The sequence below is a fragment of the Micromonospora sp. CNZ299 genome (assembly GCF_002754415.1).
On the sequence record NZ_PEFG01000001.1, the window covers coordinates 6,113,282 to 6,228,624 of the forward strand.

Sequence of the window (115,343 nt, forward strand, 5' to 3'; positions counted from 1 at the left end):
ACCGCAGAGGATGCGCTGGTCACGGCGCCGCGAGTGGGATCGGTGTCTCAGCTAATGAACCAGCTGATGGTCCGGAACGGCGGGAGTGCGCGACCGGACATCGATGTGCAGCAGACCTGCCACTGTGACGATCAGCGACCCGTAACCGGGGACACGAGCAATGCTGGAAGCAGCGAGCCCTGACCACTTAGGTCTCCACTGGGAGCTCACGGCGCACCGCTCGCCTATATCACCGCAGGTCAGAGCCCTCGCCTTTGCCCGGCGGCGGTGAGCACTTCGGGCGCGGAGACCTCTTCGCCAACCTGCACCCAATCTGCTCCCAGTTGCAAGGCCGGGGCAACCAATGGCTCCTTACCGCCTTGACCTGCGCACACTCCCCTGCCAGGCGACATAGAGCGCTGTCGACCGCTGCGCAGAACCGCGGAGCACTCCGCGGAAGCAGGACGCCGTACCGACTCTGACCTGCGGAACCGAGAACGTGCAGGTCGGGGTGGGTGCAGTTGGATGCCGTTCAGGGCCGTTAAACGCTGTTCGACGCCGTTCAGTGCACCCGTCTGCTCCCATCCCGCTCCCCCAATCTCGGCACGACATCGCCAGCGGCTGACCGGCGGACACGGTCTACTGCCGCCCACGCCGGCACCGGTGCGGTTGCCGAATCTGCCGGTGTCGGGCCGGCTGATGCGATGCGGGCACTGCCTCCCGCGTCACCGCATCCAGCAGCTCCCAACCCGCTCCAGGAGGGGCGTCCGTCAGCCAACTCCGCGACCTGACCACAAGCGCGGCCAGCAATGGCTGCTCCGCGCCTGGTAACCCGTACGTACAAGATGGCGTCGATGACGGCCCGGCGGGGATGCTTCTCTGGTCTGCCCATCCACTGCGGAGAGGGCAGCATCGGCTCAATGATCTCCCACTCGGCGTCGGTCAGGTCAGACGGATACCGCCGCACTCGATCCATACCCGCCTACCGACCGACTTACCCTCATCGATCGGACCGGCTGTGCGACACACCCGACCAACCCACAAACCAAACGCGCTCTTAGAGCCCGCACCGATGTCCGGCTTTGGTGATCACTTCGATCGCAGGGCCCTCTCCCCAATCTGCGCCCAGTCGCAAGGCCAGCCATCCAACGGCTCATAAGGGCCTTGCCCTGCGGACACCTCCCCTCCGACATAGAAAGTTGCCGGCCGCCTCGCAGGAGCGCGGAGCATTCTCGGAAACGAGACGCCGCCGGCCGATTTATTGATTAAAAACAAAATCAGTGAGAGCTTTTTCTGCCAATCGAAGCAATTCAACGTCTTGCACAGGATTGCGCAACCCCAAGCTCTCATCATGAACAAATTGCGCTAGTTCGCGGCTGCGGCCAATGGATTGCTGCGGAGTAAGCCACCTACTCCATTCCGCCACCTGATCCATTCGCGATTCTTGGATTGCGGGCCGGGCGGCAGGGGCCGATATAATCAACTTAATAGCGGCGGCCAAACGATTCAATGGCAAATCATGACCGGACAGGATCAAATCCAGCTCATCAGCCACCTCTATTCTCATGCCGGAGTTAACTGCTACTGGAAACAAGGGGTATCCTGCCACGCATGTCAGCTCCCTCTCCGCACCTCCTTCGCCGACTAAAACATCGACGCGAGACGCATATCCAGGATCATCCACCAGGATCCTGATGGGAATTTCACCCATTTTTCCAAGATGCAATGAGTGAACGCTAATCTTTTCGATATCGAAAACGCTTAAATGCGGGTTGCGCAACTTTAGCTTCGTCTCGACAACACTTTCACCAACCAAGGGGCCGACACCATCCCATATGCGCACTCTTACCAAGCCGGCCTGCCCACGGGTCGCCAGCACGATATGGGAGGAGGACACGGCGGCCGCGCCTCGGAGTGGCAAATCGGCATCGACTTCGAGCCCGTCCCCAACAGCGAGGACCCCGTGGTTAGCGTAGACGTCGAAGAGACCGGTCTGCACAGCTCCTCTTTCATGAATCATTGTCTGGTCCTACCGACGAACAGCATAGCTACTTGTGGCTGGCCAGAAGCTCCAACACTCGCTGGTAGGCACCCGGCGCGTTCGGATTATAAACGCCGTGGTTTCTGAGCAATCGTTGCGCCTTTAGCACTGCGCCCGCTTGAACTCCTGTACTGCATCCGTCCTGACACTGTGGATACAAGCGCTGACGACGTCCGGGAACTGAAAGCCCAGTCGGAGGTTGGTGGTCACCGACGTTCCTTACGCCAGTCGCCCCGCAGCTGTGACACGGAAGTCCCTGCATCGCCTCATTCTGTGCCCGAGTTACGATTGGTCCCGTAGCTCCGATACTTTCATCAGCGAAATCACCCGGCTGAAGACTATCAGCCTCCTCCTTTGTGAACTTTACCGTACAGTTGTGAACGAGGACCGATGCGTCCCCTGCGATCACATAGTACGTGTGAATGGTCGCCACTGTGAGATCGTGCATCGTCGCAGCGCCGGTGAAATTGTGAACTTCCGCGACGGAGGCGACTTCGCCGGAGGCCGTTCGGAGCCTTTCGGTTGCTTGGAGATCCTCGGCGTTTACCCATTTGTTGCGGGTCTCACTCCATATCGGGTGGTTCTGGGTAGTTTCGAGGGTTGCGAATGTGCCGTCGTCGGTTCGGATGCTGAGGGTAGTCAGCTCCGTGTCTTTATTGGTGTGGACTGCTTCGACGGGTTGGGCAGTAGTTGTCCCTGTCTCGGGGTCGTGGGCGAGGACCTTGTCGCCTGGGGTGAGAGTGCTGATCGGGCGGAGGGTGCCGTCGGCCGTGAGGACAGGGGTTGTTGGCGTGAAGCTATGTTCACATTTGGTCTTCGCCGGGGCTTGTTTTTTGCTGGCGGGTCTGGGCTTTGGTTTCGCGGCAGGTCTGGGCTTGCTGCGGTTGCCCTTGGGTTTGGTGGTGGGCTTGGGTCGGGGCTTGGGGGCCGTTTTGGGCTTGGCCTTAGGTTTGGTGACCCTGTTCTTGTTTGGGTTGTTGCGGATGGCTTTCTTGACGTCGGCCATCTCATTGCGGTCGTTCATGCGCTTAGCGCCGGTTTGTTTCGTCTGCTTTGCCCATGGCGCCTTTTTTGGGGGCTTCTTCTTAGAGCCCTTACCAAACAACTTCGCCAGCACTTTCCCGAGGGAGGACCCGCCACTGCCGAGAGCCGCCCCGCCGCCGCGGATGCCGCCTCCGTTGTGAGAAATATGCGCGAGTCCGTCGGGGTCGGAGTAGGTGATGGGGCTGTTGTTGGCGTAGGCGTAGCCGTGCAGTGTTTGTGGGTCGCCGAAGTCGATGAGGGGGTCGGGGGAGAGGAAGCGTCCGGTGGTGGGGTCGTATTCGCGGGCGCCGAGGTGGGTGTATCCGGTGGGGTCGTTGGTGCCGCCGACGATGCCTTTGTTGTCGGGCCAGGACGGTGGTGTCGCGCTGCGGTCTTCGCCGAAGGGGGTGAGTCGGCGGCGGGTGGCGGTGAGCGTGGTGGCGTTGATGGCGAGTTCGGTGGTGCCGTGGTGGTTCGCGGCCATCCAGGTCAGGCCGCCGGTGGTGGTGCGCACGGCGTTGGGGTAGTAGCGGGTGGCGGTGACTTGGCCGGTGCTGCTTTGGTGGTATTCGGTGTCGCCCAGGTAGAGCGTTTTTTGTGTGCCGGGGTTGTCGGCGATGAGGCGGTTGCCTTCGGGGTCGTAGACGTAGCTGTGGGTGGTGGCGCCGTTGGTGAGGGTGGCGAGGTGCCCTTCGGCGTCGTAGTTGAGGGTTTGGTTGGGTTTGCCGGTGCTGGTGCGGGTTTTGAGGTATCCACCGTTGTCGTATGTGGAGGTGGTGGTGGGCCCACCGCCGTTGGTGGTGATGCCGGTGAGGGCGTGTGGGATGTACTGAGTGGCGCTGCCGTAGGTGTAGCTGCGGGTGGTGTCGCCAGATGCGCTGTGTCGGGTGTCGCTGAGCCGGTTGCCGGTCTGGTCGTAGGTGTAGGAGCGCCAGTAGGCATCCGCACCGCCGACGATGGTCTGGCTGGGTGTGCTTTGGCAGGTCGCGGCGGCGGTGGTCCAGGCTTCGGTGAGTCGCTGCAGGTAGTCGTAGCCGAAGCATTGGTTGGCGGCGGTTGTGGCGCCGCTGGTCTCGGCGATGCCGGTGATGTTGCTGTTGTCGTCGTAGGTGTATCGCTCGGTGAGTTTCTCGTTCCAGGTGTCAGGGGTGGTGGGGTTCTCGGTTTCGACGCCGTACTTGGTGAGTCGCCCGGTGGAGTCTTCGATGGTGGTGGTGAGGCGGGCGCGCTTCGTTCCCGAGCCGAGGATCTGTTGCTTGACGCCGCCGTGCCAGTAGTACTGGGCGCTGGCGAGGTAGGTGTCGAGGCCGGTGACGCCGGCGAGGTAGCCGTGGTCGGTGTAGGTGGAGGTGACGGTTTCGGCGGGGAGTCCGCCCTTCGCGGGCAGGGTCGTGGTGGCGGGGGTGCCGTCGGGGTGGTAGCCGAAGCCGGTGGCGTAGGTGCCGCCGAGTAGTCCTTGGCTGGCGGGGATGGTGTTGGTGCGGCCGGTGGGCTGGTACAGGTCGGTGTAGCCGGTGACCTGTTGGGTGTAGTCGCCGGTGCTGTGATGGCGCGTGGATGAGGTGGGGAAGCCCTTGGCGAGGGTGTCGTAGGTCCAGGACGCGCGCAGCGGGCCGGTTTCGGTGTCGTCGCGGAGTTCGGTGATCCTTCCGAGAGCGTCGAAGTCGCGGTACAGGACCTCACCGCGGCCGTCGGTGGTGGTGGTGAGCTGGTCGCGGTCGTCGTAGCCGTAGGTGCTCTGACCGGTGTCAGGGTCGTTGGTGTGGATGAGGCGACCACGGAGGTCGTAGGTGTAAAGCCAGCCGTTGAAGACCGGGTCGATGACGAAATCGAGTCGGCCGAGTGGGTCGTAGTAGTACTTTGTTTCGTCCGCTGCACCACTCGGTGCCTGACCTAGGTGCTGTAGCAGGCGCGTGGTGTTCCCGTTGGCGTCTTCGAAGCGGGTGGTGGGGATACCGCCGGCCGGTGGATCGATGGTGACGCGGTCACCGTCATGGGCGATGGTGGTGTTCCACTTTTCCGCGTTCATCGACCAGAGGGCGTCTCGGGTGAGTTCCCCGGCTCCGTTGAAGGTGTAGCGACGCTGGGTGGGCACGTTGGCGTCAGCGAAGGTCACCAGGGTGCCAGTGGGCGCGCTGGCATCGTTGTAGAAGGCCGATTCCTGCACGAGTAGGCCGCGGGAGTCATAGCGAACGTCAGCGATGACGCGTTTCCCGTCCGGCGCTGTGGTCTGAGTTTGCCGCTGGCGGAGGAAGCCGTCGTAGATCTCGACGGAGCTGATCTGTTTATCGGTGGGGCCGAGGGCCTTGGTCTGCACTGTCGATGGCGCGGCCTTGGTCACGGTGTAGATATATTCGCTGTTGGGATTAGCGGTGGTGGAGCGGCCGGGCAGCCAGGTCTTGGTGAGTCTGCCGAGCAGGTCGTACTGGGCTGTGGTGATCTTGTTGTTCGGGTCGGTCGAGGTGACGGGGAGCCCGCGCAGGTTGAGGGTGTCGGTGGTCGAGTGTTCGGCGGCGTTGGTCTCCGTGACTGCCGTCACCGGGCTCCCGGCCGCCGGAGTGTAAGTCGTGGTGGTGGTGTAGCCGAGTGCGTCGGTGGCGGTGCGGATGCGGCCGTGCGCGTCGTAGGTGCTGGTCTCGGTGGTGAGCCAGTTAGGTGTGGACGACGTGTAGGACGCCAGTTCGTCGACGCGGGTTTCCAAACCCAGGCTCGGAGGTGCCCCTGGGTTGGTTGATCCGTCGTAGAAGGTGCGGGTGCCGCCGAGGATGTTGGCGGGCCCCGGCAATGCGGTGCAGTCGCTGACGAGTTCCTCGGCCGGGTAGTCGACCATAAACGTCGTCGGCGTGACGTTGCGGGCGTAGGTGTAGGTGGTGCAGGTTTCGTCGCCGTAGCGGTTCGTGTCGCCGTTGTCGGTGGTCGTCGTGACGCTGCCGTAGGTCGTGTCGTAGTTGTGGTACAGCTCTGATTGGCGCCAGATGCCGGTCGCGGCGATCCACTCGTAGGTGTGCAGGACACGGGACTCGGCAAACCATGCCTCGAAGGTTGAGGGTTGCGCGTACCCCGGCGGTTCCACCCGAAGGGCGGTGCGGTGCCGCCACGGACCATGAATCTTGCGGACAAGGGCCTGCCCACCCGGGGAGGCGTAGTGGATCTCCTCGCGGAGCATGCCCGCGTAGCTGTCGTAGTCGGCCACCGGGTAGCCGTCCGACGCCGTGATCGACACGGAGCGGGTGTTCTCGCCCGCGTCCGTGCGGTCACCGTGCATGCCGGTGAAGTAGACGTAGCGGGTTTGCGACTGGGTGCCACCCGCGGCGCCCTCGGTGACGGTGACTACTGGCCAGCCGCGGAAGTCGGACCAGGACCGGTGTGGCAACTGTGCGGTCCAGGCATTGTCGTTGTGGTGCCACAGGACCGCGCTCGATGAGCCGCCGGTCGGTGTGGAGGTGGCATAGGCGTAGGAGGTGACCATGTCCGGTGACCCGCCGACAAGGTCCTTCTCAACCACCTGAGTCACCCGGTACTTGTTCCACCACGCCCAGCCAGCGACGTTGTCCGGCGGGGTGTAGTACTGGGGAAAGCACCGCTTGGTATTCGTCGCCGGATCGGCTGGCAGGCTGGTCGCCGTGCAGTCCGACCCCTCATACGTGACGTCGATCTGACCGCCCGTCTCGGTCGCGACCCTGGTGACTCGGTACTTGTTTGTCAGTGGCACACCCGCAGCAACGTTGTGGTCGGTGCGGTTGGCGTATCGGGAACCGCCGAACGTCACCGACGGCAGTGACTGTGTGGCCGTGCCGTGGCCGCCCGTTCGCGTGATTGACGCCAACCACAGGCTCGGCGAGGTGAGCGCCGTGCTCTCGTTGGTGGAGGGGAACTGGTGCGTCAGAGACCACGTGTCGACCGTGGTGTACGAGCTACCAGTGCGGACTTGAGTCACGATCGACTCGAGCCGGCGCTCGCTCCAGAACGTCGGTGAGGCGATGCTGCAGGGCGCGCCTGAGCACTTGAGGTCCCAGGGGGTGTCGGGCCAGTTGGCCGTCACCGGGTTGGTGCCCGACCAGCAGGACGACAAGCATCGTTCCTTGGTGTTGAACAGGACCTGCATCGCCGCGGTGGCCGGTTGCGGGAACCCACGTGAGCCGTACTCGATTCGAGCCAATGTGGCTGACCGGTCGTACTGGGTCACCGTGCTGGCGTTGCCGGCGCGCGCGGTGGTGTTGAATTCCTTGCTGTAGAAGAACGACATGACGTCCCCGGTGGGTTCCTCGACCAGGTCGAGGTACCAGCGGTAGGCCATGGGGCACCACGATGCGGTGAACCCGGTCGCCTTGTAGCACGGCTCGTTCGCGTGGTTGGAGAAGACCGGCACGCCCTGCACGGAGTGGGTCTCTCGGCTGTCGATCCAGTTCAAGCCGAAGGTGTAGCGGGTTCCGTCTGGCGTGGTCAGCCGCCACCGTTCGTCATTCCAGTTACGGGTGTCGAGTCCGCCCGTTAGGAGCTCAACCCGGGTGCCGTCGTCGTCGGACTTGCGCCAAGTGCCGCTAGCGTCGTCGAGGACCAGTTCCGTCGATTCACCATCAAGCACCAGGGTGGCGTTATGGTCGCGGTAACACAGGTCAGAGGTGGCGTTGGAGTAAGTCGGCGAGGTCTCTAGATCGTCTTTGCAGGGCCGATAGAACCGCTCGATGTAACCCGCCTGGTAGTCCCAGCCCTCGCCCACCCACGACGTCTGCGTGTTCTCGCCGTTGGTCTGTCCATCCACTCGCCCGGATGAGTAGTTCAGCCCAACCTCGGGATCAAGGTCACCGGCGGACGGCGGAACCTCCATGTCGTAGGACCATGAGAAGTCGCCCGACTGCGAGCCGGCCGCCCACGAAGACGACGACGCCAGCGGTGTCCTGGTGAAGGTGCCCGTCTGACTCGACGCCCCCGCGACGAGCGCAACGACAGCACCCGCGGCGGAGCTGCCCTCAACCGCCCCGGCACGCAACGCCGCATCGGTCGGCGCATTCTGGTCCAGCTTCACGCTGCCAGACACCACAGCACGTTCTACGTCGTTGTCACCAGCAAGAACGGTCATCGACGTACAGGGCTCTTCGTTGCTTTCCCCCTCACAGTCGGTGAACTGCACCAACTGCAGTCGGGAAGCCCAAGCGGCGCCGAAAGTACCGCGAATTCCCGAGTAGTCGACCTCCACCCGCACGCGAGCGTCGGCGTTCTGCCCGTCCGCGCGGCCGATGCCCATCAGGACCGGCACATCCGCCCGCTCGGCTCTCGCCTTGTCGAACACCTCGACCCGGACAGTCCCGGGCGAGGAAGCCCCGCCTCGCGAGTCAGGTGAGGCAGACGCGTCGCTCGCTACACGAACCGGTAGCCCACCCACCCGGGGCATCGCGGACGTACGCGCCGCTGCCTGCCCCAGGACCTCCACCACTGCCGAACCGCCAGCCGGCAACGAACCCGACTCCGGCTTCCACAGCTCCTTCGCCGACTGCGCCACATCAGGCTTACGCTTGCCGAGCGGCTTGACCGGCACCGACCGGTCCTTCGGTGCACCGGATGAAGCCTGGGCAGCGTAGGCAGGCACGAATGGCAACAACGTCAGCACCAACAGCATCACCGCCGCCAGCGAGCCACGCCGCAATACCCGCACCCAGAAGGGGAAAACGCTAGAAGCCCCGAACGTACCGTCCACAGTGTCCTCCAACGCCAACCCCGAAGCAGAGTGATCGAAAACTAGGGGCCAACCAACAGAAGGTCAATAGATGATCACATCCTGCAACCACAAAGCAGGCGTGTCAGGACAGAGCTCCGCTCGACGGCACCCACGGTGATCACGATCCCCAGCCGGGTCACCAATTCGGCGACGCCGAAGAGTTCACTGCCAAAGAAGCCCTGCTCACAGGTTCGCCAGTGGGATTTGGGTCTCAGCTCACGGGATCCGTGCAAGACGCCACCGCGACGACAGCCAGAGCCCTGCATCGATGCAGGCTGGCCTCGTGACCGGCACCGGCAGGCCTCAGTTCAACAGCCGGCACCAGCCAGTCGGGAGGCTGGAGGCTTGACCTCTTCGGTATCCACTGGGAGGTCACGCCGCACCGCTCGACCTCCATCACCGCAGGTCGAAGCCCCTCGTCTCCGTCCGGCATCGGTGAGCACTTCGGGCGCGGAGACCTCTTCGCCAACCTGCACCCAATCTGCTCCCAGCTGCAAGGCCGGGGCAACCAACGGCTCCTTACCGCCTTGACCTGCGCACACTCCCCTGCCAGGCGACATAGAGCGCTGTCGACCGCTGCGCAGAACCGCGGAGCACTCCGCTGTGAAACAGGACGCTGCACCGACTCTGACCTGCGGAGACGTGGAGCCGCAGGCAGGGGTGGGTGCAGTTGAGCGCCGTTCGACGCCGTCGAGTGCAGTTCAAGGCCATTCAGGGCGCCCGGCTGCTCCCAATCTGCTCCCCCATACGGGCTCGTACCGGACCGGTAACCGCCGACTGATCGTGAGCTGGCACCCCTGCACCTTGGCGTTACCGGCGCTGGCTTCCGCGGCCAGCCAATCACTCCCACGAACGGTCACCCACACACAAGCCGCCGTCGACCGCGCCAGAAGGGCTACCTAACCTTCATGGCTCGCAGAGTCTCAACCATCCGCTCAACAGGACCATCGACACCCTCCGCGAGTTTCCGTTCCGCTCCGGAGGCCAGCGACGATTCGGCCGCTTGCAGCAGGGCACTCTACAAATCACCCAGCCGAACCTCGGTGACCACCAACAGTTCCGGCGTCCCACTGCGGTCTGTCGTTGCCTCGACTCGTACGAGATCGTTGTCGGGAGCGGACCTTTTGTAATAGACATAGTACGGACCGTCAAAGAAATAGGAGAACGCCTCCATCTCGCCCCCAGCGAGCCCGGTTAGCGCATCGTTCTCGGGCGCAGCTCACAGCCGGGGCTGGCTCGTCAGCGGTCTCGAAGGTTCGAAAACTGAGGTCGTCGTGTTCGTCATGGCGCCGCTCCTCGACACTTCTGACGCCCTCGCCTACGAGATGTCACGCTACTTCGGACTGGACCCGCGGCCGACTATCCAACGAACCCACCTGCACCGCACCGCCCTCCTGCGGCAGACACGACCAAGTGACAGCCCCGCCCTGGGCGTCGACCTCTATCGGCAGGCCAATGGTGCCACCGCTGCCAACGTTCTGAAGCACGCAGAGCGCGGTAGGTCCGTATGCCGGCTTGATCTATTGACTCGCCGCCGATGGCGGATCGGCGGTGACGCAGCGCGGCTTACACCGATCACGCGGCGAAGAAGCGGGCGTCGGCTGACGAGTTACGTCGATCTACTGATGTCGCCAGGCCGCAGCGCACGCTTCGATCCAGGTCGCGAGGTCGGGCACCTCATCGATCGTGAGCAGTGAGTACGGTGGGGAGCCCACCACGGGGGTGACATCGGCGAAGGCGTGGTCCGGCGCAAAGAGCAGCAGTCGGCCGTCTTCGCGATGCGCCAGGGTCAGATTCCCGTTGGCCTCTACCGCCACCGCATAGTAGTCATCCGGGTCGATGGCAATCTCTAGGCCGTCGTCTTCCCAGATCCACGCATAGTCGTTGAGCACATCCGCGATCCGCACCTGCGTCGCTGCGGCCGTGAGCACCTCGTTCTGGTTGACCCACCAGGTAGGCGGCTCGCCGAACCGTTCAACAATCCCACCGCAGGCCTTCCAGAAGCTCTTGTGCGTCTGGACGATGCGGTCGCTCTCCGCATCGCGCGGTGGGTGGCAAAGCCATCCCCGCCGACGGCCCGATGAACCCCACGCCAGCAGTTCAAAGGCGGCATCTCCGAGTGACACGGGCGTGACCGTTGCCGAGGCGAGCAACGCGGACAGTTCAGGCAAGCCAGCGATCGGCTCACGGGCCCACGGCCGCGCCATGCCCACCGCAGCGCCCTCCCCGGTGCCGAGGAACCACGACACCTCGTCAAGGAACTGCTCCCAGTCGCTCATGGCCCCGATGGTCGCAGACCCTTCCTCGTCGACCGGTGAGGAGCCGCCCGTCTCCTCATCGGCATGCGAACGCACCTGATCAAGCTGCCTTTGATAGATGCCCCACCCCTGTCGGCGGCGCTGCGTGCCGAACCGTTCTGTCCGAGAGGACTCCTCACCAACCGCCTGATCGCGGCCGACCCGCGAGAAACGCCCTCGCGAGCTCCAGTTGGCGGCCGAACCGGGTCTGTGGATTTAAGGGTGTTTCCGGCCTGACCTGCCGGGCGTTGTGCCTGGTGAGGAGGGTGCCGTGATGACCGCGACACAGAACGATCAGGCTGGACGGAAGAAGCGGGCGGAGCCGTCGGCGGAGGCGAAAGCCGCCGTCGAGCTGGTCCGGGCGGCCAAGGAACAGGGCCTGTCGTTGACCGGTCCGGATGGGCTGCTGAGGCAGTTGACCAAGACGGTCCTGGAGACCGCGTTGAACGAGGAGATGACCGATCACCTCGGTTATGCCAAACACGAACCCGACGGCGCCGGCTCGGGCAACATCCGTAACGGCACCAGGGCGAAGACGGTGCTGACCGACAGCACTGGCCCGGTGCAGATCGACGTGCCACGGGACCGGGCGGGCACGTTCGAGCCCCAGATCGTCAAGAAGCGGCAGCGCCGGTTGTCCGGGGTCGACGAGGTCGTGTTGTCGCTGTATGCCAAGGGTTTGACCACAGGCGAGATCTCGGCGCACTTCGCCGAGATCTACGGCGCCTCGGTGTCCAAGGAGACGATCTCCCGGATCACTGACAAGGTGATCGAGGAGATGACCGACTGGTCGCACCGGCCGCTGGATGAGATTTACGCGGCGGTGTTCATCGACGCGATCGTGGTCAAGGTTCGTGATGGGCAGGTCGCGAACCGGCCGTTCTACGCCGCGATCGGGGTCACCCTCGACGGGGAGAAGGACATCCTCGGCCTGTGGGCCGGCACCGGTGGTGAGGGCGCGAAGTTCTGGATGAGCGTGCTAACCGACCTGCGCAACCGGGGCGTGAAGGACGTGTTCTTCCTCGTCTGCGACGGGCTGAAAGGCCTACCCGAGGTCGTCACGAACGTGTGGCCGGCCACGATCGTGCAGACCTGCATCATCCACCTGATCCGCAACACGTTCCGGCTCACCTCCCGGAAGTACTGGGACGAGTTGAAGCACAACATCAAACCGATCTACACCGCCGTCAACGCGGCGGCGGCCCGGGCCGCGTTCGACGACCTGGCCGAGAAGTGGGGCGGCAGGTATCCGGCGGTGATCCGCCTGTGGGACAACGCCTGGGCCGAGTTCATCCCGTTCCTCGACTACGACGTGGAGATCCGCAAAGTCATCTGCTCCACGAACGCGATCGAGTCGTTGAACGCCCGCTACCGGCGGGCGATCAAGGCCCGCGGCCACTTCCCCAACGAGCTGGCCGCGTTGAAGTGTCTGTACCTGGTGACCCGGTCCCTGGACCCCACCGGAGCAGGCAGAACCCGATGGACGATGCGCTGGAAACCCGCGTTGAACGCCTTCGCCATCACCTTCAGCGACCGCTTCCCAGCCGCTGAAACCTACTAACCAAGATCGCCGGAAACACCCTTAGCGAGACAGCCCCGCCGAACCGCTCGTTGTGCAGGTGCGGGAAGGAGTAGCCCAAATCGCCTCGCACTCCGCGTCCACCACCGCCACTGTGGGGTCAGCGTGCACGCGTCGTAGAACTCCTAAGGGACGTCTCGTAACTCGGGGCAGCTCAGGCGGTGTGATCCAGGAGCTCCGGGATCGACGGCTGCTGTGTGTTGCTGGATGAACTTGACGCGCGAGGCGACGTCGCTGCGGGGCAGGGTGCTGAGCTGGTAGCCGTGTTGGGTGTAGGCAGCGACCATCGCGTCATAGGTACGTACGGCTTCGGCGAAGCCTTGGTGTCGTTCTCCGTCGGTGGTGTAGATCTGTGGCCAGGGCGGGGCGATGAACACACGCTGGTGGTAGCGGAAGAGCTGTGCGGCGGCTGTCACGTGTGCGGGGACGGGCTGGCCGAGTAGGAGGTAGTAGCCGACCAGGTCCGGGATCCCTCGGTCGAAGAAGACGGGTCCGGGATGTTGGCTGGCTTGGCGGTAGGAGCGGATCTCCCAGCTGAGCATGATCTCGGCGAACAGTCGTGAGTCCCCGGTGTGCAGCGCCTGGCCGCCGATCGACAGCTGGTCCTGGATGATCTGGCGTCCTGCTTCGTCAACGCAGGCGTAGCCAGCACACCGCAGCCTGTCGATCAGCGTGGTCTTGCCGGCACCGGGTCCCCCGGTGATGACGATGTACTGGCTGCTCACGTCGTCCTCTCTGATAGACGTGCATTCCTCATGACCCCGGCGTCTGTCCGCTGGGGATGATCACCGAGGATGCGTGGGTGCAGGTGATCTCCGCAGCCCGCCAGGAGTGGATCCTCCCGTTCACTGGGCTGACCCCCGCCCAGTTCCGCAAGCTGGTCCGCCTGGCCGCCGAGCGTGGTGGGGACGGGATCGCTGACGGTCGGCCGGGCCGGCAGTGGGCCCTCGACTTGGCCGACCGGGTGCTGCTGGTGGCCGTCTACTGGCGCACGAATCTGACGATGCGGCAGATCGGCCCGCTGTTCGGAGTGTCGCATTCCGCCGCGCACCGAGTCATCGACACCCTCGGCCCGCTGCTGGTTCTCGCGCCTGTGCGCCGCCGGCCGGTCGACCAGATCGCCATCGTCGACGGCACCCTCATCCCGACGCGGGACCACCGCCTCGCGGCGCCGAGCAAGAACTATCGGTACTCGACCAACCTCCAGGTCGCCATCGACGCCAGCACCCGCCTCGTCATCGCCGTCGGCGACCCCCAGCCGGGCAACCGCAACGACACGATCGTCTACCGGACCTCCGGCATCGACCAGAAGCTGGCCGGACGGCCCGTCATGGCCGACGGCGGCTACCTCGGCAACCCCGAGGTGATCATCCCCTACCGCAAGAACCGCGACGGCAGCCCACTACCGGCCTGGAAGCAGGACCTGAATGCCCAGCACCGCACCGTCCGCGCGCAGGTCGAACACACCCTGGCCAGGATGAAGAACTGGAAGATCCTGCGCGACTACCGCCGCGCCGCCCGCACATTGACCGCTGCCGCTTCCGGCATCGCTAACCTCTACAACATCGCCCTGACCTGGTGATCACAGACCCAGGCCCAGCCAACGCCTCCACCCAGTTACGAGACAGCCCTTAGCCTGCCGCCACGACGAATTCCGCAGCAGCAGCAGCTGGTGGAACGGCTGAAGTGATCACCTAGCGGTCTACTCACCCACTGCCCTGGTCGATCTGGCGGCGGTGTTACCGGCAACGGGCATGTTCGTCGTGGCCCGGGTTTGCGCCAAACTGCGTTAGAACCAGGTCCACGGTCGTATAAGTCGCCACAGGCGCCCACGCCAGCGCGCACGCCGAGGATGCAAGAAAACCTCGATGTCCTCCAGTGCAGTGCCGGCAGTCCCCCTGACGTGAGGCCTGGCGCGCACATGGCGGAGTGCGGTGACTACACGATCTTCGTCGAGTTGACCGTAACCCTCGCGAGGTGCCCGAGGCAAGTGGCCGCAAGCGCCTGCACCTGGTGGTCAGGGTGATCGAGCAGAGTTAGGTAGAGCTCCTGCGACGCCTTCCAGTCGCCGTCGCCGTACAACGCGCATCCGACCATTGCATCCGTAGCCTCGACGATGTCGTTGCGGTCGAGAGCCCTCCGCACATCGGCGGGCGTTGCCGACGGAGGGTTGTGAAAGGTGTGGTGCTGGTGGCTCATGGCCAACATCTTTGATCATCGCGGCCGCCGCGAACAACCGCTCATCGAAGTCAGCGGACATCGCCCGACTGACGACGGGAGGCAAACTAGCTGACATCTTCGGATCCACCGAAGGTGTCCCCAGTCTGAAGGGCCTGGTCAGGGCGTTGCCCGTGGGATCGGTGTCTCAGATGACGGAACCACGGCGTGCCCCCGTCTAGGGGGGTCGGATTGAAAGCGGGCGTCCAGCACTGCACCTGGTACGCCGCCCGCGCTGCTAGGTGGTGCTGCGGTCCGCGCGGCACCTTGATCTGATCGCTCCCGCAGCGGCCCTCAGCTAGATCGCTCCACGTCCCTTGCCTCACCCGCAGAACCTGCCTCTGCCTGTGCCTCCATGAGCATGCCGTAGTAGGGCAGGACCACCAGTCGAAGGCACAACCACCACGCGTAAACCGCTGCAGCACTCCACGACTGGGGGTCGTTGAGCAACCCGTGCGCCAGGTCGTTGCGCAGGTTTGGGCCGAGCTGTTCGCACAGCAGGGCACGCAGTTCTAGGGTGAGATCAGGTCCCAGCAACTGCAGAGACTCTGGCATCTCAAGCAGGGTGTTGAGCCCCTTCTCCGTCTCCACGCCGTTCTCGTCTACGAAGAGTGTGAAGATCCCGTGGGCCTTCAGGTGAATGCGCACCAGCTGCTCGACCTGGGGTACAAGCATTGAAATGGCCGACGGGAAGTCACGGGAAAGCCCGTGCCACAGCCCACGCGCCCACAGGTTGGCGTGCCCCGAAGGAACGACCGGCGACTCGTAGCAAATCTCCGTGAGGAATCCGGTGTCGAAGCGATGTTCGAGCATCAGCACCTCGAGGGCAGGGTATATGAGTGCCTTGACGTGGAGGTCGATCCTCCACCTAAAGGACCGAACCACCTCGGCGAAGACTGCCTCATCGGGCGGCTCGCCCACACCGAGTCCCGCCCGAGCAGCGACCTTGCGTGCATCGGTGCTGAACGTCGAGACTCCGAGCAGACCCGAGACGCTCCCCTGCATACGCTCTCGCTCTTCGGCCATCGCCTTCTTGGCGTCGATCAGCGGCACGATTCCGGCGAGACTCACAAGTGCTTCGAGTCGCTCCTTCCCATACACCCTCTTGCGCGCATCCTCGACAAAGGGAGTGATGTCGATTGGGTCCGACTGGATGAGCATCATCTCCTCTAGCGAGTGCTCCCGGATGTCAGCGAGCCGGTCCCGCAGCTGCTGGAGTTGCCCGTCGAGAGCGCGTGCGGAGCGGTACCTCCGGGGAAGACCACGTATGGTCGCGACGGCCTTCTCGATAAACGTGCCGGCAACGAGCGCGCCCCTGTCCTGCGCTAGTCGCTCGTCCGCCTCGTCGATATACGCCTGGGCGACGCGCTCGATGCACTCATTGGCGAGGTCTGTCTCGCCCGCCCGCGAGAACCAGGTACAGGCGTGGCGCTCGTACGCGCGCCTGAGCCGATGGTTCCCGGGGACCGTAGCGGCCAGCGACACAAAGTGGTCGGCCAAATCCCGAGGTGCCTGATCAACGGACCTGACTTTGCGCAGCAGGTCCGAAATCTCGGTCAGCATGAAACCCGCAGAGCTGTCGTTGGCAAGCAGAAACTCGGCCAGCTCCGTCGTCATCTCCATGACAGTTTGAAGGCCGGCCTTGCCCCGGCGCACCGACAGCTCAAGCGCCCGTCGCCAGCCGTCACGACCCGCATCAAGCCAGGCGTCGCGCTCCAGCGGCACCGAGCGGTACGCATCCACCGCAGCGGACAGCAGGTCTGTGTTGCCCCGGTTGCCGTAGGACCACGCGATGTCAGCGACCCTGGCCCTCAGGGTCGGCTCCTCGATGAGGGGCACGAGGCGGGCCAGCAACTCGAGCTCCGGCTTGCTCAAGTCGTCTGGGACAAACGATCGACGATTCCCGATCTCCATGGCGGGCGCGTACGGCTCCGCCCAGTTGTCGGGAACCAGCATGGGGGACGCCGCCTTCGCCAGCACGTCCAGCACGCGCGTCCTCAGGCTGTCCTCTCCTGCGTCTACCTGAGCTTCAGCCCTCAGGCGGGCGAGGTCGAGCGAAAGCACCTCGGGGCATTCGTTCCCGCGTGAGAGGCCGTTCTCATCTACCACCGCGGGAGCCCACCACGATGGGTCGATCGACGCCTCCGCCGCCCCTCCGTCCGAGGCCGTACTCGTCACCTGCGTCTCCTCCATGCTCTCGCCTGCACGGGCCCGGCGCGGCGTGCCCGATCACGATCTTTTAGCAGCAGTGGCCATAGCCCGCGCGTGACGAACCCGCGGCCAGCCCGTAGCGGCCCGAGGATTAGTCGACCTTGCTCTCGGGGTCCGCGATGAAGGCCAGGAACTCGACACAGAGTGGAGTCGTCGCCGGCGTCCACAGTCCGTTCTCCGTCATCATTCCGGTGAGCGACTGGTTGATCAGGCCAGCGGTGGTGAGTGCACCGGCGTACCGGTCGATCAGATCGCGGCGGCCGGCAAGCTCCGGCATGCCGGCCTCGATGATGCCTGTCTTCGGGCCCATGGAGCTGTTCGGCCGAGGTACGCCGTGGCGGTCGAACCAGCCAGGCGGGTCGGACAGCAGCTGCAGCATTCGTACGTGGGTCGGGGTGAACCGGTCGATCATGTCGAAGAAGAGCTGCTGAGTGTCGACGTCGGGCGCGTCGGGCATCACGGAGTTGACGACCGCGTTGCGCAGCACCTCGAGCTTCTCGGCGCGCGAGGTGCGGTCGGCGATCTGCGCGGCGGTGGTCAGCGCGTCCATGAACGCGTCCTCGCCGATGAGCTGCGCGAAGTCGCCGACCTGCTCTTCGAGCTCGTGCACCTTCGCGGCGAGGTCGTTCAGCCATCGGGTGCGTCGGTCGGCAAGGCGCCGGCCAGCGAGTTCGTTGAAGGCAACCTGGAGGGCGCTGCCGGCGACGGGCACGAACGAAATGGCCATCTCGGCGGACTTCGCAAGCCCTTGCATTCGGTCGCTGTCCTCGGGGTACGGTTCCACGCCCGGCATGATGCCCCACTGCCGCAACCTTGGGCCGGTAGGTGGGCAATCGTCTGCCTGCCCGACGCCGGCGCAGCAAACTGGCCGATGGCGACCGAGCGGGCGACCCCCCGCCCGCTTCCTGTCGGGAGGATCGCTGGCCGACGGGGGAGCCTGTGGTCAACGCGTCGACGCCGAGGAGACTCCCGACGATCTGCTGCGGCCCGGGCCTTGTGGCGCCTGCTGGTCTCGCGGAGGATCCGCAGGCCGATGGTCGCGATCAACGCCGAGGTCAGACTGTGGATGCCCTGAGTGGCAGCCGTGGAGCCGTGGTGGGCGGGAGACCGCGAGCTGGCCGCGTAAGCCGGGCAGCAGGAGAGCGATGGTGGTGGGCACCCGGTGCGGGTCGCTGGTGGCGGCGATGACGGTGACCAGGTGAGTGCGACCCTGGATGGATCCTGCCAGGATGGCGATGGCTGGCAGGTGAGCGCCGGCGAGAATAGCGAGCAGCACGACGAACGCCAGCGTTCGATGGAGTCGGAGTCTCCGGTGCTGACGCTTTCGGGTCCGCCGAAGAGGTCTCCAGCTTGAAGGGCCTGCTCAGGACTTTGCCCGTGGGATCGGTGTCTCGAATGACGGAACTGCGGCGGACCCAGCAAGCCCACCTGCAACCCTCCACATCGATCTGCAGCACGCCTACAGACGTGGCCTTAGGCGAACCGAGACGTCGGCCGGCGCCAGCCGTCCCGGGAGCAGCAGCGCCTGACCACTTCGACCTCTACTGGGAGGTCACGGGGCACCGCTCCACCGCATTACCGCAGGTCAAAGCACTCGCCTCTGTCCGGCGTCGGTGAGCACTTCGGGAGTGGAGACCTCTTCGCCAACCTGCACCCAATCTGCCCCCAGTTGCAAGGCCAGGCCACCTGGCAGCTCCTTACCGCCTTGACCTGCGCATACTTCCCTGCCAGGGAACATAGAGGACTGTCGACTGCCGCCCGAAACCGCTGAGCACTCCGCGGTGAACAGGACGCCGCACCGACTCTGACCTGCGGAAACGTGGAGCCGCAGGCAGGGATGGGTGCAGTTGAGCGCCGTTCGACGCCGTTGGGTGCAGTTCGAGGCCGTTCAGGGCATGCTGTTGCTCCCCACCTGCTCCCCCATTTGCAGATCGCGCCATCCCGCGGATCCGCGATGCTCTGGCCCCACGTGTGAAGCACGTGTTGCCCAGGTTGGTGTCTCACCGCCGAAGCAGACAGCGGTATCGTGCCCCGCCAACAACAAGGCGCTCCCGCGACGGGAGGGGAACAGACTTGTCGGGAGGACTTCGTGGGCATGGAGCTGATCGGGCGCCGGCTTTCGGCCGAGGAACTGCGGGCCGTGTTGGATGATCCGACGACGGTCAGTCTGCTGCTCTTCGGCGACCTCGACGATGAAGACGCAGAGATGCCCGATCCCGAACTGGATCTGCACAAGGCGTGGCACGCCCTGTATTACCTGCTAGCCGAAACCGCCGGGAGGTCGGACAACCCAGCCGCTGCGGCCGTCCTCGGCGGCGGCGACATCGGCGAGGAGGGCGGCTACGGGCCCGCACGCCTCCTCCGTGTGGAAACGGTCCGCGTCGTCGCCACCGCGCTCGACATGCTAGACATCGACACGTTGCGCGCCCGCTTCGACCCAGACGCCCTGGCGGCCGCAGACATCTACCCGGGTGGGTGGGTTCACGGCGCCGACGACTTCGATAGCTTCCTCGCGCCGGCCTTCGCCGACCTCTGCCGCTTCTACCGCTCAGCCGCCGCCCAGGACCAGGCGGTACTCCTTGCCATTGTTTGATTGCCACTCAGACGCACGACCTGGAGACGTCCCCTTTCTGGCAACTCTCGTTGCTCGGGCCAGTGCGCTGTACCACCGCCGGGCGGTGGTATGGCATGGTGACCGGATGATCGACAGCCATGGGGCGTTGGAGGCTGTGGTCCGGCACGCCATGGAGCTTGAGGACGATTACGACGACATCGCGCCGACCGTCACGGCCCTGGCCGCATCCGGGGACACGACCTTGGTACCCCGGCTGCGGGAGGTGCTGGACCGGTTCCTCGACGAGGGAAACTTCTACGGCCGAGATCTGATTGCCGGTGTCTTGGCTGGCATCGAGGGCGTGGCGGCGTTGCCGGTACTGCTACGCGCTTCGGCGCGCGATCTCGGGGACGACCAAGACAGTCTCCAGGCCGAGATCATCGAGCTGCTGCACGCAGACCGGGCGACCAGCCGGTGTGTGGTGCGTAATTTCGCCACGGGTGATACGCCGGAGCTGCGCCGTGTTGGGCTGTGGGCGCTCGGGTTCGTGGTCGAAGCACAGGATGTCGAGCTGCTCGCTGCGGCCGTGACCGACGCCGACCCGGAGATCAGGTCCATGGCAGTGGGCTCGATCCCTGACCCAGCCGGCGACGACTGGGCATTCGGCGCGCTCGTTCTGGCGTTGCGTGACCTGAACGAGCAGGTCCGGGTGTCGGCCGCGAGCAGGCTTGGCTACACCGGCCGGGTTGACGCGGTCGCACCGCTCGTTGCCCTCGCCGCCGACCCGACACCGCGAGTACGGTCCATGGTCGCCTACGCACTCGGGCGACTCGGCAGTCACGAGGCGACCCCGGCCCTGCAACGGCTCCTCCAGGACCCCGATCGGCCCGTCCGCGAGAACGCTGCAGAAGCCCTCGGCTCGGTCGGCGGGCCAGCGGCGGTCGATACGCTACTGGTGCTGGCTGCCGACCAAGACCCACAACTGCGAGTCCAAGCCGCCAAAGCGCTCGCGACGGCGGCCGACTCGGATCCCCGCGTGGCACCGCAACTCACGATGCTGGCACGAGACGGCGAGACCGCAGTACGAGCGGCCACCCTCAGCGGACTCGCCAGCGCCGACGGCAGGCCATCCCACCGGGAACGACTCCTGGTCGAATTGGCGGACGACCCAGATCCAATGGTCCGTCAGCGTGTCGCGGTCGTGGCACGACACCTCGCGCCCGACGCCGCCCCGGACATCCTCCACCGATATACCCGCGACCCAAACCAGACCCTGCGCCAACTCGCCGCCACCGAACTGGACCGATTAACCAATCCCACCGCTCGCTGACCCGGCGGCCCATCGAGCGCGGGCGACATGGCCGTCCTGCATGGCGTCCTACCTCTCGGCTCGAGTGTGCGACCACCGGAACTGCCGGCCGTGACGCTGCGGCGAGCGCCTCGCGGGATGAGCGCGTGGTGGCCAGCAAGCCAAGAAGTGCCTTCTCTTACTGCAGGTCGAGTGTCGGTGCGGTAAATCGATCGCCTCCGAAGGAGAAAAGGCGACGTAGCGACTGCCGGAGTTGTTCGATCTCGTGGTTGTCGAGGTGGAACCTGACCGGGTACATCGCGGATCGCGTTCCCCAGGTTCGGGCCGCTCCGTCGGCCAGTTGCAGGCTTAGCACCCGCGGCGTCAACTAAAGCGCGACCAGCCCTTGGAAGACCGGTGCGTGCTGCTCGGTGAGCAGGCAGTAGCCGTCGTCGGGGTCGTAGTCGTCGTGCGCGGGGTTGAATGCCTGGAACTCCAGGCTGCGGGGCCGGTCGTCGAGGTCGCGACCGGCCAGGGCCACGCAGAGGACGGTACCCTCGTCGCGGATTGACAGTTCCGACGCGGTGAAGCCGGGCCGCGCCCGACGCAGGAGCGCCGCAGTGAGCCGGCGTAGCGGCCCGGGGGTCTCACCCGGGCCGTAGGGCCGGCCGCTATCGACCATGATGTGGCGCTGCACGTGTTCAACAGCCAGCTCTGGCTTGCTGTAGCGCAGCTCCGTGAGCTCGCTCGGCCCGACGAACCGTAGCGCCACGTCGCCGGCCATGGTCGGTCCACGCTGTTGCCACCAGCCGGCGAACTGCGCCGCACGGACCGACAAGTCACCGAGTTCCTCGGCGGTGAACCGCACGACGTCACCGAAGCGGCCGACCTCGATGCTGTTGGCGGTGACGGCCTGGGCCACGGCCGCCAGCATTCCGGCTGGGTCCACGGTCTGACCACGGACGACCAGCCGCTCGGTCCAGCGTAGCGGCGACATGCTTGAACGCGGCATGTGCGTGCGGAGGGTCGAAGGCATAGAGCCGTGTCGGCGTGGAGCTGAGCGGGCACCCGATCGTGGGAGTCTTCAGCCGCCGCTTTTCCGGTTCGTGGACGGTGCTTCTCTCCACGTGACCTGGAGATCAACCATTGCGGCGCGAGGTTGCTGGTCGGCTGGAGTGCCTGGCATGATCTGGCCATGATCGAAAGAATCGAGTCCTCTATCCGCCGGTCAGCGTGACACCCGAGCCTGGGCTGCTCGGACCTCAGCTGTCATTCTCGCGAACCTCGACCTCCTATTCCGCAACCGCGTCCTCGCCACACCTCGAGCCGCCACCATGATCAATGACAAAATGTCTGCCAGAGCCAGCGTTGACAGCATTGCCACCAGCACACCACGCGCCACTAGAATCGCGGACGTGGGTGATTCAAAATCGAGGCTGCTGACTGTTTTCGAGGCGAAGTTCGTCGAGTTAGAAGCTGCCACGATCCGGGATGCGCGAGCGTATGCCCGCTGGCGGCGGCGGTATGAGCGGCTACATTTCCTACTTGGTATCCCCGCAACCATGCTCGCTGGCGCCGCTGGCGCCACGGCCTTCGCCCAGCGAGTGCCGGGCGTCGTCGTCGGCATTTGCGCTGTGCTCGCTGCCATCCTCGCAGGAACCCAGACCGTGGTTCGCCCGGATCAGCGAGCGCGATTCAACCAGACGCAGACGTTCGCCCTCGCCCGGCTAGCGACGCAAGCGGCGAACTTCCGTGAGCTGACTCTCCCGTCCACCTCGCTCGAAGAGGCGCGGGCCACTCTGGACACGTTGCACAACGAGTACCACACTGTGCTGGCCCGATCGCCGGAGTAGCACGAGGCCGCCAAACTCGGGCATCGCCACGAAATTCAGGGTCAGGTCGAAAGCGGCCTGCCGAACACCTCAAACTCGAGGAAGCGGTCGAGCAGACTCGATGAGCTGCGCTGGCCCGGGTGCAACGACACACGTTGAAGAACCGACCCACAGCTGGGCCAGGGCGGGGGCCGCCAACTTCGGATTCACCGAAGAGGTAACCGTTCAGGAAGCCCTGCTCACAGGTTCGCCAGTGGGATCTGGGTCAGCTCGCGGGACCCGAACCGACGCCACCGCGACGACAGCCAGAGCAGTGCATCGATGCGAGCTGACCTCTTGGTTGGCGCCGGCAGGCCCCAGTTCAACAGCCGGCACCAGCCAGTCGGGAGGCTGGAGGCTTGACCTCTCCGGTATCCACGGGGAGGTCACGCCGCACCGCTCGATCTCCATCACCGCAGGTCAAAGCCCCTGGCCTCTGTCCGGCGTCGGTGAGCACTTCGGGCGCGGAGACCTCTTCGCCAACCTGCACCCAATCTGCTCCCAGATGCAAGGCCAGACCAACCAACGGCTCCTTACCGCCTTGACCTGCGCACACCCCCTGCTGTGGGCGCTCACGTAATCGACCCAGGGTCGGCTCACGTTATTGAGCCGGTCCTGGGCGGCCCGGGCTGAGGTGCTTGGCCTGGTGGTGTGGTTTCTGTTCGCGGGATTCCTGGTGCGGCTTGTGGTGCTGGGTCAGGCACCGAACCGGCGATGGCGTGCGGCGTAGGACCGTAGGGCTCGGAGAAAGTCGATCTTCCGGAAGCCGGGCCAGTAGACGTCGGTGAAGTGCAGCTCGGAGTATGCGGCCTGCCAGAGGAGGAACCCTGACATGCGGCGTTCTCCGCTGGTTCGGATGACCAGGTCTGGGTCGGGCTGGCCGCTGGTGTAGAGGTGGGTGGCGATCTGGTCGGCGGTCAGCTGCTGGGCGATGTCGTCGATGGTGTGACCAGCTCGCCCTTGCTCTTCGAGCAGGGACCGGATGGCGTTGAGGATTTCTTCGCGCCCGTCGTAACCGATGGCGATGTTGAGGTGAAAGGCCGTGTCGTTGTGCCGGGTAGCTTCCTCGGCCAGCTTCAGGGCGTGTCTGGTCGAGTCGGGCAGGACGTCGAGCCTGCCGGCCGGGTGGATCTGCCAGATACTGGACGGCCGGGTCAGGCGTTCAGCGACCACTTCCTCGATCATGTGCAGGAGGTTGTCGACCTCGTCGGAGTCTCGTTTCTGCAGGTTGTCTACGGAGGCGACGAACGCGGTCACGTGCTGGATGCCGAGTTCGGCGCACCACTGAAGGACCTCGTCGAGGTGCTCTGCCCCGTAGCGGTGGCCGATCTTGGCGTCGGCGAACCCGGCCTGTCGTGCCCATCGGCGGTTACCGTCCATGACGATCGCGACGTGCCGGGGCAGGCTCGCGCCGGCCAGCTGCGCGTTGAGGCGCCGGGCATAGAACGAGTAAGCCGTGCTCTTCACTGTCGTCCACATTCGCCAGATCTAATCATCGCGGAGCTGACAGTCCAGACGTTTCGCTCGTTCCTTCACACGACTCTCACAACTGCTCGCCGGCCGGGCTCAGGATGAGGGCTGGCGCAGCTGCCGGTCCCTAGAGAATTTCGTCGATGGGGCTCTGGGCGCTGCTGGTGGTTGGTGTCCAGTCGTCGATGTCGTCGGGCCAGGGTGCGGGGCGGCCCGTGTCGTCCCAGAAGCCGCTTTCGGTGCCGGTGGAGAGCAGGGCGTCGTTGAGTGCCTCACGTTCGGCTCGGCTGGGGATATCCGAGTGCGGTGCCGGATCGTTCATGCTGCGGTCGGTCCGCTCCTACTTGGTGGCCGCGGCCTTGGGTCGTTTGTTCGGCCGGTAGGAGGGGCCGTTCATGAAGACTTGGTGGCTGGTGTTGATCAGCCGGTCGAGCAGCGATTCGGCGACCACAGGGTTGGGGAACAGCGGATACCAGTCCTGGGGTGCCCGGTTGGCGGTGATCGCGAGGGAGCGGCCTTCGGCGATGCGTTGGGAGATCAATTCGTAGAGGTCGTCGGCTTGGCCGGGGGTGAACTCGCGCATCGCGAAGTCGTCCAGGATCAGCAGGTCGGCTTTGACATGTGCGGCCAGGCGTTTGTCGAAGGTGCGGTCGGCGTGGCCGCCGGCGAGGTCGGCCAGGATGCGGCTGGTCTTGTGGAAGCGGACCTCGGCGCCGGCGCGGATGGCCAGGTGTCCCATGGCTTGAGCGACGTGGGTTTTGCCGACACCGACGGCGCCGTAGAGGATGATCGATTCTCCGGCTTGCAGCCAGCGCAGCGCGGCGAGGTCGCGGATCTGCGCGGCGGGCAGTTTCGAGTTGGCGCCGAAGTCGAAGCCTTCGAGGGTGGTTTCGGTGTCGAATCGGGCGCGGCGCAGCCGGCGGCCCATGGCGACCTGTTCGCGGCGGGTGATCTCGTCGTCGCAGAGGATCTGCAGGAACTCCAGATAACCGAGGTCACCGCCTTGCGCCTGGGCGAGACGGGCGTCGAGGGTCTCCAACATCCCGGACAGTCTCAAGGTCCGGAGGCTGTCGGCCAGCGCGGGGCGCAGAATCGTCATCGGTTCGTCTCGTCCTTCGTCTGTGCGGCGGGAATGAGCAGGGAGGGGGTCATGACACGGCGCCTTCCGGCTCGTCATCCGCGGCGTCGTCACGATGATCGGACCCGGTCACGCTCGTCGTGCCGGCCGTCGCCGCGGCGGACGCGGCCGGGGCGGGGAACGGAATCACGTCGGCGAACAGGCCGGCCGGGCCATGCAGGAACGCGGGCGCCCCGGCGTCACCGGTGGGCCGGTCAGCCTCGATGTCCTCAAGCCCAGCGGCCAGGATGTTGCGGATGGTTCGATAGGAAGGGTCACCGGCCGCAGTTGCCTTGCGGCAGGCCGCCTCCAGCCGGGCGTCGGAGTACTTGCCCGCCAGGTTGAGGATCGCCTGCGCCGAACGCAGCCGATGCAGCGCTTGACTTTCCAGCAGCTCGGCGATCACCGCGGAGGTCGCGGGTCCGGTCTGCTCAGCCCGCTCGCGGCACCACTGCGGGGTGCGCGTGTGGAACGCGATCTTCTCCGGCGGATAGTCGCCGACGTCGGTGACCTTGCCCTTGTCTTTGCGGACGTGTGTCTTGACCAGCTCGCCGTGGTGGAAGATCTGCACCATCGTCGCGGTGGCGCGGATGTCGACCAGCTGCCCGATCAACCGCCAGGGCACCGAATAGAGCGCCTTGCCGCACTTGACGTGGACATCCGTGCCGACCTTGGCCCGCGACCACTCCGCCAGGGTGAACGCCGCGACCGGCAGCGGCGTCAGCGTCCCGGCCTCGGCCTGATCGAACACCTCCGCCGGGGTGCGGCCGTCCAGGCCGCGGTGCTTGCGTTGCCCGGCGACCTCCCGACACCAGTGCAGCGCGGAAGCCTGCATCTCGACCAGCGAGGTGAACTCCCGGCCCTTCCACCAGGAGTCCCGGATATAAGGCATCTGCCGCTCGACGCGGGGCTTGTCCTTGGGTTTGCGGGCCCGCGCCGGGTCGACCAGGACGCCGTAGTGCGCGGCGAGCTCGGCATAGGCCCGGTTCAGTTTCGGGTCGTAGAGGTCGGGCTTGTCCACCCCGGTCTTCAGATTGTCCGGGATCAGCCGGGCCGGGCAGCCGCCGAAGAACGCGAACGCCTCGACATGGCTGGCCGTCCACGAGGCCTGGTCCATGCTGATCACCGGCCGCACGAACATGTGCCGCGAGTGCGACAAGACCATGACGAACGCCCAGATCCGCTGCGAACGTCCGGTCCGCGGGTCCGTCCAGGAACCCAACAGGCCGTAGTCGATCTGCCCTTCCAACCCCGGCTCGGGGTCAGTGCGCAGCACCGTCACCTTCTCCCGGACCGCGTCCTCGGCCAGGTTCCCCGCGACATACCGCTTGAACGAGGCCAGCGACCCGGTCACTGCGTGCTCGTCACGCAGCCGCTGATGGATCGTCGCCTTGGTCACCCCGGCACGCAGCATCTCGGCGACGTACTCGCGGTGCTTGTCGAAATCCGGCCAGGTCACCTGCCGCAACCGGGTATCGGTCAAATGCGGGAACCACTGCTTGACCAGCGGCTCCCAGTCCGCCTGGCTCATCGACGGCGTCCCGCCCGGCACGAACCCTGCCGCGATCGCCGGCTCGACGTAACGCCGGATCGTTCCGCGAGCCACGCCCAGCGACCCCGCGACATCATGCTGAGACCGGCCCGCGTACCAGTGCGCCAGGATCTCGGTTATATCGATCACGTGGAACGTCCTCCTCGCCATCCGCTCCCCAGCCACCAGGGCCGTCGGGCGAAGATCATGGACGAGGAGGAGCAAGGATCTTGAAAACTGCAGCCGAACGCTCGTCAGATCCTCCACGAACATCACGAGCGCCTGACCAGGCACGACGAGCGACGACTGGGTCAATTACATGAGCGAGTCAGACCCCGACGGGAACATTCGGTGAGCGCTGACACCTGCCAGGCGACATAGAACCTTGTCGACCGCTGCGCACAACCGCGGAGCACTCCGCGGCGAAACAGGACGCCGCACCGACTCTGACCTGCGCGAACGTGGAGCCGCAGGCAGGGGTGGGTGCAGTTGCGGGCCGTTCAGTGCACCCTGATGCTCCCCACTTGCTCCCCCGATCCCCGGCTCGTAATTGGGCTGCGCGGCCGACCGGCGGTGGATAGTCCCGCAGGTCGTTTCCTCGCCAGATCGCGGACGCTGGCCGAGTACGGCCATCGGAGTCCCCCCCCCCCCCCGGGCAGCTACGGCAATGGCTGACGGCCGGCCCACCGGAATGGGGAGCAGGAACATACGGCTACGTATACGAACTTCCCCTACCAGGGCTTGACGCACTAACCTCGCAGGCCGGCCTGCCCAACGTGCGGTGCCGGTACCGCACGTCACTGACCCAGGGATGGCAGCACCGTTCGAGCCGGGCCAGGCTCCGGGGAGCCCGCTCATCGTGAGCGGGCTCCCGAAACGGCTCAACCGGGGCCCAACAGCTCAGCTACAGTCGCGCGGATCGCGACAGGTCAATGCGTCTCGCCGGCGCCGTCGAGGTGGAGCGGCAGGACTGCGGCAGTTGTCACGGCCAGGTCGCGGTCAAGAAGCTCGTCCCGCGGGACGAACACCATTGCGCGGCCCTCGCCGACCACCACATCCTGTTGCCGAGCATCGGTCCGGCCGCAGAAGACGTGAACAGTCACCGTGTGCGGGAAGCCGGCCTCGTACGGGCGTGGGCCGCTCCACAACGCACGCAACTCACCCGCCGTCAGGGCCGTCTCCTCCAATAACTCCCGGCGCGCCGCCTGTTCAGGCGTCTCGCCCGGCTCGACATGACCACCCGGCAGGCTCCACTGGTTCGGAGAAGCCGACGTTTGATCATCGCGATGCTGCAGGAGTACCGCCTCCGAGGAATTGACGAGAAGCACCAGCGCAACGTCATAGCTCGCCATGGCGAGATCGTCCCAGACCCGCTGCCACCTATCGGTGCGGCAGACCCACCCGGTGTCGGCTAGCTGCTGCTAGAACCGCGCGGGTCGCCAGGAAGGCCCCGCGATCTTCGGCGGTTTGGTCAGCGTGGGGATGATGGCGTGCCAGGTGGCGTGCCAGGCGCTGGGAGGAAGTGCCAAGGTGGCGCACACCTCACCCGCCAGCTCCTCGGGGCTGCGACCGCGCCACGGGGTGCCGACGAAGATCTGGTAGTCACCGTCGATCTGAAGGGCGACCTGAAACAGCTCCTGATCGCGGTAATCGTTGGCGACCCAACTGGGTCTGAGGCCGTAGGTAAGCAGCCGATCGCGGTCCACGTCGGTAAGGACGCGCCGTCCGGCGGCACGCTCGGACGTCTCCCACGAATGATCCGCAGCCACCCGTGCGACTTCCACGTCGTACTCCGCAGCTACGAACGACACGCCCCGCATCATGGGCACCTCCAGCGACCAGTCCCAGTGCACCAGATCGCCATCCCGCGCGATGGTGACGTCTGTGGACCCACAGCCGTAGACACCGCACTCGCATCGGGCGATCGCAACGGTGCACGGCTCGGAGGCGGCCACGAGACGATTGGTGGGAACAAGGACGTCGTACGGGTCCATCCCGAGACCCGCTCCGGCAGAGGTCATCTCCGTACCGTTGACGTAGACCCGGACCTGGAATTCGCCGCCCGCGTCGCCGGGCACCGGCGATACCTCCAGACGGAGAGAGTCGACTCCTGGCCGGCGGGCGACTCCTCCACCTGCTGCAAGGGCGAAGCCTGGAGGGACAGTGCCCGGATAGGGAATCCCTATTTCCCCAAGTGACTTGCCCACGAGATCGCCGATATCCCAGGACGAGTCATGCACCGAAGCACCAGCTAGCTCACGCAACGTCGGCGAGTCCAGCCCGTCAATCAACGCCTGACAAGCGGCATGGATCAGGTCCGCCAATCCGTACCCGGTGTCGGTGTTCCAATGCGCCACAGCGTCGTACAGGCGCTGCTCCGCGGACCCGCCGCCCTTCTCAGTCACGCCAACCATCATCCACAGGCCCTGGGAGGACCGCACCACCGTTTCACTCCGCCCCCGGTCAGCCGCACGTCGGCCAGTCGCTCATCGCCCGACTGACAACCTGGGCCCCCAGTGCTGACGCCTTCGGATCCGCCGAAGAGGTCACTGATCAGGAAGCCCTACTCAAAGGCTCGCCGGTGGGATCTGGGTCTCAGCTCGCGGGATCCGTACCTCTCCGGGCCTCGACGGGGCTAAGGACAGAGACTCGGCACGCTGTTAGCTTTGCACCTTCAGCGGGGGGAGCCCAGGTGACATCGAAGATGTTCCGTATCGGAGGAGATCTGCAAGTGCGGCGGCTCGGATTCGGTGCCATGCACCTGCCGACTGAGGCGGGTCCTGCCCGCGAGTCGTCTCTAGCGGTGGCCCGGCGAGCAGTCGAGCTCGGCGTCACGCTGATCGACACCGCCTACCTGTATGGCGGGGGAGCCAACGAGGAGCTTCTCGCCGAAGCCCTATACCCCTATCCGGACGGGCTGGTCATCACGACCAAGGTCGGCGTGGCGCGATCAGGTCCGCATGGCGAGTGGAAACTGGACGGGCGGCCAGCCGTCCTCCGCGCGCAAGTCGAGCAGGCGCTGCGCCGACTGCGCGTCGAGCGGATCGAGCTACTCCAGTTGCACCGGATCGACCCGGAAACGCCGCTCGCTGACCAGCTGGGCACGCTCCGGGACATGACGGCTGAGGGCAAAATCGGCCGGATCGGACTGTCCGAGGTCACCGTCGCCGAACTCGACCAGGCGCGGCAGATTGTTGACGTGGCGAGCGTGCAGAACCGCTACAACCTGCTAGACCGCGAGCATGAGCCCGTACTCACGGCCTGCGAGCAAGCAGGGATCGCCTTCCTGCCGTGGCGGCCTGTCGCGGCCGGCACGGCAGGGACAGCGGCGGGGATCGCTGCCGTTGCGTCCGAGGTCGGTGCCACCGCCACCCAAATTGCGCTCGCCTGGCTCCTCAGCCGCTCGCCGGCCATGCTGCCGATCCCCGGCACCGCCCGGGTCGACCACTTAAACGAAAATCTCGCTGCCGAGGAACTCCACCTAACCCCCGCCCAATACGCCACGTTGGACCGGCTGCACGAGCCTGCGTAGCGCCTGTCGCGCTTGCAGGGCCACGCGCGGCATGTGTCCGCACTGGGGCGGCTCGATGCCTGTGGTGGACGCCTACGCAAGGTGCGGAGGTTCTGCCTCCCGGCGCGGCACGGTCGGCGGCAGAAGCGATGGCAGGCGGATCGTGGTGCAACGACCACGAGTAAACTGCCCGAGTTGGCTGAGCACGCCGGAGGACGCCATGGTTGGGACGTTCTTATCTTCAACGCCCCGGCCGACGCCAGGTCGGTCGACCAGCTTCCACAGGACTTCAACCCGCCGCCATTGGGAACCGGGCCGGATGTCAGGCGGTGGCTACGTGAAACCCTCCGGGACCTCGACCTCTCGGATCCTGACTGGGGGCACTTGGTCGGCCCGACTTGGCACATCGAGCTCAACATCGGGTCGCACGACCCCGTTGATTCGATCATGTTGCATGTGCGTGGAGGCGGCGACGACGTTCCGGCCGCTATCGCGCGGATCGTCGCCTCGGTTGGTGGTCGCGCTCTCGACATCTCGACCGGCGAGTTCCTGACCAGCGAGCCCACTCAGACCGCTGGCTGGCACGGCTTCCAGCAGTACCGGGACCAGATTCTGCGCGGCAACTGACGCCTGCAAGTCCGGCTGGCGTTGCGCCCGGCCAGCTGCTCATGGCTACAACAGCGGTAACGCCTTGTGACGCCCAGATCGCGGCTACTTGTTTCATTGACCTGCGACCGTGGCCCGGCCAGGCTTCGGTCGAGGCGCCCGGGCTATCGCTCTCATTGCGGCTGCCCACGCTGATCGTGTGGCTCTCATTTGGCCTGCGCAGCCCGGGCGTCGCCCCAGGGCGGGGAGAGGCTCAAGAGGGGTTTGCACTGCTCGAAGTAGCGTTGCCCTCCCGGCTCGACAACTGCTGATCGAGCATCGGAGGACCCGTTGAGTGCCACGTCAAATCGTGTAGTCATTGGGATGGACCCGCACAAACGCTCCGCCACGATCGAGGTCATGACCGCCGCCGAGAGCATCGTCGGCGGCGGCCGGTTCGACACCGACCGCGACGGCTACGCGGCGATGAGGAAGTACGCCAGCCAGTGGCCGAGCCGGGTCTGGGCGATCGAGGGCTGCCAAGGCATCGGCCGGCACATCGCCAACCGGCTACTCGCCGACGGCGAACAGGTCCTCGACGTCCCGCCGAAGCTGTCCGCCAGGGCGCGGGTGTTCGCCACCGGCCAAGGCCGCAAAACCGACGCCACCGACGCGCACTCCATCGCACTGGTCGGCACCCGCATGGCCGGGCTGCGCCCCGTCGTCAACGACGACCAACTCGCCCTGCTGCGGATCCTGATCGACCGACGTCGTTCCCTCGGCGTCGACCACACCCGAATGGTCTCCCAGCTGCACCAACTGCTGCTGGAACTGATACCCGGTGGGGCAAAGAAGAGCCTGTCAGCCGCCCAGGCCAAAGCACTACTGGCCAAGGTCCGACCCCGCGACACGGTCGGCAAAGCCCGACGCCGGGTCGCCGCGGAGCTGATCAGCGACCTCGAACGGGTCTACCAACGCACCAAGAACGCCGACAAGGAACTAAAAGAACTGATCGCCTCCACCGGCACCACCCTCATGGACCTGCACGGCATCGGACCATCCGGCGCCGCCCGGCTCCTGGTCGAGGTCGGCGACATCACCCGGTTCCCCAACCGGGCCCACTTCGCCTCCTGGAACGGCACCGCCCCCATCGACGCATCCTCCGGCGACCAGGTACGACACCGCCTCTCCCGCGCAGGCAACCGGCAGATCAACCGGGTGCTGCACATCATGGCCACCGTCCAGCTGCGCAACCCCACCGAAGGCCGCGCCTACTTCGACCGCAAGAAAGCCTCCGGCAAGACGTCAATGGAAGCCATGCGCGCGCTGAAACGACGCCTGTCCGACATCGTCTACCGAACCATGATCAACGACGCCACAGTAGCCACGGCAGCGAGCCCGGGAGGACAACGGGGAACGACCACTGACTCCAGCGTGACCAGCTCGCATCCCCAAGCTGGCTCTTCGGAGAAGTCACTTCCCGGACCCGCCAAGACCCAGCTTAGAACTCCGCTCCCAGCGATGTCTTGACACAGAAGGGAGCCAGATGAGGATGCTGACCGCCACGGCTTTTCCGACGAAGAAGTCCTGGCAGAGCCGAGCGACCAACCGGCAGAATGTGCATGCCCCGATGATCGAGTTGTTGAGGAGAAACCCATAACAGTTGCGTTGACCAGGCGCGCGCGAAGCTTCGTCCACGGCGACGGACACCGCCTCTACAGCGAGATGAGCAGCGACATCCGCGACCACTGGCTCAACCACGGTATTCCGGCCGCCGTTGTCGACCGGATGGCAGCGTTCGAAGCCATATGGGGCGGCCTGTTGCTACCTCCAGCGCCACACTATGAAGGTGGCCCGAAGATGTTCCGTAGCGACATGCCCGAGATGGAATCGACGGGTGACTGGTGGTTCGACGCGGGTGACCAGCGGTTCTCCATGCCGTACGGATTTTTCATCGGTCCTCGTGGGGAGTTCGGCATTGAGGACAGCCGCCGCAGCGCAGTGCTGCACGAGTCCGTCGCAGGCTGGGTCGAGTCCCTGGCGTTGGTGTACCGGGCTGGTCACTGGGCCTCCGAGATCACCAAGGTGCGGGGCGCAGCCGTTGACCGACTGGATCTGTCGAACCTGGAACCGTTCCCGGAAGTCGCCGGCGTGTCGGACACCTGGTGGCGGGGCGGGGAAAAGGTCATCGCGGTATACCGGGGTGAAGCTCATCTCTTCAATGACCCCGAACTGCAGGTCGCCACGGTGTACGACGGCATTGCCGAAGCCCCGATCTACCTCGACTACTGACCTCACGGGTCTGCTGCACCGATGGGTGACATCTGAGATGGCTTGCCCTCGTGGCGGGCTGGAAGGATGTTGCTGTGCCCAAGCCCTACCCCCGTGAGTTCCGTGATGATGTCGTGCGAATCGCTCGTGACCGGGAGCCTGGCGTCACGGTCGAGCAGATCGCCAAGGACTTCGGGGTCCACCCGATGACGTTGTTCAAGTGGCTGCGCCAGGCCGACATCGACGCCGGGACCAAGCCTGGCGTCAGTGGAAGCGAGTCAGCCGAGCTCGTGAGGCCCGCAAGCGGATCAAGCTGCTCGAGCAGGAGAACGAGGTCGTAGGGCAGTTGCGAAGTCCGCAACCAGCTGCGGCAGATTGATCATCAGGGAATCGTGCCACTTCTAAGGCTGCTGTCAACCGCAAGTGAGAATCGCACTCTAAGCGACGTCGGCCTCATACGATCCGCTCTCCCAGCCAGCCTTCTGATTCGACCCGTCCGCGGTCCACCCGCCCGCGTAGACGCTGCAGGACCGGTACGGTAGCGAGGTGATTCCAGCCTGCCCCGAGTGCCACACGACGGGCGTCCCACTACTCTTCGGCCTCCCGGTCCCAGAAGCGCACATTGCCGCTGCCGACGGCGACCTTGCGCTCGGCGGGTGTCTCGTCCCCGAGGAACCGCCGCCGAACTGGCAGTGCACACACCGGCACCGATGGCTCGACGCCGATGAAAAGACGTGGCAAGACCAGCTCAGGGCCGTGCTACTCAAACACGGCTACATTGAGCCAGACGGCGACGCCTGAGCTGGCGGCCAGGACGACGGGGCCGCGGCCAACTCCGCCGCAGCGCTTCTAGGTCGCCCTGCACGTCGTCGACCCAGGCACTGGGCAACAGCGCCACGGCGCCGTTGCTTTCCTAATCAGCGCAAGCGGCAAGTGAAGGTCGGCCTGAGCGTCATGACTCCGAGGCTCCGAGGACGAGCGACTGTGGCAGTGATGGTCGCCTACCCCCAGCGGCGGCGCCGATAGACCGGGACTTCACGCACCGGCATCTCGGACCAGTGCAGCGGCCGGTCGACGACGGGTCGCGCGAGGTAAGGGGTGATCCGGTCGCGTTCGTGTTCCTCGGCGAATCGTTCAGCTTGCATGGTGTCACCGGCGACGTCGAGGGCTTTGATGAGTTGCACGACGAGGAGGTCGAGGCGGTGGTTCTCCGCTTCAGCGGCCGCGAGGCGTTCGTGGGCTACGACGGCGCGGTGGCCGCACCATTGCCGCAGAAGTTCGTGCTCCGGCCGAACATGCTTGCGATACCACCGATACTCCCATTCCGGACTGGACTTCTCGCCCTTGTGGATGGGATGCGGGCCGCCGTGTTTGCACTTGTGCCGGGCTTCGGCCTCCTCCTCGATCACGTGCTCCAGGATGGTGTGCGAGTGGGCTCGGCAGGCGGCCTCCGCGATGATGACAGCGCCGGCGGGCGAGACGATCGTGGCGTCATCGGTGGTGAACCACTGAACCGCCGCGAGGATCTCCTCTACGGGCACCTGAAGGATGTCGGTCAGCTTCGCGTGATCCTTTAAGATCGTTGCGTTCTCGACCGGACGCCAGTCCAGCTCTGCCACATCCTCCGGGATGAGGGCGGAGTAGACGGTGAGAACCGCGCTCCGCTCGACGGAGTCGAGCTCGAAGTCGTCGATGCGCTGCCAGTCCGCCTGCCGGGCGTCGTAGGCTTCAACGTCGGCCCACCGGGCTTTCAACCGGGCTGACGACACGGTCTGCAGACGGCGGCCGGCGCCGCCGTCACCAAGGAACTCCACCTCGATGCTCGCACTGGCCTTCTTCGGCGTGACAGCCTTGATGCGCACGCGTTCCGACGGCGCCGTGTCCCGAGACCGGTACGCCCACTCGTCACCAACGACGTACTGCGATGCATCGAACGCCACCTCAACCGCCCTTCGGATGCTGCCCCTGCCATCTCACAGTGTGACCCGCTCGCGCAGCCCTCTGACATCAACTGATGGCCAACGCTCACCAGATCATGAGGGCCTCTGCCGAGGGCGAAGCTCGTCGGCATATCCGACCGCTGGATGACATCGCGGTGAGTGGTTGGTGCTCGACGCCGGCTGCGGCGATGAACGGGTCGGGCTGTTCGTGGCCGCGCTCGCCGGTCGGCTTGAGATCCAGCCTCCTGGCGGGCGCGATGAGGTCGTGAACGCGCTGCTGGCTGAGGACTTCCTCATTGCTGCCGGTGGCCTACGGGTTCGCGGCAGCACTATCGGGAAGGTGGTGACGCCGGGCTGCTGTGCCGGGCTGGAGGACTGGCGCGACTGGGCCTAGGTGTTGACCGGCAACTCGCCGTGGCTGGGACACGACCCGAGGCGACCGGGGCATCAGCCAAAATCGCCGCGTCCGCCCCGGCGGGATACTCCGGCAGGAGGTCGTCCCAGACGACCAGCCAGGATCCGTAGAGCTGCGCGCCTGGCCCCTCCGGCCGGGCGAAGAACCAGACGTGCAGGTGAGCGCTGCCGTCGCCGATGCGGTAGACGTGGCGCGGATGCCCTGCTCCCGGCTGTCCGGCGTCGAGCCCTTCTCGTGCCTGTCTTACGCACTTTCGGTTTGTGCGCGTGGTCCCGGATGGTCGTCGACGGCACCGCCGACTTCCGCGCCGACGGGGTCCGGTTGGGTCGGTACGGGAACGCCGGTTCCGTCGTGAAAGCCATTCGGTTCGTGCCGGCGAGCCGCAGGCGGCGGCATTGGCGGTGCCGCGAGGACAAGCGCGACGAGCAGCAGCGTGGCGAACACCAGCTCGACGAGGACCGCTGGCACCACGATCTGCGGACCGGGATCTTGCCACCAGTGATCGCCCACGCTCGCGATGACGCCGGCCAGTACCGGGGTCAGCAGGCCGTAGGCGAGCATCCCGTACACCACGAACGTCAGCGACCGGACGCGCGAGGTCCGCGTCTTGTTCTCTGCCGCGTGCTGGTGCCGGGCGCGTCGCCGCCACCGGGCGAGGACCAGGACAGCGAGGCCCAACAGGACCGCCACCGGCACGGCCCATACGACCCACAGCCAGAGCATTCGAGGCGCGTCATTCGAGACAAGTCGCAGGTACCGGTCTGCCGTCATCGCCAGCAGCAGGCAGATCCCGACCGTCACCCCGTAGATCATCCCGGCCGCGATGCGCGGCAGGTTGACGATCGCCGGGTCCGGCTGGCCCAGTTCGGGCCGCTGGTCTGTGGTCGTCTGGCCTGTGCTGGCGTCTGCCGGCGGTGGTTGTTTGGTATGGGTGTCGAGATGGGCTGCCAGCAGCCAGCAGATGCTGGATACGACGCCGGCGGCGCCGACGCCGAGCATGCCGCTGGCGAACATTCCGTCGGTCCAGACCCGGACGCATTCGCCGTCGTTTCCGCTGCCAGTGACGTGGCTGAAGAGGTAGCTGTCGAAGCCGAGCACGATGAAGGTCGGGCTCAGCACCGCCAGTGCCTGGGTGTATCGGCCACCCCGCATGGCGAACAGCATCACAATGCCAGTGAACACGAAACCGGCGAGGACGCCTGCGAACTGGGAGTTGGTGGAGGCCGAGGTAATGATGCTCCACCCATGGCTTGCGCACGCTTGGGCCGGATCCATACGGACAGGATCGGGAACAACCGCGATGGGGAGTAGGTGCCTGACCGCTACCTGACACCCCAACCGGTCGCAGGCACACGGTGCTGGTGGGCTGCACACCACCGTCGGAATGGCCAACGGTGTGGTGATCACCGACGCGGTCGGGGCGACATTCACCGGGGTCGTCGCGGCGCTGGAGGTGTACCGCTGGACTGCGGGGTAGGTGCTGTAGTTGACCTGGTTGTAGCTGAGCAGTCGGCTGGCAGTGGCTGCGGCCGAGAGTCTCCGGTCGACTGCTGTCTTACCTGAAGCCTCGCCATCGTCGATGCCCGGGTCCGTCGCACCCACCCCATCGAGCAGGCCCTCCGGTGGATTCCTCCGCCCGATCCAGGCTTGTAGCGTGCGTCCAATGAGCACCCCACACGACCGCTGGCCGGACACCGGAGCGTCCCGCAGGCGGTTCCCGATCGACCCAGCGCTGGAGGCGCTACGGCAATGCGGGGCACCTGTCGGGGACGACGGGTTTGTCGATGCGCTCGGGGTCGCTTTGATCCACAATTCGTATCTTTACGAAAACACCCGTCAGCTGCCCGGCGTCACGCGCGGCCTCCTCGACGCGCTCGCACGCCTCGGCGGCACCTTCCTTCAGCGGCACGCGGCGGTCGAAGGGCTGGCTTGGGTACCCGGCGATAAGCCCGGCCCACTGAGTACAGAGATCGGCCACATCGCCTCGACATTGCCGGCGTGGGCAGCCCGGCAGTCATGGATCGCTGAGTCGACCGCGGTCGGGCATGGCCTCGTTGGCGAGCCGCTGCCGAACCGTGTGGTCGCCGACCTCTTCCGGCGCGTGGTCGGCCTGCTGTGTGTCCTCGACCTGTACGACTCGGCCACCCGCCTGGCTGGCGGACTGCTCTCCGACGCCCGCCGGACGGCGGTTGTGCACGACCCGGTCACCGTCTTGCAGGCGGCCGCGAGGGCCGCGCCGGTGACGTACGCCTATGAGCGCGAGGGTCCGGACCACCAGTCGACCTACCACGCCGTTGCGACGGATACTCGGGGCCGGCGCACCACAGGCACTGGCCGTAGCAAGAAGGCAGCGGCCCACGAGGCTGCGCGCAAGTTCGTCCAGCGGTACTACCCGGCCGCGGCGGCCACGGTGACGGCAGTCCGGCCTGCCGCGCAGGCCCGCGAGATGCTCGGCTACCGCGATCACGCCTGGACGGTCGACCGGATCCAGCGAGCCTTCGCGCTCCCGCCGACCGCTCGGCCGCTGCTATCCCAGGCGTTGATCCACTCGTCCTGGACTTATGAGCACCAGTCCGAGACCGCCCGGGCCGGCCAGCGCAGCAACCAGCTGCTCGGGCTAGTCGGCTCACACGTGCTCGAGCACGAGTACAGCCTCGCGGTGGCCCGCCGGGCGGTCGTTGAGCGGCCTGACACTCTCCTTGTGGTCACTCTGCCCAACGACGCGTACGAGCGGGCCTGCCGGTGGGCCGACCTAACTAGCGGCCTGCTGCTCGGGGCCGGCCAAAGTGTCCTGGGCACCTCACCCGAGATTAGGGCGAACGTGTTTCAGGCCGTCATGGCCGCCGTTTACCTCAGCAAGCGGCGCCCGGCCACGCTCCAGTCGGAGTGGCCGCCCGCATGGCGGCCAGCCTGGCAAATGATCGCGCCGGGCCGCGCCCGGGACCTCGACGACACTACCCGCCTGCAGCGAGCCGCCAGCGGGTTGCGGCTGGACATCGCGTACGAATTCAAGTCGTCCGGGCCGAGCCATCAGGCCGTCTTCGTGGCCACTGCGATCTTGACCAGCCCGCTGCTCGGTGACTCGGTAGCCGTCACCGGCGAGGGCGCCTCCGGCAAGACCGCTGCGAAACACGAGGTCTCCCGACGCGTGCTGGATATTATCGCCAGTTCCGCTAGTGGGATCCCGGACGACGGCGGCCACGCGCTCAACCGGCTGGTCCTGGCGCAGCAGGCGTCGATTCTCGCCTCCAACAACCCGCCCGTCGCCGCTTGGGCGGCGTCCAAACAGTTCGGCCTGGATCTCATCCAAAGCCCGGAGGAGCTGCTGGAATGGGCCGACCGGACAGACCGGCACTTGCGAAAGCGGTCCAGTCCACAGCTGGTAGCTGGCCTTACCAACGCGTTCCGGCGGGCCCGGTACCTTGCCGACACGCGGGAACAGGCGATCGATGCTGAGCTGCTACAAACATTAGACGCGATCAGGGCCATCACCGAGCCGGCTGGGCTGGACCGGACGCTCACCGATCGCATCGTCCGGCTGTGCCAGCTCTTTCGGTGCATGGGCGCGGACGAGCCGGATACCGAATTGGTGCACCTGGTCGGCGAGTGGACCAGCTTTCACCGGGACCGATTGGCGCTCACCGGGCCGGTGCCAGCCGTAACGCTGACCGCCCGTGAGCGCGCCGTCCTAGACGCGGCGGCCAACATCATGCTCCGTTCAAAAGCCTTCGCGACCGCCATGGTGATCGGCGAGCGCCCGCTGCGCGTGCGCTTCACCGGCCCAACGAAGCCGGATCTCGCGCACGCCTGCGCACTGTGGTCCGCCGTCACCTGGTCGGGCCTCATGCGCCCGGTCCCAGGCGGAGTCGAGGTGGAAATCGCCGGGCTAACTCTCCCGCTAAACCCCGGACCGGTCAGCCAAGCCGCATTCGCCGCGCTGCACCCTAGCCCTGACCCGTTCCGCCGACGGGTGGCTGACGTGCTACACGACATCAAGAACCACGCGAGCGCGTCCCGCCAGGCCTCCAGTGCGGTAGCGGCCACCCCAGCCGGCCACCACGAACAGCAGGCCGACGCGTACCGGCACCTAGAGCGGATGCAGCGCCTGGCCCTCAGCCTGACGGCCGTGACCTCGGTACCAGACGCAGCCGACGGCGACGTTGATCTGCGGCCGTTCCTCCGCCAGTACGCCCGCGACCTGCTGACCCGCCTGCCCGACCGGGTCGGGCTGGACACGCCGGCGACGGACACCGCCGCCCAAGCCGCCATTGACGAGCGCTCGCTCGGGCTGATCCTGGACAACCTGACTGCGAATGCAGTGGAGGCCATGGCCAGCGGCGGCCGCATCCGGATGGGCTGGACCGTTGACGAGGAGACCGCGATCATTGAAGTCGCCGATAACGGCCCAGGCATCGGCGCAGACGTCGTCGCCGCATTGGACTCGGGTGCCAGGATCCGCACCACGAAACAGGGCGGCAGCGGCATCGGTCTGTTGTCGGTCGAGTCGCTCCTGCAGCGAGTCGGAGGGCAGCTCGCGTGGATCCAATCGCCTGTTGGAACGAAGTGGCACGTCCGGCTTCCGCTGACTTCCCCTACCGAGGGGACGGACGAATGATCCGACCGCTCGCCGACGTACACGTGCTGGTCGCCGACGACCAGCCGGACGTCGCCCGCACGCTTTGCCGGCCGGTCGAGCGGGCCGGCGCGCGCCTACACTTCGTCGACAACGGGACCGCCGCGTTAACGGCTGCCACCAGTAGGCCGTTCGACCTGATAATCGTGGACCTGAAGATGCCGCCGGAGGACTGGGGCGGCCTCTGGCTCCTCGAACGCCTGCAGGCGGAAGGCCTGCGCACCCCAGCGCTGGTGCTGTCAGGAGAGGGCTCGAAGCAGCAGACTGTCCGCGCCATGCGCCTCGGTGCCGCCGACTGGGTCGACAAGGATGACGCCAGCACCGAGCTGCTCGACCGTTGCGCCGAAGTGCACGTCAAATGGCAGGCCCAAGCCCTAGAGGAGGCGATCGGGGGGCTTCCCGCGCCGTTGGCGGCCCACTTCGCTCGGTACTGGCGGGCCACTGACGTGGATCGGCAGGTCAATGCCGGCCTCGCGGCGCTGGAGGCGGTGCTGCGCTTCGCGGCCATGGTTGGGCTGGCCACCACACCGCCGGCGCCCTTGGCAGGAGTGACGGCAGCGCAGCTCGCCCGGCCCAGCATGGGAACTTGGCTGACGGTGTGCACGCGGCTGCTGACCCTGGCCAGCGTCGGTAGCGAGTTCAGCCGCCTACTCGCCTGCCTCATCCCCAGCGGCGGCGCCCAGCGCGTGCAGGATCTGGTCAATCTGCGCAACGGCATCGCGCACGGCCGTACGACATCCACTGCCGCCCACGCCGACCATCTCGACGGGCTGCTCCGACGGTTCGCGGCCCGGGCCGCCGCGTTCTGGCGCGCCGAGATCGGGGTAGCGACGACGATGACATACGACGGGATGCTGTTCCACGCGGAGTTCGACCGGCTCCGCGGAACAAGCGGCCCGTTCGCACATACCGTGGCAACGACCGATCCCACCATCACCGGCCAAGTGTTCCTGCTGCCACACGCCGGGGCACCGGTGACGCTGTCCCCATGGCTCGTCGCCGAACGCGCGCCAAGCTCCGGTGCGTACCACTGCTTCCAGTTCGACGGCTCGGACACACGCCCCAACACCAAATCGCCGCTACGGTATGCCAACGCGGGCGACCCGTCCGACCCACCCCCGCCTCCCTCCACTGCGACCTGGCGTGCGGCCGAACCATGGGTGCAGTAAGTGCCGGATCCTGCCGGCGGCTGGCGCCCGAGTCGACGCGTTGATGACGCCTTCGGGCTCGCCGAAGAGGCCACCGTTCAGGAAGCCCTGCTCAGTAGTTCGCCAGCGGGATCTGGGTCTCAGCTCGCGAGATCCCTACCGACGCCACCGCGACGACAGCCAGAGCCGCGCATCGATGCGGGCTGACCTCGTGATTGGCTCCGGCAGGCCTCAGTTCAACAGCCGGCACCAGCCAGTCGGGAGGCGAGAAGCTTGGCCTCTTCGGTATCCACTGGGAGGTCACGCCGCACCGCTCAATCTCCATCACCGCAGGTCAAAGCCCCTCGTCTCCGTCCGGCATCTGTGAGCACTTCGGGCGCGGAGACCTCTTCGCCAACCTGCACCCAATCTGCTCCCAGTTGCAAGGCCAAGCCAATCAACGACCCCTTACCGCCTTGACCTGCACACACTCCCCTGCCAGGCGACATAGAGAGTTGTCGACCACTGTGCAGAACCGCGGAGCACTCCGCGGTGAAACAGGACGCTGCACCCACTCTGACCTGCGGGAAAGTGGAGCCGCAGGCAGGGGTGGGTGCAGTTGAGCGCCGTTCGATGCCGTTGGACGCAGTTCAAGGCCGTTCAGGGCACCCCGCTGCTCCCAACCTGCTCCCCCCAAACCGGGCTCGCATCGGACCGCCGACCGATCGTGAGCTGCCGGCCCAGTGCCGTGGTTGGCACCAGCGCTGGCTCCCACAGCCGCATCGGTCGATCGGGGAGCACGCCCACGATCGCCGCGCCTTGTCAGCGGCAGATGTGCGCGTTCTTTCGCCGGCCGTGCCGCCGGGACGTCATTTTTGGTAATGCTGCACGACGCAGAACTCGTTGCTCTCCGGGTCGGCCATTACCAATACCGCGCCTTCCGGGTAGTCGTGCCGTTCGCCGGTCCACCGGCCGCCCAGCGTCCCGATCCGGTCCACCGCTTGAGCAGCGTCGGCGACAGCGATGTCCAAGTGCAGACGCGCCTTGCCGACCTTGGGCTCCGGTACCGGTTGGAACGTCAACACCGGCCCGCCGTCGGTGACGATGACTCGCCGCCAGCCGGGTAGGGATTCCATCACCCGGCCGCTGAGCACGGCGGACCAGAAGTCAGCCAGCTTCTGTGGGTCTTGGCAATCTATCGTGACGCCGGCAAACCGGCCCAAGGTCGTCGTCATGGGCCCTAACGTAGCCATACCCCAAAGCCCTTGTCAGGAGCACTCAACTCGACATGAGCGGACGCCGCCTACCCCCTCCGCGGGTCGATCCTCAGCTCAGCCGCCAGCGACAAGCACAACGCCTCCATTGGAGGCCTCCATCTCCACGTTCCGTCCAGCAGCTCGCCCAGGACGCGTCTTGCATGAGTAGCCAGCTCATGCCCAGGAGAGGGCATTTGTAGCGACCAGAGCCCTTGATCTGAGACATCGCTCTATTTAGGTTTGACGATGCTTTGCACCTAATTCCTGGGGAGGATGAATGCGCAAGCACTTCGCGATCGTAGCGGGCGTCATGATCTTGCTCGTCATGGTGCGCCGCCAGCCCACGCGAGCGAGCAACCACCGCTGGAGGCCAAACAGCTTCCCAGCGCGGTAGCCCTCAACACTCTCGAGACGCGTCGGATCGCCGATGACTGCGCGACAGTCAGGCCCCGGCTACCCGAACTTGCCCGCGCTGCGGCAAAGGAGGGCACGACCTCCGTGGCCTGTATCAAGCCCACCGAACCGGGCACCCCCAGGGCGCGGAAAGCGGATCCGACCCTGCTCTTCGAACCGTTCCCCCTCTGGTGCACCGACGTGCCGGGCTCATGGGTCTACACCCTTGAGACCCGCGAAATGATCTGCGCGGTCCGGGACCTGACCCTCGACGTGATCAACGTGAACACCGGCGCGATCATCGGGCAGATCTACTTCGACGAGTACGCCTTCGAGTACACCTCGTCGACCATCCCCACCTTCGCTTACCAGATCATGATTGACATGTATGGCGGCTGGGGCTCGATCGGCGGCACCCTGGCCCAGGGAACCGCCACGTGCACCGGCGCCTGCACCGTCAACAGTTCCGACTTCCTGCCGCAGGCCGTGACCACTACCAACCAGGTCGAAGGAGAGGCGTTCTTCCGGTCCACCGCCACCACCCGCGGCTCGGTCGGCACCGCCACCGCCACCTGGTCCTACTACTTCGTCAACCCGTCCTGGGTGGCCCCGTCGACTCCGGTAAACGTCACCCCGCCGGTGACCCGCTGCGATCACAACCTGCCTGGCAACAACACCGTGGCAGGCTGCATCATCCGAGACATCCCGCCAGCCATGATCTACAGCGTCTCCTCGGCATACGAGGAACTCGCATGGCACATCCTGGCCGCACAGGACTCCGGGCTACCCGGCTCGCACCCCAGCTACGGTCTGTCTCACCCGGCGCCACTCAACCGCCTGGTGAACGCCGCCCAGCAGACCTCGAACTACAACCGCTCCTGCCCGAGCAGCTACCCGCGACCGGCCGGGCTCAGCTGTGACGAGTATCCGTTCCAGTCCAGCCAGCAAGGCGCGGCCACGGGCGGCGGCGGCCCGGGCCGCACCTTCGGCGGATGTCAAGTGCCACTCCCAGCCGGGACGGGACCGTCGGGGTACAGCGCTTGCATGATCGACAACACCCAGAACAGTGAGGGTGGCAGCGCACTCGGCAGCTTCTACATCGATCAGCGGATATTCAACGCCGACCCGTTCTATGTCTGGATCACCCCGTAGGGGCGGAATATGATCCGGTGGTGAACCAACGAGGTGCGGTGCCGGTCACCGATCACATGTTCCATCTTGTCGATACCGGCACCGTCCTCGGCCCACCACTCACGTATGACAACGGCCTGAGCTCGACCCATCCCGGTGGCGTAGTGGTGTTCACCGGCATCAGTTCCGGCTTCGTGCAAGTCACCGTGGATGCCAGGGATGCGCCACCGGCCACCACCGACCTCGTCGGCTGGGACGACGTCGTCGAGACCTCGGTACACGCACCCGCCGGCCGGATGGTGGTCTCCGGCGTGATGAACGATGCCCCAGAGCTCCCGGTCCTGACACGGTCAGGACCGGGAAGCTACCGGATCCGGATACACGCCCGCGGCCGCGACATCGCCGTCGATCTGGGTGCACTCGAGCCGGTCGAGGATTACCTGGTGGTGGCATGGCCGGCACAACCAGCAACGGAGACCAGCCTCAAACACACCGACACCTTCGGCGCCGGACTGAGAAGCGCCCCGCGCAGGCCGAGACCCGTCCCGCGCACGGAGGAAAGAAAGGCCGCGCGGCATGCCCGGCTGCAGGCAATGGACGAGAAATTCCGCACGCAGGAAACATCAGACTAGCGCTGACCTTCGGTTTCCTTCTGGCACCCACCCAACTGAAGTTTCACCGGTCGGAGACGACCCGTCCTCCGTCGCAGCGCGTTGAGCAGGTACACCACGACAGCGAGCGGCATGACCAGCCGCGAAACCGCCTACTTCACCATCTGGCTATCCGCCGCCAACCCGCACCCCGCCGACCTGCACGACTGGATCCGCCGACGGATGGTGACAAGTGCGTGCTCGTGGCTTATCGGCCAACCTTCTTGATCATCGCAGCCGGCGCGAACTCCGCATCGACACGAGCAGACGGCGTCCGACTGACGGTCGGGAGCTAACCGTCTGACACCTTCGGGTTCGCCGAAGAGGTCACCGAGCAGAGAGTCCTGGTCAACGCATTGTCGGTGGGATTGCGGTTCCAGGTGTTAGGACAGGTGTCGCCGTCTGAACGGCGACACGCAGAGACAGGTGTCGATTAGTTCTTTCCCGGCGCTGATCCGTTCCGACGGCCAGCGCGAACCGGCGAGGCGGTCGGATCCATAGGGCCTGCAGCTTGACCACTTCGGTGCTCACTGGGAGGTCACGGCGCACCGCTCGGCCGCAGCACCGCAGGTCAGAGTCCTCGTCTCTGTCCGGCATCGGTGAGCACTTCGGTCGCGGTGACCTCTTCGCCAACCTGCACCCAATCTGCTCCCAGCTGCAAGGCCAGGCCAACCAAAGGCTCCCTACCGCCTTGACCTGCGCACACTCCCCCACCAGGCGACATAAAGGGTGGTCGATGGTGCCGCAAAACCGCAGAGCACTCCGCGGGAAACAGGACGCCGCACCCGGCCTGACCTGGGGAAACGTTGAGCCGCAGGCAGGGGTGGGTGCAGTTGAGCGCCGTTCGATGCTGTTGGACGTAGTTCAAGGCCGTTCAGGGCACCCCGCTGCTCCCACCCTGCTCCCCTAAACCCCGCCAGAATCCGCTGCCACCGCGCAGGGTTTACGCTGTGGCGCCCGGCCACCGCACGATCTTCAGTCAGGTCCACAACCGTTGATGATCGGCGGTGGCCGTCTATCGAGGCGAGGGCGATGTGGGCACCTTTGGAACCGGACCGTTCAGCAGTGACGGCGCACTGGACTTCCTTGACGAACTAGCCGAGCGACCGCCACAACAGCGCGCCGAGGCACTACGACAAATGCTCGGCTAGTCCTAGCCAACCGCGGCCTCCTCTGGCGGGAGTACTTCCCCGACCAAGTAGTAGCGGCGGCAGCCCTAGTGGCCGCTAAGTTTCCCGGCGGCGAGCACCTACAGCACCGCCTTACGCAAGTGTCCGAAGAACCAAGCGCAGTGATTCTGCCCGAGCCAGTGCCCGACCTTGCCACGTCCGCGCTCGAAGCGCTGCACTTCGTGGCCGGTCCCGGCGGACCCTGGCATCAAGGATGGACGACCGAGACCGACCAGGCCGAGGCGCAGCAGACCATCGACGGTCTCACCGCCATCCTCGAAGCAGCGAACTCGTAAAGACCGCCAGACACACCAGTTCAACCGAAGATCGCAAACGACGGCTGCCGTACTAGGTACGAGCGATAGGGGCAACTGCCGAGAGCATCGCCATCCGTTGCCACGAAGGGTGGAGACTCAGTCGATGGTGCCTTCGATCTTGTCGGTCAAGTCGAGGATGTCAGGGACAGCGCCTAGAACGGTGACCTCGACCAGGGCGCCATCGCAGCCGAACCGGCGGCGGTACTCGTCGTAGGGGTAGTCGGCGATCGGCACCCAGGATCGGTGTCCTCGCATGGGGTGGTTCTTTTGCGTCACCGCCCCAGAGTTGAGCCGGCAGAGTTCGATTCGTGGGCCGTATCGCTCGACGAGGGCGCGGGTGTCGACGTGCAGGACGACTTGGTCCTCGGTGCGGTACTCCTTTGCTTGACGCAGCCGGTCCAGTCGCTCGGCGCTGGCCCAGAAGAAGACCCGAGAGTTGATGGCGGCGAGGTACTCGGCCAGCGAGGAGTCAGGCTCAATTTTCTCGGCGATGAATTTCATCGGCTTCTGATCGCGGATCACGGCCGGCGGCAGGCCGGGCGCGCGCAGAACGGTGGACTGCTTGCGAGGTGCGCTCAAGAGTCGGTCACGCTCGCCGGCATCAAGGCCGAACAAATCGATCAGTTGCCGCGTGGACAGCAGGCCGTGCCGTTGCAGCGATGGCCAAGCGGTCGCCGACATCGTATGGAAGACCTGCGGATGGCGCGCGATCAGTTCCTCGACGTCCATGCCGGCCATGATGCCGAACGTCCATGAGCACGGGCCATCGGGGATCCGGTCGACATCCCCCATCCCCCGGTTGACGGGTGGTCTGCAGCGCTGGCTGTCTGCGGCGCTACCTCTACGCCTCCCGAGACAACCGACACCCGTAACGACCGGCTCGCGCCCATAAGCACGTCGTGAGCAAGTCCGGGAAGCAGCGTGACGGCCAGGATCAGGTAGGCGCGCCTCGCGCCCGCGATCGGTTTCAGAAGGGCGGCCGGGGCGTCTCCCAGACCCGCTCGAACTCTTCGGCCACCTGCGGCCACACCAGCGCGAGACCGTCGGCCACCGAACGGATCTCCGCGGCCTGCGGCCCGCAGACGACGAACTCGTGCGGGATCACCCGTCCAGACTGATCCTTACGCCCCAGCGGGTCCGCGATGCGCAACGCAACTCGGTCCCCGGCACGGTGGCAGGTTTCCGGCGCATCACCGGCGTCCGCGAAAGCGGCCTCGTACTCCGGAAGGGGGTCCGAGAATCCACCGGTGAGTAGGAAACGAAAACCCCACGCCCGGCCGCGGGTGGCCCAGATGAAGCTCATCGCACGCTCCGGATCAGGATCTGGTTCTCTTCGCCCTTCTCCAGATCCATCCGGAAGCCGGTCAGCGTGGCCGAGAGAAACTCCTTCTTGGACAGCGCCTCGGCGTTGGCCGCTCGGAGCTTGTCCCCGGCCAGTTTCGCCGCATCGCTCAGGAGATCGGGACCGACGAGGTTCATCAGCAGGCCCAGCGGGCCGGGAAGCCTGGTCTTGGCCAGCAGCGCGGACGCCAAGTCGCCGGCACGGCCGAGTAGGCCCTCGAACACGCGTGCCGGGAGCTGCGTCAACTCATGCCATCGGTGGTGCCGCTCGAAGGGCAGGATGGCGGACAGCGGCAGGATCAGATCCAGCCCGACGCGCTCGGTCACCGTGATCTTGCCCGGCTCGAACTTCGCCGACGAGAGCAGCACGAAATCCTCGCCGATCGATAGCGCCTCGCGGCCCTCCACCAACCCGACGATGGCCTGGCGCAGCTGCTCTAGATCGTCGCAGGCCTTGGCGACGAGCAGATCACGGAACCGGTAGACGTCCAGATCCGGCAAGAGGTCGGCCTTCGACAGCGCCATCACCCAGATCCGCGGGAACTGGGCTAGCGGCTTGCCGTCCTCCAGCAGCTCGTCCCGTAGCGACAGTACGCCGTTGCGGAAGTTGCTAAACAGCGACTTGAGGTACCGATCCTCCTCGCCCGCGTTGTCGAGGAGCTTCTGACCGTCTACCAGCAACAGGGCGACGTCCGAGCTCAGCAGGGACCGGAAGCTGTCGGCGCGGCGCTGGGCCTCCTCCGGGCTCTGCACCGACTGCTCGAACCACTCACCTGGATAGTCGTGCCAGACCACCCGCAGCACGTCGAAGGGCCGGGACTTCGCCACCGCGGGATCCGACCCGTCCTTCATCTGAACTTTGAAGGCGTACGACGTGGCGGCGAACCGGGTGGTGAGCGGCAGCGTCGCGTCGTCCTTCATGCCGAGGTAGTTCTTGTGCAGCCGGTTACCCTGGCCGATGTCTTCCGCCAGGATGTGGAAGAGGCTCCTCTTCAGATACTGCGGCTCCTGGGCGGCCCCGTAGAACGATGAGAGCAGGACGGTCTTGCCGCTGCCGCTCTCCCCGAACACCGCGATGTGCTGCTCGAACGCCCTCGGTTGCATGTGAGGACTTTACGCGAACCGGCGGCGATCGCTTGTCCCCTGGCAGGAGTCCGGCACTTCGGGAAGACGGCCGGCGTAGGTGCCGCGTAGGCATGGTGGCCCGGCCTCGCCCGCTGGCGGAAGCCCGACGAAATCGGTGCCGATATCAAAAGCGTCTTCGATGGCACCACGATCGACCGGCTCATCGGCGACAGCACCGACAACTTCATCGCCGGCGGGCCCGGCGACGGGCTGTTGAGATACAGCCCCTCCCAATGAGCGCCATGTCCGGGAGCTGCCGATAGAAGAAACAGACCATCTTGCCGGCACCCATTGCGCTATTTTTCCGGGGGCTACCTGATCTGGCCACCCTTACTCGGCGATGCCCTCTGGGACGCGTTCTTCATTCGGCGTATCGGCCGGCGCGAGACGAGGGCCGCTGGTCAGGTCCTGGATCAGCAGTTCTCTGGCCATCGTCCGGAAGTTCGGGTGCAAGCCGGCGGAGGCCACCAGGAAACCGACGATGTCGGACAGGAGTTTCGCGGCGATCGGGTTGATGTGAGCACTGAAGGCTTTCGACACCGTGGTGCGTTTACGGGCGACTAGTGCCGCGCTGAGCATCTCGGCGTACTGCAGGGCTGGCAGGCATGCGTGTGGTGAACGGTTGAACCGGCCGACGAGTTCGAGAAGCTGGTTGTACCAGGCCGGGAGCAGTTGCGCGCCGCCTTGCGCGGCGGGCGGCACGATGCGGGAGAGCTGTTCGAGCATCTGCTTCTTCTCGCGGAGCGCCACCTGGCCGCCGAAGAAGTATTCGAGGAGGCAGGTCTGAACGTCGGCGGCGTGCGTGGCGCGGATGTGTTCGACCGCGCGGGAGACCGTGAGCAGGTACAGCCATGAGCAGTCGAGCAGCAGCGCGGCATGCAGGGGGTTTGCCGGGTCGAGGGTGCTCGCGGCGTCGGCGAGATGGCTGACCATCTGGGTGAGGTTGCGATAGGGCTCGTAGACCCAGAAGTCGAACTGCCGGTACTCCAGCAGCGGAGCGAGTTTGCGGTCCATCCCGGTGAACGCCTTGAGGTACTGCTCGATCTGAGTAACGTCGAACAGGCGTGCCAGTGGCGCGTCATTCAGGTCCAGTGAGATGGGGTGCTGGGATTCCAGCACGGTGAGGTCCTCTCCGGTGACGACGGCGATCTTCAGCCGGGCGGCGAGCTGCCGGGCGGCGTCGGTGGTCTTGACGGGGCGGACCATGTAGGCGGCGTCGGCACCGAAAAAGTCCCCGACACCACGAATCCAGAACATCCGTTCGGTGGTGTTCCGGGAGGTGCTCTTGCAATCGGCGATAGCGGTCTGCACGCGGAAGCCGGGCGCGATGGTGATCCCGAGAACGTCAAGGTCGGTGTACGACTCGTGACCCGGCCGGTCCTTGCTCGTCGGGACGTAGGCGCGCAGCGGCACGTCAACGCGGGTCGCGAAGCCCATGCGCCAGAGCAGACGTCGCACGGCGGCTTTCTGTGCCAGATCATGCTCGCTCACAGTGCTCCCCGGCCCATCATCACGTCGAAGAACTTGCCGTACTCCTTGTCCGGCACGCGCACCAGGTCGCGGCTGCGGGCTGCGGTTTGGAGCGGCTGTAGGTACCGGGCGTCGAGCGAGAGCATGTCGCGGGCCTGGTCGGAGGTATCGCGGCCGGTGGACATGGGCTCACCGGCGAGCAGCATGTCTCGGGCGATGGTCAACGCCTCGCGGTTGTCCGGTGTGTCGATGAGGGTGGGGCGCACCCAGCTACCCCAGGAGACGTCGTCCGGGCCGAACGTGATGATCCCGCGGTTGCGCATCAGCAAGTATTGCCGCTGTGAGGAGCTATGCGGGGAGATGCTGCCTACCTCAAGCAGGGTGTTGATGAGGTGTGCCGCCCGGGACACGTTGTTGAATCCGCCGAAGTCCTCCGCGCAGCGCACGCACGCGATGATGGCTAGGGCCTTGTCGAGGACCGGTTTGCGGGTGACGAGTAGTTCCCGGTCCAGGGTGTAGGGCAGCGTCGCGAAAGCCCGCATCGAGAGGTCCGGCAGTTGGACGGTCGGCGCGGGCACAAGGCCGCGCGCGACGGCGTCGACCAGCAGCGGGTGCTCGGTCGAGGTGATCGCCAGCCCTTGGTGGTTCTTTAGGGTCTCGAACTCGGCGAGCATCCGCTCCGGGCCATGCGTGGTGAGCAACTCGTTGAGAACGTCGGGGTGCTCGAAGGCGGTAAAAGGCGAGTAGGCGATGTCGCCGTCGATGGTCGCGACGGTCCGTAGCAGCCCGGACTGCTGGCCGATGGTCACGACTCGGCCGGCGTCGGCGCTAGACAGGTTGACCGCCTCGGAAAGGACCTCAACCGGGACCGGACCGCTGGCGAGGCGGTCCACAACGGCCAGCATCTGCTCCTCGAACTGCTTCGGTCTGCGGGACCGCCACCGGCCGCCGAGATCCTCGTACAGGTCACGGTACATCGGGACGTTCTCGGTCAGGCCGGTGACTTCGCCTGCCGGGTTACGGGTGAGTTCGACGAGCTCGGCCTCTTCGAGCAGGTCGAGAACCTGCTCGAAGGCGGTCGGGGCTACGTCCAACTCCGTAACGGCCACGGTCTCCAGCGCGTTCACGTCAGCGATGAGTTGCCGGTCCCGGATCAGCGCGGCCACATCTGCAGCCATCCCGACCAATCGGGTGGTCTTCAAGGGAATCAGGCCGGGTGAGTTCGGGTCGACCGTTCGCAGGCCAGCATGGACATCTTGACAGCGCAGACCCTCGATGTACTGCTCCATCCCCCACCTTCATCGCGTCCGTGCCGAAGTACCGGGCGCTGGGCAGAGCCGCCTCCGAAGCGGAACCGGCGGAGTCAACCCAGCCGCAACAGGTTACTCAACGCGGGCGCATCGCTTTGCCTGCCCACCGTGACCGGCCGATGCCGTGACCAGCACGGTGGAACAACGCCATGAACGCTCAAAACAGGTTATAGCGCCTTCCGTTGGGTCAGTAAAGTGCTGGCTGGCCGACCGAGTTGAAAGCGTCCCCTGCTGGGCTCGACGAAGGCGGCGTTCTCGCGGAGCATCGAGCGCACCTTCGTCTCGCTGGTAGCGACACCGTCCACCCGCCTCAGCGCATCGGTCAGTTCCCGGGCGCTCTGGTCACGTTGTGGGCTGCGAGCCAGGCGATAGAGGCACGCTCGGGTCAGGACCGCCGAGGAAACGTGATTCCCAATGATCTCGTCTCTGCCCGGTTGACTCGGTTGGAGCGTCTCGAACTGCCGTCGCGCGGCATCACGCTGTGTCAGGATCTCGGCGACAGTCGCAGCGGTGGTGGAGAGGCCAGCGCCCAGCGCAGCCTGCACCCTGGCTCTCGTCTCGGGTGTGACGACGTAGCGGACTGCACCTGCGGTAGCCAGCGCCCCGATCACGAGCCACGGCCACGGCACGCGGCGAGCGGCAGCAGTGATCCCGTGGAATACACCTTCGACGGCGAGGCCGAGAAGCGAATTTAGCGCGTGAACGAGCCTTCCGAGCGGGCCGAGGTCACCGACGGCACTCAGCTCACCGCGCCACTGCGCGTGGGCTACGTGGTCGTGCGTCTCGCCGTAAACCGCTCGGCCGGGCGCCTTGTCCTTGCTCAGCAGCGCGGCGGTCAGCAGCAGCGCCAGCGTCGCAGTGGGAACGTCGTCGGGGTCGCAGTACCTGCTGGTAGAGGACGGCTGCGCCAGGTAGTCAAGCCGTCCCTGCTCAGCGACTGTCGTGAGCCCGGCCGGCACCTCCACACAGCGCAGCAGGGGCGCAACGCTGTCCTGCCACGCCGCGCGAACGACTGAAAGACCGAGTCGCCGCTGCCCTGACCATTCCTCCATGTGTTCCTCGACCTCGTGCAGGACGTGTGGTGCGCAGAACAGTCTCAGGACACCCGAGTTGGCCGCGTTCAGCATCAGCGTGCGCGGCTGACCGGCAGCGACCCGCAGCAGGTCGTCCCGGAGCGCGTTGGCGTCCACGACGACAGGAAAGACCTCGGGCAGTAGCGCCGCAGCAAACCGGCCACGCTCGTCCGGGCGAACGACGGGCTTCGCCGAACTTTGTTGATGAGCAAGATCTAGCATGCCCCGGATGACATCTGCCGGCGACGGCGGCGTCCGGGAAGGACTCTGCTCCGCAGCGGTCATCATCGCCTCCCCTTTGACATCGCACCGGCCTCGGAGGCTCAATCGCCACCGCCGAGGCTTGCCCTAAGGATCATGCAATCGGGGTGGGCATGTCGAGCACGTGCTGGTGAGTTGAGTCATGCGCGCCGGCGCCTGTTTCTCAACCTTCGCGTTCGGTACGTCTGAGCGCGCAAGCTGCGGGTCTGCTCGGGAAGTGGCCCTAGAACCAGCTGAAGCGGGCCGTGGATGCGACGCTGCGCCGCGGTCTGCGAAAGCAGCGCAGCGTCGCAATCTTCTCCAGGTTGGAACTGTGGGCCGAGGATGATCAATGCCCGGAGTACCTCCCTCAGGTAGCCGTACAGCCGGCGGGGGAGGTTGAGGAGGTCATCGGCTTGTTTGTCCTTCAGCGGGCTGCCGTGCACGACGGCGGACCGGATGCCGTAGGCGGTCTTGACGTCGTGGTAGATCGCCACCCGGTCGTCGCCGTCACCGTCGCCGATCAAAATCGCAGCGCGCTGCGCGACCTTGCGGCCGTAGTCTCCGTCATTGGAGTCTGGTACGAGCAGGTGCTCCAGTGCCGAGATGAGCCAAAAGATCACTTCGGGGCGGTCGCGGGGCCGGGTCACGTCGCCGTTGGTGCCAAGGAAGGTGCTGAGCGCCAGCAGCCGGTGGGTGCTGCGTCGCAACCTGCCTTCGGCAGCCTTTAGCGCCTTGCCACCCTGCTTGCTCAACGGAGCTGTGGATACGTGGAATGCTTGCAGGTACGGTTCGAGGACCGCCACGGTCTGCAGCATCATGGCGACCTCGTCCGGGCTGGGTCGATATGGCCCCCACGCGGGCTCCTCCCACATGACCTCGCCATTACCGTTGTCGACCAGGCCGAGGCCGGTGCCGCGAATCCGATCGACGACGCGGCCGGGCTCGATCTGATACTCGGCGCCGACGACGACGCGGTCATAAGCAGCCAGGTTGATCAGCAGCAGTGGTGCCCACGCCTCGATCGCCACTTCCGCCTCGGTCAAATCGGTCCCCAGCGCGGCGGGAAACCACGTGTTCGCCCGTGGCTCAAGCCCGGGGTCGGCCTGGCGCAGGACGACGCATCCACCGTTGCGGAGGGCGTCGTCTCACGGGTCCTGGGCGAATCCACGCGCTGACGGCAGCGGGGTCAGCGCGTCCAGGTCGTCGGGACCGATCCGGGCCAGCGTCCATCCGGCTATCTGGTGCTGTCCGGTCATCGGCATGTCGGCATCGATGACGTACATCCTCTCGCCGGGTACCGGCGGCCCGGCCAAATACCCGGCGAGGTCGGACACGACCTGGTCCGGGATCACCGGCTCCGGCAGGTCGGCGACGAGGTCAGCAATACCGAGGGCGTGTAGCGTCCTACGGTTCAGCCGGCGACCCCAGGTTTCCAGGTCGGGGTCCGGTGGGTCGTCGAAGTCGAGGGTGTGCAGGTAGCCGCTGGTGCGGGCAACGGTGGTGGCGTGGTCGTTGACCTGGCGTAGCCGGTTGGTAATGCCTGCCTTTACGTCCGGTGCTGGGTCCTCCAGGCTGCTGCGGTGTTGCCACAGGAAGGCGGCCAAGTCGCGGATTGCGTCCATCAGGGTCTGGTGCGCGTCTGTGCCCACCGGCAAATCCTGTCATTATCCGGACCTCGCGGCCAGGACGACCATATGTCGGAGATCGGAATCCTTGCCCCTGTGAGCTGCAATGGAGTCCGTGCCTCCTCGTCGTCGTACCCGCGCTGTCCCCGCTCGCCAACCTTTCGAATCGCCTTGGCAGCGGGTGGCCGCAGCAGCGACAGCCCTGGCAGCGGTCGGCGCCTTGCTCGTGAGCAGCATTTCGATCATCTATACGGGACGCTCAGTCGATGCTGCCCGACAGCAGGTCGAACTGCAGGAGCGGGGTCAGATCACAGATCGGTTTGCACGAGCAGTAGAGCAACTTGGCGCGGAGCAGACCAGCGTACGACTAGGTGCGATCTATGCACTTGAGCGCATCATGCGTGACTCGCCAGCGGATCAATCGGCAATAATTGAGGTTTTGTGTGGATTTGTGCGGGATCGGTCCCCGAACAAGGGCACCAGCTACGACCCGTACGAGTTCAGCTGGGCGGCCTTCACGGAGAAGCCCTGGGTCCGCCGGCTTCCGCCTACGGACATCCAAGCGGCGGTCACCGTCCTCGGCCGTCGCGACAGCGGTGCCGACGGTGGCACCATTGTCGACCTTTCCGGCGCCCACCTTGACGGCGCGACTTTCGTCGGCCACTTCCAGCGCGCAAACCTCACTCGCTCCTCTCTTGTAAAGGCGAACTTGTGGGGTGACTTCGAAAAAGCGGACTTCACGGAGTCGGATCTTGCGGGAGCGAAAGCCACCGGAAGAGTGATGACCGCAGTTACCCTGAAGTACGCTCGTCTCGACCAAGCGGACTTCAGTTACGCCCATCTCGAGCGCTCGGACTTGTCCGGCATCTCCGGGTCGGTCGTGAACCTCAGATCCGCGTTGCTTGCCGAGGCTGACCTGTCTGATGCCCGAATGCACGGCGCAGGCTTACAGTTTGCTCAGCTCCAGAGCGCATTGCTGCGAAGGGCCGACCTATCGAGAGCGTCGTTCGGACCCGCAAACGTCCAGGCCGCCGATTTCGAAGGTGCCGACCTGCGCGGCGCAAACTTCATCGAGACGAACAACATGCCCCACCAACTCAACTGCGTAAAAGTTGATGAACAGACGCGGCTGCGAAGCCAGACGACGGTGAGCCAAATCGACTGCGCCACCGGTTAGGATGGAGAAATTGTTAGCGAGCACGCAGAATTTACCAGGTCGGTGACCCCTGCGCCTCGACTCGACCAATCTTTCGCCAGCACGCCATCGCCCGGGAGCGGGGTGGCGGGGCTTCGCACTGACCGCAGAATCCGGCGTCGTTGTAGAAGCCCGCGAAGGTTACCGCGGCGTACCGGTACGGCTGGGTGAAGGCGTCAGCTATCCGTTGTGCCTCTGCCAGGTCCACCGGTCGGCCGGATCCGTTGCTCGCCACGATCCCGGAAAGCGGCAGCCACCATTGCTGGCCGCTGTGACGCTGCGAGGGGACCGGTTGGGCGGTGGGTGCGACGAGTTCGATGTGGGCTGCCGGTCGCGCGCACCGCGCACGGTGGTTTCGCGACGAAGGCCTGGGGCATGACTCTCATCTTCCCCTGTTCGTTAGGCGACCACGCGCAGCCGTCGGACGGTATCGCTGGCATGGTCGGGCTGGGTGGTTTCCCATCGACGTTGCAGCGCTTCGACGACGGTGGTGATCATCGGCTCGGTGACGTGGCTGTAGATACCCCGTACACCGGCGAGGCGGTGACCGAGGCGGCGGGCTTGGGTGATCTCGGGGATGCCGTCCTCGATTAGCCAGGTCTTGTGGGTGTGGCGCAGGTCGTGGAAGTGCATGCCGGGCAGGACCGGTGGGATGCCCCGTTGAGGGTTGCCGGTGACGGCTGGGGTCCAGGCGCGGCGGTTGAAGTTGGAGCGCCGCTGGTGATGACCGCGAGCCCCGGGGAAGACGAGGTCGTGGGGTTGTTCGGCGAGGTGGACGGTGAGCAGGGTGGTCAGGAAGCGGGGTAGCCGGATGTGGCGGACGCTGTCGTTGGTCTTGGGTGGGCCGAGGAACAGCTTGCCTTCGACCTCGTGCAGTGCGCCGACGTCGGGGTGGACGTGGATACTGCCGGTGGTGAGGTCGACGTTGTCGCGGGTGAGTCCGGTGAGTTCTCCCCAGCGCATGCCGGTGTAGGCGGCGGTGAGGATGAGCAGTCCGTCGCTGGGGCGGGCTTGGCGGGCGACGATCGCAGCGACCTGCTCGGCGGTGGCATGCGGTCGTTCAGCGCGGATGCCTTTGGGGATGCGGACTCCCCGGCAAGGGTTGAAGGGAACGCGGCGGTCTTCGACGGCCTCTTGCAGAACCATCGACAGGACCATGATCACGTCGGCGACGGATCGTGGTGAGAGGCGTTTGCCGAGGGCGACGGCGAGGGTTTTGACGTGTTGGCGGCGGATGTCGACCAGCGGCAGCGGGCCGAGGGCGGGCAGGATGTGCAGCCGTAGGTGACTGCGGTAGGCGGCCCAGGTGGCGGGGCCCGCTTGGTGGGTTGTTTCCCAGATCGGGACCCAGTCGGCGAGGGGGATGCGTCCCCCTCGGGGGTCGATGAAGGTGTCCCGGGCGGTTTCGACGTCGATTTCCTTGGCGCGGATGACCGCGTCGGCGCGCAGGTCGTGGGCTGAGTCGGTGGTGACGGTGCCGTCGGGCATGCGCAGGCGTACGCGGAATCGGGTGCCGCGTTTTTCTACCCAGGCCATGGTGTGGTCTCCGTCCGGTTGGTGTCGGGTGCGGTGGTGATTGACGCGTGGCTGTCGGGGTGGGGCAAGTCGCCGGTGGGGTGCCGGCGTCGTCGGGGGGCGCGCCGGCCGGTGGGGGGTTGGGCGGCGGCGGCGATGATGGCGGCGAGGTCGGCGGCTGAGAAGCGCAGGTGCTTGCCGAGGAAAGTGCAAGGAATCTGGCGGCGGCCGGCGCGTCGGCGCAGCCATGACTCCGGCACGCGGAGTCGGGCGGCAGCCTCGGCTGGGGTGTAGAGCTGCGGACCCTTCTCGTTGTGGACTGCTGGGCGGTGGTCGACGGTGGGGGCGGTCGGTGGTGGTCGGCGTCGGGCTCGGGGCAGGTTGGCAGACATCGGTGGACTCCCGAACGTCGGAGGTTCTGGCGGCTGGACACCGCGGGTGGTGGCTCGTCGCGGACGCTGTGTGGATGCGCCCACGACGAGCCACCCTGTGCTGGCGGTGGCTAGGTGTGCTGGCAGAGCAGCAGTCGCAGGGCGGTCGCCGCTTGGGCGGGGACGACGCCGTTGCCGAGGACCCGCAGTGCGGTGGTGCGGGGCAGCCCGAGGTTGGGGTTGGTGACCCAGTGCTCGGGCAGGCCCATGAGCCACTCCACGAACGGCGGTGCGAGGACGGGTTTGCCGTGCCGGCCGGTTTGCGTGGGTTCGGGTGCGGGGCGGCCGAGCAGTAGCTCCCAGCGGGCGACCGCGTCGGCGTAGCCGCCCCACCGTTGCTCGTCGGGCTGCCCGAGGGCGGCGATGGTGGTGCGCAGGTCCGCGCCGCCGTCGCCGTGGCGCCCGGGGCCGCGCCCGTCGGACGCGCGCGGGGTGGGCAGGATCCGGGCCGGGACCCGCACTGCCGCGGAGGGGAGGGTGAGGTCTCCGTGGGAGCCGCGCTGCCCTGGGCAGCCCTTTTCGCCGTCGGTGGCCCGCGGGGTGGGCAGCAGCACCTCGGACAGTGGGGGCCGGAACCCGGTGCCCGCGCGTCGTCCGGGCGTGCCGGTGTCGCTCGCCCTGGGGGTGGGCAGTAGCCGTGCGGCGTCGGTGCGCGTGTGCCGGTGGTGGCCAGTGCGAGCGATGTGCCCCGCGGTGGTGGTTGGTAGGAGGCCGTCGGTGGAGCCCGACGGTTCGATGAGGTCGGGCAGGCCGTGCTGGTGGCCGGGTCCTTTGCCGTCACGGGCGCAGGGTGTCGGCAGCGTCCGCATCTCCCCCGGGTCGTGGGGTGGGTGCGGCCAGCAGGAACAGCCGGTCGCGGCGGTGGGCGGCGCCGATGTCGGACGCGCGTAGGCACGTCCAGCTTGTGTCGTACCCGATCGTGGCCAGGTCGGCTTCGACGACGTCGAGTCCTCGCCGCAGGAGGGCGGCGACGTTCTCCACGAACACGAGCGGTGGTCGAAGGACGCGAACGGCGTCGGCGACGGCACTCCACAGGCTGGAGTGCTCTCCGGTGATGCCGGCGCGCTTGCCGGCGTTGGAGATGTCCTGGCACGGGAACCCGGCGGTGAGGACGTCGACGGGCGCGACGCGGGTCCAGTCGACGGTGCGGATGTCGCCGAGGTTGGGCACAGCGGGCCAGTGGTGGGCGCAGACGGTGGTGGCGTGCCGGTCGGTCTCGGCGTACCAGGTGAGCTGGCCGCCGAGCACCAGCTCGACGGCCATGTCGAGGCCGCCGTAGCCGGTGCACAGCGATCCGATGCGGGGGGCGGTGGTGTGGGCAATGCTCACGCCACCTCCCCGCGCCCGGCGTCGCCTGTCGACGGCTCGCCCTGCGGGCAGGACCAGGGGCCACAGCCAGGCGCTTCTGCGGGTTGGGAACGTGGGCGCAGCTGTACTTTGTCGAGTGGTACTCGCTGTCTGTGCAGGAAGAATTGGCCGCGCAAGGGATGTCCGTCCGCGTTGGCCTGGGCGGAGCCGTTGCGGATGGACCGGTCGAAGGCGACGGCGTCCGCCCATTCCCGTGGGCTGTGCTCGCGCAGGGCGAACCAGAAGCCGTCGTCGTGGAAGGGGCAGCCCACGCACGATGACTTCGGGGTGTCGGCGAGACCGTGCTCGGCCAGGAAGCGTAGACAGTCGGTACGTCGCCAACCGACGTCGAGCAGCGGGTGCACGTTGCGCATGTAGGCGACGTCGGAGTCCCGGGCCCGACCGATCTCGTCGAGGCTGATCCCGATCGCGACCTCTGCCCGGACCCCTGCCGGGACGCGCCTCGGGTGTGGGTAGCCCAGCCGGCGCCGCACTTCAGCCTTGATGGGTTTGATCTTGTATTCGGAGGTGCACTGCCGGCGGGCCATGCCCCGCTCGCCGTTAGGACCGAGGGTGAACATGGGCATGGAGGCGAACCGGTGGAGTGGGTCGAGCGCGTCAGCTCGGATGTCACCGGCGCTCACGCGTACCACCTCGATTCCGGCCTGCTCGGCGATGCCGGTCAGGCGGTCCAGGTGCCGGTAGACCGCTGCCGGTTCCCAGCCGGTGTCGGCGAAGATCGCCGCGGTGAACCCGGGGATCGCCCCCTGGGCGGCGAGCAGCAGGAGCGTCGAGCTCTGCACGCCGGCGCCCAGGGACAGGTAGCGGTGGGTGGGTGGGTGGGCTCACGCAACCACCCCTGGCCCGTCCTCAGGCCTGCGCGTGTTGGTGAAGATCAGAACGTCTTCGTGGGCGATGAGGTGCATCGGCACCCCGGACGAGCGGGCCTTGCGGACCTGTTGGAGTTGGAAGAACGACGGGCGGGCGACGAGCTGCCCGTGACGGACGGCGGCGAGGAGGGCAACGCACCGCTCGGTCGGCACGAGGCCGGCGCGCAGGCCGGCGGCGATGACGGCGCTGGGCAGGTCGACCAGCTCGCCGCGCTTGCGCCACGGGCGGGCGGTGACCACGACGGCGCCGCCGGGGCGTAGCAGGGTGGCGCAGCCGCGCAGAATCTCGGCGAAGCCGTCGGTGAGACCGGTCAGGTCGCGGTAGGCGAGGTTGCCCTTGTCCTCGCCGTCGTTGTACCGGTCGTCGTACTTGACGACGCCGTGCTCGCCGGGGCGGACAAGGCCGTGGACGGTGGGACCGTACGGCGGTGAGGTGACCACGAGCGCCACCTGCCCGGTGAGGGCCTTCGGCACCAGCGACATCAGCCGGGTCGCGTCGCCGCGGATGACGGACGCGCGTCCGCTGGCGCCCTGGTCGTGGGCGTGGCGGATGTTGGCGTCGGCGATGTTCGACCATTGCGGCTCGTATTCGATGCCGAAGGCGTCGCGGCCGGCGTGGACGGCCTCGACCAGGGTGGTGCCGATGCCGCACATCGGGTCCAGGACCAGATCGCCGGGCTGGGTGTAGGCGGCGATCGCGTGGGCGGCGATCGCGGGCAGCATCCGGGCGGGATGCTTGACCGATTCCGGCACGTACCGGCCGCGTCGCTGGACGGGGCCGGTCGACTGGGCGGTGGCCCAGACGGACAGGCCCTCAGGATTGGCGCGGTGGCGGCCTTCGTAGTCGCGGTGCCGGCCCGGGTAGTCCTCGCCGGCGGCGGAGCTGTTGGTGTCCGGCTCGCCCGCGCCGGAAGATCCCGCGGTGGTGTGTTCAGCCACGGCGCTCACCGCCGTCGCGACCACGGCGCCGTCCCGACCCCGAGGCAGATGCCGGGTGGGGGGTGAAGACCATCAGGTCGGCGTGCACCCGCAAGTGGGCGACCGACCACTGCTCGGGGTTGGCGTGGACCAGGGTGAGCAGCTCCTCATCCGTGCCGAAGTAGATGAATTGGTCGCCGTCGGTGTCGGCCTCGACGGCGACGATGTGCTGCAGGTAGCCCAGTCCCGCCGCGGAGGCGGCGGCCACGAGCGGCCCGAAGTCCTCCGGCGTGGGCTGCGTGCCGGCGGGGACGCCGACGACGAGGACGAGGCAGCCGCCGGGGCGCAGCAGCCGCGCGCAGGCAGCGAGGAGCCAGGCGAGGCGGACCCGGCCGATCGTGCCCGCCTCATGCAGCGGCCACGAGGCGACCACCAGGCTGATGGCCGCGTCCAGCGGCCCGTCGTCGGGCGGCCGGACGACCGCCGTGTCGGTGCCGGGCAGGTCGGGGTCGGTGAGGTCGTCGCCGAACCAGTCGACCAGCTCGGGCGGGTCGTGCGCGTCGCCGGCCTCCGGCTCGCCGGGCGCGGTGAGCGGGTTGGTTGCGGTCGTGGGCGCCGGCGGTCCGGCGGTGGCGGGTCCGATGATCAGGTTGGAGCTGTCGGTGAACCAGGCGCGGTGGTGCTGGCGACGACCCTGGGCGCAGATGGGTGCGAGGACGTGGTCGGTGGTGAGGTCGACCACCGCTTCCCCGGGTCGGCTGTAGGCGGCGACGAGGCGGTAGGCCAGACGGGTGGGCAGGCTGGTGTGCGGGTCGGCGTCGGTACGGGCCGTGCGCCAGACCGTGATCGGTACCGGCGGGTCGCCGGCGATCAGGTCAATGAGAGTGGAGTCGGCCGGCTCGCTGTGGTCGGCCTGCGGGTGTGGGTGCGGCGTGTGCTCGCTCATGTGCTGTCGGCTCCGCGCCGCGCCGTGAAGCGCTGACATCCCCGAACCGGGTTTTGTGAGCCCCGGCGAACACTTGCCGAACCCACAACCGCTCACAACGCTCGACCCGGCAGCGGCTTGTCCCGGTCTTCCTCGTCCTGCCTGGTGCGCGCGACGTAACAGCCGCCATCGGCATTCGCCCTACCGAGACGGGACCGGCCTCGTCCCTACTCACCCCTGTCACTGACGCTGGGTCACTGACAGAAGGCGCTGACGGTGCCGGCGCCGGTTAAGGAGAACGCGTCGGGCGTCGACGTAGACATGAGCATTGACCGGCACTGTGAGACGCGCCGAGCGTCGTGTGTGCGGGGCCGTTGTCATCGGCGCGGCGCCGCCTGTCACAGGGTGCGGAATGTCCAGCGGTGACAGCCTGCCCCCGACTGTCACAGGTACGTCCGCAGCCCGCGCGTGCCGTCCCCGGCGAGCGGTGACAGTGGCGCTGTGAGCCGACCCGGTTGTCACAGCCGGCCGCGCGTGTCCCCTGTGAGGTCGTCCGCGCCGTCTCGCGGGTCGCGACGTGAGCCTGCGTCACCAGCTCCGAACAGCGCGCCGTCACAGGCTCTGTCAGGGTGTCACAGGGCAGGTCAACTAGCCTTTGTCAGGCTATTGCCAACGATTAGCGGCGATGGCGCGCCGTGCGGGCGGGCCACTGACAGAGGCCCGGTTCGAGGGCGACGAACAGCGCCGTGAGCGGCTCTGTCAGGACCTTGTGAGCTCTCTGTGGCGCAATCGATGCCACCGATCGCCGTGACAACGCCGGCGACGGCATTCGCATCCCTTCGGTGTCACAGGAGTGTTGACATGAGCGCGTCCGACGCTACGAACTGGCCGACTTCCGCCCTCGACGCGGCGGCGACCGCCTACGCCGCGCTGACCTGCGAGCCTGCGCCGCTGGCTCTCGACTGCACGGCGTTCTTCTCCGACGCGGGTCTGCCGCGGCCGGTGATGCCGCTGCCCGCAGTGCGGGACTGGCTGTTGCGACACCCCCGCGCATACACGGCGCGTGACGAGGTATGGCGGGAGCTGATCCGACGCGCCCGGCTCGACGGGCCGCACTGGGTCGTCGCCGCGGTCGGCATGGCGATGCCGGCGCTACAGCGGTACGCGGCCCACTTGTGCGAGGGCTACACCGGCGACCCTGCGGATATCGACGCCGAGATCCTGACCGGGTTCCTGAGCGCGCTCCGCGACCGGGCCGACCTTTCCAAACCCGCGCCGTACGCGAGCCTGTGCAAGGCGGCGTGGCGAGCCGGGCGGGACCTGCGGCTGCGGCAGCATGAGTACCTGCCGGTGCAGGACATCGAGCACCTCGTTTCCGGCTCCCGCACTCCGCCGGTGCCGTACGGGCATCCGGATCTTCTGGTCCGCCGCGCGGTGACCCTCGGGATCCTCGACCCGGAGGACGAGCAGCCCTACATCGACGTGCGGCTCGGTCGTCGGGCGATTGAGCCCATCGCCGCGAGGAATGGTGTCAGCGTCGACGCCCTGCGCATGCGGCTGTCCCGCATCGACAGCCGCGTCGCCGAGGCCCTCGCGGACGGGCTGCTGACCGGGGTCGCGTCGCCGGAGACCACGGCGCGGCTGCGGCAGCAGGCCGAGCAGCGCGGCGGGCGTCGCGCAGGACGTGCCGCGGCCGGCCGCCGCGAAGCCGCCCGGCAGCACGCTTCGGCAGCAGCCGCCTGACAACCAACCGGCACGGCTGTGGCCCGACATACCCGTCGGGCCACAGCCGTTTCCGCGTACCGAGCGCCCGTCCCAGCAGAGCTGTTCCGGAGGCAGCGCGCTGGCAGAAGAGAACCGGCGCAAAATTGCCAGCCGACCTGCCCCGCCGGCACGTTTTGCGGCGCAGGCGCCGCTCAGCCGTCCCCCTCCGCTCCGACGATCAGAACCTCTCCGCCATCGTCCTAGGCACCCTAGAACGGGCGAACCGATGCGGCCTTGTCAAGAACTGTGAGCCCCAACGGCACTCACACCGCTCGAACACAGCCCGTTCCGATCCGGTTGTGAGTCCTCGCCCGCAGGCAACGCCGGCGACAGTGAAAGGCCCTGACCTGCCCTGTGAGCCCTGCCTGGACCGGGGTGAGCGCGGCAAGTGTTCGCCAGGGCTCACCAATCCCGGTTTGGGGGTGCGGGACTTTCAGCGAGCCATACCGCTCGCCGGTCCCGCCCGCCGCCGGGCGACACGAGCAGCCGCGATCCGCGCGCCTCGGGTGCCGCGCCAATTGATGCGCTGACACCACATTGATGACCGCAACCCACCCCTGAGGGAGGACGAGCTCCTCCCGGGGCTCACGCGGTTCGTGCGCTTCTCGCCTGCGCCCGGCGGCGGTCCCATCGGACCGTTTCGAGCAATCGCCGCCCCCGGTCACACGTCTTCGTGATCGGGGGCGGCGGGAGGTGAACCGCAATGTCCCGCACCCCACAGCACACTCTCCGAATCCCGCGACTCGTTCGTCTCGCACTCCGGGCGGCCGTACCGCTGGTCGGCGTCGGCCTGTCACTCGCCGCCCCGGCCGCCGCGTCTGCCGATCCGGGCGGCGCCGTCTACCTGGCGGCGAACTCGCTGCCGGTGGTGATCGCCAATCTGCAGGCCTGGGTCATGGGCATCCTGGCCGCTATCGCCACCCTCTTCCTCGTCCTGGCCGGCGTGTACTGGGCCACCGCCGGTGGTGACCCGTCGCAGGTTGAGAAAGGCAAGCTCGCCCTGCGCAACGCGCTGATCGGCTACGGGCTGGCCGTCCTCGCGCCGATCTTGCTGCAGGTCGTACAGGGCATCGTCGGGGTCTGATCGTCATGGGATGGGTCCTCGACCAGGTTCTTGATTGGCTCACCACGGCGATCCTGGCCTGCCTCAACGCGATCTTCGACCTCATTACCGGCATTCTGCTCACCACACCGAAGGTCACCGTGCTGCCGCAGGTGCAGGCGCTCACCGGCCGGTCGGTCTGGATCGTGGACACCGTCTTCGTGTTGGCGTTCGTCGCCGCCGGCGTGCTCGTCATGATCGCCGGCGGCGACGAACAGTCCCGGTACACGGTCAAGGACCTCCTACCGCGGCTGGTCGTCGGGTTCACTGCCGCGCACTTCTCCCAGTTGGCCTGCGACCAGCTCATCGATGTGGCCAACGCCCTGACCGCGGCGATCAGCGAGGGCGGCTACGACGGCGACGGCGCGTTCACCGCGATCCGCGCCCACCTCGCGGCGGCACAGGACCACACCGTCCCGCTGCTGTTCCTGATCCTGATCCTGCTCATCACCGTTCTGGTCGTGACGGCGGCGTTTCAGCTGATTGGCCGGTTCGTGGCGCTGCTGGTGATGACGAGCATCGCGCCGCTGGCGCTGGCCTGCCACGCGCTGCCGCAGACCGACGGTCTCGCCCGGCTGTGGTGGCGCGCCTACGCCGGATGCCTGGCGATCCCCGTGGCGCAGGCGTTCTTCCTCACCGCGGGGCAGCAGACACTGCTCGACCCGGCGACCATGCTGCCCGTGTTCGGCCTGCCCGTCGACCCGGGCGGCACGCTGAATCTCCTGGTCGTGGTGGTGCTGCTGTGGACCACCGTCAAGATCCCCACATTGTTGGCCCGCTGGGCGGGCCAGGCCGGACGTGGCACGAGCAGCATGCTCGGCGCGGTGGTCCGCGTCGTTGTGGTGCAGCAGCTCGCCCGCGCCGTCCCTGGCCTGAACACCCTTCGGAGGACCATCAAATGACCCGCCCTGATCCCGAAGCGCCAATGAGGGCGCGGATGCCGGCCGACGTCGACGCCCCCGACAAGGTGGCCTACGGGCTGACGTTCCACCAGCTGGCGATCGTCGCCGCCGGTGCGCTGCTGTTCTACGCCGGGTGGCGCACGCTGCACGATGTCGTGCCGGCGCCGGTGTTCATCGGTGTTGGTGTGGTGCTTGGCGGGCTGGTTATCGGCCTGGCTGTGGGCCGCCGCGACGGCCTGTCCATGGATGTGTGGCTGCTGCACGCGATCCGCCACACGCGCGCCCCCCGGTCGCTGTCCACCGCCACCGTCGCGGCGGACACCGGGACGCCGGATTGGGTCGAGACCCCCAGCAGCGGCCGGATGCCGCTGCCAGCGCCGTTGCGGCTGCCAGCCGACGCTATCGACGACGACGGGGAGATCAGCCTCGGTGACGCGCGGGCGGCGATCGTTGGCACCACCACGGTGAACCTCGCGCTTCGCACACCCGCCGAGCAGGTGGCCCTGATCGAGGGGTGGGGTCGGTGGCTCAACAGTCTGTCGACGCCGACGGAGATCGTCGTGTCCGCGCGACCGGTTGATCTGACCTCCCATAGCCGGGCTCTCGCCGCCGTTGCGGACGTCCAGCCGCATCCGCGGCTGGGCGCGGCGTGCGCCGATCACGCGGAGTTCCTCGGCGACCTCGCCGCCCGCCGGGATCCGCTGCGTCGGCAGGTCCTGGTCGTCGCCCGCGCGGCGTCCGGCGAGCGGGCGCATGCCGCGCGGCGGCGAGCCGATGACACGGTGCGGGCGTTGGCTGGCCTCGGCGTTTGTCCGCGGGTGCTGGACGGCTCGGCGGTCACCGTCGCCCTGGCCGGCGCCGCCGACCCGTACCGCCCGCCGCAGCCGGGCCGCTTGGCCGCACCCGACGCTGTCATCACCGCCGCCACGCCCACCCGCAGGACAAGGAGAAGCCCATGATCAGGAAGAGACGGTCCGTCGACGACAAGGCGCAGCCGCGGCCGGGCGCACTGCCGTCGGTGGTCGCGCCGGCCGCCGTCGAGGTCACGCCCCGGTGGCTGCGCGTGGGTGACGGCTTCGCCGCCACGCTCGTCGTGACCGGATACCCGGCCGAGGTTGGCCCGGCGTGGCTGGAGCCGCTGCTGTCCTGGCCGGGCCGGCTCGACCTCGCGTTGCACATCGAGCCGCTGCCGGCGCCGATCGCCGCGTCCCGGCTGCGTAAACAGCGGGCGCGGCTGGAGTCGTCGCGGCGGGCCGACTCCGAGCGCGGCAAGCTCGCCGACCCCTACGTCGATGCCGCCGCAGATGACGCCGGTGACCTGGCCGAGCGGCTGGCCCGAGGGGCGGCGAAGCTGTTCCGCGTCGGCCTGTACCTGACCGTGCACGCCCGCACCGAAGACGAACTCCTGCAGGCGTGCGCGCAGGTTCGGGCCGCCGCCGCGTCCACCCTGCTGGAGGTGCAGCCCGCGACGTGGCGGCAGCTTGCCGGCTGGACCACCACCCTGCCTCTCGCCTCGGATGGGCTGCGGATGCTGCGCACCATGGACACCCAGGCCCTCGCGGCCGCGTTTCCGCTGTCGAGCCCGGACCTGCCCGCTCCGCTGCCCGGCGACCCGCCGGCCACCGGCGGTGTCCTCTATGGGATCAACCCGGCCAGCGCCGGCATTGTCTGGTGGGACCGCTGGACGCAGGAGAACCACAACTCGATCGTCCTGGCCCGCTCCGGGGCTGGGAAGTCGTACTTCGTGAAGCTGGAGATCCTGCGCAACCTCTACCAGGGTGTGCAGGTCGCGGTGGTGGACCCCGAGGACGAGTACCTGCGACTGGCCGACGCGGTCGGCGGCAGCATCGTCCGGTTGGGCCTGCCCGGCGTGAAGATCAACCCCCTGGACCTGCCGGTCGGCGACCGGCGTCCCGACACGCTGACCCGCCGCGCCCTGTTCCTGCACACACTCATCAGCGTGCTGCTCGGCCACCAGCCGCCACCGGCGGAGCGAGCCGCACTGGACCGGGCCATTCTCGCCGTCTACCGGGCCGCCGGGATCACCGCCGACCCGGCCACGCACCACCGGCCGGCACCGCTGCTGCGCGACCTGGCCGCCACGCTACGCGCCGACGACGACCCGGCCGCCGCGACGCTGGCCGCCCGGCTCGCGCCGTGGGTGCAGGGCAGCTTCGCCGACCTGTTCGACGCACCCACCACCCAGGCCCCGGTCGGACACCTGGTCGTGTGGTCGCTGCGGCACCTGCCCGACGAATTGCGCACCGTCGGCACCCTGCTCGCGCTGGACTCGATCTGGCGCACCGTCGACGCCCCACAACGCCCCTCGCGGCGGCGGCTCGTGGTGGTCGACGAGGCGTGGCTGCTGATGCGCGACGGCGAAGGCGCCCGCTTCCTGTTCCGCATGTCGAAGGCGGCACGCAAGCGCAACGCCGGGCTGACCGTCATCACCCAGGACGCCGCCGACGTGCTGGGCACCGACCTCGGCCAGGCGGTGGTGTCCAACGCCTCCACCCAGGTGCTGCTTAGGCAGGCGCCGCAGGCCATCGACGCCGTCGGCGAGGCGTTCGGGCTCACCGACGGTGAACGGCGGCTGCTGCTCTCGACCCGCCGCGGCCAAGGGCTGCTGATCTCCGGGGCGAGCAGGACCAGCTTCGAGTCGATCGCCTCGGATGCCGAGCACGCGCTGGCGACGACTGACCCGGCCGAGCTGGCCGACCTCGACCAGGAAGAGGACGACCTGTGACACCACCGACCGAAGCCCTCAGCTCAGCGCTCGCGTCACCGCCACCGGCGCCCAGCCCCACCATCGGGTCGGGCGCCGGTCCCATCCCGCCCCCCACCGGGCCAGCGGGCGCGCTGCTCGACGCCGCCGTGTGGGCCACACAGCGGCCGTGGCTGGCAGCTGTCGCCGCCGGCGGGCTGATCGTGTGGATCGCGGCCCGCAACCTCGTCGAGATCGGGCGGCACCGCCACCACGCCCGCGGCGCGCGCCTCGTGACGATCGCGCCACCGCCGGAGGTCGACCCGCACAGCGCGCCAGCGTTGTGGGCGAACCTGGCCGGCGTGCTGACCCCGTCACGGCGGCGGCGCCTGCTGCACGGCGCCCCACACGTCGTGTGGCAGTACACCTGGTCCGGCCGGCAACTGCTCATCTCGATCTGGGTACCCGGCACCGTCCCTCCTGGGGCAGTCGAGGCCGCGGTGCGGGCAGCGTGGCCCAGCTCGGCCACCACCACCACCGACGACAACCCCCCGCCGCCCATCCCCCTGGACGCGCACCCCGCAGCCGGTGGGCACCTGCTGCCCGTATACGCGGAGTGGCTGCCGCTGGCCACCGACCACGACACCGACCCGCTGCGCCCGCTGATGGCCGCCGGCGCGCAGCTCAACCCCCGCGAGTACGCCTGCGTGCAGATCCTCGCCCGCCCGGCCACACCCCGGCGGGCGGCGCGGGCCCGCCGCGCCGCCGGGCGGCTACGGGCCGGCACCACCGCCGTACCGGCGATCAACCCGGCCGCGCCGGTGCGGTGGCTGCTGGACGCGTTCCTGCCCGGCAACGGCACCACCGGCCGCGCTACGGCGCCCGCGTCCCGCCGGGATCCCACCGTCGAACGCGACGTCCGGGCGATCCTGGACAAGACAGCGCACCCGCTGTGGCAGACCGGCATCCGGTACACGGTCGCCACCACCAACCGGCGCCCCGGCGCCGACCCGACCGGCCGGCTGCGGGGCATCGCCGACACCCTCGCCTCGGCGTTCGCCATCCACACCGGCCGCAACCGGCTCACCCACCGCGCCCGGATGCCCGCCCCGGTGGCCGTCCTCGCCGCACGCCGCCTCGGACCCGGATTCCTCACCTCCGCCCCGGAACTCGCCGCCCTCGCCGCCCTGCCGCGCGACCTCGCCGTGCCCGGCCTCGACCGGGCGCGGGCCGCGTCCATGCCGGCACCGGTCGCCGTCCCCGGCGGCGGGCGTGGGGTGAAGATGCTCGGCGACGCCGAAATCGGTGACCACAATGTCGGGCTGACGGTGGCGGACGCGAGATATCACATGCATGTGATCGGTTCCACGGGCTCCGGCAAGACCACCCTGCTGGTCAACATGGCCCTCGACGACATCAAAGCCGGCCGCGGCACCGTCGTCATCGACCCGCACGGCGACCTCGTCCTGGACATCCTCGACCGGCTCCCCGCAGGCGTCGCCGACCGCGTCGTGCTCTTCGACCCCGACCAGGACAACCCGCCGACGCTGAACCCCCTCGAAGGCGACGACCCCGACCTGGTCGTCGACAACCTCGTGTCGATCTTCGGGAACATCTTCGCCAAGGCGTGGGGACCGCGGATGGACGACGTCATGCGGGTGGCCTGCCTGACCCTGCTGCGCCACAACAACGTCACCCTGCAACACATCCCCCCGCTGCTCAACAGCCCCCAGTTCCGCTCGGCGATGACGGTGGACCTGGACGACCCGGCCGGGCTCAGCGGCTTCTGGCAGTGGTACGACAGCCTGAACGACAGCCTCCGCTCGCAGGTCATCGGACCGGTCCTCGCCCGGCTACGCGCGTTCCTGCTGCGCGATTTCGTTAAACGCACCATGCGCTACCCGAAGTCGAGCTTCGACATGGGCCGCGTTCTCGACGGCGGCGTGCTGCTCGTCCGCATCCCCAAGGGCGTGCTCGGCGAGGACACTAGCCGGCTGCTCGGCTCGCTGATCCTCGCGCAGGTGTGGCAAGCCACTACCGCCCGCGCCGGCGTCGAACCCGGCCGGCGCCGCGACGCGACTCTGATCATCGACGAGGCCCAGAATTTCCTAACCCTGGCCAACTCCCTGGACACGATGCTCGCCGAGGCCCGCAAGTACCGGCTGTCACTCGTGCTCGCCCACCAGGATCTGGCCCAGTTCCCCCGCGACCTCCTCGCCGCGGCGTCGGCCAACGCCCGCAACAAGATCTACTTCACGGTGGCGCCGGAAGACGCCAAAGTCCTGTCCCGGCACACCCTGCCGGAACTGGGCGAGCACGACCTCGCCCACCTCGACGCGTACACCGCCGCCGCCCGGCTGGTCGTCAACGGCCGCCAGACCCCGGCGTTCACCATGAAGACCCGGCCCCCGAAGCCGGTCGTCGGGGAGGCGACCGCCATCCGCCAGGCCGCCGCCGCGGCGGTACCGAGCCAGGACACCAGCGCCGTCGACGACCTCGTCGAACGGCTCAGCCGCAGACCCGACGACCGTCGGTCCCGTCCGAAGAGCGACCGGAGCTAACTGTCTTTGTCAGACGGTGGCGTCGCCCGGGTCGCGAACCGGCTCGTCACCGGGATCGTCACCGGTGACCGTCGGACATCCGCAGCACAGTGCTGACCTGGGCTGTCAGTGCCGCACACACCCCGTGACAGGCTCTCCGCACCGACCTCCCTCGTCCCAGACACCCCTCCCGATCGGAAGGGGAACCCCATCCTGCCCAGGAGCAACTGTCGTGTACTCCCGCGTTCCCCCCGCTTCCCGCAACCCCGATCCGCTAGCGGTCTTCGGTCGTATCGTCCCCCGCGACCACGCCCTGCTGGCCCTGCTCGCCGAGCACTACCTGTTGTCCACCGACCAAATCACCAGCGCCCTCTTCGACACCCGGCGCACCGCCCAACGACGGCTGACGATCCTGCACCGCCTCGACGTGCTGCACCGCTTCGGTCGCAGCGGCGCCCACGGCCGGTACGGGTCGCTGCTCTACACCCTCGGCCCCGTCGGACTGCAGCTACACCCGACCGTCTACCACGACCCGACCGGCACTGGCGGCAGAGCGCCGCGCAGCTCCCTGGAACGCGCCAAGCGGATCGCCGCCAGCGGCCAGGTCAACCACCTTCTCGGCGTCAACCAGTTCTTCACCGACCTCATCGCCACCGCCCGCCACACAACCGGCGCCCGGCTGTCGCGCTGGTGGTCCGAGCAGCACGCCACCACCGTCTACGCCCAGGCCGGCATCCGCCCCGACGGGCACGGCGTCTGGACCGTCGGCGACACCTCGACCGGCTTCTTCCTAGAGCATGACAACGACACCGAGAACCTGGCCCGGGTCGTGGCCAAGCTGCGCGGCTACGAACGCCTCACCACCTTCGGCCCCCGCTACCCCGTGCTGTTCTGGGTCCCCAGCCGGCGCCGCGAGGCCAGCCTCCTCGCAGTGCTCGCCGGACTGCGCACCGCCAGCCCGATCGCCACCGCCATCCACGGCCCCGACCCGGCCGGCCGGGTCTGGACCCTCGTCTCAGACCCCACCCACCGGCGGTACCTGCACGAGCTGCCCTGCGACCACGGCCCCGAAACGGTCACCAACCCGCAGCGCTTCGATGACCTGTAGAACTTACGCTGCAGGCCAGCGTGACTACCAGCGATAGTTGGCGCTTCCCATCCAAGTTGGCACCGCGCGAACCCGTTACGCCAGCGCGCCAGGAGGGAGCAGGTGCCCCAACCGAACCTCACCCAGGCCACAGTCCTCGGGGATCGAGACATGCTGGGCCAGCAATTCCAGCATTGCGTCATGTAGCTCGACAACCGCCTTCAGCACCAGGCGTGCGTCCCGAAACGCACCCTTCCCTCGATGGGACAGGTTCGAACGGACTGCGTAGTAATAGCGAGCACCGCCGGTTCCATCCGGCTTCAACTTGATCGTGTTGGTGGGATCCCTGCTGTCCACGACAGTGTCGGGTTTGGCGCCCACGATCTCGAGGGCAGCTTGAAACGCAGGGTCGTTGCCCAGGCGGCCAACCCGGTCCCCGGGCTCTAGCGCGGGACCGTAGCGGAGCGCTGTGTATCGCTCGACGACGCTCCACAGCAGGAGGTAGGCCGCCTGGAGGCGGAAGAACTGTCGCCAGAATCGAGGGCTGTCTGGCTGCGCCTGCACGACATGCGGTGCCACCTCCATGACGAGCCGTCGGACCTCGGCCAGTCCCTCACCAAGCACTGGATCATGCCCGGCCGACCATTCTGGTACCGGATCTCCAGAGACTCCCCGCTGCAACTTCGCACCGGCGAGAACGTTGGCATTGGTGCTCCGGCCATCTTCAGTCATGGCTTCGGTCGTGCTCCACCTGTACTGGGTACCTGGCTCAAAGCTGGCCACGATCTGCCAGGCCTCATCGAGCTTGCCCGCGGGAAAGAAGAGAAGAGAGCCGTGGACATGCCCGGTAGCCGAGGGATCCAGCAACGGCAGGCCGTCACGCATTCTGATCACACCGGTTGCGGTGGCCTCAACGTGCCGGCTGACAAGCGGCTCGATCAAACCGAAAGCCAGCTCACCGGGCCTCAGCGAGCCATAGGCAAACAGCGGCAGATCTCGATCCTGTGGCGACCCGAGCGATGGCATTCAGCGATTGTCTCTCTCATGGTTTCAAGCGTCTGTCGCCCCAGGAATGTCCGTGAGACGATCGGCGCGTCGCGGGCAACCGACATGCCCGGTCGACAGACGGCCGCCTTCAGATAGCACCTCCAGCAGGCCGACTGTCGTCGACGTCTGTCAGCGAACAAGATCATCTGTGAGAGTCTCGAAGGCTCACAGCGAATGCGCCGACGACGGCTGCGCCATGAGCCGGGACGTCTCACAGCGCAGGTCAACCGCACTGGCCGGCGATCAACTCGTCGGATCGGCCTGACAGAACAGGCCGCTACCGTTCACGGCACTAACACCACCTCATATATCTCCACCCCGGTCCGGTCCCACCTCGGAACCACCGCCGCACCTACCGGTGCGCCCCGCCCACCCGCCCCTCCCGGGGCCGGTCGGCGCCGCGCCGCGCGGCGACCCCAGGTCGCACCGCACCAACCCGCACCCGCATCTCCCGCAACCGACCCGCGCACCCAGTGGGCCGGTCATCTCCGCGCGCCCTGACGCGCTCACCCCAAGGAGGAACATTCATGCCCAAGAACTCGACCCGGAAGGCCACCTCGCCGGCTGTCACACCGACGGCGACGATCCGCACCATGGTCGTCTGCGTGCCGGGCGACCTGCCCCGCGAGTCCCTGACCGTGCACCAGCTCGACCGCAACTTCGGCGTGCAGGGCACGCTGTCGCCCCGCTTCTGGGCCAGCCCCGCGGTACGCCTGTGGCAGCGCAGCCAGATGTTCGGACTGCGCAAGGGCCGCCCGGCCTACTGCGCTGGCGGACCAGCGCGACTGCTCGACCTGACCGGCATGCGCCAAGCCGCCGGTGTCGGGGCGGGCATCCGCCATCAGGTGTTCAGCCGCGCCGTGCACGGCACCCGCAACGCCACTGCGTGGCACGTCTACGAAGCCCGCCACCTGGCGGACCCGCAGCAGTACCCGTGGGACGCGGCCGTCGCGGACTTCACTCATCAACCCCGGGTCAATGCCATCCGGATGCACAACGCCGCCACCTACGGCGCCGGGCAGATCCGCCTCAGTGAACTGGAGATGTACCAGGCCGGCTGCATGGCCTACCAGCACTACAGCGCCCTGACCGCCCTGGCGGGCGACGCGCTGATCACCGCCGAAGGGGCGAAGCTGGCCCCGGCCAGCGACGCCATGGCCGACCGGGTGAGCTACCTCGAACAGGCCAACCGGCTGCTCGACGCCATCGACCCCGACCAGCGACTGCTCGCGGTCGCGCTCTGACAGAGCCGGCCAAGAGGGAGACACGGCCGACGGGCCCGTCATCGGTCTTGCTCGACAAGGTCAGCGTCCGCGCCCCGCGCCCCGCGCCGCAGCGCCGCAGCGCCGCGAACCGTTAGCCATCCACGCGCACCTCATCGCGCAGGTTCGGGTCGCCGCACGCACTGGCGCACCGCCCTGCTCACCATCCTGGCGACCGGCTCACGGTATCGGCAGAAATCCCGCGAGCCGCCGCATCTCGCCCCGGCGTGCCAGCCGCCTCCGGCAGGGGCGCTGACAGCGCTGCCGGCCAGCGAGACGGCCGCCCTTTCCCTCTTGCGCATAAGCCGGCGAGCGCCGGCACCAACTCCTCGACACGTCACCGAGCCGTCGGCGACCAAGCCCTGGTCGCCGTCATCACCCTGCCTGAAGGGACACCGCCCCATGATCCAACTTCCGATCTGCCCCGTCTGCAACGAGCCGGTGGCAGACCAACCTGCCACGCACTGGACCAACGCCTACCGCGGCGGCATCCCGTGGTGGCATCTGACGGACAACAGCCCCATCTGCGCGGCTGCCGACGGCCAACCCTCACAGCCGACCCTCGTCGCCGACCCGCTTCCGGTCGACAGTCAGACCAACACCTGGCTCGACGAGATGAGCCGCCTGTTCGCCGTCGGCGGTCCCTACGACCCCGCCCGACTGGGCAGCGCCATCACCGCCGCCGAGCACCTCACCCGTTGGCTGCACACGGCCACCGGACCGTTCAGCGCGCTGCTCACCCTGCCGACGCCCTCCGACGTCACATCCCTGATCGGGCACCTACACCGCAGTACCCGGGTGCACGCACAGACCGGCTCCTACCTCCTCGACCAGGCCCGCCAGGCACACCTCACCGGCCTCGATGACAGCGAAGGGCGCAGCGAGGTCATCGACGCCACCGACGAGATCTGCGCATGGTTGCAGGACGCGGCCGACTGGCTCGCCCAGTCGGCGCAGGCGTCAGGGGTGGCTTGGTCCAGCGCCCGCACGGTCACGGCCCCGAGTCACCTCGGCGCCTCCTCCACCCCCGGCGGCGGCACCGACGGCCAGGAGGGCCAGCAGTGACGACGCCTGACTACACGCCGCGTCAGGGCAGCACAGCCGTTTTCTCCGGTCGGTGGCTGCGCTACGAACCGGTCCCTGGCTTCCACCGCTACCACGAGGGATACCTCGCGACGGTGGCCGGTTGGTGGAACGGCAGCTTCGAACTCGCCCTCGACCACGAGGCTGTGACCGCCCTTACTCAGACGTTCGCCGCGATGGCCAGCTATGTCGGTGGTGACTGGCGCACGGTCGGCTTCGACGGACACACGCTCACCGTCGCCCGTCCGGTGTCCCTCGGCGGCGGCGTCCACCTCGTGGAGCCGACCGGTGGGCGGTATCGGATCGGCTGGGGCCTGCCGTGGCTACCGGTCGACGTGAGTCGCTGCGACCACGTCTTCGGCCAGCCATAGCCGCACCGCCTACCAGCACGGGACCTGGCAGGTTCCGCCCCGAGCGTTGACGGCATCCCAAGATTCGTCACCGCACTTGATCACGAGGCGCTGTCGAAGCGTGGATCAGTGCACGCCACATCCAGGCAATGCGACAGCAGCCACAGGGAGGACTCATGGACAACACGACCGGCCAGACCGGAGTGCCAAGCGCGCTCGACAAGGTCGCCGCCGCTCTGGCAGCACTTGGCCAGGACACGGCCGCCGCGATCGCTCAGCGCGCCGGCGTCGGCTACTCGACGGCCACCAAACGACTTCGCGCCCTTGCAGAGGCAGGCCAGGCTGAACCGTTGCGCGCCGAGGACGGCCGCACGCTCTGGCGGCACCTGTCGAACACGACGACCAGCACCGACAGCGGCGACCCGCAGGCGGCCACGACCGACGCCAGGCGCGACCCGCCCCCCGCACTGACGAACGACAACGCAGACGAGGCTCACGGACCGGACGAGGCCCCCGGCCCGGCAGAGGAGACGAACACCGTCATGGCGGCGGGACCGGACGACGAGTCGACCAGTCTCCAGCCGGACGACGAACGCCAACCAGCGCCGGACAGCGACGCGGGCAGGCCAGCCCTACAGGACCCATCCGCCAAGCCGGACAACGTCCCCGACGCACCGACCACAACGCAGCCGGAGACTGGCGAGGCTTCCCTGGCCGACGCCGAGAATCCGGCCGCAGCCGACGCGTCTGGTCAGGCAGACTCCCGGCCCAGTCTGGGCCCGGCCGGCAGCGACGACACCGTTGCGTCCAGCAGCCCGTCCGAGGCTCCGAGCGCGTCAGGTGGCGGGAAGCCGCGCCGGTCCAAGGGCAGCCTGCGTGGGGCCATCCTCGATGTGCTCGAAGCCCATCCCGGGCAGCCGTTCAAGACCAGCCAGCTGTGCAGGGCCATCGACCGGGCGAACGAGGGCGCCGACTCGGCCAAGGCCAGCGCGGGCGCGGTCGTCAACGCCGTGCACAAGCTCGTCACCGACGGTGTCGCCGTTCAGGTCGCCGAGAAGCCGGCGACCTTCCAACTCGCCCCGACAACCACCTAGCAGACCCGTTACCGCTGGTAGCCCGGGGCGGGCGTTGAACTTGGCGGAACCACGCCCGCCCCGGTGCTCCTTAACGCACAAGGAGCGACGTCAAGTGTGTCACCTGAGCTCGTACCTCGCGGCGGCCGGCGGAGTCCTCGCCGGTCTCGCCGTCGCCGCGGCTCTGCTCGCCCGGCAGCGGCAAATCATCGACCATCAGCGACAAACGTTGGCCGCCCGCGACCGTGACCGGTCCCATTGGCACCGGCTGGCCACGCACAACGACACGACCGACCTGCCGAACCGGCGGGCCCTGTGGACCCACCTCGAGGCCACGTTCTCGCTCGGGGAACCGCTCGGGCTCGTCCTCATCGACCTGGATCGGTTCAAGCAGGTCAACGACACCTACGGCCACGAGCACGGCAATGACCTGCTGCGCGAGGTCGGTCGCCGCCTGAGGGCCCTCGGGCCGTCGGTCGCCCTGGCCGCGCATCTCGCTGGCGACGAGTTCGCCCTTGTCGTGCACGGCGACGACGGCGAGGTCGAGGCTGCCGCCGAGGCCGCCCACCGGCGCATCTCGACGCTCCCGTTCGAGATCGCCGGCCGGCAGGTGATCGTCGCCGCCAGCGTCGGTTACGCGCTCGCCGAGCCGGACATGCTGCCCCGCGATCTCCTGCACGCGGCCGACCAGGCCATGTACCTGGCCAAACGCAAGCGTTGCGGCATCCGCGCCCACGACCCGGACCATGCCACGCCGCCGGGAATCGTCGTCCGCTACCGCGACCTGCGGTAACACGCCCTTGGTGCCAACCGCACCACGTCCCCGCACGCACCAGAAGCCCCGCAGGCCCATTCGGCCTGCGGGGCTTCGTGTATGTCAAGGAGCCCGGTCCCCGTGATGTCCTTCCACGCCGTCCACACCCTGACCGGGTGCCTGCTGCACATTGAGGCCAGCGCTGACCTTGTCGGCTGGGGCCGCCCGCCTCTCCTGCTGCTCGTTCAGGACCGGCCTGCCCCAGCCGCACCGCACGGCACGGCACGCCAGATGCGCGCCGTGCACCTACCGCTCAACGAAGCCCGCATGGGCCGCTACCGCACCGGACTCGCCGAATTCCTGGCGGACCTCGCCGCCGCGCTCGACATCAACCAGCCGGTCGCCCGGCCCACGCTGGCCGCCTGCGTCGACGTCGGCCTGATCACGGACCTCTTCGCCGATCCCACCCCCGGGCTCCGCCTGCTGGCCTGGGCCCTTTGCTACGAGGACGTCCTCGTCGAGTCCGACGACCTGCACGAGATCCGCCGCGTTGACGCGGTGGACGCCGACCGCCGCGGCTACCGGTTCACGAGGCTGCGGGGCGAACCTCACCCCGTGGTCCGCGTCGACGACCACGTCGACCACGACGACGCGACGGCCACTCGCTCCGCACTGGCACGTCTCGTCCAGACCACCAGCAGAACCGGCCGAATCACGCCGACAGCCTCCTGACGGCCGCCGACGCCACGCCGGCAGCGCGGGTCCCGACCTCACCCGTGCGCCACACCCGTGCCCTACGGCACCACACCCCAGGCAGACGACTTGACCTTTATCGAGAGAGAAGCGTCGATCAATTGGGTCATTGTCCGGGGGCTGCCATCAGGCACAACACGACCGGCGCCGACCGGACGGTGGCTCCTGCCCAAAACTTCAACGGAAGGTCATCCGCCATGTCTGACCGCAGCCGAACCCGACCGTCCCAGCGCGCCCTTGTCCCCCGTGACGTCACCGACCCCCTGCTGTGGCGGCTGGCCGTGGACGTCCTCACCGCTCACCAACCCGGACCCGGCAATCGGTGCGCCAACCTGCAGTGCGCCGACCAGAGCGGGCCGTGTTCGGCCGCCAGGCAGGCACAACGGGCGATGCGCGCCGCGCGAGCCGCACGACCGCCACAGCCGGCACCCGCCCGTGAGCCCACACCACAACGGCCGGCCCGCGACTCCCTCGGATTCGTCGGCTGGTTTGCCAACGGTCTCGCCGCCGCTGCCACGCAATTACTGCCGCGGGTCCCGCAGCGGCTGCCCCGCCGCGTCCCCGGCGCGACCATGAGCGCCGTCTACGCCGCGTAGCCGCAGCCCAGACGCAACGACCAACGCCGTCCGTCCCGGACCAAGAGACCTCACGACTTCGACCGCGTGGCCCACCACGGCCGCGCGGTCGTCGCCGTACCCGAACACACCACCACGACGAGGAGACACGACCCGTGGGAATCATCTGCTACGTCAGCGCCATCGATCCCGCCCAGCCGAGCACCGTCCACGCCCGCTACGTCCACTTCGACGGCTACCCCTTGGCGTTCATCGCGCAACTGCGCGGCATCTGGGCCAGCACCGCCCGCCGCGACACGCAAGCCCTTATCGACGCGGTCCTCGCTCACGACTGGTTCTACCTCGGATCCGACGTCACCCCAGACACCCGGTCGTTCCCCCACCAGCACCCGGTCGGCGGTGTGGGCGTGACGTTGGACGACACCGAGCCGGAGCCCGCCACCGTCTTCCCGCTCAGCCGCGCGGTCGACCTCGACGCCTCGTGGATCTACGTGATCAGCCCGGCCGACGACACCGTCACGGTGCACACCGGCGACGGCGATCCGGTTGGTGTCCACAGCCTTGGCTAGCCGGCACCCAGGAGGACCTGTCATGCCCGGCCACGCCTCTCACCTCGTCCAGCGCCACTTGACGCCCTACCGCGCTTCCTACCTCACCTATCCCCTCGTCCGCTGGGGGCCGACGTGAAGCTCCGATCTCTGGTGTCCGTCGCGGTGGCGCTCGTCGCCGTGTTCATCCTCTGCGCCGGTGGGCTCGGCGGATTCCTCGCCGGCGGCTCGGCCACCGCCGGATGTGTCCCCATGGTCACCACTGCCGGGTCCACGTCAGACAGCACGGCGTCGCCACCCGGGCCACCGATCCTGTGGCCGGCGATCGGTGACTGGGACAGCGACCAGTTCGGCAACGCCGCTGCGATCGTCACCACCGGCGATCGCCTCGGGCTACCAGCGCGCGGCTGGGTGATCGCAGTCGCCACCGCCATGCAGGAGAGCGCCCTGCGGAACCTGGCCGGCGGCGACCGGGACTCGGTCGGGCTGTTCCAGCAGCGCCCCAGCCAAGGGCGGGGCACCCCCGCCCAGCTTCAGAACCCCGTCTACGCGTCGGAAAGGTTTTTCGACGAGCTGGCCACCATCCGCGGCTGGCAGGCGATGCCGCTCACCGAGGCCGCCCAGGCCGTGCAGGTCAGCGCCTTCCCAGACGCCTACGCGACATGGGAGGTACCGGCCACCCAGCTGGTCACCGCGATCGCCGACACCACGGGCCCACCCATCGACGGCCTGGCCGGGTGCGGGGTCACCGGCCCGTGGACGCAGCCGGTCCTCGCCCCTGTCGGGTCGAGCTTTCGTAGCTCGGACCGGCCCGGCCACGACGGCGTCGACCTCAGCGCCCCGCGCGGCACCATCATCCGCGCCGCGTCCGCCGGAACCGTCCGCACCGTCCGCTGCAACGCCGTCCACGCCGACACCGGCGCCGATTGGGGCTGCGACCGCGACGGCGACCCCGCTCGCACGCGTGGGTGCGGCTGGTACGTCGACATCGACCACCCCGGCGGCCTGCTCACCCGCTACTGCCACATGGACCAACCCCCGATGGTGACGGTCGGGCAGCCGATCGCCGTCGGCCAGCCCATCGGCATCGTCGGCTCCACCGGCCACAGCTCCGGCCCGCACCTGCACTACGAGGTGCACCACAAGGGCGATGCCAGCCCGAACGGCGCGATCGACCCGGTGCCCTTCATGGCGGCTCAGAACGCCTCGCTCGGCACAAGGCCCTAGAGGCGATGCCGGCGGATCCATGGCGCCCACGCTCGGCTGCCGTCCCGCCCGGGGCGACCGCCGCAACCCCCATCCGCACATTCCTGAGGAGGAAAGGCACGTGAGCACACCCACGCTGATCGGCGTTGCCGCGTCTCGCGGCAGCTATACCGCCCGCTTGATCCAGTTCGGCGACGATCCGGAGGTTCTGGTGCCGCTGCTGCGCCGGATCTGGACCGACACGTTCGGCCGTAAAACCGACGCCATGGCCGCCGCGCTGCTAGCCAGCGACTGGTGGTCCCTCGCTGTCAACCCCAAGCCTCGGCGATGGCACCGGCAGCCGCCTGTACCAGGCCTGGGCTACCCCGCCGACAACGACACCATCCGGCGGGGCGCGCTGCGCGAGGACGTCGGCGGGGCCCTCGAATGGCTGTACCTGCTGCACCTCGACCAGCGGCGGCTGGTGGCCTACGAGGCGACGGTCCACGGCCGCTGGCTGCGGCACAGCGCCCACCAGCTCGACCCCGTCGAGGAACTGTTCATCACCGAAATTGCCGACGACGACGGCCCGGAGATGACGGTGTGCACCGTCTGCGGCGCGGTCGACGAGATCGACCACGTCGAGGTGCCGTCCATGGCCGGCTACGGCTACGACACCGCCACCAGCTGCACTCGCTGCGGCTCCTCGGTGGCCACCGACCCAATGTTCGGCGACCACGTCACCCGCAAGCCCTGGCCCCCGAACGCCCCCACGACGGGCGACGCGACGGGCGACGCAACGGGCGGAACCCGATGAACACCGACCGCATGTTGTCCGCGGCCGCCGATGACGGCGGTCCTTCTACCGGCCCCAACGACCGATCGGAGATCACCATGGCCAGCTACGAGACCGGCCAGCGCGTCGCCCTGGTCCACACCAGCGACCCGCACACCCTGCTGCGCCCCGGAGACACCGGCACTGTCCGCCGCCACGACCAGCGGCAGAACATCGTCGAGGTCACCTGGGACAGCGGCTCCACGCTGTCGATGTGCCTGGACGCCGGCGACCGCATCGCCACCACCACCCCGCCTCGCACTGGCGGCCTGGTCGGCGAGGCCACCGGGTGGGCCGGCGCGCTGCAGCGGATGCGCGCCGCCGGCACTGAGGCCGGACGCACCGCCGCCGAGTGGTGGGCGCAGGACACCATCGGCGCCCGCGCCGGCGGCGACACCAGCCTGGCCGCGCGCCGGATCCTGGCCGGCGTCGAGGACGGCGATCCCGCCGTCCTCGACGCCCTGCCCCACTTCGCCTCGGCGGGAGTGTCGGTCGACATCGGCGGGTGGGAGCTGTTCGCCGACGCCACCGGCGACATCACGGGCTGGTTCGGGCTGCGCATCCAGCAACGCGACGAGGCGATGGCGGTCTACCGCGACGCCTTTGACACCGCCGCCACCGACCGGATCGCCGACCTGTGTCACCTCGCGGCCAGCCCCACCAGCCGCGACGTGTCCCACCTGCACCCCGACCGGGTCCGTATCGGCGACGTCGGCGTGTTCTCCGGCGACTGGGCGCGCACCACCGGACTCGACGGTGGCGACCGCATCGAGGTGGGGTTCGTCGGCAGCCTGGTCGACCATTGGAACGGGTGGGCGGTGTTCTCCTGCACCCGCCAGGTGGCCGAGGCGATCGTCGCCGACCAGCAGCGGCACCGCGACCAGTACCGCAACAGCCTCCGGGACGAGGGCGTGTCGGAGGACGAACTGGACCGTCGGGTCAACGCCGCACTGGCCAACCTGTCCTTCCACGGCGACGTCATCATCGCCGACCAACGCACCACGTCCGACGACCCGGACGCCATCGAACGCATCGCCCCCGACGGCGACGGCCGGTACGTGGTGATGGGCCGCAGCTGGTGCTGGGAGGCCGTCGACCCGTACGACTGCGACCGGATCGTCGGCGACCTGCCCGACCCCGATCAGGCATAGGCCGGCGGCCCCCGACCAAGCCCCACCGCGTTACCCGAAGCCGAGCCGGCATCGGCGGCGGCCACCCGGCCACAACCACCACGACAGGTAAGACCAAAAGGAAGGAATGCCAGTGACCATCCGCACCCAAGAGGACATCGTCACCCGGGTCTGGGCTCTCCGGGCCAACCGCTGGGACATCTTCGGCTTTCGCGAGGAGGTGCTCGTGGAGGCGCTCGATCTCGACCACGCCCGCCAGGTCCTCACCCCCCGCCGCCCGGGTGAGTGGACCCAGCGGGTCTACCACGAGGCCTACGCCCGGAACTACCTGCGATTCGCCATCGGGAAGATCATCGACCACCGGGACAACTCGGCGAGCCGGTCGGTGGACAAGCTCGGAGAACTCGCCTGGCTCCTCGGCCGCGACGACATCGCGGCGGCGATGGACCACGCCAGATACCCGATGTACGGAGCACCCAAGGTCAAGGCGTTCGCCGACGGGTTCGACTGGCCGTTCCTCGACGGCCTAGACAGCGACGACCAGCGGACCCTGGCCCGGATGGCTGACGGACAACAGTGCGACCCACAAGGCTGCGAACGGGGCTGCGGCGACTGACCACGACCCGGCCACCGACATCGATCCGACTCTCACGTGCACCCATAGTCAGCGGGCGCCCCCGCCATCCCGCACCCAACCATCAATTCGACTTGATCGACTGAGCTGTGGGGCGTTGCATCGTCGGCGCGGACACCGCCCACGCGACGTCGACACCAACCAGCACGCACCAGCGGCGAACTGACGCGTCGCCGTGACCCTTTCAGCACTACCGGGGTGTGGTCGCCCACTTGCCCGGCCCGACCAGGCCGGCAGTGGTTGGCCCCACCCGTCTCCGCTGTGCGGTACCCACCGCCCGCGCACCCGGAGACGGGTGCGCGGGCACGACCCTTGGAATCGAGGCAACCACATGACCACACCACACATGCCGGCCCCGCCGGCCGGTCCGCCGCAGAACGACCCGGCCCCAGCCGGCACCGGCGAGACGCCCACCACCGATGCCACCTCCGGCCGGTCCGGCTACCTCTACCGCAAGGTCGCCCTGCATCTGGCCGACCATCCCGACGCCATCCTCAAGGTCGGGGAGATCACCCGGGCGATCGGCGCACCGTCCCCCGGGGCGGTGTTCGAGGCATTGAAGAAGATGGCCGCCGCCGGGCACGCTACCCACCACCGCGACCCGCACCACCGCTTCCAGATCACCCAACCCGGCATCGACGCCGCCGGCACCCTCCCACCCGCCGCACCCCGCACCCGATCCGGCGGCAGTGCTGGTGGTGGCCGTCAGTCCCGGCCCGCGCCGGTACCGCGCCCGAACGGGACGCTGTACCACCCGCGGCGGCTCGGCAAGGGCTGGGACGTCGACGAACTGCGACGTCTCCGGACCCAGCAAGTACCGGTGCTGCTGTACGGGCCGCCCGGCACCGGCAAGACCGCCATGGTCGAGGCCGCGTTCCCCGACCTGCTCACCGTCGCCGGCACCGGCGACACCGTCGTCGACGACTTCCTCGGCTCCTACAACCCGATCCCCGGCGGCGGCTACGAATTCGTACACGGGCCCCTCGTCATCGCCATGCGCGACGGGCGGGTGCTGCTGGTCGACGACGCCACCCTCATCCCGCCTCGCGTCCTGGCCGTGCTGTACCCGGCCATGGACGGCCGCGGTGTCATCACCATCCCCGCCCACGGCAACGAGACCGTGCAGGCCGTCGACGGGTTCTACATCGTCGCCGGCCACAACCCGGGCGTGCACGGTGCGGTGCTCACCGAGGCCCTGGCCTCCCGGTTCACCGTCCACCTGCACGTCACCACCGACTGGGACCTCGCCCGCCAACTCGGCGTCCCCAAGCCGGTCGTCAACGCGGCGATCGACCTCAACGCCGACCTCGCCGCCGGCAAGACCGTGTGGGCGCCGCAGCTGCGCGAACTGCTCGGCTTCGTCACAGTCCGCGACCACCTGGGCATGACCGCCGCCCTGGCCAACCTGGCCGGCATCGCCCCCGACGACGCCCGCGACGACGTGACCGCCGCGCTGTCGCGGCACACCGGCACGCCCATCACCGCGTTCGCCCTCGGCAAGCGCTGACCCCGTCCACCCCTTGTGAAAGGAGCCATTCCGTGTCACACCCCCACACCCACCTGCGCACCGGCACACCACCGGCAACGGCCGGCGGTGCCGACTGGCGCGCCTGGTCGACGGCGTGGACCCAGCATGTCCCGCTGCTGACCGGCCGCGCCGACCTCACCGTCCTCGTCGCCCCCGGGGCCGCCGGCGGCGCGCCCGAATGCTTCTACCCCGACCTCAACCGCATTGAGGTCGACGCCACCTACATCGCCGAGCGCCCCGACATCACCGACCCGGCCAAGGCCCGGCACAAGCGCCTCGTGCCCACCGGCTACGGGCTGCTCGTGCACGGCGCCGCGCACGCCGCGCACAGCCACTGGACCACCCCGCCCGGCACCCCGCCGATCCTCGCCCACGTCGCCCACATGCTCGAGGAATCCCGGGCCGAAGGACGCCACCGTGGTCGCCGCCGCGGCGACCGCCGCTGGCTGCGCCACGTCGTGACAACCCTCCTCGACCCCAACGACGCGGCCGTCGACGACCCATGGCACGCCGGACAACTCGCCGCCCTGCTCCTCGCCCGCGTCGACGCCCGCATCGTCACCAGCAAAGACGTCCGCACAGTCCGGGCCGCGGTCACCGGCGTCCTCGGACGCACACGCCTGCGGCAGCTCCGCGACATCTGGCGCGAGGCCCAGATCTGCGACGACACCGACGTCGACACGATGATCGCCCTGGCCCGGCGGTGGTGCCAGGTCCTCGGCATCGACCCCGACCAGCAGTACGACACCCCCGTACCGGACGCCGGACAGTTCGCCGGCCGCCTCGCTGCGGCCCTCGTCGACTACCTCGCCGTCGCAGCCGGCGTCACCCCAGCCGAGTACGCCGCATCGATGCTGGCCCGCCGCCACAGCCCACCCTCGCAGTGGGACCGCCGGGACCCGACCGAACAGGAACACCGCGCCGCCCGCGACCTCGCCAACCGGCTGCGGCAGGCCCGTACCAGCCACCCCGAACCCGGCCGGCGGCCCTCCGCGATCCCACCCGGCCGGCTGCGCACCCGCCACGCCATCACCGCCGACGCACAAACCGCCGCCGGGCAACTACCGACGGCCGCCCCGTGGCAGCAACGCGCCCAACTACCGCCCGAGAAACCCCGTCTGCACCTGGCGATCCTGGTCGACCTGTCCGGCTCGATGGGCCGCTACACCGAGGCGATGTCCTCCGCGGCGTGGATCTTCGCCCACGCCGCCCGCCGCGCCGACGCGACGACCACCACCATCGGTTTCGGCGACCGCACCACCGTCCTGGTACCCCCACGCACCTTCCCGAAGCAGGTGCTGCACATGCGCACCGACTTCGCCACCGCCACCTTCCCCGAAGCGGTCAAGGTCGCCGACCACCTCCTCGACCTGCGTCACGGCCGCACCCTACGGATGCTCGCCGTCGTCTCCGACGGCTACCTCGACGACATCCCCGCCGGACAACGCCTCGTCACCACCCTGCACCGCGCCGGCTGCGCCGTGCTGTGGCTTCACCCCGCCGACCCGCCCACCGCGGGCGAGCCACCCGACCCGGACCAGACCTGGGGAAACACCTTCACGCACACCACCACTTTGACCGTCACCGACCCGGTCGACGCCATCGCCGTGATCGCCGATGCCGCCGTCGCGGCGCTCGCCCAGGCCTGAACCCCGGCCAGACCCGACCCGGCCAGGCGGCCAACCAGTCCCGCCCCGCGCGCGGCGCGGCGACGGCTGCGACCGGGCAGCGCCGCGCGGCGTCTCACGAAGTACCCCCAGCCCCGAGAGCGCGCGGCCCTCCGCCGGTTTCCCGCCGCCGGGTCCGCGACTTGACGAGTTCGGCGGCATGGACCCCTTCACCGCCGACCAGCGCACCGCCGGCGGCGCGCCTACCCTGCTGCGCCCGGCCATCCCGTGCCACGGGCTACGCCGCGTCGACATCGACGCGGTGCTGACCTGGCTGAGGCAGCTCTGACAACCGCACCGGAGCCCACCCAGCGTGAGGCCATCCCGTTCACCCGGACTCGCGGGCCCACATCCATGGATGCGGGCCCCGCCACGTAACGACAAGGAGTTGACGATGGACAGCTTGCCCCAGCCCGCTGACGAACCGGCCGCCGGTCGTCCCGCCGGGCTCAACGTCGGCGACCCGGACCTGCGAAAAACCCGCCTACTCGCCCGCGAGTGCGCCACCTGCATCTTCAAGCCCGGCAACCCGATGCACCTCGACCCCGGCAGGCTCAAGCAGATGGTGACCGAGGCGCGCGGTGACGCCGGCTACATCATCTGCCACTCGACCCTGCCGTACGCCGGCAGCCCGGTCCCGCCCGCGGTCTGCCGCGGATTCGCCGACCGCTACCGCACCTGGCAACTCCAGGTCATGGAACGACTCTGGGGCTTCGTCGAAGTCGAGCCACCCGACCCGGACCCCACCCGTACTCCCGAGTGACGAGGAGACACCCACCATGCCGAACATCGACGACGTCCTCCGACGCCAAGAACAGATCATCGACACCATCGGCTGGGCCGTCACGCACGTCCTGCCCACCGTCGACGACCCCGACGCCACCGCCCCGTTCGCCTACACCGTCGGACTCACCGCCCACCACTACCCCGAACTACTCACCGCCGGGCTACCCCTCGAGGTCGCCCACTGCCTGCTCAACGACCTCGCCCGCCGGGCCTACGACAGGGCCGAACGGTTCAGCCACGGCCAGCGCATCAGCGACCTCATCACCGGCTACGACGCGATCATCATCGACGGGCCACCCACCCATGACCTGCTGCCCGGGATGGCGATCGCCCGCTACGGCCGTCACCAGATCCGCCTCCAGCAGCTCGTCTGGCCCGACCAGCAGGGCCGATTCCCCTGGGACAGCGGGTACAGCCTCGAACCGCAGGCACAGCCACTGATCGCCCAGATGTAGCGCGACCAAGCGCCGCCGCGCGGGATAGGCGCGGTCCGTGCGCGCCGTCCAAGCGGTGCGGACGGCGCGCACGGTGCAGGATCGAGGGTCAGAACCTGCCGGCCTTGATGTCGGCCACCGTCACGCGGGCGACCTTGAAGGTTCCCGCAAAGGAGTCTCCCGTCTCCGGGGAGTTCACCTCGGAACTGATCGGTACCCCGTTCTGGGCGTTGATTATCAGCACCTGTTGGGTATCGTCCGTCCACACCGCGGCGGTGATGGTCAGGGTGGGCTGCCCGCCAGTCGTCGAATCCACGACGGTGACACCGGGAATGGTGGAGGTCAGGCGAAGCACGCCCGCCCGTACCTTCGGGTCGCCTCCCCCCGCGGAGAGCACGTCAACGCTGTTAACCCAGAGGTGGCTGGCGGCGATGCGCTCCCGGTCCTCATCGGTAAGCGGAGACGGGTTTGCGACCCCCTTCTGCCGAAGGATCCTCATTCGGTCCTCCTCGGCGCCGGCAGAGGGCTTTCCCTCGTCGTACACGGAGTTGATCATTTGCTCCCGGGCTCCGGCGAGATCGCCGGTTGCCGCGTACCGCGCCGCCGCCACCCCACGGGTGTGGAAGCCGTTGCCGAGGTTCTCGCCACGAGCGATCACCCGTGGGAGCTCGTTCCTGGCCTCTGTGTAGTAGTACTCGCCGCTGTCCGTGTACAGGTGGTACCGGGTAGGAGACGGCACGGTGCCCTGACGGACGACGACCTTCTCGATGATCAGCGACGCGTCGCCCGGCAGCGAGGCGTTGTCTGCGGTGAGGTTGGCTGCCAGGGACACGAGCTTGGTGTTGCCTGCCGGTGCCGGGGAGGCGGCCCCGGCGTGACTGTCCGGGCCGGTCGGAGCCGGGGCCGTGCCGGATCCCGTGGCCATCGGCAGGGCCAGCGCGAGAGCGGCCACGGCCGCGACGCCACCGCCAGCGGCCAGGCCGAGCACATGGCGCTTGCGTCGCCGGGCTCGGCCGCGCTGCTCGATCGCCTCGACCGGGCGATCCATCTGTACGTCGGAAAGGGTCTGTCTCACCGCGTCCCACACCTCATCGTCGTTCATGATCGAATCTCCTAACGGGCTGCGGGCGCGAGCTGCGCCCGCAGGGTTGCGGTGGCACGGGACAGATGGACGGCTACGGTTTGGGCGGAGATGCCCAACACTGCAGCCACGGACCTGGTGTCCAGGTCGAGCCAGATACGTAACACGACCACCTCACGCTGCCGCTGCGGCAGCCGGCGAACGGCGGCCAGCAGGGCGTCATTCGTGTCGAGGTCGTCCTCGATGAGAGACGGTCGCTCGTGGCCGTCGAGGGCCACCTCCCGCCGGCGTCGCCGCCACCAGGACACCCGGACGTTGAGGGCGGTGCGCACCACCCACGCCGCCGGTGCCGGATGCTGGCTCAGCTGCGGCCAGGAAGCCCAGGCTCGCGCGTACGCCTCAGCGACCAGATCCTCGGCCAGCGCGCGATCGCCCGTACCAGCTAGTACGGCGCGCAAGGCAGTTGTCTCGGGACCGCTGATAGAAGTCCGCGAAGTCCGTCCGTTCTCGTTCCACACGGGGTTTACGCATCAGCGCCCCGATCCATTTACCCGAACGGAAGAATTCTCCGTTGATCATGAGGCTGGCGGTGACAAATGTGTCGAACCCTACGCGAACCTCATGATTGACGGGTAACAATCAGTTGGTTTCGGGCGGAGCAGGTGTTGGGAGACCGAAGCTCTGCGGCCTGAGCCGCGAGGGTGCCGGAGGTGATCAGGGCAACCGTCGGCGGTCCACCGGTCCACCGGTCCGCCGACTGGTGCCTCACGTCCGCTATACAAGCCAGCGTGGTGCATGGGCAGGGCTCAGCTGTGCTGGATCTGCCCGATGAGTGTGATGCCGAGGGTCACTGCCAACGTGGCCGCGCCGAGCGGCAGCGCGGCAGCGCGGCAGCGCGGCAGCGCGGCAGCGCGGCAGCGGAGTGAATCTCAACGTCGCGTACCCCGGACACGCCTACACGTCGTGGTCGACCACGCGACTCGCGGCAGATCAATATGTTCGGAGCTGCAGAATCGTTCTCCGTTACGAGCCGCTTTCCGTCGCTCGTTGCATGCACGTGACCAGCTTGCCGCCGCGTTAGGGAGTTGCTGTGTCATACGGCTACATCGGATCGATGAAGACCAAACCGGGCCACCGGAATGACGTCGTGGAAATCCTGCTGAGCGGCGCTGATGGCCTCCGCAAGGCCGGATGTGACCTTTAGTCGTGAGCGTCTCGGATACCGACGACGTCACGATCTGGGTGAGTGAGGTCTGTCAGAGCAAGGAGAAGCACGACGCCTCCCTGCAGCTTCCCGAAACCAAAGCGGCGATCGGCAAGGCCATGCCGATGCTCACGGGCGAGTTCACCAGCCAAGAAGTAACCGTGATGAGAGGGCTGGGCGTATAAGCCCGCTCGTCGCCACCTCGGCGGCTTGCCGCTCTTCATGACCCACCGGTCTCCGGGCTGAGGACGCACTCAACTCGGCAGTTCGGGACGCGAGCCTATGCGCGGTCAACACCTGATGTTGCGGCAGACGGGGGCGGGACAGAATGGTGTGGATGAGTGCTGAGCAGCGCGTTGACGCCGTCGTCGAGGCTGGTTGGCCGGCCGTGCGGGATGACGGCCGCGTGCGTCCGGATCTTGTGGAGGCGGCGTACGCGCAGCCGCGTCTGCGGTGCTTTGTTTCTTTGGACTGGGATGGGTGAGCTGCACTTCAGCCGCTGCACCGAGCATCGCTGGACCTGGGACATCCCCTTCATCCGTCCGGCTGCCGGTGGAACCTATGTCGTTGAGGGCCCGAGCCGAACGCAGACCGTCGGTCCGGCAACCACGGCGGGTGAGGCGGTCGCTATGGTGGTCGCACGCCTTCCCGCCGGTTGCGGGCACGCGTTCGTCGGGACTTCTGAGCAGCTCGCGGCGCACGAGGCTGCCGCGCCGTTGCTCTCTACGAGGTGGCCGGTATTCACCGCCGAACTCGCCGCGGCGCTCAGGGCCGAAGGCGAGAAACCGCTGGCGGAGCAGGTTGGGCGGCTGCGAGTCGTGCAGACGTGTGGTTGCGGGGACGACTTCTGCCAGAGCTTCCACACCGCGCCGAAGCCGGATGGTGCCTACGGCGATGGCCACCGCAATGTCTGCCTCGATGCGCCATGGCCGGGCTACCTCATCCTCGACGTGGTCTACGACGAGATCAAATACGTCGAAGTGCTGTACCGATCACCGCTGTGCTGACCACTCCCGCCTCCGCAGCCGCGCGGTCTGCGGCAGATCCGGATGCCGTCAGTCGGACGTGAGGTTCCACTGCGGGGGCAGGGCGCTGCCGCACAGGGCGCAGGTGAAGTCGTCGTCCCGCACGATGTTGCGCTCGCCGCAGCTCGGGCAGCGGCGGAAGATGACCCGGTCGGTGAAGCCGCCAGGATGCGGTATGTCGACTCGGTCAAGCGCCTTGGCCACAGCGCGCCAGCAGTCCGGGTCGGGGCAGTAGCCAGTCGACTGGTTGGTCACCTCGGCGACGCGCCATCCGATGCCGGCGCAGGCAAACGCCATCTCACCGGCGGCGAATACGTCCCGCCCGCCTGCGAGGGCGATGTGTTCGCTACGACGCGGCGCCAGTCTGAGCACGCCATCGAGAGCAACGACGAACGTGGCCGGTTCGGCGAGGTCTCCACGGTCGCGCCCTGCCAGCCACTCGGTGAGCGAGGCAACCGAGTCCACGGCAACCGCGTCCGCCGCGATCACCCGGTCACGGAACTGGGCCGGACCAACCCGTCCGCGAACCGGGCTCGGACGGCCACGTGCTACCGCTTGCGTTGAAGCGCGCTTCAACAATGATCCTGTTTGGAGCGCCTGACGAGCGGGAGAACCGCGAGCACTTCGCAAAAGCGCATGAGGGAGGATCCAGACGTGAAACCCGAACCCCCGCGCAATCTGGAGCAACGTAAGCAGGACACGCTGGCCCGCCTTAACCAGGATCTGGACGCATGGGTCGCCTCCGCGGACCCGGACGGGAACGCCTATCTGGTGCCGCTGTCCTTCCTCTGGGACGGCGCGGCGTTCCTCTTGGCGACAGCGGAGTCCAGCCCGACCGCGCGCAATTTACGCTTCTCTGGACGAGTGCGAATGTCGGTTGGCACGACCCGCGACGTGGTTCTCATTGAGGGCAGCGTTGAGACGTTCTCGCGCGAAACCGTGCCAGGCGATCTAGCCGACGCATTTGCCACGAAACTTTGGGATGCGCGGGTCGGACCGACGCGCTACGCGTACTTTCGGGTGACACCTCGCCGGATACAGGCGTGGCGAGAGGAGAACGAACTTGCCGGTCGTGACCTCATGCGTGATGGTCACTGGATGATCTGACGGCCAGCCCACGGACGTCCGGAAATCGGCTAGAAGCGGATGCCGCGTGGAGATGTCGACTAAACGCCCGCCACGCAACGTCATCGACCGAGCATGCCGGTCAGTCGCACAACCGTCAAGGCAGCCGACCATCAAAAAGCCGCCTGCCCCGGTGCAGCCTTGTACGTCAAGCCGTACCTGTCTCTGCACGGAAGCCGGTACGCCGACAGCAGCCTGATACCGCTGAACAGCAACGAAATCCGCCGCCTGTTCGCCTACCTCGTTTCGGCCATCCCTCACAGAGGGCCACATCCTGCACTGGTCTCACTTCCGCAGTGTTAGCCCACCTGCGGGCTCTCGAGTAAGAAGTGCCGCTCTTTCCTCGTTTGTCGGGCGGACGGGGTGCCTGCTGACGTCACTCGCTGTGGCTCGCCCGTCAGGCGGGGCCAGGCTGGCGGCGGGTCCGTCGCCTGGCGATCCCCGGTCGGCGAGGGTAGTCCGGCGGCAGGTATCGGTAGACCGATCGCAGTGACTTGCCGATCCTCTCGGCGAGCAGTTCAGGGTCCAGGTTCGGCTCCTTGCGCAGCCAGTAGGCCACTGCCTGCGCGGTTCCCCGGGGCACCTCCGAGCCCTCGTCGTCGTTGGCATCGTCGGCGGCAGCATCCTGATCGCCGTTGTCCGTCTCCTCGTCGGCGTTCGCGCCAAGGACGTCCTTGTCGTCCTCGCTCCTGTCTGCCGGATCCGCGGCGGCCGGATCGTCCGACGACAGAACTTCAGGCGGGCCAGCGTCGCGGCTCTCGGCACTCTGCTGGTGGCCGCTCAGGGCCGGGTGAGGGTTCTCCTCTGGTTCTGGTTTCGGCTCCTGCCGGTCATCGCGAGGCGTGTCCGCCACCGACGCACTGGGCGCTTGCGGCGCGGAGAGGGCGAGCTCGGGTGCCGGTGGCGCGTCGGCGAGGCGCTCCCGCCCGAACCAGCGACGGCGGTGACGGGAACTGTGGGTCGTCATGATCCGCTCCGGGGCGAGGTCAGCGGCCAGGAGCGTGGTCAGCCCGTTGTAGTCGGCGGTAGCCGCGAGGCGTACTGCGATCTCATCTAGGTCGTACACCTGCACAGCAATGTCGGCGGTAGTGGGGTCCACCGCAGCTCTGATCTTGCGATGGAGCACCTTGGCGATCGCGGCGTCGCGCTGTCGGCGAGCGATCGCGTCGCGGGCCGCTGTCAGGGACTCGTACAGGTCGAGGCCATCAGCTTTGGCCATGGACCGTGCCCGGGAGGTGATGACAGGGTGGCAGACCCAATGCCCGAACACCTCGTAGGCGGGTGGTGTGGGCGGCAGGCCCCCGGTGACGCGCAGGCGGTCGCGGCGCTGGTTGCCGGCGTGCATCAGCCAGACGAGGTATCCGAGGGCGGACATGCCCGCGTAGAAGCCACCGGCTAGGTGGTCGGGGTGGGCGGTCCCGTTGAAGGTGACGGCTCCGGCGGCGATCGCGGCGGACAGCAGGCGTGATCCGATTGCCCGCTCGCCGAGGCGGCGTCGCACGTCGGCGTTGGCCATCACGACCACGCCGCCCAATTCAAGCGCGGCGACGGCCGGGACCGCGACGACCAGTGGGATGCCGAGTGTTTCGACGGCGCCGGTGACTTGTCCAATGAGGGCAACCAGCAGCACCAGGACGTAGAACGCCTGGCGTATCCAGGCGGCGTGCCGGACTGCGGTGGCCAGGTCGGCGTCCATCGCGTCGAGCGCCGCCTGGGACGAGACATGTAGACGCGTAGACCCGTCCTGAGGGCTGCGGGCGGGCCCAGGACGGCCGGCGAGCACGGCTGCCCGCACTAGCCACGCGGTGCCGTTGCGGTCCCAGTTCGTCGCCTGCGGTCCGTCGCCGCCGCGGTTGGGCTGATCGTGCGGGCTGCCACGACGTGCGTCGGGTGCCGCCGAGGAGTCCGACGTCATGGGTGAAGCCCGTTGTGGTGAGAGTCGGGCTTCCCGGTTGGCTTCTGCCGGCGCAGGTCGGCGATGAGCTGGTCGGCGAGTCTGAGGGTGTCCTCGCTGGGTTCGGCGTCGATCTCGTCGAGCCGGCGGGTGAGGGCTCGGCGTAGGGAGCGGACCTGCTCGAGGTGTCCGAGTGCGGCGTGGGCGCGCATCGCTTGCTGGTAGATGGCTTCGGCGTACGGGTCGTGGCGCATCGCGGCTTCGAGGACGGCCAGGGCTTGTGTCGGGTCAGGGGTAGCGGCGGCGAGGGCGAGGTGGGCGTCGAGGGCTTGGCGGCGGATGCCCTCGCGGTATGCCTCGATCCATTCGTAGTCGAAGCCGGCGGCGAGTGTGCCGTCGTAGGCGTCGACGGCGCGCTTCAGTGCGGCGGTGCGGTCGGCGTCGGTCGTGGCGAGGGCGGCGTCGCGCAGCGCGGTGCGCATGCGCCACAGGTCGCTGTCGAGGGCGTCGCGGTTGAGGGCGTAGCGGCGCGACGGGTGAGTGAGGTAGGTGTCGGGTCCTCCGGTGAGGACGAGGGTTTTGCGTAGTGCGGATACGTAGGTGTGCAGGCGGTGCGGTGCCTTCGACGCGGGGGCGTCGGGCAGCAGGTCGTCGAGGATGTTGTCCTGTGCGGCTTCGCCGTCCTGAACGACGAGGTAGACCAGCAGCTCGAGGGCTTTCGCCCGCAGCGGCGTGGTCGTGTCCACGTCCACGATTCGGGCCCCACCGAGCACTCGAACGTCGACGCGTCCGCCAGTGCTGCACGGCCGGTCGTCGCCCGCCGGGTGCGGTTCATGCCCGGCGTGATCGCGGCGCTCCGGCAGGTGTGCGGCGGCAGAATTCTCGGCTGTGGGGTTCGGCGCGTGGGCGGCGCCGACCAGCCTGTCGAGTGGTGTGCGCTGCGCGGGTGCTGGCGGTTGAGGCTCGCCGGTATGGGACTCGGCGAGGAGTCGCAGCAGGTCGGTGGCCTCGCTGCGGTTGATGACGCTCAGGCGGCCGACGGCGGAAGGACAGCTGTGCTGTTTCGCGTCGTGCTTAATGATGCTGGTGGAGCCGTCTTCGGCGACGAGGATGGTGTCGCCATCGGGCCAGGCACCGAGCAGAACGCCGTGGATGTCGAGTCGGTGCCCTTGCGTGAGCAGCGCGGCGATGCGGGTGCGCTCATGAGCGGTGGGGGAAGCGATCAGCACCGTCGGCGGCACGGGCTCGGCCATGGAGTCCCGGTCCCGCAGGTCGGCGATTGTGTCGACCTCGTAGTCGCCGCATATGCGCGCGCGGTGCAGGGTCTGCTCCTCGATCAGCGTCAGAGCGTCGCTGAGTCCGCTGGTGACGCTCATCCGTGGCGTGTCCGCCAGTGTGGTGGCGGTGCCTAACAGCGTGGCGAGGGTGTCCGAGGCGATGACGACGTGGTGGCGGCTATCGGGGTCATCTGGTCCGCCGGCTGCGAGGGCGGACACCAGCACGCCTCGGGCCGCTGCCTCGGCTCCGGGCCCGATCAGACCGAGTCCCTCGGACGGCCACACCTCGATCAGCGGGCGGGCCGGCGCGGATATAGCCGACTGCGTCTCGTGCGCCGTGAGTTTCGAGGTCTCGTCGTCGGCCGCGTCTGCCGGGTCAGAGTCAGCATCCACGACGGGTTCGTCGGGCGGAGGGTCGAGGTCTGGGCCGGGGCCGGGGCCGGGGCCGGGGCCGGGGCCGGGGCCGGGGCCGGGGCCGGGGCCGGGGCCGGGGCCGGGGCCGGGGCCGGGGCCGGGGCCGGGGCCGGGGCCGGGGCCGGGGCCGGGGCCGGGGCCGGGGCCGGGGCCGGGGCCGGGGCCGGGGCCGGGGCCGGGGCCGGGGCCGGGGCCGGGGCCGGGGCCGGGGCCGGGGCCGGGAGTCGTCTTCGCGCTCGGTGTCAGGGCCCGTAGGCCGCGACGGATCCGGGTGACCACCGCCGGCATCGGTTCGACGCTCGGGTCGTCGAGGCGTGGGCGCGCCGTGGGTTGCCGGGGGATGTAGCGGCGACGGCGGTGTGCCCAAACGAGGGCAACCGCGGCGAGGACTGCGGCGGCAAGTCCCATGTCGAGCCAGCTACCCGTACCGAGCGACACACCCGGCTGCGGTCGCGGCGTTGGGGCGGTTCGTTCGTCGGCGGTGCGAGTGGTGGGCGTGGCAGCCGGTCCCGACGCCGAAGCGTGGCCGGCTGGCGCAGACGTGGGCGCTGGGGCGGACTCCACGAGGCCGTCGTCGGTGTCCGTTCCGGTCGGGCTGCTGGGCGATCCTGACGGAGCTGATGTCGTGGGCGTTGGGGCAGGCGCCGGTCGGGGCGACGGGTGTGGTGCTTCGGCCGTGGGTGGTAGTCGCAGTGTCCAGCCCGGGTAGATGAGGTCAGGGTCGCGAAGTGTCCCACCGGTGTGGGGGAAGCGGGTGCCACGGTTGGCGGTGAAGATTTCGGGCCAGCGGTCCGCGTCGCCGAGGCGGTCCTGGGCGATGCGGGACAGCGTGTCGCCGCGCCGCACCGTGTAGGTGTGCTTGGCCTGGTCCCTGCCGTTGGCTGCTGAGGTGGTCTGGTCGTCGGCGTGGGCACGCGCAGTGGCTGCTGGGCCCTGCGGTGGATGGGTCGTCTCCGCGGCGGCGGTGGTGGTCGCGCTGGCGTGGGCGGGCGTCGCGGTGGCCGCCGTGCTGACGGCGGTCGCTCCCAGGACAGCCGCCGTGATGCCCTGCAGCGGCCCGGGCATGTGCAGCCGTGGCAGTCGCCGTGACATCCGGGCGGCCTGGGCGTACAGGCGGGCCGTGATGGCGGCGGCGAGCAGTCCCCACAGCAGCCACGCCGCGAGGTAGGCGATGCCGGCGAGGAAGCCGCCGCTGAGGGGCTCCTCGACCCAGCCGCGCAGCAGGGTCGTCCACGAGCCCTGCGGGCGTGGCCACCTGCCGACGCGGACGAGCGTGACCGGCACCGCGACGACCAGCAGCACGGCCGCCGACGTGTGAGCGGCCGAAGCGACCCTGGACCTCATCGCCCCTCCCCTGCTGCCGTGTTCGGGACCCGGACGCCGACCGGCGCCGAGCCGGCTCGGCGGCGCCGTGAAACGTTGGCCACGAATCGACCGTAGGGCGAGCGGCAGAAGACGAGGCGGTTCTGCTGGCTGACAGGACCTCACACGACCTCACACGACCTCACAACCCCAGCTCACGGGCCGTCGATAGGAGTCGAGACGGTGCGACCGGCGCCATCTGCTGAGGCCAAGTGGCGCCTCCTACTAGCAGGACGAGCTGGCTGTCTGGGACCGAACACGGGGGCAGCCGAAAGCGGAAACGGAGCCGCAAGCGCATGGGGTAGCACAGTTCGGGCTTTCCCGAACCGGGTCACCCGTGCTCGGAGCCGGCGGGAGTTACCGGGTGGGGATGGCGGGCTGGTCTCGGAGGGTGGCTGTCCCGTCGGCCGTGTCGGTGGGGAGGATGCCCGCTGCGGCGAGGCGCCGGTTGTAGCCCTCCCGTAGGTGGTCGGCCGCGTCGTGGTCGCCGAGGGTGATGAGTGCGGTGACCGCTCGAGTGTGCAGGTCGGCGTTGTACGGGTCGATGCGGATGCCGGCCTGCAGCCATGCCAGGGCTTCACGGGCGTCAGGGCTGGCGTTGGCGAGCGCCGCGTGTGCGTCGATGACGTGGCGGCGGGTGGTCTCGCGGATCGGGTCGAGCCAGGGCCAGGTACGTCGGGCGGCGAGGTCACCGGGGTAGGCGTCGATGACGGCCTCCCAGGTCGTCACGTCGGTGCCGACGGCGGTGGTGGCGTCGCGGACCGCGTGGTGGAAGTGCCACAGGTCGACGGTGACGCCGGTGAGGTCGAGGCGGTACCGGTCGTCGCTGTGCTCGATGATGGTCACCCCTGCCGTGGATCGAATGGTGGCGCGGAGGTCGCTGAGGGTGGTGTAGAGGCGGCCGGTGAGAGAGCGGCGGGGCAGGCCCGGCCAGATGGCGTCGGTCAGCTGTCGGGTGTCGGCTCCGTCGGGGTGGGCGGCGAGGAACACGAGGACCTGGAGCGCGGCGGTACGCCGGATCTCCACAGGGTGGCCGCCCAGCAGCAGTGTCGGTTCGCCCAGCACGCGCAGCTGAAGGCGTCGTTTGTCGTTGCTTGTGCGGACGGGGTGGTCCTGGGCGGTGGCCCTCCACTGTGGGGACCGGCCTGCCAGGGCGGGGTTGCGCGACGGGCCGGAGGTGCCAGGCTCTGGCGGTGCCGGGTCGGGGTGGGCGATGACGGTGAGCAGGTCGGTAGCCGTGACCTGGGTAAGGACGCACATCCGTGGCCCGGCTGACCCGCTGCCGTCCAGGTGGTGGCTGCGCCCCGACGGGTCGACCTGCCATGTCTGGCCGGCCGGCCACCGTCCGAGCACGGCCACCGCGGCTGAGGTGACGGCCAGACTCGCCAGGGTCTCGGCGTTGTCCCTCGCGGACGCCTCGTCGACGATGAGGGTTGGTCCGGGTGGGCCGGCGTCCTCCTGCGTGTTTCGTTGTGGCTGGTCTCGTCCGCCCAGGCCACGACCAGGGTGGTCTCCGGAGAAGAAGCCCGCTGCCTGCCCGAGGTTGTCGATGACGGCCAGCCCCGGCAGGCGCCGGCCCAGCGTTTCGGCGGTGGGGCCGAGCAACCCGGCCAGGACAGGCCGGGTGGCGACCACGGACACTGCCGGGTGATGACGCCCAGCTAGGAGGCTGGTGACGAGCAGGCCTCGCGCTGCGTCCTGCGCCCCCGGTCCGGTGAGACCGACCGCAGCTCGGGGGAAAGCCCTGCCAGGGGTTGGCCGGTCGAGCGGCGGCGAGCCGGCCGAGGCGGCGCCGGGTTCGGTAGGCGGTGGCGTCGAATCGGCGAGGGCGGCTTGCACGGCAGCCACTGTCGGGGGCAGCGGCGCCAGGTCCGTGTCCTCGCGGCTCGGTGGACCGGGCGGGCGGGGCCGGTAGGAACGGCGGCGGCGGAGCCACACCAGCGCCGCTGCCGCGCTGACCTGCTCCGCCACGTCGCGCGGCAGCCAGCCGCCGGCGACGCTGATCCCCGCGTCTGCCAGGACGTCGCCATCTGATGGCGTGGGCTTACCAGCCTCATCCAGAGTTCCTGCCGCTACCGGTTGCATGGGCGGCGGTGGCGGTGCGGCGATCGCGTGGGAGCTGACGCCGAACACGGCCGCGCCGGCGATGCCACCGGCGGTGGCTTGCCAGGGTGTCGGCAGCGGCATGCGCCGCAGCCACGACACAGTCGCGCTCAGGCGGGTCAGCACCCTGATCGTGACCGTGTAGGCGAGCAGGAGCCACACCAGCCAGGCCGCGATGGTCAGCGCAGCAGTGACGCTCTGTTCGGTCAGCGGGTTCTGCACCCACTCCCGTGCCTGCGCCGCGGTCGGCCAACCCAGTTCGGGTGGCCCGACCAGGGACAGCAGCACTATCGGAGGGCCGACCAGAAGGGTGAGGACGAACAGCAGCGACATCAGCTGCCGCGGCCACCGCATGTCACCCGCCCCCACCCGGTGACATTCCCGCCCGAGCCGGGCCCGTGGGCGGTGTGGTGGGAGTGGGCGGGGCGGGGCGAAGGATTCGGCTCCAGAGCCGGGTAGCCCACCAGGTCGCGACGGCGATGGCGTAGATGACGCCGAGCATGCCGGCGGCCCGTCTACTGACGATCGCCGCGAAGATCACCGCCAGCGGGGCGGCGAGGATGAGGCGGAACATCAAAGGCGTCACCACCGCCATGACCACGGCGACGCCGAGGAGGAGACCGCCGACGCGGCCGGCGATGTCGATCCACAGGATCCGATCCGGCCACCGGTCAGCGGTCAGGGAGTACTGGATCAACCCCATGCCGAGCGTGGCGGCGACGATGGATCCGGTCGGCGCGGCCAGCAATGCCGACCAGCCGCCGTGCGGGGAACGCCACTGCCGGGCGGCGACGACCGCCATCGCCACGGCCATCACCGACACCGGCGCGATCGGCCACAGCGCCCACTTCAGGTACGGGCCGACCGGCATACCGAAGTATTGGCTGGTGACCACCGCGTACAGGCCAGCGATCGCCGCGCCGAGGGACACCGCGGCGAGGATCCCGACGCTGACCCTTCCCCCTTCGGTTCGGGTGCCGGGGGTGGGACTGCGGGCGGCGATCAGCGAGCCGAGGACCGTGCCCGCGGCCAGGCACGCCAGCAGGGCCATCACCGCCGCCATCGTGAACTCGCCCCAGTTCACACTCACCGAGTAGTACACACCGAGCACCCCATGCTCCTCGGCGGTCAGGAGGCATTGCCAGATCAGGGCAAGCGACGCGAAGCCTGGGACCGCGATCGCCGCCGCCCGCCGCACGGGCGGCACCGGCACCTCCACCCGCCCGACCGTTCCGGTATCGACGGCGCCGACGTCAGCGGCGCCCCGGGCCGCGACCAGCCCCGGCTCGGGCACGACGACGGGTGCGGCGCCTGTGTGCTCGGCGATCGCCGCCGCCAGGTGCGGTAACTGGGCGCTGCCGCCCACACAGTAGATACCGGCGAGGTCGCCGACCGTGAGCTCGGCGGCGGCGACGGTTTCCTGCGTCAACTGCGCCACGCGCCACGCCACCGGCCGGACGGCCTCGTCGAGCATCGCGCTGTTCGCTATCACCGGCGGCCGGTCCGGGAGCAGAACGGTGACAGCCGGATGGCTCACCAACGCTTCCTTGGCCACTCGAACGCTGTGCGCCACCGACGCGCGCGACGCGCCCTGGCCCTCTCCCGTCGACGCGCCGATGAGGGCGTCGGCGAGCGCGTGATCGATTGCCGTGCCGCCAGCCGCCGCGTCGGCGAGGGTCGCGAGGACCTCGAACCCGGCGGGCCCGCGGCGCAGCACCGTCACCTCCGCGCCCGCGCCGACATCGCAGACGACAAGGAACGCACCGACCGGCACCCGCACACCAGTGGTGAGCAGATACTCGGCGACCGCCACCGGGGCCTCCACCAGACGCGGTTGCGGCAACCCCGCTCGGTGCGCGACCTGCCGCATCCAGGTCCGCCGCCGGGGCCCCCACCCCGCCGGGACCACCACCCGCACATCCCGCACCGGCTGACCGACGACCCGCTCGGCTTCGGCGGCGACTCTGCGCAGCGGCGACGCCGCCACCTCCAGCGCGTCGCCGCCAGCGTCACCTGCCGTCGCGTCCTCCACCGGATGGCGCGGCCCCGGAATGAACGCTTCGGGCTGCCTCGCCGCCTGTCCGTTTGCGGGCATAGACGACGTGCTGTGTAGGGATGGATTCCCGTCGAATGACAGTACGTACGCGCTGCCGTCGGCCCACACCAGGACGGCTTGGGTGCCGGCGCTGCCGCAATCGATCGACAACCGCGCTTCCCCCGCCCCCATGTCCATAGTCAAACATGAGGATCACATTCACGTCACCTGTCAATCACTCACGGCCAGCAGAGGCCAGGCGAAACCGCACCAGCGTCACCAGTCCGCCGAACCGCCGACGAATCACCTCCAGGAAGCCTCGTGGTGAGGCCGTCTCCCGCCTGCGTGCCTCTTGCCAACGACACCAACACGCATTGGATGAAACCGTGAAGCCCTCGAACACACCCGCCAACCCCACCGACAGCATCGCCCGCACCTGGACCCGCGCAGTCCTGACAACCGAACCCGCCGACCACGACGCCGCCGAAGCCGCAGCCCGCGCCGCCTACCGCACCGCAGGCAGGCCCGAACCCACAGAGTTCATCTGGTGCCCGTCTCCCCGGGCCGCTCTCGAGCTCATCAGGAGTTTCCTCGACGAGGGGCAGGCTCCACTCGTCAAATCCGTACGTCGCGCGGTGTTGAACCAGGCGTTGTCCGCAGCCCGCGCCCCACTCATCGATCGGGTCAGCGACATTGAGCGGTTGAGCGCCTTCGGTCAGTTCCACTCCTACTTCGAACGCAAGGGGTTCTACGGCGAGCAACGCTACGACGGCATGGACGAGCGGTACGACCTGATGGAGCGCCCCTACCGGTGCCCGCCTGTCCTGCCGTCGGAGCGATCGGCGCTGCGGCCCGTGCTTCACGCCGTGCATCAGACCTACCGGCACGTCCTGAGCCCTGCGTGGTCGGCGATTGGCCGCGCGATCAGCGCCGATTACACGCTCCAACCGGCCTGGTACTGGTCCGACGAGCACGGGCTCGTCGACCAGAACGATGAGGCTCGTGCCGTCGTCCGCTACAGCACACCTGGGCTCAACGACCGATTCTTCGACCCGGCCTGGTGCTTCTACCCCGACCTCATGGTCCTGGCGGCCATCGACACCTACCGCAGAGTTTTCGATACGGACCCCGGCGCCGCCTGGCAGGGCTGCCGCGACGTCGCCCTCACCAGCGGCCCCTGGTGGCCCTTCCCCAGAACTGTGGTCATGAGTGAGCGACCCACCCTGCTCACACTCAACGAGCAGGACCGTCTCCATGCCGACGACGGGCCAGCCATTCAATGGCCCGACGGTCACCACGTGTGGGCCCATGACGGGGATCTCATCGACCCACCACGCTCAGGGTCGGCAACGAGCGGCGCATGATCTCAGAAGCCCGCAGTGATCATCTGGTTATCCACAGGCACCTGAGTTGTCCACAGCTCATGCGATCAGGCATTGATCGGCCGGACCACCCCTGCTGAAGTACCTGCACAGGGACAACGCCACGTCCCCTCCAACGACGAAGGAGCGCAGCCATGACCCGGGGTGCACGCAGCCGATCACGGCGCACGGACAGGCCGACACCGCTGGAGCACCTCGCCGGGGTCAGCGGCCTCATCGGCGCGACGGCCGCCCTCATCGCCGCCGTCGCCGGGCTGCTGACAGCCGCCGCCGCACTGACAGTGAGTCGCTGATGCCCGCCGTCGAGGTTTGGCTGCTCGGCGGACCCGCCGACGGCCGCTTCACCCACATTGAGGTTGACGACGACGGGTCCCTTCCGCAGGCCATCGTCCTGGCGCAGAGCGGCGCCTACCTCGGTGCCCGCGATCATCCCGGCCCGCCGGTGCAGCACCGCTACCTCCGTTGCGCCGGCGAGGTCGACCCGCCAACCTTCCGGTACGAGGGCCCTGTCGGCCAGGACCGGTGACGTCGGCATGGGCTGCCAACCGACCAGAGCCAAAGCGGCCCGTGGTCCGATCAGAGAACGACACCACCCCAGCCTGGCCACATCGCTACCCAACATCATCCGTCGTTCGTACGCTTGTACGATGCGCTCGTGGAGGATGTGGCGGCGCGCTGGTGGAACGGGATCTGGGGGCGCCTAGGCCGCCGAGATGTGTGGCTCGCCCGCGAGGTCCGGCGGAAGGTCACCGCCCGAGCCGGCGACAGCCAGACCGGCCGAGTGCTCCGGTGGGAGTTCGACACCGAAGACGAGGCACTCGCCATGGTCAAGCGTCTGCTCGCCACCGACGCGGGCGGCCAATGGCGCAAGCAGTCCGGCGACAGCCAGCCGCCACAGCAGACCTAGCACCCGGCTGACTGTCCGCACCCCAGGCGCGGACAGTCAGCCGGATCGCGCTCAGGAGCTACAGGTGTTGAGCATGCTTTGCAGGGCGGACTTCTCCGACGACTGCAGGGTGAGGCCCCAGCTGTACTTCACGGTGATCCACATCTTGCTGTAGGTGCACCGGTACGACGACAGCGGCGGCTGCCAAGTGGAGGGGTCCTGGTCGCCCTTGGACTGGTTGACGTTGTCCGTCACCGCGATCAGCTGAGGACGGGTGAGGTCGTTAGCGAAGCTCTGCCGGCGGCTGGTCGTCCACGAGTTGGCCCCGGAGCGCCACGCCTCCGCGAGGGGGACGACGTGGTCGATGTCGACGTCGGAGGCCGCCGTCCAGGTCGCCCCGTCGAACGGGCTGTACCAGCGACCGGAGGTGGCCGCGCAGGAGCTGTTGACGACGACGGATGTGCCGTCGCGTTTGAGGACCTGCTCGCGGGTGTTGCAGCTACCGCTGATCGTGATCCAGTGCGGGAACAGGTCACGGGAGTAGCCGCTGGTCGAGCCTTGCGTCGCCACGGTCAGGGCGTTGAGCTGTGATTGCGCTGTTGCCTTCGACGGGATTCCGGGAGGCGTCGCCGACGCGGGAGTGGCGTTCGTGACCGCGAGAGTGCCGCTTACGAGGGCGGCGATCGCGATAGCTACGGCGCGCGGACGGCGGCGGGCGAGCGGCAGGGTGTCGAGTGTCAGTCGCGGCATGTGGGGCCTCCATCGTGATTGGGCGGGCAGGCAGTCACGCTCATCGATGATGGTGACGGTAGTGCGGCGGTGTTGTGAAGTACCAGAGACGCGTTCACGACGTCTTGCCGACGTTGGCAGCTTGCGCGCCTCACGCACGTCGTGGTGAGGCGGGCACGGCAACCGGCCCTGCTGGGCCTTCGGCTCGGTGCCCGCGTCTTGCAGGTGAGACCGCCGCCGTCTTCGCCGCAACATCACCCGTCCAGATCATTGGAGTTCGCTCAGCGTGCCCGGCAGGCGGTACGGCACGCCGCCCCGAGCGGCTGATGCATAAGCGGCTGTGATCGTCTGTGCGACGACGAGTGCGGATCGTGCGACCTCTGCTCCCGTAGCGGCGGAGATCACCTGGCGGAGTACGTCATCGGCGAGTGCGGGTAGCCAGTCATCGTGGGCATGGCGACTCCCTGGAGTCTCGGCCAGGCAGTGCGCCAGCACAGCATCCCGAAGGCCGGGCTCCGGACCGCCTGCCACGCCAGGCTGGGCCATGGCCTCTCCCAGCACCACGCCCGCAGCCAGCAAGGCCGTGCCGGTCCAGACGACAATCTGCCACTTTCCTGAGACGATCACCGTGCCAGCGGCGATGTTTCCGATGATTCCCAGAAGCATAACCAAAACGCTGAGACGCCCGACCGACCACACGGTTCGGTGACGCACCTGGGCGCACATCCCCTGTCTGACCTCCATCGACACCCTGCCGGAGATCGGCCGGACGGGCAACGGCCACCTCGGTGCGGCGCGCCAGGGCGGGCTCTACCCGGTCAAGCCGAAGTAAGCGTTGCCCCGTGACTGCCTCGACGATCAGCCAAGAACCCCACAACGGACGTTCTTCCCTGGAATGGGCATAGTCCGCTGACAGCCCAGTAGGTACCGGATGCAGATCTTCTACCCGCCGCATGATCTTGTTTTCGACTTCCGGCACTAGATATCGCCGACTTTCCGTGCCAGCGAGATCTCGCCGCGCTTGATGTTGGCGAAGTCGCGCACCACTACCGAGTGGGACCGGGTTGCGTCGTCGTCGGTTAGCACACCACTCACGACGGCCTACCGCCCCAACGACAAGTCAAGATCGAGCGAACCAACCGCAGCATCGGTCAGATCCTGCTGTCGGTGCTGCCCGGCTTCCTCGAAGGCCCCCGCGAGCTGTCCGGCCGGCTTGCCGGCCACTCGACGACCGGCCGCCAAGAGCCTTCGGGTGTGACGTCTAGGTGGGCAGCGAGCATCGTCCGCAGGAGGGCTGCCGCCGTGGGCTACCCGCCCATGCCGCCGTCGGGAAGCGGTCTGCTGCCGGCACAGTCCATAGCGGACGCTACGCTGCCGACCGTTGCTGAGTGGGGTACCTGACAGAGGTTGCCATCTGGGACCGGCGGCTCTTCCACAATCATGCCGGGATGCTTGTTGAGTAGCTCCATTACCACCAGCTATCGTCCTTCTGAGCTACGTCGCTGCCGCTCCCACAACCGCCGTGGCCCGAAGGGACATAATGGAAGTTGAAAGTAAGGTCCTGCTTTCATCCGACGAGGTGGACGTGATCGTCCTGCGGCTCGCGGCGCTTCGGCTCCATCTTGGTCAACAAGAGACTCAGCGCGACGTCTACTACAAGGAACGTGGCTTTCGGGAAAAAGTGCAAGGTCCGGGCTCCTATCTCGTGAGACTGCGATACAAGGAGTCGGGAACAGTCCTCAATATGAAACGGCTCACCAAGTCGGACGGTGTATGGGAAGAAGATGAGACGCGCGTCGACGACGGACGCGTTGTTGAAAAGATCATCCAAGCAATCGGCGCCGAAATGGCTGTCGCAGTTCTAAAGGTGCGGCGGGAGTGCCTACGAGACGACTTAGAGATTCTCATAGACGAGGTCGAAGGGATGGGCATCTGTCTCGAGCTCGCGATTGAGGCGGCGGACCAGCCGGAGAAAGCCCGCGACAAGATTAACCTGTTCCTTGCAGAACTTGATATTGATCCATCGTATCGAGTTGCGCGGTTACCCGACAATCCTGCTTGAGCAGCAAGGCGTCCGATTCTCGGTGAAATAAAGGAGGCCGCTTTGATTGTCACTATGGAATGGATCCTCGACCGCCTCGACAAGATGGTTCCACGTGTTGGACGGGTCCGTCCCTCCGAGAATGCGCCTCCAGATGCGCTGACCACGTCGCAGGTTCTCGTGCTCGCCACCGAGGTAGACGCGGTTGCCGACCTGCTCGGCGACCGATTGGAGCCAGCGGTTAACTACCTTTGCCAGGACCAGCAGGCCGACGGTCGGTGGCTGCGCGAGAAGGATGACTGGCATACATCGATCACCGCCTGGAACCTACTTGCGCTTCAGCGCTTGCAACTGGGAACGAGATGGGAACGGGCCGCTCGGAAGGGGTTTGCCTGGCTGCGCGCCCGACAGACGGCCGATGGAGGCTTCTCGCAGTCTGACGTGGTTCTCAGACCAAATACTTACTCAACCTCTTACTCCACCGCCGCGTCGTTTGCCTGCGACCCTTCCGACGATGCCGTTCGTCGCGGCCTCAATTGGCTCGCCAAGGCCCAAGCGCCAGAGGGCGGTTACAGCGACGATTGCACAGTCGAGGATGGCACGGACCCTTCTCTCACGGCATACGTAGCTCATGCGATCAGCTCACTGCCCTCTGAGGAAACAGCACAGGTCCGGGAAGGATGTGAGCACTTTATCGCACGGACGCAGCGGCCGTCGGGCGCTTGGCCCGCTTGGTATGAGAGCGTTGATTCAATCGAGGGCACCGCAGCGGCGCTGCGAGTGCTTCTAGCGTCGGACAACGATCCTAGGCCTGCCGCACAGGCGGCTCTCGCCTTCCTCGACGAGGCGGTCAAGCGCTCCGATCCAGAGAACTGGATCATCATCACACTGGCCTACGTTGCCGTACGGAGAACACCGGCATGACATGGGCCACCAGAGAGGACGTTAGGCAGGCTCTAGCGATAGCCGCAAGGTTCGTTCTGAGTCGTCAACGTTCCGACGGCGGTTTCGGGTGGGACGAGGTTCCCAGGTCTGACGCGTGGACAACAGCGGAGGGCGTTCTCGGGCTGAGTGCGGCCGGAATCAGCGAAGGCGTCGACGAGGGTCTACAGTGGCTCCGGGACAATGTGAATCCCGACGGTGGGTGGTTCTCGGAGGCTTATCGCAATGTCACCCACGGGGCCAGCGACGTCTCAGCCACCGCGTACGCGATGCGCGCGCTGGCCTCTTGCGGCATCGCAGAGGATGAGAACCTGGTGCAGTCGGGGCGGGATTGGCTGGTAGCTCGGCAGCGGTCTGACGGCAGCTGGGGCATTGCCGAACGGAATGAGCGGCGGGGGCACATCGGTCAAACGGGGTTCGCCATCTCCGCACTTTCCCGCGCCTCGACCGATCTTCGCTCGGCAGAAGCCCTGCAATCGGCCCTGTATTACCTCTACGAGACCCAGCGCCTCGTTGGCGGTTGGGAACTCGCACCCGGACAGGAGCTGGAGCCGACCCTCACGGCCTATGCATTGCGGGGCATCATCGATGCCTCAGCGCTACGTGGGCACCGAACCCAGCCGAAAATCTTCCTACGGTGGATGCAGAACCTCCAACAGATGCAACGGCGATCGGGGTCATGGTCGGACTGGTTCGGCAATGCCGAAAGCGTGGAAGCCACCGGTTACACGATCGAGCTAGCGGCGAGTCTGGGGCTGCTCGGAAAGGATCCGCTAAATCAGGACCTGTGGCTGCGACGGGCTCTCGACTTCTTGGCGACGAGCCAGGATACCGCCGCTGGTGGTTGGGGTGTTTCCCCAGGCAAAGCCCCAGCGGTCTGGGTCACTCATTCCGTGCTCATCGCTCTCTCGGCAATGTTAGAAGGGCCTGCCGACGCACCTCGCCTGAACGTGCTGGCCAATACGGCCGGCCCTCTTTACCAAGCGGTGGACCAGTACGACTTCGCAATTTCATTCGCCAGCCCCCAGCGTGACTACGCCCGAGCCCTTGCCCTCAAGCTGCAGCAGTTCGGCGCGTCCGTCTTCTTTGACTCGTTCGAGGCCGAGAGCCTATGGGGTGCGAACCTCATCGACAGGTTCACGGAGGTATACCGCGAGGGCAGCCGCCTGTGCATAATGATCGTCTCGCAGGATTACATCAGGCGAGCCTGGCCGCGACTCGAGCGTCAAAGTGCACAGTCCCATGCTATGGAAAGCGATAAGGAGTTCATTCTGCCGATCCGGGTGGAACAAGTCGACGTTCCAGGTCTGATCCGGACGGTCGGGTACCTCGATGCTGATCAACACGATCTGGATTCGATCGCCACGATGGCAATGAGCAAACTGCGGGGGTTAGTCCGATAACGTAAAGGAGTAGAGATGCACACAAGTCGTCCGCTTTCCGTCGTGTGGATTGACACATTATGCGAGTACCCCATCTACGGGGACCTGGTGGGCGCATCCCTGTTCAACAGCAGTCAAGACATTTCGCTCCCGCTCGCCGCGGTGTACCTGAAGAGCTTTCTGGCCGAGAATCGACCCGCCATACGCTTCATATACCATCCCCGCCGTCTGTACGAGGCGGAGGGCCAGCAACGCCCACTCAATGACTTGGTGCAGGACGGCGATGTTGTTCTCACTAGTGCCGTGACCACGAACGTTCACGGTGTTGGTTGACACGCCGCGCGGCCTGTCGGCTGGGCGGGTTGTGCCGGTCACGCTGTGGCGGTGGCAGATCTTGTACGTGTGCGGCGGCTGAGTGATCAGGAGGGTCAGCAGCTGCTCAGAATCACCCGCCGGGGAACCGGCTCGGCGATCCGACTGCGACGGGCGATGGTCGTGCTCGCCTCGGCCGGTGGGAACACGGTGCCGGCGATGGCCCGGCTGGTCCAGGCCGATGAGGACACGATCCGGCAGGTCATCCACCGGTTCAACGAGATGGGGATGGCCAGCCTGGACCCTCAGTGGGCGGGTGGCCGTCCTCGCCAGATCAGTCCTGACGAAGAGCAGTTCATCGTCGAGACGGCCAACACCCGCCCCGAGAGGCTGGGGCGGCCGTTCACCCGGTCGAGTATCCGCAAGCTCGCCGACCACCTGCGCCTGCATGCCGCGCGTCGGGCCCGGATTGGGCGGGAACGGCTGCGGCAGATCCTGCATCGGCATCGGATCAGCTTCCAGCGGACCAAGACGTGGAAGGAGTCCACCGACCCGCAGCGCGATGCCAAACTTGCCCGGATCGAGTACGTCAGCGCCCACTTCACACAGCGGGTGTTCGCCTTCGATAAGTTCGGACCCCTGGTGATCCGCCCCCAGGCCGGCGCCGGGTGGGCACCCGCGGGACATCCGCACCGGCTGCCGGCGAACTACCACAAGCTGCACGGCGTCCGGCAGTTCCACGGCTGCTACTCCGTCGGCGACGACCAGCTTTGGGGCGTCGTCCGGGGCCGCAAGAGCGCCGCGAACACCCTGGCCGCGCTCAAGTCGATCCGAGCCGCGCGTCCGGACGGGGCACCGATCTACGTCATCCTGGACAACCTGTCCGCCCACAAAGGCCGCAAGATCCGCAGGTGGGCGGCCCGCAACAAGGTCGAGCTCTGCTTCACCCCGACCTACGCATCCTGGGCCAACCCGATCGAGGCCCAGTTCGGGCCGCTACGCACCTTCGTCATCGCCGGCTCCAACCACCCCAACCACCCGGCGATGACCCGAAAGCTGCAGACCTACCTGCGCTGGCGCAACGCCAACGCCCGCCACCCCGACGTCCTGGCCGCCCAACGCCGCGAACGCATCCGCATCCGCATCCGCATCCGCATCCGCATCCGCATCCGCAGCGAACGACAACGACGCTGGGGCCAACCCGCCGCCCACGCAGCCTGATGACCTCAACACCTCAAACGTTCGTGCTCACGACACCAGCGACGGCGCCTGCACGTCGCGGACCATGCGAATCTCCCGCACGCCGTCCTCGACCTGGGCCATCCCATCAGCAACGAAGCCTTGCTTGCGGTAGAACGCCTGGGCGCGAGGGTTCGGATCAGCGACCCACAGCACCGCCGACTCCGCGGGGTCGATAACGGCCTGCAACAACGTCCGCCCAGCACCCCTACCGTGATCGGCGGCATGCACATAGAGCACATACAGCTGCCTCGCCCACGCCGCCGCAGCGTCCAGCGGCGGACCCGACATCGCGATCCCGACCAACTCGCCCTCGCGCTCGGCCACAGCCGCCCGGTTCTCGCGATAGCGCTCGTCGATCAAAGCAGCAGTCCAAAACCGTTCCCGAGTAGCCGGGAAACCCGGATCATCCAGCACCGCATCCGACATGAGGCCTCGATACGTCTCCTGCCAGCACCGAACATGCACGCACGCCATCTGGGCTACGTCATCGACCCGGGCTGGGCGAACAGTCAGCATGAACGTTTGCGGCGTTGGGGGACACGGCGCCCGGGCTGACGGTTGGGCGGTCGCCGCGAGTCCGGTCGGCGAGCATCTGGGTGCGGCCTACGATTCGGCGGTGGGTTCCTCGGTCATGGCACTAGCTAGCAGTAGCACGGCGGACTCATCTGACGCCCAACGAATTCTTGAGGCCGCGAAGGCCGCAGGAAAAGTGACGGCGGTCGGGGGAATCTATCCACGTTTCTGTCATTCTTCCATCCTGGACTGGGGAACCGCATGCGGCACTCTCGGCCGGAACCCCCTTGGAGGCGCAGGCGCGGGTAGCGGCGGTGCTTGAGAACCCGTAGGAGCGATTGTGATCGTACCCAATTTGCGACTAAATTTTGCCGCCTGCATTCGCTCCGTAAGCCGAACGTTGATTTGGCGCATCGAAGGTAGGCCCGAGGTTGCCCACCATGACTTCCGTTGCCTCCGGCAGCCCAGCTAGCTCTCCGAAGCCGATCGCGTAGCGGGACAGCCGTTCCTGCATTGCCGTCAACTCCCTGCGGCACTCTGCAGCGCTTGGCCAGGCGCTTTCCGGCAAGGCCTTGTTTTCCTGCGCCCAGTGCAGCAACTGCGGATGCCACCGAGACAGAAACGGCCGGATCTCGTTGTTCAACATCGCGATTGCCAGATGCTCGACGGTTGGCGTCTTGCCGGCACGTCGCGAGGGTTGAGTCTGTGTCAGAATTTCGCGGGTGGTCACAAAGAGGGCATAAAGGGAGTTCATTGTTTCCCGGATGAGACCGCTTCCCTCCATGAGCGGCTGCACGGAGACCCGCGTGACTGTTTCGACGAACAGACGCCATGCGACCTGCTTGTTGTCAGCCGTCACCGCGAAGTGAAGGTCACTGAATTGGGGAACCGAAACGGTAACCTCTGTCAGCTGGACGTTCCTGGCGTATCCGTGGACAACTATGGCAGCGACTCCGCCGGCGGTCGTCCCGCACAGCATGAAGAGGCTCTGCCCGGTGAGCCGACTGCCCTGGTAGACGGCCAAGCCTGCCAGGGCGCCAACCAACAGGCCTACGACAACAGCAGCCCATCTGCTGTGGAGCCAGTTCCGTCCCACTGAGCCTCCCACTGACCACAGAGTCCTGGGCACGGCGCAACACCCCATGCGCTCGGCATTGAACAGTAGTTGCCGCGCCTCGCTGGCAGAGTTGATGCAGTCCGATGATCGTACGTTGACTGAAGGACTTGAGGGCTGTCTCGCCAAGGATGTTTCCGGCGATCTTGGTCAGAATGTTCGGCGGCTGGGGAGCGGTCGCTGAGGGTGATAATCAAAGCGTTCGACGTGGGTGTCCCCGCATCACCCCCTCGGGCCTGCCTACTCCGGCGGGGTCCAGGAGCCCGGTCTCCAAAGACAGACACTTCCATGCGGCTTGCTCGCCGGAGACGGGCTCAAGCTTCGACGACTCGCCGGTAGCGGGCGTTCAACGGTTCCATACCGTTGGTTGAGCAGGTGGCGGTACGGGTCTTAACGTCGTCCCAGTTGTACCGCACGCTGATCCACATCTTGCTGTAGGTGCATTGGTACGACGACAGGGGCGGCTGCCAGGTGGAGGGGTCCTGGTCGCCCTTGGAAGGGTTGACGTTGTCGGTCACCGCGATCAACTGCGGGCGGCTCAAGTCGTTGGCGAAGCTCGGCTGGTCGTCCAACGAGGTGGCCCCGGAGCGCCACGCCTCGGCCAAGGGGACGACGTGGTCGATGTTGACGTCGAAGGCCGCCGTCCAGGTCGCGCCGTCGTACGGGCTGTACCAGCGGCCGGAGGTGGCCGCGCAGGCGCCGTCGACGACGGAGGTGCCGCCACGCTTGAGGACCTGCTTGAGGGTGTTGCAGCTACCGCTGATCGTGATCTCAACCAGGACGACGGCGGCGAAGTCGTCTACCGTGGAGTTGAGTGCGGGAGACGGGCAGAGACTCGAGTTACCTAGGGGCCTCTCGGCACCGGTGGACTGCCAACATCTGTGACGATTATCGCCGTCGACACAATCTCTGCTGGAGAAGCGGGAACACCCCGGCATGCCGGGAGCTTCGAGTACGCGTGCTCCTGCCCAGCACGTGTACGCGGCCATCGAACGGGCGTTGGCAGCGGGACTACGCCTGGCCAGAAGTGCTCAGGTCCTGCGGCCGCCCCGCTGCACATGCTCCCACCTCGCCTCCGAGTCGGCTTGGGGACCGAGGTGGTCTCACGTCCGCACCGAACTTGCTGGGCTTCACGAACTCGACCAAGGTGCCCGCCACAAGGCGCAGGCGATATAGCACGGCGGTGGGTTCGTCGAATCACGATGGCATTTGCATTAGCCGCTACGTCACGAAGATGACGACAGTGCCGGGCTGCGCTAACCGCCCGTGCCCGCCGGTACCCGCCTACGTAAACCTCGAGAACGCTGTCCCACTTGATCAATGGAAAATGAGCTTGTCCTTCCCGTCACCAAACGACAGGATGCTGCAGACCAAGTCCGACAGCGGCGGGTTGCCGTTTGCTGGACTGCACTGACAACGACCGAGGTCCGGGCTAGGTGTGCAGTGGACGATCAGCATCGACTTGTCGATCGTGCGGGCGCACCAAAGTGCCGCTGGCGGTCGCAAAAAGGGCTCCCCATCAAGTCCGGCGACGCCTGGTGCGCAGGATGGCGAGGCCATCGGACTATCCAGCGGAGGGTTGAGCACGAAGATCCACCTCGCGGTTGATGGTCGTGGCCGGCCGATGTCGATCCTGCTCCCCCTGGCCAGGCCGGCGACAACCCACAGCTCCTGGCGTTGCTCGACGCGATCCGGGTCAACGAGCCCGGACCCGGCCGGCCCCGCAAACGACCCGATGTGCTGGTCGCAGGCAAGGGCTACGCGCATCACTCGACCCGCCGAGCCCGGCGACAGCGAGGTGTCCGGCACGTCATCCCCGAACGCAGCGACCGGGTCGCCCGCCGTGCCGCCAAAGGCAGCGCCGGCGTGCGACCACCAGCCTTCGACAAGCAGGTCTCGCAAACGCAACGTCGTGGAACGCTGCTTCAACCGGCTCAGCAATGGCGCGGCCTGGCCACTCGCTATGCCAAACGGGCATCCCGCTACCGGGCCAGCCTGATCCTGATCGCCGCCATCATCTGGCTTCCATGATCGACAGGACAGGCCCTCGGCGACGTGCGACCAAATAGCTGACTTGAGGATCATTCAGCGGGTGTCCAAGCCGTGTCAGGCCCCCGCGCTTGCTTCACGACTTCACGACAGCACGGCGCAATGTCTGTTCGTCCAGGCTCACGGCGCCGTCGGGTATCCTCATCCGATCGTCCAGAGCGACGTGCCGGAGACTTGGAAAGTTGTGGCATCGCTGGACGGTCCACCGCAACGCAACGTGACCAGCTCGGTGTCGGAGGGCAGGAGATGGCGACGGTTTTCGTGAGCCACCGCGGTGCCGACAGCGACGCCGCCCGCCGCCTCGCCGTTCAGCTGAGACAGCGCGGACACCACGTATGGCTGGATGAGTGGGAAATAACTGTCGGTGATTCAATCGTCGAACGGATAAACGTAGGCCTTTCCGGCGCGATATACCTCGTATTGTGCTGCTCTGATAACGGCGTCCAGGCTCCATGGATGGACAGGGAATGGATGTCGGCGCTAGCCCGTCAGCTCGACGGTGCGGCTGTGAAAGTTCTACCGACACTTCTCAGGGGAGGCGCCCTGCCGGACATCCTGGCCGATATCAAGTACGCCGACCTGCGGACGAACTGGGACTCTGGCGTCGCCCAGATCTGCCGGGCCCTGGACTGAGACTATGCGTCGCAGCGTGCATCTAGTCACCGCCCGGGGAGAGGAGCACCTTGCGGAACGCCTATCGCATCCGCTACAGGAGGCGGGGTTCTCGGTAAGCCACGACGGGACGATCATGGTCGGCGAGTCCCTTATCGAGGAGCCAGCCAAGCTGTTGGCCACCGGCGTTCCCGTGGTGCTGTGCGCTACCGTGCGGGCGGTTGGCAGTGCTTGGGCGCACCGCCTGGTCAACGCCGCGCACGCCTCCACGACCAGCCGGGTGTACGTCGTGCAGATGGAGGAGCAGGCGTATGTCCAGCACCTATCGCTGGACACCAAGGTCGCCCGTTACGACCAGGATCCGCAGCGAGCCGTCGCGGAGCTGGTCGAGGCGTTGTCGGCGCATTACCCGCCGCTTGGGATGAGTTCGGGACACGGTTCTGCCAGACCGGCAACTGACCACTTCCTAGACCAGCCGACCACGGAGACCACCTTCGATCTAGAAGCGCTCGGCCGTTTTCGGGAGCAACTACGGGAAGAGGCTAAGACTGAGTATCCGGAATCACTGTCCCCTCACGACTTCCTTAACCTCGCGAACCTAATATCCGATGCGAGCCTGACCCGTGCCGGTTTACTTCTTTTCGGGCGCAGGCCGGACAAAGTGTTGCCGACGGCAATTATTCAATGCGCCCGCTACCATGGTAGAGACCGGACCACACCACGTGACATTGTCCGAATCACTGGGCCCTTGGTGGACCAGATTATCGCCGCCTGGCAATTCGTCGCAGATCGAGTCTCCCTCGGAGAGACGACCACACGACGCGGTGTACAGGCGGTTTCAGTCTACCGCTATCCGATGATGGCGGTCAGGGAACTCATTGCCAACGCAGTCGTACACCGCCGTTACGAGAACGTTGAGAGCTGTGTCCACGTGCGACTATTTACCGACCGACTCGAGATCACCAGCGCCGGGGAATGGGTCGGCCGGCAGGTCGGCGACGACACCACCAACGACCTTGCTGAACTCGAGGGCGAATCTCGGAGCCGCAACTTCCGGCTAGCCCATATGCTAGCTGCCGTCAGGTTGTTCGAAGGGGAGGGAAGCGGAATCCCAACCACCGTCGCCGACTGCCACGCCCACGGCGCTCCTGAGCCGAAGGTGATTCAGCGGGCGGA

Annotated in this window: 99 protein-coding genes and 3 pseudogenes (1 of these 102 cut by a window edge); 56 read left to right on the forward strand and 46 right to left on the reverse strand. The window is 67.6% G+C overall.

Annotated features, from left to right (window positions below; genetic code table 11):
* Positions 1-814: 814 nt before the first annotated feature.
* The 4 genes and pseudogenes from CLT68_RS27640 to CLT68_RS27650 form a co-directional block, all read right to left on the reverse strand.
* Positions 815-955 (reverse strand): annotated as a pseudogene (locus tag CLT68_RS27640) (transposase); the annotation flags it as partial.
* Positions 956-1,237: 282 nt separating this feature from the next.
* Positions 1,238-1,999, reverse strand: a complete 762-nt coding sequence (locus CLT68_RS32715; RefSeq protein ID WP_143743271.1) for a hypothetical protein — start codon at positions 1,997-1,999, stop codon at positions 1,238-1,240.
* 28 nt (positions 2,000-2,027) lie between these two features.
* Complete coding sequence (locus tag CLT68_RS27645) at positions 2,028-8,738, reverse strand: polymorphic toxin-type HINT domain-containing protein (RefSeq protein ID WP_143743272.1); 6,711 nt, start codon at positions 8,736-8,738, stop codon at positions 2,028-2,030.
* Positions 8,739-10,378: 1,640 nt separating this feature from the next.
* Positions 10,379-11,038 (reverse strand): hypothetical protein, encoded by a 660-nt coding sequence (locus tag CLT68_RS27650; protein WP_486482342.1) that lies wholly within the window; start codon positions 11,036-11,038, stop codon positions 10,379-10,381.
* 292 nt (positions 11,039-11,330) lie between these two features.
* Here CLT68_RS27650 and CLT68_RS27655 point away from each other — a divergent pair, with 292 nt between their 5' ends.
* Positions 11,331-12,617, forward strand: coding sequence for an IS256 family transposase (locus tag CLT68_RS27655; RefSeq protein WP_099855322.1), 1,287 nt, complete (start codon positions 11,331-11,333; stop codon positions 12,615-12,617).
* Positions 12,618-12,760: 143 nt separating this feature from the next.
* On the opposite strand, the gene CLT68_RS27660 is transcribed toward CLT68_RS27655, so the two are convergent.
* Entirely contained in the window at positions 12,761-13,360 is a 600-nt protein-coding gene (locus tag CLT68_RS27660; protein WP_199177162.1) for an AAA family ATPase, read from the reverse strand.
* A 77-nt stretch (positions 13,361-13,437) separates the two neighbouring features.
* Here CLT68_RS27660 and CLT68_RS27665 point away from each other — a divergent pair, with 77 nt between their 5' ends.
* A complete protein-coding gene (locus CLT68_RS27665) occupies positions 13,438-14,217 on the forward strand; it encodes a transposase (protein WP_099857720.1) in 780 nt (259 codons plus the stop codon).
* Positions 14,218-14,573: 356 nt separating this feature from the next.
* Here the strand turns inward: CLT68_RS27665 and CLT68_RS33995 are convergent, their stop codons facing one another.
* The 3 genes from CLT68_RS33995 to CLT68_RS27680 all read right to left on the reverse strand — a co-directional run bounded on the left by CLT68_RS33995 (position 14,574) and on the right by CLT68_RS27680 (position 17,847).
* Entirely contained in the window at positions 14,574-14,834 is a 261-nt protein-coding gene (locus CLT68_RS33995) for a hypothetical protein (RefSeq protein WP_486482343.1), read from the reverse strand.
* 312 nt (positions 14,835-15,146) lie between these two features.
* Entirely contained in the window at positions 15,147-17,045 is a 1,899-nt protein-coding gene (locus tag CLT68_RS27675; RefSeq protein WP_099855326.1) for a DUF4209 domain-containing protein, read from the reverse strand.
* A 109-nt stretch (positions 17,046-17,154) separates the two neighbouring features.
* Positions 17,155-17,847, reverse strand: a complete 693-nt coding sequence (locus CLT68_RS27680) for a hypothetical protein (protein ID WP_158240950.1) — start codon at positions 17,845-17,847, stop codon at positions 17,155-17,157.
* Between the two features lie 1,311 nt (positions 17,848-19,158).
* Between CLT68_RS27680 and CLT68_RS27690 the strand changes: the two genes are divergently transcribed.
* Complete coding sequence (locus CLT68_RS27690) at positions 19,159-19,656, forward strand: YfbM family protein (protein ID WP_099855330.1); 498 nt, start codon at positions 19,159-19,161, stop codon at positions 19,654-19,656.
* 106 nt (positions 19,657-19,762) lie between these two features.
* Positions 19,763-20,947, forward strand: coding sequence for a HEAT repeat domain-containing protein (locus CLT68_RS27695; protein WP_099855332.1), 1,185 nt, complete (start codon positions 19,763-19,765; stop codon positions 20,945-20,947).
* A gap of 346 nt (positions 20,948-21,293) precedes the next feature.
* Here the strand turns inward: CLT68_RS27695 and CLT68_RS27700 are convergent, their stop codons facing one another.
* Entirely contained in the window at positions 21,294-21,902 is a 609-nt protein-coding gene (locus tag CLT68_RS27700; protein ID WP_099855334.1) for a hypothetical protein, read from the reverse strand.
* A gap of 418 nt (positions 21,903-22,320) precedes the next feature.
* On the opposite strand from CLT68_RS27700, the gene CLT68_RS27705 reads away from it, so the two are divergent.
* Positions 22,321-22,758 carry an SLATT domain-containing protein gene (locus CLT68_RS27705; protein WP_143743274.1) on the forward strand — a complete coding sequence of 146 codons (438 nt, stop codon included), beginning with the start codon at positions 22,321-22,323 and terminating at the stop codon, positions 22,756-22,758.
* A gap of 714 nt (positions 22,759-23,472) precedes the next feature.
* Here CLT68_RS27705 and uppS read toward each other — a convergent pair.
* From uppS to CLT68_RS27735, 6 genes and pseudogenes are all read right to left on the reverse strand, one after another.
* Complete coding sequence (uppS, locus tag CLT68_RS27710; protein WP_355159359.1) at positions 23,473-24,243, reverse strand: polyprenyl diphosphate synthase; 771 nt, start codon at positions 24,241-24,243, stop codon at positions 23,473-23,475.
* A gap of 130 nt (positions 24,244-24,373) precedes the next feature.
* Positions 24,374-24,568 carry a hypothetical protein gene (locus CLT68_RS27715; RefSeq protein ID WP_099855341.1) on the reverse strand — a complete coding sequence of 65 codons (195 nt, stop codon included), beginning with the start codon at positions 24,566-24,568 and terminating at the stop codon, positions 24,374-24,376.
* 18 nt (positions 24,569-24,586) lie between these two features.
* Complete coding sequence (istB, locus tag CLT68_RS27720) at positions 24,587-25,345, reverse strand: IS21-like element helper ATPase IstB (protein WP_099855343.1); 759 nt, start codon at positions 25,343-25,345, stop codon at positions 24,587-24,589.
* 187 nt (positions 25,346-25,532) lie between these two features.
* Positions 25,533-27,044, reverse strand: a pseudogene (gene istA / locus CLT68_RS27725) (IS21 family transposase); the annotation flags it as partial.
* A 779-nt stretch (positions 27,045-27,823) separates the two neighbouring features.
* Positions 27,824-28,246: an NUDIX domain-containing protein gene (locus tag CLT68_RS27730; protein ID WP_099855347.1), complete on the reverse strand. Its 423-nt coding sequence runs from the start codon at positions 28,244-28,246 to the stop codon at positions 27,824-27,826.
* A gap of 69 nt (positions 28,247-28,315) precedes the next feature.
* A complete protein-coding gene (locus CLT68_RS27735; RefSeq protein WP_486482463.1) occupies positions 28,316-29,308 on the reverse strand; it encodes a hypothetical protein in 993 nt (330 codons plus the stop codon).
* 290 nt (positions 29,309-29,598) lie between these two features.
* Here CLT68_RS27735 and CLT68_RS27740 point away from each other — a divergent pair, with 290 nt between their 5' ends.
* From CLT68_RS27740 to CLT68_RS27760, 5 genes are all read left to right on the forward strand, one after another.
* On the forward strand, positions 29,599-30,426 hold the full coding sequence (locus CLT68_RS27740; RefSeq protein WP_199177282.1) for an aldo/keto reductase: 828 nt from the start codon (positions 29,599-29,601) through the stop codon (positions 30,424-30,426).
* A 174-nt stretch (positions 30,427-30,600) separates the two neighbouring features.
* Entirely contained in the window at positions 30,601-31,032 is a 432-nt protein-coding gene (locus CLT68_RS27745) for a hypothetical protein (RefSeq protein WP_099855351.1), read from the forward strand.
* Positions 31,033-31,374: 342 nt separating this feature from the next.
* On the forward strand, positions 31,375-32,520 hold the full coding sequence (locus CLT68_RS27750; RefSeq protein WP_099855353.1) for an IS110 family RNA-guided transposase: 1,146 nt from the start codon (positions 31,375-31,377) through the stop codon (positions 32,518-32,520).
* A 195-nt stretch (positions 32,521-32,715) separates the two neighbouring features.
* Positions 32,716-33,282: a hypothetical protein gene (locus CLT68_RS27755; protein ID WP_199177164.1), complete on the forward strand. Its 567-nt coding sequence runs from the start codon at positions 32,716-32,718 to the stop codon at positions 33,280-33,282.
* Positions 33,283-33,356: 74 nt separating this feature from the next.
* Entirely contained in the window at positions 33,357-33,602 is a 246-nt protein-coding gene (locus tag CLT68_RS27760; protein WP_199177165.1) for a transposase, read from the forward strand.
* Between the two features lie 660 nt (positions 33,603-34,262).
* Here CLT68_RS27760 and CLT68_RS27770 read toward each other — a convergent pair.
* The gene (locus CLT68_RS27770; protein WP_099855356.1) at positions 34,263-35,201 is read right to left on the reverse strand and encodes a hypothetical protein; all 939 of its coding nucleotides are present in this window, start codon (positions 35,199-35,201) and stop codon (positions 34,263-34,265) included.
* 163 nt (positions 35,202-35,364) lie between these two features.
* Here CLT68_RS27770 and CLT68_RS32955 point away from each other — a divergent pair, with 163 nt between their 5' ends.
* On the forward strand, positions 35,365-35,595 hold the full coding sequence (locus tag CLT68_RS32955) for a hypothetical protein (RefSeq protein WP_099855357.1): 231 nt from the start codon (positions 35,365-35,367) through the stop codon (positions 35,593-35,595).
* 264 nt (positions 35,596-35,859) lie between these two features.
* Here CLT68_RS32955 and CLT68_RS32960 read toward each other — a convergent pair whose 3' ends face one another.
* On the reverse strand, positions 35,860-36,891 hold the full coding sequence (locus tag CLT68_RS32960; RefSeq protein ID WP_158240951.1) for a hypothetical protein: 1,032 nt from the start codon (positions 36,889-36,891) through the stop codon (positions 35,860-35,862).
* Between the two features lie 388 nt (positions 36,892-37,279).
* Between CLT68_RS32960 and CLT68_RS27785 the strand changes: the two genes are divergently transcribed.
* Together CLT68_RS27785 and CLT68_RS27790 are read left to right on the forward strand one after the other, a co-directional pair.
* Complete coding sequence (locus CLT68_RS27785; RefSeq protein ID WP_158240952.1) at positions 37,280-40,231, forward strand: ATP-binding protein; 2,952 nt, start codon at positions 37,280-37,282, stop codon at positions 40,229-40,231.
* On the forward strand, positions 40,228-41,418 hold the full coding sequence (locus CLT68_RS27790) for a response regulator (RefSeq protein ID WP_099855362.1): 1,191 nt from the start codon (positions 40,228-40,230) through the stop codon (positions 41,416-41,418). The genes CLT68_RS27785 and CLT68_RS27790 overlap by 4 nt, the downstream gene beginning before the upstream one ends.
* Before the next feature lie 827 nt (positions 41,419-42,245).
* Here CLT68_RS27790 and CLT68_RS27795 read toward each other — a convergent pair.
* On the reverse strand, positions 42,246-42,611 hold the full coding sequence (locus CLT68_RS27795) for a VOC family protein (protein ID WP_099857724.1): 366 nt from the start codon (positions 42,609-42,611) through the stop codon (positions 42,246-42,248).
* A 294-nt stretch (positions 42,612-42,905) separates the two neighbouring features.
* Between CLT68_RS27795 and CLT68_RS27800 the strand changes: the two genes are divergently transcribed.
* The 4 genes from CLT68_RS27800 (at position 42,906) to CLT68_RS32965 (ending at position 46,271) form a co-directional block, all read left to right on the forward strand.
* The gene (locus CLT68_RS27800; protein ID WP_143743276.1) at positions 42,906-44,177 is read left to right on the forward strand and encodes a NucA/NucB deoxyribonuclease domain-containing protein; all 1,272 of its coding nucleotides are present in this window, start codon (positions 42,906-42,908) and stop codon (positions 44,175-44,177) included.
* 20 nt (positions 44,178-44,197) lie between these two features.
* Positions 44,198-44,788, forward strand: a complete 591-nt coding sequence (locus tag CLT68_RS27805; RefSeq protein ID WP_141910256.1) for a hypothetical protein — start codon at positions 44,198-44,200, stop codon at positions 44,786-44,788.
* Positions 44,789-45,840: 1,052 nt separating this feature from the next.
* Positions 45,841-45,957 carry a DUF4259 domain-containing protein gene (locus tag CLT68_RS27810; RefSeq protein ID WP_185755362.1) on the forward strand — a complete coding sequence of 39 codons (117 nt, stop codon included), beginning with the start codon at positions 45,841-45,843 and terminating at the stop codon, positions 45,955-45,957.
* A 140-nt stretch (positions 45,958-46,097) separates the two neighbouring features.
* Positions 46,098-46,271, forward strand: a complete 174-nt coding sequence (locus CLT68_RS32965; protein ID WP_158240953.1) for a hypothetical protein — start codon at positions 46,098-46,100, stop codon at positions 46,269-46,271.
* A 117-nt stretch (positions 46,272-46,388) separates the two neighbouring features.
* On the opposite strand, the gene CLT68_RS27815 is transcribed toward CLT68_RS32965, so the two are convergent.
* The 8 genes from CLT68_RS27815 to CLT68_RS27850 all read right to left on the reverse strand — a co-directional run bounded on the left by CLT68_RS27815 (position 46,389) and on the right by CLT68_RS27850 (position 54,503).
* Positions 46,389-47,021 (reverse strand): DUF7002 family protein, encoded by a 633-nt coding sequence (locus CLT68_RS27815; RefSeq protein ID WP_141910257.1) that lies wholly within the window; start codon positions 47,019-47,021, stop codon positions 46,389-46,391.
* Positions 47,022-47,259: 238 nt separating this feature from the next.
* A complete protein-coding gene (locus CLT68_RS33555; protein ID WP_199177166.1) occupies positions 47,260-47,397 on the reverse strand; it encodes a hypothetical protein in 138 nt (45 codons plus the stop codon).
* 194 nt (positions 47,398-47,591) lie between these two features.
* On the reverse strand, positions 47,592-48,737 hold the full coding sequence (locus tag CLT68_RS27825) for a TRAFAC clade GTPase domain-containing protein (protein WP_099855374.1): 1,146 nt from the start codon (positions 48,735-48,737) through the stop codon (positions 47,592-47,594).
* Between the two features lie 351 nt (positions 48,738-49,088).
* Positions 49,089-50,249, reverse strand: a complete 1,161-nt coding sequence (locus CLT68_RS27830; protein WP_099855376.1) for a hypothetical protein — start codon at positions 50,247-50,249, stop codon at positions 49,089-49,091.
* Positions 50,246-51,517 (reverse strand): hypothetical protein, encoded by a 1,272-nt coding sequence (locus CLT68_RS27835; protein ID WP_143743277.1) that lies wholly within the window; start codon positions 51,515-51,517, stop codon positions 50,246-50,248. The genes CLT68_RS27830 and CLT68_RS27835 overlap by 4 nt, the downstream gene beginning before the upstream one ends.
* 188 nt (positions 51,518-51,705) lie before the next feature.
* Positions 51,706-52,896, reverse strand: coding sequence for a PIN domain-containing protein (locus CLT68_RS27840; RefSeq protein ID WP_158240954.1), 1,191 nt, complete (start codon positions 52,894-52,896; stop codon positions 51,706-51,708).
* A 116-nt stretch (positions 52,897-53,012) separates the two neighbouring features.
* Positions 53,013-53,897 carry a HEPN domain-containing protein gene (locus tag CLT68_RS27845; RefSeq protein WP_143743278.1) on the reverse strand — a complete coding sequence of 295 codons (885 nt, stop codon included), beginning with the start codon at positions 53,895-53,897 and terminating at the stop codon, positions 53,013-53,015.
* A gap of 102 nt (positions 53,898-53,999) precedes the next feature.
* Positions 54,000-54,503 carry a hypothetical protein gene (locus CLT68_RS27850; protein WP_099855385.1) on the reverse strand — a complete coding sequence of 168 codons (504 nt, stop codon included), beginning with the start codon at positions 54,501-54,503 and terminating at the stop codon, positions 54,000-54,002.
* A gap of 157 nt (positions 54,504-54,660) precedes the next feature.
* On the opposite strand from CLT68_RS27850, the gene CLT68_RS27855 reads away from it, so the two are divergent.
* Entirely contained in the window at positions 54,661-55,656 is a 996-nt protein-coding gene (locus tag CLT68_RS27855; RefSeq protein ID WP_158240955.1) for a pentapeptide repeat-containing protein, read from the forward strand.
* A 417-nt stretch (positions 55,657-56,073) separates the two neighbouring features.
* On the opposite strand, the gene CLT68_RS27860 is transcribed toward CLT68_RS27855, so the two are convergent.
* The 7 genes from CLT68_RS27860 to CLT68_RS27890 all read right to left on the reverse strand — a co-directional run bounded on the left by CLT68_RS27860 (position 56,074) and on the right by CLT68_RS27890 (position 61,721).
* Positions 56,074-57,210, reverse strand: coding sequence for a tyrosine-type recombinase/integrase (locus tag CLT68_RS27860; RefSeq protein WP_099855390.1), 1,137 nt, complete (start codon positions 57,208-57,210; stop codon positions 56,074-56,076).
* Positions 57,198-57,581 (reverse strand): helix-turn-helix domain-containing protein, encoded by a 384-nt coding sequence (locus CLT68_RS34000; protein WP_141910263.1) that lies wholly within the window; start codon positions 57,579-57,581, stop codon positions 57,198-57,200. Before CLT68_RS34000 ends, CLT68_RS27860 begins: the two co-directional genes overlap by 13 nt.
* Before the next feature lie 110 nt (positions 57,582-57,691).
* Complete coding sequence (locus tag CLT68_RS27870) at positions 57,692-58,429, reverse strand: hypothetical protein (protein ID WP_099855392.1); 738 nt, start codon at positions 58,427-58,429, stop codon at positions 57,692-57,694.
* The gene (locus CLT68_RS27875; RefSeq protein ID WP_099855394.1) at positions 58,398-58,949 is read right to left on the reverse strand and encodes a DNA cytosine methyltransferase; all 552 of its coding nucleotides are present in this window, start codon (positions 58,947-58,949) and stop codon (positions 58,398-58,400) included. Before CLT68_RS27875 ends, CLT68_RS27870 begins: the two co-directional genes overlap by 32 nt.
* Positions 58,946-59,770 carry a hypothetical protein gene (locus CLT68_RS27880; protein WP_486482344.1) on the reverse strand — a complete coding sequence of 275 codons (825 nt, stop codon included), beginning with the start codon at positions 59,768-59,770 and terminating at the stop codon, positions 58,946-58,948. Before CLT68_RS27880 ends, CLT68_RS27875 begins: the two co-directional genes overlap by 4 nt.
* Positions 59,771-59,812: 42 nt before the next feature.
* Positions 59,813-60,805, reverse strand: coding sequence for a TRM11 family SAM-dependent methyltransferase (locus tag CLT68_RS27885; protein WP_370453024.1), 993 nt, complete (start codon positions 60,803-60,805; stop codon positions 59,813-59,815).
* Positions 60,789-61,721, reverse strand: a complete 933-nt coding sequence (locus CLT68_RS27890) for a hypothetical protein (protein ID WP_099855400.1) — start codon at positions 61,719-61,721, stop codon at positions 60,789-60,791. The genes CLT68_RS27885 and CLT68_RS27890 overlap by 17 nt, the downstream gene beginning before the upstream one ends.
* Positions 61,722-62,561: 840 nt before the next feature.
* On the opposite strand from CLT68_RS27890, the gene CLT68_RS27895 reads away from it, so the two are divergent.
* From CLT68_RS27895 to CLT68_RS27925, 7 genes are all read left to right on the forward strand, one after another.
* A complete protein-coding gene (locus CLT68_RS27895) occupies positions 62,562-63,443 on the forward strand; it encodes a hypothetical protein (protein WP_099855402.1) in 882 nt (293 codons plus the stop codon).
* Positions 63,444-64,167: 724 nt separating this feature from the next.
* A complete protein-coding gene (locus CLT68_RS27900) occupies positions 64,168-64,548 on the forward strand; it encodes a pilin (RefSeq protein WP_099855404.1) in 381 nt (126 codons plus the stop codon).
* Positions 64,549-64,553: 5 nt separating this feature from the next.
* Positions 64,554-65,468 carry a conjugal transfer protein TrbL family protein gene (locus CLT68_RS27905; RefSeq protein ID WP_099855406.1) on the forward strand — a complete coding sequence of 305 codons (915 nt, stop codon included), beginning with the start codon at positions 64,554-64,556 and terminating at the stop codon, positions 65,466-65,468.
* Between the two features lie 35 nt (positions 65,469-65,503).
* Positions 65,504-66,427, forward strand: coding sequence for a PrgI family protein (locus CLT68_RS27910; RefSeq protein WP_099855409.1), 924 nt, complete (start codon positions 65,504-65,506; stop codon positions 66,425-66,427).
* Positions 66,424-68,214: a VirB4 family type IV secretion system protein gene (locus CLT68_RS27915; RefSeq protein WP_099855412.1), complete on the forward strand. Its 1,791-nt coding sequence runs from the start codon at positions 66,424-66,426 to the stop codon at positions 68,212-68,214. Before CLT68_RS27910 ends, CLT68_RS27915 begins: the two co-directional genes overlap by 4 nt.
* Positions 68,211-70,733, forward strand: a complete 2,523-nt coding sequence (locus CLT68_RS27920; protein WP_486482345.1) for an ATP-binding protein — start codon at positions 68,211-68,213, stop codon at positions 70,731-70,733. Before CLT68_RS27915 ends, CLT68_RS27920 begins: the two co-directional genes overlap by 4 nt.
* 211 nt (positions 70,734-70,944) lie before the next feature.
* Entirely contained in the window at positions 70,945-71,820 is an 876-nt protein-coding gene (locus CLT68_RS27925) for a replication-relaxation family protein (protein ID WP_099855414.1), read from the forward strand.
* 75 nt (positions 71,821-71,895) lie between these two features.
* On the opposite strand, the gene CLT68_RS32730 is transcribed toward CLT68_RS27925, so the two are convergent.
* Positions 71,896-72,825 carry a hypothetical protein gene (locus tag CLT68_RS32730; protein WP_143743279.1) on the reverse strand — a complete coding sequence of 310 codons (930 nt, stop codon included), beginning with the start codon at positions 72,823-72,825 and terminating at the stop codon, positions 71,896-71,898.
* 548 nt (positions 72,826-73,373) lie between these two features.
* On the opposite strand from CLT68_RS32730, the gene CLT68_RS27935 reads away from it, so the two are divergent.
* From CLT68_RS27935 to CLT68_RS28015, 17 genes are all read left to right on the forward strand, one after another.
* Positions 73,374-74,090, forward strand: a complete 717-nt coding sequence (locus CLT68_RS27935; RefSeq protein WP_099855418.1) for a hypothetical protein — start codon at positions 73,374-73,376, stop codon at positions 74,088-74,090.
* Positions 74,091-74,510: 420 nt separating this feature from the next.
* The gene (locus CLT68_RS27940; protein ID WP_099855420.1) at positions 74,511-75,173 is read left to right on the forward strand and encodes a hypothetical protein; all 663 of its coding nucleotides are present in this window, start codon (positions 74,511-74,513) and stop codon (positions 75,171-75,173) included.
* Positions 75,170-75,562 carry a hypothetical protein gene (locus CLT68_RS27945; RefSeq protein WP_099855423.1) on the forward strand — a complete coding sequence of 131 codons (393 nt, stop codon included), beginning with the start codon at positions 75,170-75,172 and terminating at the stop codon, positions 75,560-75,562. Before CLT68_RS27940 ends, CLT68_RS27945 begins: the two co-directional genes overlap by 4 nt.
* A gap of 155 nt (positions 75,563-75,717) precedes the next feature.
* On the forward strand, positions 75,718-76,635 hold the full coding sequence (locus CLT68_RS27950) for a hypothetical protein (RefSeq protein ID WP_099855425.1): 918 nt from the start codon (positions 75,718-75,720) through the stop codon (positions 76,633-76,635).
* Between the two features lie 94 nt (positions 76,636-76,729).
* The gene (locus tag CLT68_RS27955) at positions 76,730-77,407 is read left to right on the forward strand and encodes a GGDEF domain-containing protein (RefSeq protein WP_099855428.1); all 678 of its coding nucleotides are present in this window, start codon (positions 76,730-76,732) and stop codon (positions 77,405-77,407) included.
* A gap of 105 nt (positions 77,408-77,512) precedes the next feature.
* Positions 77,513-78,100: a hypothetical protein gene (locus CLT68_RS27960; protein WP_486482464.1), complete on the forward strand. Its 588-nt coding sequence runs from the start codon at positions 77,513-77,515 to the stop codon at positions 78,098-78,100.
* A gap of 218 nt (positions 78,101-78,318) precedes the next feature.
* On the forward strand, positions 78,319-78,717 hold the full coding sequence (locus CLT68_RS27965; RefSeq protein WP_099855431.1) for a hypothetical protein: 399 nt from the start codon (positions 78,319-78,321) through the stop codon (positions 78,715-78,717).
* Between the two features lie 134 nt (positions 78,718-78,851).
* Positions 78,852-79,265, forward strand: coding sequence for a hypothetical protein (locus CLT68_RS27970; protein ID WP_099855433.1), 414 nt, complete (start codon positions 78,852-78,854; stop codon positions 79,263-79,265).
* A gap of 114 nt (positions 79,266-79,379) precedes the next feature.
* Positions 79,380-80,471 carry a M23 family metallopeptidase gene (locus tag CLT68_RS27975; RefSeq protein ID WP_099855434.1) on the forward strand — a complete coding sequence of 364 codons (1,092 nt, stop codon included), beginning with the start codon at positions 79,380-79,382 and terminating at the stop codon, positions 80,469-80,471.
* A 100-nt stretch (positions 80,472-80,571) separates the two neighbouring features.
* Positions 80,572-81,246 (forward strand): hypothetical protein, encoded by a 675-nt coding sequence (locus tag CLT68_RS27980; RefSeq protein ID WP_099855436.1) that lies wholly within the window; start codon positions 80,572-80,574, stop codon positions 81,244-81,246.
* Between the two features lie 77 nt (positions 81,247-81,323).
* On the forward strand, positions 81,324-82,415 hold the full coding sequence (locus CLT68_RS27985; RefSeq protein ID WP_099857730.1) for a DUF4314 domain-containing protein: 1,092 nt from the start codon (positions 81,324-81,326) through the stop codon (positions 82,413-82,415).
* A 106-nt stretch (positions 82,416-82,521) separates the two neighbouring features.
* Entirely contained in the window at positions 82,522-83,010 is a 489-nt protein-coding gene (locus CLT68_RS27990) for a hypothetical protein (RefSeq protein WP_486482346.1), read from the forward strand.
* Positions 83,011-83,359: 349 nt separating this feature from the next.
* Positions 83,360-84,535 (forward strand): AAA family ATPase, encoded by a 1,176-nt coding sequence (locus tag CLT68_RS27995; protein WP_099855441.1) that lies wholly within the window; start codon positions 83,360-83,362, stop codon positions 84,533-84,535.
* A 32-nt stretch (positions 84,536-84,567) separates the two neighbouring features.
* Entirely contained in the window at positions 84,568-86,205 is a 1,638-nt protein-coding gene (locus CLT68_RS28000) for a VWA domain-containing protein (protein WP_099855443.1), read from the forward strand.
* A gap of 178 nt (positions 86,206-86,383) precedes the next feature.
* Complete coding sequence (locus CLT68_RS34005; RefSeq protein WP_358048585.1) at positions 86,384-86,512, forward strand: hypothetical protein; 129 nt, start codon at positions 86,384-86,386, stop codon at positions 86,510-86,512.
* A gap of 105 nt (positions 86,513-86,617) precedes the next feature.
* Positions 86,618-86,986, forward strand: coding sequence for a hypothetical protein (locus CLT68_RS28010; protein ID WP_099855447.1), 369 nt, complete (start codon positions 86,618-86,620; stop codon positions 86,984-86,986).
* 16 nt (positions 86,987-87,002) lie between these two features.
* On the forward strand, positions 87,003-87,464 hold the full coding sequence (locus CLT68_RS28015; protein WP_099855449.1) for a DUF4262 domain-containing protein: 462 nt from the start codon (positions 87,003-87,005) through the stop codon (positions 87,462-87,464).
* An 88-nt stretch (positions 87,465-87,552) separates the two neighbouring features.
* Here the strand turns inward: CLT68_RS28015 and CLT68_RS28020 are convergent, their stop codons facing one another.
* Together CLT68_RS28020 and CLT68_RS28025 are read right to left on the reverse strand one after the other, a co-directional pair.
* On the reverse strand, positions 87,553-88,530 hold the full coding sequence (locus CLT68_RS28020) for a hypothetical protein (protein WP_143743280.1): 978 nt from the start codon (positions 88,528-88,530) through the stop codon (positions 87,553-87,555).
* Positions 88,531-88,556: 26 nt separating this feature from the next.
* Positions 88,557-88,982 (reverse strand): sigma-70 family RNA polymerase sigma factor, encoded by a 426-nt coding sequence (locus tag CLT68_RS28025; RefSeq protein WP_199177167.1) that lies wholly within the window; start codon positions 88,980-88,982, stop codon positions 88,557-88,559.
* A 748-nt stretch (positions 88,983-89,730) separates the two neighbouring features.
* On the opposite strand from CLT68_RS28025, the gene CLT68_RS33565 reads away from it, so the two are divergent.
* The gene (locus CLT68_RS33565; protein ID WP_199177168.1) at positions 89,731-89,913 is read left to right on the forward strand and encodes a hypothetical protein; all 183 of its coding nucleotides are present in this window, start codon (positions 89,731-89,733) and stop codon (positions 89,911-89,913) included.
* Between the two features lie 210 nt (positions 89,914-90,123).
* Positions 90,124-90,735, forward strand: a complete 612-nt coding sequence (locus CLT68_RS33570; RefSeq protein WP_486482465.1) for a DUF6193 family natural product biosynthesis protein — start codon at positions 90,124-90,126, stop codon at positions 90,733-90,735.
* A 48-nt stretch (positions 90,736-90,783) separates the two neighbouring features.
* Here the strand turns inward: CLT68_RS33570 and CLT68_RS28045 are convergent, their stop codons facing one another.
* Positions 90,784-91,242 (reverse strand): hypothetical protein, encoded by a 459-nt coding sequence (locus tag CLT68_RS28045; RefSeq protein WP_099855453.1) that lies wholly within the window; start codon positions 91,240-91,242, stop codon positions 90,784-90,786.
* 165 nt (positions 91,243-91,407) lie between these two features.
* Between CLT68_RS28045 and CLT68_RS28050 the strand changes: the two genes are divergently transcribed.
* Entirely contained in the window at positions 91,408-91,860 is a 453-nt protein-coding gene (locus CLT68_RS28050; protein ID WP_486482347.1) for a pyridoxamine 5'-phosphate oxidase family protein, read from the forward strand.
* Positions 91,861-92,275: 415 nt separating this feature from the next.
* Here the strand turns inward: CLT68_RS28050 and CLT68_RS28055 are convergent, their stop codons facing one another.
* The 4 genes from CLT68_RS28055 to CLT68_RS28075 form a co-directional block, all read right to left on the reverse strand.
* Positions 92,276-93,793 carry a hypothetical protein gene (locus tag CLT68_RS28055; protein ID WP_143743281.1) on the reverse strand — a complete coding sequence of 506 codons (1,518 nt, stop codon included), beginning with the start codon at positions 93,791-93,793 and terminating at the stop codon, positions 92,276-92,278.
* Positions 93,790-96,807, reverse strand: coding sequence for an AfsR/SARP family transcriptional regulator (locus tag CLT68_RS34010; protein ID WP_486482348.1), 3,018 nt, complete (start codon positions 96,805-96,807; stop codon positions 93,790-93,792). Before CLT68_RS34010 ends, CLT68_RS28055 begins: the two co-directional genes overlap by 4 nt.
* Positions 96,808-97,182: 375 nt before the next feature.
* Positions 97,183-99,282, reverse strand: a complete 2,100-nt coding sequence (locus CLT68_RS28070) for an AfsR/SARP family transcriptional regulator (protein WP_486482349.1) — start codon at positions 99,280-99,282, stop codon at positions 97,183-97,185.
* A 1-nt stretch (position 99,283) separates the two neighbouring features.
* A complete protein-coding gene (locus CLT68_RS28075; RefSeq protein WP_486482350.1) occupies positions 99,284-101,023 on the reverse strand; it encodes an Hsp70 family protein in 1,740 nt (579 codons plus the stop codon).
* A gap of 314 nt (positions 101,024-101,337) precedes the next feature.
* Between CLT68_RS28075 and CLT68_RS28080 the strand changes: the two genes are divergently transcribed.
* From CLT68_RS28080 to CLT68_RS28090, 4 genes are all read left to right on the forward strand, one after another.
* Positions 101,338-102,327 carry a DUF6745 domain-containing protein gene (locus CLT68_RS28080; RefSeq protein ID WP_158240956.1) on the forward strand — a complete coding sequence of 330 codons (990 nt, stop codon included), beginning with the start codon at positions 101,338-101,340 and terminating at the stop codon, positions 102,325-102,327.
* Positions 102,328-102,479: 152 nt separating this feature from the next.
* On the forward strand, positions 102,480-102,638 hold the full coding sequence (locus tag CLT68_RS32970; RefSeq protein ID WP_158240957.1) for a hypothetical protein: 159 nt from the start codon (positions 102,480-102,482) through the stop codon (positions 102,636-102,638).
* On the forward strand, positions 102,638-102,871 hold the full coding sequence (locus CLT68_RS28085) for a hypothetical protein (RefSeq protein ID WP_099855461.1): 234 nt from the start codon (positions 102,638-102,640) through the stop codon (positions 102,869-102,871). The genes CLT68_RS32970 and CLT68_RS28085 overlap by 1 nt, the downstream gene beginning before the upstream one ends.
* Before the next feature lie 129 nt (positions 102,872-103,000).
* Positions 103,001-103,252 (forward strand): hypothetical protein, encoded by a 252-nt coding sequence (locus tag CLT68_RS28090; RefSeq protein ID WP_099855464.1) that lies wholly within the window; start codon positions 103,001-103,003, stop codon positions 103,250-103,252.
* A gap of 51 nt (positions 103,253-103,303) precedes the next feature.
* On the opposite strand, the gene CLT68_RS28095 is transcribed toward CLT68_RS28090, so the two are convergent.
* Both CLT68_RS28095 and CLT68_RS33575 read right to left on the reverse strand, forming a co-directional pair.
* The gene (locus CLT68_RS28095; protein ID WP_099855466.1) at positions 103,304-103,981 is read right to left on the reverse strand and encodes an HNH endonuclease family protein; all 678 of its coding nucleotides are present in this window, start codon (positions 103,979-103,981) and stop codon (positions 103,304-103,306) included.
* Between the two features lie 246 nt (positions 103,982-104,227).
* A complete protein-coding gene (locus CLT68_RS33575) occupies positions 104,228-104,626 on the reverse strand; it encodes a hypothetical protein (RefSeq protein ID WP_199177170.1) in 399 nt (132 codons plus the stop codon).
* A gap of 874 nt (positions 104,627-105,500) precedes the next feature.
* Here CLT68_RS33575 and CLT68_RS28105 point away from each other — a divergent pair.
* From CLT68_RS28105 to CLT68_RS28125, 4 genes are all read left to right on the forward strand, one after another.
* Positions 105,501-106,022, forward strand: a complete 522-nt coding sequence (locus tag CLT68_RS28105) for a CYTH domain-containing protein (protein ID WP_099855468.1) — start codon at positions 105,501-105,503, stop codon at positions 106,020-106,022.
* 54 nt (positions 106,023-106,076) lie between these two features.
* On the forward strand, positions 106,077-106,925 hold the full coding sequence (locus tag CLT68_RS28110) for a prenyltransferase/squalene oxidase repeat-containing protein (protein WP_099855470.1): 849 nt from the start codon (positions 106,077-106,079) through the stop codon (positions 106,923-106,925).
* Complete coding sequence (locus CLT68_RS28115; protein WP_099855472.1) at positions 106,922-108,346, forward strand: TIR domain-containing protein; 1,425 nt, start codon at positions 106,922-106,924, stop codon at positions 108,344-108,346. The genes CLT68_RS28110 and CLT68_RS28115 overlap by 4 nt, the downstream gene beginning before the upstream one ends.
* 363 nt (positions 108,347-108,709) lie before the next feature.
* Positions 108,710-109,858, forward strand: a complete 1,149-nt coding sequence (locus CLT68_RS28125; protein WP_486482351.1) for an IS630 family transposase — start codon at positions 108,710-108,712, stop codon at positions 109,856-109,858.
* Between the two features lie 27 nt (positions 109,859-109,885).
* Here CLT68_RS28125 and CLT68_RS28130 read toward each other — a convergent pair whose 3' ends face one another.
* The 3 genes from CLT68_RS28130 to CLT68_RS34015 form a co-directional block, all read right to left on the reverse strand.
* Positions 109,886-110,305, reverse strand: coding sequence for a GNAT family N-acetyltransferase (locus CLT68_RS28130; protein WP_486482352.1), 420 nt, complete (start codon positions 110,303-110,305; stop codon positions 109,886-109,888).
* Positions 110,306-110,753: 448 nt separating this feature from the next.
* Positions 110,754-111,416, reverse strand: a complete 663-nt coding sequence (locus CLT68_RS28135; RefSeq protein ID WP_143743283.1) for a hypothetical protein — start codon at positions 111,414-111,416, stop codon at positions 110,754-110,756.
* A 404-nt stretch (positions 111,417-111,820) separates the two neighbouring features.
* Entirely contained in the window at positions 111,821-112,495 is a 675-nt protein-coding gene (locus CLT68_RS34015; RefSeq protein ID WP_486482353.1) for a hypothetical protein, read from the reverse strand.
* A 440-nt stretch (positions 112,496-112,935) separates the two neighbouring features.
* Between CLT68_RS34015 and CLT68_RS32735 the strand changes: the two are divergent.
* The 3 genes and pseudogenes from CLT68_RS32735 to CLT68_RS28155 form a co-directional block, all read left to right on the forward strand.
* Positions 112,936-113,537: pseudogene (locus tag CLT68_RS32735) on the forward strand (IS5 family transposase); the annotation flags it as partial.
* Positions 113,538-113,801: 264 nt separating this feature from the next.
* Positions 113,802-114,188 (forward strand): toll/interleukin-1 receptor domain-containing protein, encoded by a 387-nt coding sequence (locus tag CLT68_RS28150; protein WP_158240959.1) that lies wholly within the window; start codon positions 113,802-113,804, stop codon positions 114,186-114,188.
* Between the two features lie 4 nt (positions 114,189-114,192).
* Positions 114,193-115,343, forward strand: partial view of a tetratricopeptide repeat protein gene (locus CLT68_RS28155; protein WP_099855485.1) — the beginning only. It continues 2,116 nt past the right edge of the window; 1,151 of the gene's 3,267 nt are visible here — the first part of the coding sequence; its start codon is at positions 114,193-114,195; the stop codon falls past the right edge of the window.

Excerpts from the sequence above, each read along its gene's own strand:
- CLT68_RS32715 (WP_143743271.1), bottom strand. The coding sequence starts at position 1,999 with ATGATTCATGAAAGAGGAGCTGTGCAGACCGGTCTCTTCGACGTCTAC.
- CLT68_RS27650 (WP_486482342.1), bottom strand. The coding sequence starts at position 11,038 with ATGAGCGACTGGGAGCAGTTCCTTGACGAGGTGTCGTGGTTCCTCGGC.
- CLT68_RS27655 (WP_099855322.1), top strand. The coding sequence starts at position 11,331 with ATGACCGCGACACAGAACGATCAGGCTGGACGGAAGAAGCGGGCGGAG.
- CLT68_RS33995 (WP_486482343.1), bottom strand. The coding sequence starts at position 14,834 with ATGAGCCACCAGCACCACACCTTTCACAACCCTCCGTCGGCAACGCCC.
- CLT68_RS27675 (WP_099855326.1), bottom strand. The coding sequence starts at position 17,045 with ATGGAGGAGACGCAGGTGACGAGTACGGCCTCGGACGGAGGGGCGGCG.
- CLT68_RS27690 (WP_099855330.1), top strand. The coding sequence starts at position 19,159 with ATGGAGCTGATCGGGCGCCGGCTTTCGGCCGAGGAACTGCGGGCCGTG.
- CLT68_RS27695 (WP_099855332.1), top strand. The coding sequence starts at position 19,763 with ATGATCGACAGCCATGGGGCGTTGGAGGCTGTGGTCCGGCACGCCATG.
- CLT68_RS27700 (WP_099855334.1), bottom strand. The coding sequence starts at position 21,902 with ATGTCGCCGCTACGCTGGACCGAGCGGCTGGTCGTCCGTGGTCAGACC.
- CLT68_RS27715 (WP_099855341.1), bottom strand. The coding sequence starts at position 24,568 with ATGAACGATCCGGCACCGCACTCGGATATCCCCAGCCGAGCCGAACGT.
- istB (WP_099855343.1), bottom strand. The coding sequence starts at position 25,345 with ATGACGATTCTGCGCCCCGCGCTGGCCGACAGCCTCCGGACCTTGAGA.
- CLT68_RS27730 (WP_099855347.1), bottom strand. The coding sequence starts at position 28,246 with ATGGCGAGCTATGACGTTGCGCTGGTGCTTCTCGTCAATTCCTCGGAG.
- CLT68_RS27735 (WP_486482463.1), bottom strand. The coding sequence starts at position 29,308 with ATGGTTGGCGTGACTGAGAAGGGCGGCGGGTCCGCGGAGCAGCGCCTG.
- CLT68_RS27740 (WP_199177282.1), top strand. The coding sequence starts at position 29,599 with ATGTTCCGTATCGGAGGAGATCTGCAAGTGCGGCGGCTCGGATTCGGT.
- CLT68_RS27750 (WP_099855353.1), top strand. The coding sequence starts at position 31,375 with ATGGACCCGCACAAACGCTCCGCCACGATCGAGGTCATGACCGCCGCC.
- CLT68_RS27755 (WP_199177164.1), top strand. The coding sequence starts at position 32,716 with ATGAGCAGCGACATCCGCGACCACTGGCTCAACCACGGTATTCCGGCC.
- CLT68_RS32960 (WP_158240951.1), bottom strand. The coding sequence starts at position 36,891 with ATGGATCCGGCCCAAGCGTGCGCAAGCCATGGGTGGAGCATCATTACC.
- CLT68_RS27785 (WP_158240952.1), top strand. The coding sequence starts at position 37,280 with ATGAGCACCCCACACGACCGCTGGCCGGACACCGGAGCGTCCCGCAGG.
- CLT68_RS27790 (WP_099855362.1), top strand. The coding sequence starts at position 40,228 with ATGATCCGACCGCTCGCCGACGTACACGTGCTGGTCGCCGACGACCAG.
- CLT68_RS27795 (WP_099857724.1), bottom strand. The coding sequence starts at position 42,611 with ATGACGACGACCTTGGGCCGGTTTGCCGGCGTCACGATAGATTGCCAA.
- CLT68_RS27800 (WP_143743276.1), top strand. The coding sequence starts at position 42,906 with ATGAATGCGCAAGCACTTCGCGATCGTAGCGGGCGTCATGATCTTGCT.
- CLT68_RS27815 (WP_141910257.1), bottom strand. The coding sequence starts at position 47,021 with ATGGACGTCGAGGAACTGATCGCGCGCCATCCGCAGGTCTTCCATACG.
- CLT68_RS27825 (WP_099855374.1), bottom strand. The coding sequence starts at position 48,737 with ATGCAACCGAGGGCGTTCGAGCAGCACATCGCGGTGTTCGGGGAGAGC.
- CLT68_RS27835 (WP_143743277.1), bottom strand. The coding sequence starts at position 51,517 with ATGGAGCAGTACATCGAGGGTCTGCGCTGTCAAGATGTCCATGCTGGC.
- CLT68_RS27840 (WP_158240954.1), bottom strand. The coding sequence starts at position 52,896 with ATGACCGCTGCGGAGCAGAGTCCTTCCCGGACGCCGCCGTCGCCGGCA.
- CLT68_RS27860 (WP_099855390.1), bottom strand. The coding sequence starts at position 57,210 with ATGGCCTGGGTAGAAAAACGCGGCACCCGATTCCGCGTACGCCTGCGC.
- CLT68_RS34000 (WP_141910263.1), bottom strand. The coding sequence starts at position 57,581 with ATGTCTGCCAACCTGCCCCGAGCCCGACGCCGACCACCACCGACCGCC.
- CLT68_RS27870 (WP_099855392.1), bottom strand. The coding sequence starts at position 58,429 with ATGCGGACGCTGCCGACACCCTGCGCCCGTGACGGCAAAGGACCCGGC.
- CLT68_RS27890 (WP_099855400.1), bottom strand. The coding sequence starts at position 61,721 with ATGAGCGAGCACACGCCGCACCCACACCCGCAGGCCGACCACAGCGAG.
- CLT68_RS27895 (WP_099855402.1), top strand. The coding sequence starts at position 62,562 with ATGAGCGCGTCCGACGCTACGAACTGGCCGACTTCCGCCCTCGACGCG.
- CLT68_RS27900 (WP_099855404.1), top strand. The coding sequence starts at position 64,168 with ATGTCCCGCACCCCACAGCACACTCTCCGAATCCCGCGACTCGTTCGT.
- CLT68_RS27905 (WP_099855406.1), top strand. The coding sequence starts at position 64,554 with ATGGGATGGGTCCTCGACCAGGTTCTTGATTGGCTCACCACGGCGATC.
- CLT68_RS27910 (WP_099855409.1), top strand. The coding sequence starts at position 65,504 with ATGCCGGCCGACGTCGACGCCCCCGACAAGGTGGCCTACGGGCTGACG.
- CLT68_RS27915 (WP_099855412.1), top strand. The coding sequence starts at position 66,424 with ATGATCAGGAAGAGACGGTCCGTCGACGACAAGGCGCAGCCGCGGCCG.
- CLT68_RS32730 (WP_143743279.1), bottom strand. The coding sequence starts at position 72,825 with ATGCCATCGCTCGGGTCGCCACAGGATCGAGATCTGCCGCTGTTTGCC.
- CLT68_RS27935 (WP_099855418.1), top strand. The coding sequence starts at position 73,374 with ATGCCCAAGAACTCGACCCGGAAGGCCACCTCGCCGGCTGTCACACCG.
- CLT68_RS27940 (WP_099855420.1), top strand. The coding sequence starts at position 74,511 with ATGATCCAACTTCCGATCTGCCCCGTCTGCAACGAGCCGGTGGCAGAC.
- CLT68_RS27950 (WP_099855425.1), top strand. The coding sequence starts at position 75,718 with ATGGACAACACGACCGGCCAGACCGGAGTGCCAAGCGCGCTCGACAAG.
- CLT68_RS27960 (WP_486482464.1), top strand. The coding sequence starts at position 77,513 with ATGTCCTTCCACGCCGTCCACACCCTGACCGGGTGCCTGCTGCACATT.
- CLT68_RS27965 (WP_099855431.1), top strand. The coding sequence starts at position 78,319 with ATGTCTGACCGCAGCCGAACCCGACCGTCCCAGCGCGCCCTTGTCCCC.
- CLT68_RS27985 (WP_099857730.1), top strand. The coding sequence starts at position 81,324 with ATGGCCAGCTACGAGACCGGCCAGCGCGTCGCCCTGGTCCACACCAGC.
- CLT68_RS27990 (WP_486482346.1), top strand. The coding sequence starts at position 82,522 with ATGCCAGTGACCATCCGCACCCAAGAGGACATCGTCACCCGGGTCTGG.
- CLT68_RS27995 (WP_099855441.1), top strand. The coding sequence starts at position 83,360 with ATGACCACACCACACATGCCGGCCCCGCCGGCCGGTCCGCCGCAGAAC.
- CLT68_RS34005 (WP_358048585.1), top strand. The coding sequence starts at position 86,384 with ATGGACCCCTTCACCGCCGACCAGCGCACCGCCGGCGGCGCGCCTACC.
- CLT68_RS28010 (WP_099855447.1), top strand. The coding sequence starts at position 86,618 with ATGGACAGCTTGCCCCAGCCCGCTGACGAACCGGCCGCCGGTCGTCCC.
- CLT68_RS28015 (WP_099855449.1), top strand. The coding sequence starts at position 87,003 with ATGCCGAACATCGACGACGTCCTCCGACGCCAAGAACAGATCATCGAC.
- CLT68_RS33570 (WP_486482465.1), top strand. The coding sequence starts at position 90,124 with ATGACGGCCGCGTGCGTCCGGATCTTGTGGAGGCGGCGTACGCGCAGC.
- CLT68_RS28055 (WP_143743281.1), bottom strand. The coding sequence starts at position 93,793 with ATGACGTCGGACTCCTCGGCGGCACCCGACGCACGTCGTGGCAGCCCG.
- CLT68_RS34010 (WP_486482348.1), bottom strand. The coding sequence starts at position 96,807 with ATGAGGTCCAGGGTCGCTTCGGCCGCTCACACGTCGGCGGCCGTGCTG.
- CLT68_RS28070 (WP_486482349.1), bottom strand. The coding sequence starts at position 99,282 with ATGCGGTGGCCGCGGCAGCTGATGTCGCTGCTGTTCGTCCTCACCCTT.
- CLT68_RS28075 (WP_486482350.1), bottom strand. The coding sequence starts at position 101,023 with ATGCCCGCAAACGGACAGGCGGCGAGGCAGCCCGAAGCGTTCATTCCG.
- CLT68_RS32970 (WP_158240957.1), top strand. The coding sequence starts at position 102,480 with ATGACCCGGGGTGCACGCAGCCGATCACGGCGCACGGACAGGCCGACA.
- CLT68_RS28085 (WP_099855461.1), top strand. The coding sequence starts at position 102,638 with ATGCCCGCCGTCGAGGTTTGGCTGCTCGGCGGACCCGCCGACGGCCGC.
- CLT68_RS28095 (WP_099855466.1), bottom strand. The coding sequence starts at position 103,981 with ATGCCGCGACTGACACTCGACACCCTGCCGCTCGCCCGCCGCCGTCCG.
- CLT68_RS33575 (WP_199177170.1), bottom strand. The coding sequence starts at position 104,626 with ATGCTTCTGGGAATCATCGGAAACATCGCCGCTGGCACGGTGATCGTC.
- CLT68_RS28105 (WP_099855468.1), top strand. The coding sequence starts at position 105,501 with ATGGAAGTTGAAAGTAAGGTCCTGCTTTCATCCGACGAGGTGGACGTG.
- CLT68_RS28110 (WP_099855470.1), top strand. The coding sequence starts at position 106,077 with ATGGAATGGATCCTCGACCGCCTCGACAAGATGGTTCCACGTGTTGGA.
- CLT68_RS28115 (WP_099855472.1), top strand. The coding sequence starts at position 106,922 with ATGACATGGGCCACCAGAGAGGACGTTAGGCAGGCTCTAGCGATAGCC.
- CLT68_RS28130 (WP_486482352.1), bottom strand. The coding sequence starts at position 110,305 with ATGTCGGATGCGGTGCTGGATGATCCGGGTTTCCCGGCTACTCGGGAA.
- CLT68_RS34015 (WP_486482353.1), bottom strand. The coding sequence starts at position 112,495 with ATGGCCGCGTACACGTGCTGGGCAGGAGCACGCGTACTCGAAGCTCCC.
- CLT68_RS28150 (WP_158240959.1), top strand. The coding sequence starts at position 113,802 with ATGGCGACGGTTTTCGTGAGCCACCGCGGTGCCGACAGCGACGCCGCC.